The organism is Pantoea jilinensis (assembly GCF_019104105.1).
GTDB classification, from domain to species: Bacteria; Pseudomonadota; Gammaproteobacteria; order Enterobacterales; family Enterobacteriaceae; genus Pantoea; species Pantoea eucalypti.
Window position 1 is genome coordinate 3,731,741 of record NZ_CP077746.1, and the last position, 115,343, is coordinate 3,847,083.

Here is a 115,343-nt window from a genome sequence, read left to right on the forward strand (position 1 = left end):
AATTCGTCGAGCCGCGCCTGCCGCAGTGGCAGGGCAACGGTGAGAAGCTGGCGGCACTGACGCCTCTGGAGAACCGCGGTTTGCGGGCCGCCGGGATCGCCGCGCTGCTGTTTATCGCCCTGATGGCGCTGCTGGTGGTGCCCGAAAATGCACCGCTACGCAATCCCACCACCGGCGCCATCATTCCTTCGCCTTTTATTCAGGGCATTGTGCCCATCATCATTCTGTTCTTCTTTGTGGTGGCGATTGCTTACGGCGTGGTGACACGGCAGATCCGCCGTCCGGATGATATCCCGCAGCTGCTGGTCGATCCGATGAAGGGCATGGCGGGCTTTATTGTGATGGTGTTTCCGCTGTCGCAGTTCGTGGCGTTCTTCAACTGGAGCAACATGGGAAAATTCATGGCAATCGGGCTGACCGATGTGCTGGAAAGCGCAGGCGTCAGCGGCGCGCCCGCCTTTCTGGGCCTGATGTTCCTGTCGGCGTTTCTCTGTATGTTTATCGCCAGCGGCTCAGCAATCTGGTCAATTCTGGCGCCGGTCTTTGTGCCGATGTTTATGCTGCTCGGCTTTCATCCCGCCTTCGCTCAGATGATTTTCCGCATCGCTGACTCCGCCGTACTGCCGCTGGCACCCATGTCGCCCTTCCTGCCGCTGTTCCTGGCCTTTTTGCAGCGTTATCAGAAAGATGCGCAGCTCGGCACCTATTACGTGCTGATTTTCCCCTATCCGCTGGTGTTCTTTATCAGCTGGATAGCGCTGCTGATGGTGTGGTATCTGCTGGGTCTGCCAATTGGGCCGGGTGTCTGGCCGAAACTGCCTTAAGTCTCAGTGCCACCGATGCAGGCATTATCGGTGGCGCTTTCTCTCTTTTCCGGCTGGGGGATATCGGGGCATGGGTTGAGTGCCCGAATAGCCTTCACATCGGCCACCGTATAGCGCGTAACACGACCAGGCACCCGGACGCCGTTTTTGATCTCAACAGCTTCTTCCAGCGATGCTTTCAGCTCGTCAAAAAAACTCACGTTAACCTCATCTTTCCGTAATTGGGTCTGCTTCTTCAGCTCAGCTTTTTCCGCGTCCGTGAAGAAAGTGTCACAAAGCGGGACTATGCTAGCGCAAGGACGCCATTTGCATCCATGCGGACCTGCCCTCACGTGACCGGGCTGAGAGACAGACCGGTATTTGCGGCATGCAGATGCTGCTCCAGTCGTCGCTGCCGGAGTACGTGCGCCACAGATGGCAAAACCTGCAACGTACATTGCTAAATCGTCAGCAACACCCCGCTCGGCAACGGCGGATGAATTGATTATTCTGCTATTTCTTCGCTTGCTAACGGTTAACTCTGTTAGTCCTTATCTGACCGGCTGCGAGTCGTCTCCACACTGCCTGAGGTTCATGCTGAAATGACCACTACCTCCACCAGCCTGCCGCCACTGCACGCTTCACCGGCGGCCCGCAACAGCTTAGCCGCACGGGTTGATGCGCTGCCCTCCTCCACCGGTTTGTGGCGCTTTATTACGCTGCTGGCGCTGGGCGGTTTTTTTGAGCTTTATGACCTGTTTGAAACCGGCTATATCAGCACCGGCCTGCTATCCGCAGGCGTATTTCACACCGGCGCGGCAGGCGTGCTGGGCTTCTCCGATCAGGCGGCATTCGCCTCGGCCACTTTTCTCGGCCTGTTTTTCGGTGCCAGCCTGCTGGCGCCCTACGCTGACCGCTTTGGTCGCCGTCTGACCTTTATGTGTGCGCTGCTGTGGTATGGGCTGTTTTCACTGCTGATGGCGTTCCAGCAGAGTGCGGAGATGATTATTCTGTTCCGATTCCTGGTGGGGATCGGGCTGGGCGTCGAGCTGGTGACCATTGACACCTATCTGTCGGAGTGGGTGCCGACCCATCTTCGCAGCCGCGCCTTTGCCTTCTCTTTTTTCGTGCAGTTTTTGTCGGTACCCGCCGTGGCGCTGATGTCCTGGTGGCTGATTCCGCAAACGCTGCTCAGTCTTGAAGGCTGGCGCTGGGTGGTGATCGCAGGCGCGGTCTGTTCACTGGTGATCTGGCTGGTGCGCAGAAATCTGCCGGAGTCGGCACGCTGGCTGGCGCAGCAGGGCCGTCATCAGGAGGCGCATCAGGTATTGTCCACGATGGAGCAGCGCTGTGGTATCCCGGCTGGCCCCGCTGTTCAGCCCGATGACGCCGCAGGGCAGCTGCCAAAACGAGGGCGTTTCAGCGAGATATGGTCACCCGCTTACCGCAAGCGCACCCTGATGCTGGTGGTGATGAACTTTTTCCAGGCGATCGGCTTTTTCGGCTTTGGTAACTGGCTGCCTGCGCTGCTGTCAGGCAACGGTGCCACGGTGACGCACAGTTTGCTTTATGCCTTCTTCATCACGCTGGCCTATCCGCTCGGTTCGCTGATCTGCAGCCGCTACGCTGACAAGCTGGAGAATAAGTGGCAGATCGTCCTGTCGTCGCTGATGACGGTGGTGTTCGGCACGCTGTTCGCCTTCCAGACGCAGCCAGTGTTGCTGATTCTCTGCGGCTTCCTGATCACCTGGTCCAACGCCTGGCTGACCTTCAGCTTCCACGCCTATCAGACCGAGATCTTCCCGACCCATATCCGCGCGCGGGCAGTCGGCTTCTGCTACTCCTTCAGTCGCCTTTCTACGGTCTTCAGCAGTATTCTGATTGGGGTGATATTGCAGTATGCCGGCACGCCAGGCGTAATCACCTTTATCGTGCTGAGCATGGTGATGGTGATGCTGTCGGTAGGGATTTACGGGCCGAAAACACGCGGAATCGATCTGGAGAATATTTAAAAAAAAGGCCGTCATCCTGTTGATGACGGCCTCTGTTACTGTCGGTTATTTACCTTCCAGTACGCTGATATCCGCACTGCCCAACCGATCTTTCTCATCTTTACGCAGCTCAGCGACCTGTTTCGCGCTGACCTGTTTTGACGCCGTGTTGCCCCAGCTGTTGCGCACGAAGTTCACCACGTCCGCCACCTGCTGATCGTTCAGACGCCAGCCAAATGCTGGCATAGTAATGGTCGAGGGCGCGCCATTCACGCCAGGCAACTGCCCGCCCACCAGCACGATATGGATCAGGGAGGTGAGATCGTCCGCCAGAACGACCGGATTACCGCGCAGCGCTGGATAGAAGCGTTTATAGCCACTGCCATCGGTTTTATGACATGCCGCGCAGCTGTCAACGTAGGTTGCAGCACCCGTCTGGCTGTCATCACCACGCCACAGCGCTTTTGCCGTGGCATCATCCACGCTGAACGCTGCCTGATGGGGATCTTTCGCACCCAGTGACTTCAGATAGCGCGCAATTGCCGTGATATCAGACTCGCTCAGGTGTTGCAGACTGTGTTCCACCACATCAGTCATGCCACCGAACGCGGCAGTCTGATCGTTGCGGCCATAACGCAGGAACTGACGCAGATCGTCTTCGCTCCAGCGCCCCAGCCCATCGCGGTTATCGCCGCGCAGGTTGCTGGCGGTCCAGCCATCAATAGGAGCACTGCTGCCCGCCAGATAGTCGCTGCCCTCTTCGTTAGTCAGCGCCTTCTCCTGCATGGTGATGCTACGCGGTGTATGACAGGCCCCGCAGTGGCCCAGTCCTTCAACCAGATAGCGACCGCGTGCCAGCACCGGATCTTCCTCTGCTGCAGGCTGGAATGCTTTCACGTCGGGCGCAAAAATCCCGCGCCAGACCGCCAGCGGCCAGCGCATCGATAGCGGCCAGGGAATGTCGCTCTCCCGATTTGGCTGATTAACCGCCGCAACGCCATGCATGAAGTAAGCGTAAAGCGCCTTCATGTCTTCATCGCTGACCACGGCGTAGGAGGGATAGGGCATCGCCGGATAGAGCGTTTCGCCGTTTTTCGCTACGCCGTGACGCACCGCTTTCTGGAAGTCGTCGTAGCTGTATTCACCAATGCCGGTGTCGCGATCGGGCGTAATGTTGGTGGAGTAGATAGTGCCAATGGGTGTCGCCATCGGCAGACCACCGGCAAACGCCGCGCCGCCTTTGCTGGTGTGGCAGGCAACACAGTCCCCGGCACGCGCCAGATACTCACCCCGTTTAACCAGATCGTCCTGGTTGCTCTCCGCCAGTGCGGCAAACGTCAGGGAGCCAAGAATCAGAGCCAGAATGCTATTTTTCATCGCCATATCCTTATGCCTGCACCAGTGGGCCGGGGTTTTTCAGGTAGTGTTCGCGAATCGCTTTGGCTGACCAGTAAGTCAGCGCCGCCACCATGCCGGTCGGGTTGTAACCCAGTCCCTGCGGGAAGGCAGATGCGCCTGGAACAAAGACATTCGGCACATCCCAGCTTTGCAGATAACGGTTAACCGCACTGGTTTTGGGATCGTCGCCCATGATCGCCCCGCCGCTGATATGGGTGGTCTGATACACCGTGGAGTCAAAATGGGTGCCCGGCTTTTTCGCGCCGCCGATGATCATCTTTGGATTCATCGCTTCAGCAATATTGCGCATCTTACCGACCATAAACTGCGCCATTTTGATGTCGTTATCCTGCCAGTCAAAGGTCATGCGCAGCAGCGGCTGCCCATAGGCATCCTTGTAGTTAGGATCGAGATCGAGGTAATTGGCGCGATAGGACTGGTGAGCGCCATGCGCATCCATCGACAGGTGATGCGTGTAGGTGTCCGCTACCGCCGCTTTCCATTTGCTGCCCCAGTTAGGCGTACCCGCAGGCACTGGCAGGCCAGAGATCGGTTTGGTGCCCGCCTGGTTGACCCAGAATGGCGAACCGCCGACAAAGCCCAGTGGCCCATGGTCGAAGTTATCCGCGTTGAAATCATCCACCGCGACGCCTGCACCACCCGCACCGATAAACGGATTGGTGGTGGTGTTTTTATCAAACAGCGCCTTGAGCGTAGAGAGGTTCTGATAGGCGAAGTTACGGCCCACAGTGCCTTCGTTGGTCATCGGATTGTACGGTTTGCCGATGCCCGACAGCAGCATCAGATGCACATTGTGGAACTGGAAGGCGGAAAGGATGACCAGATCTGCGGGCTGAACCTGCTCACGGCCCTGTCCATCCACATAGGTCACGCCGGTGGCACGCGTTTTGTCATCGCTGAGATTGACCCGCAGTACATAGGAGTTGTTGCGCAGCTCAAACTTCGGCTCCTGACGCAGCGCGGGCAGGATATTGACGTTCGGCGACGCTTTGGAATACATGTAGCAGGCGTAGCCGCTGCAGTAACCGCAGAAGTTGCACGGCCCCATCTGCGCGCCATAGGTATTGGTGTACGGACCTGACGTATTGGCGGAGGGCAGATCATAAGGATGATAACCCACAGACTCTGCCGCCTGAGCAAACAACTGCGCCGAGTAAGTACGCTTCTGCGCGGGCAGCGGGAAGTTATCTGAGCGGTCGGGCGCAAACGGGTTACCACCTTTATCTTTGCCGACCACTTTACCTTTGATACTCCAGGCGCTGCCTGAGGTGCCAAAGACTTTTTCCGCCTTGTCGAAGAACGGCTCCAGTTCATCGTAGCTGACGCCAAAATCCTGAATCGTCATGCCTTCCGGAATGAAGTTTTTACCGTAGCGCTCTTCGTAATGGCTGCGCATCCGCAGCTCAACGGGATCAACACGGAAATGGACGCCTGACCAGTGCAGGCCTGCGCCACCGGTACCGGTGCCGGGCAAAAACGCGGCCAGCTGGCGATAAGGTACCGCCGTCTGAGAAGCGTCATGGCGAATCGTCACGGTGCTTTTGGAGAGGTCCTGGAACAGCTTTTTGCGGACGTTATAAGTCAGCTCATCAATGGACTGCGGATAGGATCCATCGGGATAGGTATCACGATGCGGCCCGCGCTCCAGCGCCAGTACGTTAAGGCCCGCTTCAGTCAGCTCTTTCGCCATAATCGCGCCTGCCCAGCCGAAGCCAACAATGACCGCATCCACTTTTTTCATTTCGTTTGCCATGCTTAGCTTCTCTCTCCGCGAATCGACACTGACGGGAACGGATACCGTTCGCCGCGCTCTACCCAGTCCATAAAGTCGGCGCGAGCGCCAGGGAAGTTGATCAGCTTCCAGCCGACCATGCCCTGATTCCCACCGTGGATAGGATCGCTAAAGAAGCCTTCACGGGTGTTCTGCAGCAGGAAGCTGAAGAAGACTTTTGCCGGCAGCTGGCTGAATTCCGCGCTGCCACTCTCCATCGCCTGCAATAAGGCATCCTGCTGCTCACCGCTGAGCTGAGCAAAGACCTTGCCGTGCTGCTTTTTGCTGTAATTATCCGCATCGGCCAGACCAAGACGGTAAATCTGCTGTGGCACCAGCGGCAGCTGATAGCCCAGCTCTTTCGGCAGGTCGGGATTAAACGGACCCTGCATATACCAGTTCGATCCCGTGGCATACGGCGTATTCATTTGACGATCGATAAATTCCGGCACGCCCGCTTCCAGCGCACCCGGTCCGCGTTCATCGCTGGGAATCAGGCGTGCCACGGCGGCGGTAATAAAGGCAAACTCTTCGGCGGTAAACCAGTTCGGCTGGTAATCACGTGCCTGCTGCGGTGCGGCCGGGGTTTTAGCCGCCTGCGCGGCCAGCGGAAGGGAGAACGCGCCCATTGCGGTGGAGCCTACCGCCATCGCAGGCGCCAGGGTAATTGTCTTCAGCAAAAAATCCCTGCGTGAATGACCCTTTTTTTGTTCTGACATGACATTGCCTCATTCCCGCACTCACTGGCGGTATGAAAAAGTGGTGGTTGCGTTGTAATGGTTTTTATCAGCAGATACAGGCGTGGCGCCTGCTTGTTACCGGTAACAAACCTGCATATTGTATCACTGCCATTCACAAAGATTTAGTTCAAAGAAACAAAATCGCACAATTTCATTAACATCTATCTTCTTCCTGTCATGAGCAGAAACAACAGACTACAGACAGCGACACGTCAAAAACGTTATAACAAGCAATACACAACAGCGGAGTACCTATGTTTAAGTCTTTTTTTCCGCGGCCAGCGCTGTTTTTCAGCTCTGCGGCTGTCTGGAGCTTATTAGCAATTTTTGCCTGGTTCGGCTTTGCCGCCCATCTGCCAGGCATCTGGCCCACTTTTGAAACCGCAATGAAGCAGCCCCTCCCAACGACGGCGGCGCGTTTTATTGCCGCAAGTCAGCTCTGGTTTTATCTCTATTACTGGATAATGGTAGCTATTTTTGCCGGGGCCTGGCGGCTTATTGATCCGCATCCATGGCGGCGCTGGTCTGTGTGGGGTTCTGCGCTGATCATCTTTGTCACCTGGTTTGGCGTGCAGGTAGGTGTCGCCATTAATGCCTGGTATGGCCCGTTCTACGATCTGATTCAGAAAGCGCTGACCAAAGCGGGATCGGTGCAGATTGCAGAGTTTTACCATGAGGTTATCTCTTTTCTCGGCATCGCATTAATCGCGGTGGTGATTGGCGTACTCAACTCCTTCTTTATCAGCCACTGGGTTTTCCGCTGGCGTACGGCCATGAATAACTACTACATGCACAACTGGCAGCGCCTGCGTCATGTCGAAGGTGCTGCACAGCGTGTGCAGGAAGACACCATGCGGTTTGCAACCACGCTGGAAAACTGGGGGGTGAGTTTTATTCAGGCGATTATGACGCTGGTCGCGTTTTTGCCGGTGCTGGTCGCGCTGTCACATCATGTGAAAGATATTCCGATCCTCGGCAATATTCCTTACGCGCTGGTGATAGCCGCTGTGCTCTGGTCCGTATTCGGCACCGGGTTGCTGGCGCTGGTTGGGATTAAGCTGCCGGGGCTGGAGTTCCGCAATCAGCGGGTTGAAGCCGCCTACCGTAAAGAGCTGGTTTACGGAGAAGACAATGCCGATCGCGCCGGGCCACAAACGGTGCAGGAGCTGTTCAGTCGGGTACGGGTTAACTACTTCCGACTCTATTTCCATTATCTCTATTTCAATATCACCCGCATTCTCTATCTGCAGGTCGATAATGTGTTTGGTCTTTTCCTGCTGTTCCCGTCGATTGTCGCGGGCACGATTACGCTGGGCTTACTCAACCAGATCACCAACGTGTTTGATCAGGTACGCGGCTCGTTCCAGTATCTGATCGCCTCCTGGTCAACGCTGATCGAACTGATGTCGATCTACAAGCGTCTGCGCAGCTTTGAGCAGATTCTGGATGATGTGCCGCACGATGAGATGATGCGCGAGGCATCGGAAGACGTGTAACGGGTGAGGATTGCCGTTTTTTGACATAAAAAAGCCACTCGTCAGAGTGGCTTTTTCGTTTGCAAAATCTGGAAGTAAAATCTTTTATTTCAGCAGAAACGCCGCCAGGACGCCCGAAGGCGTCCTGTCAGCATCAGAGGGTAAAGTGCAGCTTATTTCAGCAGCTCAGCAGTCATGTGAACGCCGTTGTTGGTGTAGGCTTCAGTGATTTTATATGAAGCACCAGCATCCTGAGCCTGCGCAGCGATTTTCGCTTCAGCACCGTCCAGCGTAGAGTCGACAGCGGTCACAGATTGGGCGAAGCTGGCGAATGGCAGAACAGAAAGGGCGATAACAGCTGCAAAAGTTTTGATAGATTTCATGGTCAATTCCTCGGTTAATTTTTATCAGGTAAGGCGTGCTGCCTTGTTGATAGATATATTAGCCCTGAAGTTGATCAGTAAAAAGCGGAGGGTTTTGCTTAACTCATTCAATAAAACTGATGATAAAAAGCACATTTCGCACAGTTATCACTCAAAAGGTTAATAATCCATATTCAATAAAAAAGGCAGCATAACGCGCTGCCTTCAGAGAATTATCCGTGATGCCTTACCCGGCTGAAGATAGTTAGCGCAGCCAGCAGCATTAGTACGCCGCTGGCAACAAACACACCGCCTGCGCCGCGCAGGTCAAACATCCAGCCGCCTGCCGCCGCACCAACGGTAATCGCCAGCTGGATAGTGGCAACCAGTAAACCGCCGCCCGATTCCGCATCATCCGGCACCGCGCGTGAAATCCACGTAGACCAGCCGGTTGGCATCGAACCAAACGCCATCCCCCAGATCGCCACGCCCGCGCCGACCAGCCAGCTGACATCACCAAAGCTCACCAGCAGCAGCGCGGTGATACTCATTAACAGCGCCATGCCACTCAGCGTCAGCGACACACTGCGGGTGACCAGATAACCGGCCAGCGAGGTGCCAAAGAAGTTCGCTACGCCAAAGGCCAGCAGCGCCAGCGACAGCTGATTGAGGTTGAGCTGCGCGACACCTTCCAGGAACGGACGCAGATAAGTAAAGAAGGCGAAGTGGCCGGTAAACATCATGATCACGGCCAGCATGCCCCACCGCATCACACCGATACGCAGCAGTGCCAGCACCCCGCCGTTGCGGGCTTTGTTCTCTGCCGGCATGGCGGGCAGCGTAAAGAATTGCCACAGCAGCGCCACCGCGCCCAGCCCGGCGGTCAGCATAAAGATGTTGCGCCAGCCGACCAGTCCACCGAGATAGCTGCCAAGCGGCGTAGCGATAATTGTCGCCAGCGAGATACCACTAAACACAATAGAGAGTGCACGTGGCACCTGATCGCTGGGCACCAGACGCATAGTGATAGCGGTTGAAAGTGTCCAGAAGCCACCAATGGCCATACCCAGCAGCACCCGCGCCAGCAGGATTACCGTCAGGTCAGCCGCAAAGGCCACCATCAGCGCAGAGGCGATCAGCAACAGTGAAAAAACCAGCATCACAATACGGCGGTCAATTCGCCGCGTGACGCTGCCGGTCACCAGGCTGGTAAACAGCGCGACCAGTGCAGTAATAGTGACGGTCTGTCCCGCCTGCCCTTCGGATACACCGAGACTGTGCGCCATCGGCGTCAACAGACTCACAGGTAAAAATTCGGCGGTGATGAGGCTGAACACCCCAAATGCCATGGCAAATACCGCACCCCACGCGGGACGGGTCGGCGAGGAAACCTCATCAGCCACTTCGGTTGTCAGACTCATGCTGCTTCTCCGGAAGATAAAAAAAGTGAGTGTGAGCATAGAGTGTCGCATCAGGACGATCTATGATGCTTACACCTTCATTTTTGATAATTCGTCTGGAATCACATGAGCCACTATGGAGATCTGACCAGTGAACTGCTGATGGGGATGCGCCTGTATGGCGTGAACTACCAGCGCATCGCGGTAAGCGCGCCATTCGGGTTGCGCTACGAGCACGCGCCGGGCCGGGCGCAGTTCCACTTTGTCGGGCGTGGCTCTCTGCTGGTGCGCAGCGCCTCCGGCGAGGTGTTTCAGCTCAACAGCGGCGATGCGCTGCTGGTGCCACACGGTAAACCGCACAGCCTGATCTCCAGTGAGGAGGCGGACTGCCAGTGCATTAAAAACATGGCGAGCAAGCCGCTCTGCGACAGCGTCTGCGCCATCGCCGCCCCGGAAGATGCCGGTGAGGACGAACACAGCGTACTGCTGTTCAGCGCCTGCATGGCGTTTGAGCTTGGCGGCATGCAGCCGCTGATCAATACCATGCCGGATGTGATGCTGGTGAGCACTCTGCTGTCGCAGTACCCGGAGATTCAGCCGATCCTGGCCGCAATGGAGCGGGAGTCACGCACGCGTCAGGCGGGGTTTGCCGGCATTCTGTCGCGTCTGGCGGATGTCGTGGCCGCACTGATTGTGCGCGGCTGGGTAGAAAACGGCTGCGGCCAGAGTAGCGGGCTGGTGCAGGCAATGCGCGACCCGCGTCTGAGTCAGGCGATTGCCGCGATGCATCGGGAGCCGGGCGAAAACTGGACGGTAGCGCGACTGGCCAGCGTGGCAGGCTGTTCGCGCTCGGTGTTTGCCGGACGTTTTCTCAATGCCACCGGTATGACGCCGCTGCGTTATCTTACGGAGTTGCGGATGCGGCTGGCGGTGCAGCGGATTGTGAACAATGGGGAAGCGGTGGAAGCCGTGGCCTATCATCTCGGCTACGGCTCGATTGCGGCGTTCAGTCGCGCGTTTAAGCGGATCGTTGGTCAGTCGCCTGGCGCGCTGCGTGCCGGACGCGAAAGCACGCAGGCGCTGGCTTCTTAGCGAAAGACGCTGATCGCTTCCACCAGACGGTTAGCCTGATGGGTCATGCGACCAGACGCCTCGGCGCTTTCTGTCACGCGGGCAGCGTTCTGATGGGTGATATCATCGAGATCTTCTACTGCTGAGCTGACCTCGCTGAGCGCCGTCGCCTGTTCGGCCGTGGCGGCACTGATCTGGGCGATTAGCGCAGTGACATTCTGCACCTGCGACACGATATCCTGCATCGTCCGGCCCGCCGCGCTGGCATGCTCATTGCCCGATTTGACCCGGCTGCTGCTGGTTTCAACCAGCATTTTAATCTCGCTGGCGGCTTTAGCGCTGCGTTGCGCCAGGCTGCGAACTTCACCCGCGACCACTGCAAAGCCTTTACCCTGCTCACCTGCCCGCGCCGCTTCCACCGCAGCATTCAACGCCAGAATATTAGTCTGGAAGGCAATGCCGTCGATCACGCTGGTTATATTGGCGATACGCGTTGAGCTGTCGGCAATTTCGCCCATCATGCCCATCATATCCGTCATCACATCGCCGCCTTTGCTGGCGGCGTGACTGGTGCTGGCTGAGAGGCTATTCGCCTCATGTGCAGTTTCGGTGTTGCTCTTCACCGTCGCGGTCATTTCGTTCATGGTCGCCGCGGTTTGCTGCACGTTAGCCGCAGCCTGTTCAGTACGGCGACTCAGTTCGTTGTTACTGCGGGCGATGGCATCACTGGCACTCAGCACATTGATCGCCTGGCCGCTGACATCATCCACCAGCCAGCGGAACATCAATCCGAGCTGGCCAATGGCGCGGAGTGTGACGCCAACCTCATCCACACGATCCATCTGTTCAACCTGATGGCTGGCACCGGTCGCTACGCGGAGCGCCTGTTTGCACATCCGCTCAATAGGACGTGAAATCTGCTGCTCCAGCCACACACTGCAGAGCAGAAGCAGCGCAGCCATTCCCGCAGCAAAGCCTGCCAGTGCAGTGTGGGTCATGCCCAGTGCCCAGACGCCCGCCACCGAGAGAGGCAGTAACGCCATCAGCGTGCTGCGAATCCGCCAGCGCAGGGGCAGCGTCTTCAGGATTGAGGCGGGACGACGCCAGCCGCTGCGCACCAGCAGGCCTTTGTGAAAACGTCGCCCTCTGGCGCGGCCTTCACGAAAATCCTGATAGAGCACTTCTGTCTGACGCACCTCTTCAGCCGTAGGTTTGGTGCGCACGGACATATAACCCTGCACTTTACCGTCGCGTACGACCGGAATGGCATTGGCACGCACCCAGTAGTGGTCGCCGTTTTTCCGGCGGTTTTTGACCAGCGCAGTCCAGGGTTCGCCCTGCTTCAGCGTCGCCCACATATCGGCAAAGGCTTCTGGCGGCATATCGGGGTGACGCACCATGTTATGCGGCTGCCCGTTGATCTCGTCAGCAGTGAATCCGCTTGCTTCGATAAACGCGTCGTTGGCGTAGGTAATGTGGCTGTTGAGATCGGTGGTCGACATCAGTGTCGCATGATCATCGAACAGATATTCACGCTGAGAGACAGGCTGGTTGTTACGCATCAAAAGTCCTTGGAGACCCGACGTCCTGCACGCAACAGTCTGAGGCGCAGCGTGAAAACGGCGGGCTGAGAAATAACGATTACCCTTTTTTATATTTTCGGCATGCCCGCGCCGACTCTTTAGTAATACGCTTTAATTTCTGCCGCGAAAAAAGCCACTTTGCAGCGGCTTTCACACTTTTGATCTGTTTTTATCCGTTAGCCAGACTGGAGAATTCCGGCAGTGGCTTAACTGAGGTCAACATTACGGGTGCCAAACCACCAGGTGAGCAGAAAACCGCCGGTCCATGCGACGATCAGCCCGGCCAGGTAAACTGCCATCCCGGCGAAGATGCCCTGGCTGGAGGTCATCAGTGGCAGAGTGACCAGCCCGGACGGCCCGAATACCGTGTTCATCCCCACTGGCAAACCCAGCCACGCGACCAATCCAATAAAAAAGCCGCCCAGTGCTCCGCCGCCACAGGCGGTGATAAAGGGCTTGAGGCGGGGCAGCGTGACACCATAGATCAGCGGCTCGCCCACCCCAAGCAGGCCGGGGACAATTGCACCTTTAATCTGCGCCCGCAGCAGCGCGCCTTTTTCTGCTTTGCACCAGAGTGCCAGTGATGCGCCGACCTGGCCTGCGCCCGCCATTGCCAGAATCGGAAACAGCGAGTTAAATCCCTGGGTTTCCATCAACGCAAAATAGACAGGAATAAAGCCCTGATGAATACCGAACATCACCGCAATCAGGAACAGTCCAGCCAGCAGCGCGCAGCCAAAGGGATTGTTATTGAGGTGGATAAACAGCCACGACATTCCCTTAAACAGTTCGCCGCCCAGCGGCATAATCAGCAGATAGGTGATGGCGCCCGTGATCACCAGCGTAAACAGCGAGGTGAGGATCATATCCAGGTTGTCAGGAATGATTTTGCGCAGCTGTTTCTCTATCCACGCCCCGATAATCGCCGCCATCAGCACACCGATAATGTTGCCGCGCGGATCGATCGTCAGACCAAAGAAGCTCTCCATACCGCTGTAGTAGCCGGTGGTGGCCGTGGGCACATAGCCGAGCACAAACAGCGAGGCGATGATGGCGCCGTTTACGCCGCTGCCGCCAAAGGCTTTCTGTGCGTTATAGCCGATGAGGATACTGAGAAAGGTGAACAGCCCTTTGCCGAACACCTTCATGTACGCCACGGTGTGCAGCAGCCAGGGCGCGTGATCGCCGGGCGCATTAAGATGGAGACTCTGTTCAATCAGCGTGGCAAATCCCAGCAGCAGTCCCGCGCCGATAAAGCCTGGGATTAGCGGCGTGAAGATAGTGGCGAAGCGCGACAGGAACTGATGCACCCCACTGGTCTGTTTCGCCTTTAGCTGCTGCTTCTGCTGCGCTGCCAGCTGGCTAAGCGCCGCCGTTTCGCCCTGCGAAGCCATTGCAGTATCACCCTGCGACAGCAGGCTTTGCATTCCCTCGGCGGCGGTTTGCGCTTTTCCTGGCCCCACGACAATCTGTAACTGCGCATCGCTGTCGATGACCCCCAGCACGCCCGGCAGGCTTTTTAACCTGGAAAGATCAGCCTGTTCTGGCTGATTCAGCGTCAGGCGGAGCCGTGTCATGCAGTGACCGCAGGCCGCGATATTCTGCGCACCACCGACCGCCTGCAGGATGTCGCGTAACAGTGCCTCGGTGATTTTCGCCATCAGCGTGCCCCCGCTGCCTGTAGCGCCTGACGGATAAAGCCCTGATGCTGACCGAGCAGCGCTTTGGCCTCATCGGCGTCCAGGTCAGCCAGTACCATCAGGATGGCGGTTTTGCAGTGTCCGCCACAGCCGGTCAGCGCCGCACGAGCAGTCGCGTCATCACAATCCGTAGCCTGCATGACGATGTTGACCTGGCGCTGCACCAGTTTCTGGTTAGTGGCTTCCACATCGACCATCAGGTTGCCATAGACTTTTCCGCTGCGGATCATCGATCCGGTGGTGAGCATGTTGAGCACCAGTTTCTGCGCCGTGCCCGCTTTCATGCGGGAGGAGCCGGTGACCACTTCCGGACCGACCACGGGTGTGAGCGCAATGGCGGCAACCTGTGACATCGCGCTGCCCGGATTACAGCTAAGCGACACAGTGGTCGCGCCCAGTTCATTCGCGTAAGCCAGCGCACCCAGCACATAAGGTGTGCGACCACTGGCGGCGATACCGACCAGCACGTCATGGCGGCTAAAATGGATGTCTTTCAAATCCTGCGCGCCCTGTTCCCGGTTATCTTCGGCGTTTTCAACCGCCTGTAGTATTGCGGTGTGGCCGCCGGCAATCAGGCCAATCACCTGCTCACGCGGCGTGCCAAAGGTAGGCGGGCATTCACTGGCATCCAGGATGCCCAGCCGCCCGGAGGTGCCCGCACCGCAATAGATCAGTCGTCCACCTGCACGAAACGCGGCACAGATGGCGTCAACGGCGGTGGCGATTTGCGGCACGATGGCCTCAACCGCCAGCGCCACCTTTTTATCTTCGTCATTAATGACGCGCAGCATCGCTTCGGTGGAGAGTTCATCAATGTTCTGGCTGGCCGGGTTGCGGCCTTCGGTGAGCATCTGGCTGAGGTCGAGTTTCATGGCGGGCTCCGCTAAGGAATAAATTATTCGATTTACTCACTATCATAACGAATGATTAATTCATTGAGTGAGATCTTTTTTCAATGGCTGTGGGGTGGGTCATGTTGCGGGGGATTGGGCTGGTTAGCGTTGAGCTTAAGCAGGGTGCCTGGCATTCGGGGCTTAATGGCTTTGTGATCAGAGCCAGTCAGAAAAGGTTCACCTGATCGTAAAGACGCATTCGTCATCCATGACGCTCGGCCCACGCCATCCCTGGCGGTGGGACGCTTTACTCTTCAGGTGAACCTTTTCTTCCCTTAGGCTGTTTTATTGCTGTTTGTAAAGGGCTTGAGCTTGCCGATAAGATTTAAAAATCCGTGCTGTATCGCAAATAAATCCTTCGATACGCTTTTGATTTTCTTAAAATACAGCGCATAGCTGGCATAAAGGCGGATACAAAGGGGGAGCGGAGTAAAGCGTCCGCCGCATGGATGCGGCGGCCGAGGCCCCAGGGATGGGTTTACGCCGACTTTACGTAGCCACCCTTTGTGTCCGACTGAAAGGCACAATGCGGTTTAAAAGCACGTTGATTTAATCAATATAAAGTTGTGACGTTCTGCAGTCATATAAGGCTGCCAGCTTCTCAAGCGTTTGTTTTTGAGGTTTCTTTCTCGACTCTAACTTCGAAACGCCAGCCTGCGTGATGCCTAATTTGTTCGCGACCTCTTCCTGCGACATTTGCCGATGTAAACGCCAGGCAACATGCAAAGGAACAGATTGCCTCCGGCTGATTTTCATTACGTCATGGGGAATCGTTTCGTCATCATCCGGTCCCGCTTTATAGGTGAGAGGCTCAAATACGTCGTCTAAGTGACGCCCGGCCATGAGCCGGTTAAACAACTCAATGGGGATGACGGCACCCGTGCGGTTCCCGCGCTCGTCTGTCAGAAACTGTATCGCATTCATGGTTAATCACTCCTTACTGCCGCAACAGTCCAGACCTGATCATCTGCTGGCGCGACTTAGCTATGTTCTTATCTGCTCTTAACTCAGTGGTGACGCAGGCTAACCCCAACCGCTTGCTAACGCTTTTTATACGTGGTCGATGTTCTTCTTACGACTTCTAGAATAGCGATAACCACTGGCTGACCTTTCTCTATCTTCCACAGCACGCGGTAGTGACCCACCACCAACTTCATTCGCTTCTCTTTATCATCCGTCAGCTTTTCGACCTTCAGATGGGAATATCAGGCCACTTAGCCAGCGCCTCTACAGCATCTTCGATGGCGTTACCTTCTTTCTGAGGCAGCCCATATAGCTGTTTCAATGCCCTTTTCGTCCAGTTAATTTCTGGCATCCGTCAACACTCCTTGTTGTCAAAGCACGCTTTCAGTCCACCTTTAAAAATAACCAAATTCAGTCATAAAAGCAACGAAAAAGCTATAAAAAGCGTTATGTAGTTATATCTATATAACTAATTTTTTGAATGCTCATCCTGCTAAGAAAGATGACAAAGCCACACAAACAAAAAGGGCCCAACTTTCGTTGAGCCCCTCTTTACGTTAACGCTGTTCTCAGCTTGCGGTCTGTGTACGCAACTGCAGCTCATACTCTTTTGCCTGTTCAGCGTCGAACTGGTTTTCCCAGCGGGCAATCACCAGCACCGCCAGCGCGTTACCGACCACGTTCAGCGCAGTACGCGCCATATCCATGATGCGGTCAACACCGGCGATAAACGCCAGACCTTCAAGAGGAATACCAACGCTGCCCAGCGTGGCCAGCAGCACCACGAACGACACGCCTGGCACACCCGCGATCCCTTTCGAGGTCACCATCAGCGTCAGGACCAGCACAATCTCATCGGTCAGCGACAGGTCAATGCCGTACAGCTGGGCAATAAAGATCGCCGCGATACTCTGATACAGCGTTGAACCATCCAGATTGAACGAATAACCGGTCGGCACCACGAAGCTGGTTATCGCTTTTGGTGCGCCGTAGGCTTCCATCTTCTCCATGATGCGTGGCAACACGGTTTCTGAGCTGGAGGTAGAGTAAGAGAGAATCAGCTCATCCTTCAGGATACGCATCAGCGTAGTAATCCGCAGCTTACAGAAGCGCGCGACTCCGCCCAGCACAACAAAAGCGAAGAACAGAATTGCCGCGTAAACCAGCAGCACCAGCTTAGCCAGCGGCCACAGCGAGGCAAATCCGAAGTTAGCGATGGTCACCGCAATCAGCGCAAACACACCGACTGGCGCATAACGCATGATCATGTGCGTCACTTTAAACATCGTTTCAGAAATGCCACGGAACAGGTTTACCAGCGGATCGCGCTGTTCCGACGGCAGTGACGACAGACCTAAGCCAAACAGCACCGAGAAAAAGATAATCGGCAGCATGTCGCCCTTCGCCATGGAAGCGAAGATATTCTGCGGGATCAGCGACAGAATGGTGGTGACCAGGCTGTGCGGACCGCCCTGTACCTCTGCCGTTGTCGCTTCATATTTAGAGATGTCCACCGTTGCCAGCGTTGACATATCAATGCCGGTGCCGGGTTGAAATACGTTGGCCAGCGTAATACCGACCACAATGGCAAGGGTGGTGATCACTTCAAAGTAGAGAATCGTTTTGACGCCGATGCGTCCCAGCTTTTTTGCATCACCCACGCCAGCGATGCCGACAACCAGGGATGAAATCACAATCGGTACCACAATCATCTTGATAAGATGAATAAAGATATCGCCTGCAGGACTGAGAATGTTAGCGACTAACCATTCACGATTGTCTGGCTGATTATGCAATACAGCACCCACAACGATGCCAAGCACCAGGGCTGTCAGAATCTGCCAGGCCAGGCTGATTTTAAAACCTTTCATAACGCGTAATTTCCTCAGTCAAAACCCGTTTCTCTCTACTGCGAAGGTGCAGAAGACAATACACACAGGGAGTGAGCAAAAAGCCCGGTAAATTAGAGGGTGTTTAGAAACAGCGCCTCGTATGAAAATCTGATGATTCCCATACCCATTTTCAGACGCGGTCTGAGTTGATACCTGCAGAACAGGGGCGAGATAAGTACCATTTTCACTGTGGTAAATGCAACCCCTGGCAGATCCGATTAAAAGTTAGCCACCTAAGCAGCATAAAGTGCTGCCGGAAGTAAAAATACCTAACCTGCTGTTATGAAAAGTAATACTTAGATGAATTTACGCATAGCTATTCACTACTGGTTAAAAAGGCTGCCGGCGCGTTTGCTTGCTTTTTATCCAGCCCATTCCCTTTTAATACCCCTTCTTAATTCCCCATCGCCGTCAGAGCGTTAAACGAAAGTAGCAATCCGGCTTCACGTTTTGCGGCGGAAGCGCTATCACGTGATCTGTGGCGCAAAAAAGAAACAAAGACTCAGGGCAGGCTTTAATTAACCATTGATTGACATATCATTAACATCTTCAAGGAGATCCGCCATGAGCCAAAATCACATTCATCCTGTTCCAGAGAATATTGCAGCAAACACCCTGATTACAGCAGAGCAGTATCAGGCGATGTATCAGCAATCTGTCGACGATCCAGACAGCTTCTGGGGCGAACAGGGCAAAATCCTTGACTGGATTAAGCCTTACAGCAAAGTGAAAAACTGCTCGTTTGCGCCAGGTAACATTAACATTCGCTGGTACGAAGATGGCACGCTCAACCTGGCGGCAAACTGCCTTGACCGTCATCTCGCCACGCGCGGCGATCACCCGGCGATTATCTGGGAAGGCGACGACGCCAGCGAAAGCAAAACCCTGACCTTCCGCCAGCTGCATGCTGAAGTCTGTCGCTTCGCCAACGTGCTGGAGCTGCTGGACGTGAAAAAAGGCGACGTGGTGGCGATCTATATGCCGATGGTGCCGGAAGCCGCGGTGGCAATGCTGGCCTGCGCGCGTATTGGTGCCGTCCACTCGGTGATTTTTGGCGGCTTCTCACCGGAAGCGGTCGCTGGCCGTATCGTCGATTCCAGCGCTTCGCTGGTGATTACGGCCGATGAAGGCATTCGCGCCGGCCGCAGCATTCCGCTGAAGAAAAATGTCGATGACGCATTAAAAAATCCCAACGTCACCAGCGTGAAAAACGTGGTGGTGTTCCAGCGCACCGGTAAAGATGTGGGCTGGGTTGAAGGCCGCGATCAGTGGTGGCATGACCTGATGCTCAACGCCAGCACCAACCATTCTGCAGCCGAAGTCGGCGCGGAAGATCCATTGTTTATCCTTTATACGTCGGGTTCAACCGGTAAACCTAAAGGTGTGCTGCATACCACTGGCGGGTATCTGGTCTATGCCGCCACCACCTTTAAGTTCGTCTTTGATTATCATCAGGATGATATCTACTGGTGCACCGCAGACGTCGGCTGGGTAACCGGTCACAGCTATCTGGTGTATGGTCCGCTGGCCTGTGGTGCCACCACCCTGATGTTTGAAGGGGTGCCGAACTGGCCAACACCGAGCCGCATGGCGGAAGTGGTTGATAAACACAAAGTCACCCTGCTTTACACCGCGCCGACCGCCATCCGTGCGCTGATGGCGGAAGGGGACAAAGCGATTGCCGGCACCGACCGCAGCAGCCTACGCATTATGGGTTCGGTCGGCGAGCCGATTAACCCGGAAGCCTGGGAGTGGTACTACAAGAAAATTGGTAACAGCCGCTGTCCGATTGTGGATACCTGGTGGCAGACCGAAACCGGCGGCTTCATGATCACGCCGCTGCCGGGTGCGACCGAACTGAAAGCCGGTTCCGCCACCCGACCGTTCTTTGGCGTGCAACCGGCGCTGGTGGACAACGAAGGTCAGCCACAGGAAGGTGCCTGTGAAGGCAATCTGGTGATCACCGAGTCGTGGCCGGGACAGGCACGTACCCTCTTTGGCGATCACGACCGTTTTGAGCAGACTTACTTCTCTACCTTTAAAAATGTTTACTTCAGTGGAGACGGTGCCCGTCGCGATGAAGATGGCTACTACTGGATCACGGGACGCGTTGATGACGTGCTCAACGTCTCCGGTCACCGCCTGGGAACCGCTGAGATTGAATCGGCGCTGGTGTCGCACCCTAAAATTGCCGAAGCGGCCGTGGTGGGGATACCTCACAGCATCAAAGGCCAGGCGATTTATGCCTATATCACGCTGAATCACGGCGAAGAGCCTTCGCCAGAGCTGTACACCGAAGTGCGCCAGTGGGTCCGCAAAGAGATTGGCCCCATTGCCACGCCTGATGTGCTGCACTGGACCGACTCACTGCCGAAAACCCGCTCCGGCAAAATCATGCGCCGTATTCTGCGCAAAATTGCCACCGGTGATACCAGCAACCTGGGTGATACCTCTACCCTCGCCGATCCTGGCGTAGTTGAAAAACTGCTTGAGGAGAAACAGTCGATCAAAATGCCTTAAGCGCACGCTGTCCGGCGGGAAGATCGCTTCCCGCCACCCCCGCCCTACGCAGTCTGTTCCGGTAGTCACAAATATTATAACCAGCTGAATCCACGCCCTGTCGTGAGGTTCTTGCCTGCAAGCCCTCTGGAGAAAATGTGATGAATGACGCCCTTTCGAATCAGGATGCAATCAATCAGCAGATTGAACGTAATCCGCTTTTTCATGAGTTAGTCCATAAGCGCCAGGCGTTCGCGACGCTGCTGTCGCTGATTATGCTGGTGCTCTATGTCGGTTTTATCCTGCTGATTGCGTTTGCGCCCGGCTGGCTCGGTACGCCGCTGCATGCCGGAACCAATGTGACGCGCGGCATCCCGATTGGCGTCGGGCTGATTGTGATGTCATTTGTGCTGACCGGTGTCTATGTCTGGCGCGCCAACGGGGAATTTGACCGTTTAACCAAAGCGATCCTCCGCGAGGTGAAATCATGACCCGTCTCACCTTATGGCTACTGGCCCTGATGTTGCCGTTTTCAGCGCTGGCCGCCGATGCGATTACCGGTGCGGTGCAGCGCCAGGCGACCAACTATCAGGCGATTATCATGTTTACGATTTTCGTCGGCGCCACGCTGGGGATTACTTACTGGGCGTCAAAACGCACCCGTTCGCGCAACGACTACTACACTGCGGGCGGCAATATCACCGGCTTTCAGAATGGCCTGGCGATGGCGGGTGACTTCATGTCAGCAGCCTCATTTCTGGGCATTTCGGCGCTGGTTTACACCTCCGGCTATGACGGACTGATCTACTCGCTCGGCTTCCTGGTCGGCTGGCCGATGATTCTGTTTTTAATTGCCGAGCGGCTGCGCAACCTGGGTCGTTATACCTTTGCTGACGTCGCCTCCTATCGTCTGAAGCAGATGCCGATTCGCACCCTGTCAGCCTGCGGTTCGCTGGTGGTGGTGGCGCTCTACCTGATCGCGCAGATGGTGGGTGCCGGTAAGCTTATCCAGCTGCTGTTTGGCCTGAACTATCATGTGGCGGTGGTTCTGGTGGGCATTCTGATGGTGATGTACGTGCTGTTTGGCGGCATGCTGGCAACCACCTGGGTGCAGATCATCAAGGCGGTGCTGCTGCTGTTTGGTGCCTCTTTTATGGCCATCATGGTAATGAAAGCAGCCAATTTCAGCTTTAATACGCTGTTCACCGAAGCGATGGCAGTCCATCCAAAAGGCATCGCGATTATGCAGCCTGGCGGACTGGTGAAAGATCCTATCTCGGCGCTGTCGCTGGGGCTGGGCCTGATGTTTGGTACAGCCGGATTGCCGCACATTCTGATGCGCTTCTTCACCGTCGCGGATGCCAAAGAGGCCCGTAAAAGTGTCTTCTGGGCCACCGGCTTTATGGGTTACTTCTACTTCCTCACCTTTATTATCGGCTTCGGTGCCATCCTGCTGGTGGGCGCTAATCCGGCCTTTAAAGATGCCAGCGGCGCCTTGATTGGTGGGACCAATATGGCGGCGGTGCATCTGGCTAACGCCGTGGGCGGCAGCACCTTCCTGGGCTTTATCTCAGCGGTTGCCTTTGCCACCATTCTGGCCGTGGTCGCGGGCCTGACCCTGGCGGGTGCGTCGGCGGTTTCTCACGACCTCTATGCCAGCGTGTATCGCAAAGGTCAGGCGAGCGAGAAAGATGAGCTGCGGGTTTCTAAAATCACCGTGCTGGCGCTGGGCGTGGTCGCTATTGCGCTGGGTATTCTGTTTGAGAAGCAGAACATCGCCTTTATGGTCGGGCTGGCCTTCTCAATTGCGGCCAGCTGTAACTTCCCGATCATTCTGCTGTCGATGTACTGGTCAAAACTCACCACGCGCGGCGCGATGGTGGGCGGCTGGCTGGGTCTGCTGACTGCCGTCATTCTGATGATCCTTGGCCCAACCGTGTGGGTGCAGGTGCTGGGAAATGCGACACCGATTTTCCCGTATGAATATCCGGCGCTGTTCTCCATGGTAGTGGCATTTGTGGGCATCTGGCTCTTCTCTGTCACCGACCATTCGCAGCAGGGCGCAGAGGAACGTTCGCGCTTCCGCGCACAGTTTATTCGCTCGCAGACGGGCACCGGCATTGAACAGGGTAAGGCGCACTGATCGCCGTTTAACATTGATAACGAGCAGCCAATAAAAAAGGGCGACTACAGAAGTAGTCGCCCTTCTCTTTCACGCAACAGAATCAGAAGCGCAGAGATGCACCCACGTACGGGCCATCGACCAGCACGTTATCTTTGCGTCCATCTTTGTTGTTCAGTTCGATGTACTGATAACCCACACGCAGGTTAAGCAGTGAAACCGGCGTGAAGCTCAGGCCGCCAGCGGCTTCCTGATAGCTGTCGAGGTGATCGGTGAACGACTCTGGCGCGTAATAATACTCACCATACAGGCCCCACATGCTGTTGAAGCTGTAGTGTGCTGCACCACCCAGCGCCACCGCAAATCCATCTTTTCCATCTTCAGGATGGGTGAAAATCGCTTTTGCGGTCGGCGCCAGACGCAGCGGCCCGAAATCAACGTTGTAACCCAGACCGGCACCGTAGGTGCTGCCGTCATGGTCGCTACGCAGCCAGTTACCTTTCAGAAACAGACCGGGTGTTGTGGTGCCCAGACCCAGGTTCAGGTTGGTGTTGTGTTCGCTGACATCAACACTGCCTTCAATTGCCTGAGCGGCGCCGCTCAGTAAAACCAGCCCAAGGGCGCTCCCGGTAACAAGTTGCTTAAACATGATTCCACTCCGTGAAGGACAATTAATTCGGCCGCAAGGTTAACAGCCTGAAACGGAGAGACAACAAAATCCGGGAAACTTTACGTAAAAATACGTGTCGCGTTCAGAATTACCGCTGCCTCTGCGCTACGCAGTGTAGACTATATTGTCCACATCAGGTGTCCAATCAGCGGAGCCAGCACCACGGTCACTACGCCCGAGAGCATCATAACCAGGCTGGCGACCACGCCCTCCTGCTGCCCAAGCTGATAAGCACGCGCCGTTCCGGCACCGTGCGACGCAGCCCCAAACCCGGCCCCTTTCGCCACACCCTGCTTGATTGCGAGGCGCAGAAACAGCACGTCACCTACCGCCATGCCAAACACGCCAGTGATGACCACAAACAGCGCAACCAGATCGGGCTGACCGCCAATTGGTCCGGCTGCGGCCAGCGCAAACGGGGTAGTAATGGAGCGCACCGCCAGACTGCGCTGGATTGACTCTGGCAGCGTCAACAGCCGCGCCAGCCAGACCGAGCTGCAGACAGCGACAACCGTGGCGGTCAATACGCCCGCGCTCAGGGATAGCCAGTGCCGCTTAATAATCTCCACGTTCTCATAGACTGGCACTGCAAACGCCAGCGTAGCGGGTCCCAGCAACCAGAGCAGCCAGTGGTTTTCAGCAATGTAATCCTGCCAGCTGATGTGCGTCAGCAGCAGCAGTCCGACCAGCACCAGCGGCGTCATGACCAGTGGCATTAACAGCAGTGTCCGCCAGCGGCTATAAAGCCGTTTATTCAGCGCATACACCAGCAGCGTAACCGCGACACACAAGAGACTGATGATAAAATCACGCATCTGGATTCTGCTTACGCGCGGCGCGCGCGACTTCATACTGATAAAGCCGGTCCACGACCCAGGCGGTCGACGCCAGCACCAGCGTCGTACTGACACCAATCACCACACAGATGCGCCAGCCATCCACACGCAGCAGCGCGCCATAGTTCACGACCGCCACTACCGCCGGAATAAAAAACAGCAACATTTCGGCCAGCAGCCAGCGTGACCCGGCTTTTACCCAGTTCAGCGGCACAATCCGCGTTACGATCAACGCCAGCAGCACCAGCATCCCGACGATATTGGCAGGCAGTGGCAGGTGCAGCCAGCTCACCAGCTGTTGACTGGCGACAAACAGGCCAATATATAACCCTACCTGCAGTGGCAGGCTAAGCCATTGCACTGCGCGGTTGCTGAGTGGAGTGAGTGCTAACGCCATCGCCTGTCTCCCCGATTAAATTGATGTCGCCAGTATAAAACGCCAACAGAGTGTGAAAAAAATGAATTAAAATTATCGTAATCATGCCTGAAAGGAATAGTTATGGACGTGCGCGCCCTGCGTTACTTTACTGAAGTGGTTCGCCAGCAGAGTTTTACCCGCGCGGCACAAAAGCTGTTTGTGACGCAGCCAACCATCAGCAAAATGCTGCGCCAGCTGGAGGAGGAGCTGGGCTGTACGCTGATCCTGCGCGATGGCCGTCGTCTTCATCTTACCGACAGCGGTCAGGCGGTCTATCAGCGTGGCCTGGCGATCCTGCAGGAGTTTCATCAGCTGGAAGCGGAGATTGGTGACATCAACCAGCTTAAAACCGGCGAGCTGCGACTCGGCATTCCGCCGATGGTCGGTATGCAGATAGCCGGATCGATTTCCGCCTTTCGCCGCCGCTATCCCGGCGTTCAGCTGAAAATCTCTGAGTTCGGCGGTCTGACCGTTCAGCAGGCGGTGCTGGCGGGCAGTCTGGATATCGCCCTGACCGCACTGCCGGTCGACGCTGAGCTGCCGCTGAACACCCTGCCCCTGATGCATCATCCGCTTTGCGTGCTGCTGCCGCGTCGCCCGGAGTGGCTCAGCCGCCAGCAGATTGGACTGGCAGAACTGGCCGCGCATCCGCTGCTGATTTTCAATGAGGAGTTTTCGCTGAATCGTCAGCTAATGCAGGCGTTTCAGCGGCTTAACCTGACGCCCACGGTGGCAGTGCGGAGCGGTCAGTGGGATTTTCTGGCGGCGATGGTGCAGGCGGAAATGGGGCTGGCGATTCTGCCAGAGCCTATCTGTCAGCGGCTGGATAAGCAGTCGCTCTTGTGGCTGCCGCTGGAATCGGAACTGAAGTGGAGTCTGGGTTTAATCTGGCGGGAAGGGAGTTATCTGTCGCGCAGTGCGCAGGCGTGGATCAACTGTTGCCGGGAGCACTGGCCGGATGAGCCGCCGCGCCTGTCGGTGTGAAAGGCTGGCACGCCCGCATGAATGCGCAGGCGTGCCGGTCAGACTTACTCTTCTTTTTCGATCAGCAACGCTTCCAGTAGGTCCAAATCGTGCAGTAACGTCTGCATCGTCTCATTGGAAATTTGCTGGGTCGCGCGCAGATGATAGAGCTCCGCGCGCTCGGCACGCAATCCGGTCAGACGGAAGCGACGCTCAAGGTTCTCAGCATACAGCGCGTGTTCGAGGTCATTCTTTCCTTCGGCACGACGACGCAGGTTGCCAATCACTCGCAGACTCACCTCTTTGAGCAGTTCCGGATCGATGTTCTCTTCCGATCCGTTATCCAGTCGCTCTTCCATCTTGTGAAGGCTTTCAATCGCGGCGCCTGCCATTACCGCACGGGCATTCTGCAGCTCACGGCGGTGCGCACCTTTATCAATGGTATCCACGCCACGCAGGAGAATCGGCAGCAGCACTACGCCCACCAGCAATGAGAACAGAATCACACCGGTGGCGATAAACACCAGCTCATAACGCGCCGGGAAAGGCTCGCCATTGGTCAGGAACAGCGGAATCGACAGCACACCGGCCAGCGTAATGGCACCGCGCACTCCAGCAAAAGAGGCGATCAACAGCTCACGTAGCGAGTAGTTAGAGAACTCCATCGGCTTCTTCTTCAGCAGCCGTTTGCTGAAACGCTGCATAATCCACAGCCAGCCAAAACGCACGATCATCAGCGCGGCGTAGACCAGCCCGATATCGGCAAACAGCATCCAGAGTTCGACGTTCGGATCGGCCTGTGCCTGGTCGATTGAGGTCTGCAGAATATCCGGCAGCTGCAGGCCCAGCATCAGGAAGACCATGCCGTTGAACACGAACTCCAGCATCTGCCAGACGCTGTTTGCACGCAGACGCATCGCCAGCGGGGCCTGACGAATAATACCGGAACGGGTGATGGTCATACCGGCCGCCACCGCCGCCAGGATGCCTGAAACACCCAGATGTTCAGCAATCAGATAAGAGGCGAAAGGCAATAGCAGCAGCAGTACGGTCTGAGTGGCCGGATCGTCACCGCTCCAGCGGCTGAGCAGGCGCAACGACTTACCGTAGAGCCAGCAGATTGCCACACCCGCGACCAGGCCACCCACGGCGACCTTCAGAAACTCAATGCTGGCACCGCCCCAGGTAAACACCATCGTGCCCATGGCAACGGCCACGGCAAATTTCAGTGAAACCAGACCCGATGCATCATTCATCAGGGCTTCACCCTGCACAATCGACATAATCTTTTTGGGAATGCGGCCTTCACCCACAATGCCGGAAAGCGCCACGGCATCGGTAGGCGACAACACGGCCGCCAGCGCCAGCGCCGGAATCAACGGGATACCCGGCACCAGCCAGTAGATCAGATAGCCAATGCCGAACACCGTAATCAGCACCAGCGCCAGCGCTAAGCCAATTATCTCGCGGCCATGATGCAGGAACTCACTGATGGGCGTCTTCCAGCCATCCGCAAACAGCAACGGCGGAATGAACAGCACCAGAAACAGCTCTGGATCAAAGTCGACATGCAGACCAAACGTTGGCCAGGCCAGCATCGCACCCACGGCGATCTGAACGAGTGGCAAGGGGATCTGAAAAGGGAGAATACGAGCCGCGACGCCAGAGAGCGACACGACCAGCGTCATGATGAGAATTGTAAAAAAGATTTCCATGCTTTCCTTAGGCGTCGTTTCTTTCAATCATTGGTTAAGCATTAAAGTGTAAAACAAACTGCGGTGAAGGGTGTCAGCTACGCGTGCGCCGGGCGGGAAAAAAGTGACAAATACCGGGCGCACAAGCGCACGCCCGGTTGTGCCGTCAGATAGCCCAGCCACCGGCGTAAAATGCCACCAGCGCGACAGCAATAATGACCGTACCGACGTTGAGCTTACGCCATTCACCGGCAAAGAGGCGGCCCACCACCAGGCTGGCAAAACCGATCATGATGCCGGTTACGATGTTGCAGGTGAGCACAATGATCACGGCCGTTAGCAGGCCCGACATCGCATCGACAAAATCATTGAAGTCGACTTTTGCCACGTTGCTGAGCATCAGCAGCCCCACATACATTAAGGCGGGTGCGGTCGCGTAAGCCGGCACCAGATAAGCCAGCGGTGACATAAACAGAATAGCGAGAAACAGCAGGCCAACCACAATCGCAGTAAGACCCGTTTTGCCGCCTGCTGCGGTGCCTGCCGCCGATTCGATATAGACCGCAGCCGGTGATGCGCCCACCAGTCCCGCGAACAGGCTGCTGACAGAATCACTGGTCAGCGCACGGCCACCATTAATAATCTGCCCCTGTTTATCCAGCAGATTGGCCTGACCCGCGACCGCGCGAATCGTGCCGGTAGCGTCAAAGACCGCGGTCATCACGAGTGCCAGTACGCTGGGCAGCACCACCGGCTGCATCGCGCCCATAATGTCCAGGCTAAACAGCAGCGACTGACCGCTGGCATCACGCAGGCTTGGCAGTGCAAACAGTCCCTGCCAGGTCACCGCAGGGTCAAAGATCAGGCCCAGCAGTGAAATAGCGATAATCGTCAGCAGAATGCCGCCGGGCACCCGACGCTTCTCCAGTCCAATAATCGCGGCCAGTCCCAGCAGCGTCATCATCACCGGGAAACTGGTGAAGTGGCCCAGTGCCACCGGCAGGCCCGGTGCCGGATTTTTTACGACCAGCCCGACGCCGTCAGCCGCAATCAGCAGCAGAAAAAGGCCAATCCCGACGCCGGTTCCGTGCGCTACACCCATTGGCAGATTACGCAGGATCCAGGCGCGGATGCCGGTCACCGAGATCAGGGTAAACAGCAGGCCCATCAGAAACACTGCACCCAGCGCCACCGGCACGCTGATGTGCTGACCCAGCACCAGGCTGAAAGCGGTAAAGGCGGTTAAAGAGATCGCACAGCCAATCGCCATCGGCAGATTGGCCCATAGCCCCATAAGGAGGGAGCCAAAGCTGGCGACCAGGCAGGTGGCGACAAACACGGCGGAGGGGGAGAAACCGGCTTTGCCCAGCATTCCCGGCACCACGATGACGGAGTAGACCATCGCCAGGAAGGTGGTGAGTCCGGCCAGAATTTCCTGCCGCACGCTGCTGCCGCGCGCCGAGATCGAGAACCAGGCGTCCAGTTTTCCACTGGCCGGGCGTGATTCAGTTGACATAGTTGAGCCTCAAATTTCTTGTTGTGTGGATCGCTCTGCGACCATCGCTGTCCCTGGAATAAGCGGGTAGACGGCGTCACTGCCCGGTTTAACCTGGCAGGCAAACGTTTACCTTGCCGCAGATAGTTAGCCGCTAAAATCGGCCAGATAAAAAGGCAGGGGATTATCGGGCGTTTAGCGGCACATTTTCAACAGCAACAGGGAGATTCATCAGCATAAAAATCAGAGATAAAGAGGGGATAGGCGTCCGGTACAAGCCATGATCACTCGCTGACATCCTGAAGTTAAAGCGATTTTCCGGAGAAAAAGCGCACCGGCGCAGGCATGAGGAGATCCGACGCGCCGGTGGAAAAGAGAACTAACCTGGCAGTGAAAGCTCGCCGCCCTGATCAATCGCACGTTGCCAGGCAGCACGCTGCTGCACGGTCTGAAGCCATTTCTGCGTGGCAGGCATCTGATCGAGTCCGGCACGTTGCGCCAGCGCCAGCAGCGGAAAGCTCATCTGGATATCCGCAATCGAGAAACGCTGGCCGGCAAACCAGGGATGCGTAGCCAGATGCTGTTCGATCATCTGCATGTGCGGCTTCAGCTGTTTATCCAGGAAAGCTTTCTGCACGCCTTTGCCGAATGCTGCCCCAACCGGACGCAGCAGCCAGGGCACCGGTGCTTTGCCCATCTGACCAAAGATTAGCTTCATGACCAGCAGTGGCATCAGCGAGCCTTCGGCATAATGCAGCCAGTAGCGGCACTGTAGCCGTGATTCCTCATCACTGACTTTCAGTCGGAACGCGTGGTCATGTTTCTCTTCAAGATATTCGAGAATGGCACCGGATTCTGCCACCACCCGATTGCCATCGGTAATGACGGGCGATTTCCCCAGCGGATGCACTTTTCTTAACGCCTCCGGAGCCAGCATGGTCGGTTCGCGTTGATAGCGTTTAATCTGGTACGGCACTTCAAGCTCTTCCAGCAGCCACAGCACCCGATGTGAGCGCGATTTCTCGAGATGGTGAACGGTGATCATCATGATTCCCTGTGTTTTGACCTTCACCAAGTATAGACGTCACTCTGTATCGGTATGTTTATCATCCTGTTCCGGGTCGAGTAGCACGGCACCTGAGCCCTGCTGACCCAGCCGATCGCCGGGGTTGCGCAGCGGGCAGTCGCGCATCGACAGGCAGCCGCAGCCGATACAGCCATCGAGGTCATTGCGCAGGCGGGTCAGGGTTTCAATACGCTTATCCAGCTCTTCGCGCCAGTGCTGCGTCAGGGCATCCCACTCTGGTGTGGACATACGCTTGTTTGCGGGAATATGGTCCAGACTGTCACTCACGGTCGCCAGCGGAATACCGATGCGCTGCGCAATCTTGATAATCGCGACACGTCGCAGCACGTCACGGCTGTATCGCCGCTGATTGCCGCTATTTCGCGTGCTGGAGATCAATCCTTTTGTCTCATAGAAGTGCAGCGCCGAGACCGCCACACCGCTACGGCGCGCCACTTCACCCGGTGTTAAAACCGGTTTTGGATAGTTGCGTTCTTTTTTCATCAGGCTCTTTACCTCAAGTTAACTTGAGGAATTATACTTGCTCTCCATCGAAACCCCTAAACTCCCATTAGCGTTTATTAAACACCAGAAGGATGAGGCCATGATGCAAGAAGAGATCATTCATTCCCTGACGCACTGGATTGACCAGAACCTGGATAAGAGCTTGTCGATTGATGAAGTTGCGGCCAAATCGGGCTATTCGAAATGGCATCTGCAGCGTATGTTCCGTTCCGTAACGAAACAAACGCTGGGTGGCTATATTCGTGAGCGCCGCCTGACGCTGGCAGCTGAAGCTTTGTCACAGACACAGCGACCGGTGTTTGATATTGCGATGCAGTATGGCTATGACTCGCAGCAGACCTTTTCCCGCGTGTTTCGTCGTCAGTTTGCACAGACGCCAACCGCTTATCGGCACACCATGCGTCGTCAGGCGATTCAGCGCCCTCGCCTGCCAGGTTTTGGCTATAACGATCCAATCAATAGCTTTACCCAGCGCACCACCGGCGAGTGCTGCCCGGTTCGCTGATTCTCCGTTGCGCCCGCCCTGGGCGCATCTGACTGATTTTTCCGCCGTTCTTCTTCTGCTGCTTACCCTTCCTTCGTGTCACTGCCACACCCGTGTAAATTTTGTTCAAAATTTAAAATCGGGTGATATAATGTGACCCAAGTCACACTTTAAACCTGGTTTGACGGCAAAAAAGTCTTCCCTGACACACTTTTTTGTCGCCGGTGATGTCCGCAGATTGTCAGGATTACCTGTTGATATTGAGGTCCGGCCAATGGCTACGTTAACCACCAGTTTTCTTGTTATGCGTTGGGAATTGCTGAGCGCAGTCATGATGTTTTTTGCCAGCACCCTGAAAACCAAACTTCGTCAGGATAGCCGTCACGTAATGGCATTTATGTGTGGCGGGATTGGTTTAGGCATGACCTGCTGGTTTGTCACCGGTCTGATGGGCATTACCCTGAGTATGGATAACGTGCATAACTTCGTGGAAATCTCAAAGCATGCCTTTATTGAAGCAATGAGCCAGGCGCCTGCTGACTGGCCGATGCCCTGATTGATTGCCTGAATTTTGCGCATAAAAAACCCCGCTAAGCGGGGTTTTTTATATTGCTGTGTGTGCTTAAATTTTCTTCAACATGGCAGGAATATTAACATCCTGCACGGTAGCGCCCGGGCTCTGCGTTCCGCGGCGGTCCTGAATCCACATATCTCCCATCATCTGATTTAAACCACGATCTAAGCCGGTGACCAGTCCTGCACCTGGGGTGAAGGTCAGTTCGCCAAAGTAGATCCTTTCGTCATGGATATACCAGTCCACACGTACGTAGTCGAAATCACTGGCCAGTTTTTTACTCAGTTCGAGCGCATGTTCCAGTGACGGCATAATCGGTGACACATCCAGACCGGTATCGCGAATTTTGTGATAGGCCTCGTTGAGGTTGTTCACGTAGAAATTCATCGACAGCAGCGGCTGACAGCGGTTGTAGATCACCTGCAGCACATATTCGAACTTGCCATCCCGCTTGTTGAACATATGGAACTTGTAATCAATCGGCGCGCTCTTGCCATCACCAATGTACTTCTCAACCAGGATACGTGGCTTGATGTAGCGATAGTGAATCTCACGCGCTTCGTTGGCAAAGTCAGTCTTCAGCCAGCGATAGCAGTCATGAATGATCTGCTGCTTGCGCAGGGCATCCGGCTCTTCCAGCAAAATCTCAACCATGTTGGAGGCGTGGTTCGGCTTGATCACCGTCCCCTTCCAGCAGGGTAAGCTGTTCAGCGTTGTCGGGTCAGTGGTTTCTTGTACCAACGGAATCAGGTATTCATTACCGATTTTTTCAGCAATGAATTCGCGCACCGAGTACTTATCAGACAGACGACCGTAATTCTGGTAATCGCCGAAGATAAACTTACGGTACAGCACCTTCTCATTGAACACTTTTGGCTGACGCAGATTGGGCAGCTTTCTGAACTTGTGGAAGTAGTAAATGCGGTCCTGATAAGCCCAGGGCATCTTCTTAATAAAGTACTGCACACTTCTTCTGAGTTCTTCTTTCAACTTGAGCATATCTGACCTCATTTGTATGTTTTGTAGTTGAGTGAGGAAACCTGAATCTTTTGAATGACGCCGTTTTTAAAGAAGTAATTCATTACGGTCAGGGACAAAAGTTCTGAAAGGAAAACGCTCCACGCGGCCCCCATGATGCCGTGACCCTGGATCAACCACCAGGAGAGCGGCAGACTGATGACCATCAGGCAGATGATTTTCCTCAGTAAGTAGTTAAATCCTCCCTCTTTGACCATGTAGCGATACGCTACGGTCCCCATTGCCGAAAAGCTGGTCGCTATCGACAGCAACGTAATGAGACTTCCTGACTGTGTGTATGCCGGTCCGTACAACGCAATGATGATCCGCTCGCCATACAGCGAAATAACAAGCAGCATCAACAATGAAACACCCATAACGTAACCATTGAGCCGCGCAGCCAGCTTAATGGCGACCTCACCGCGCTCCCTGAAGATCTCAGTGAAGCAGGAGGTGATGAGCGCTACCGGGATAAAAATCCAGGAAGCGGAAATGGTATTCGCCGCCGCAAACAGACCCAGATCGCGGGCGGGAGCCGTGCCTGCCAGAAACATCTGTGCGGCTTTGACCTGCACCGAAATAAAGATGCTGGAGATGGCCAGCGGCAGTCCGGCATACATCAGATAGCGCAGATAAGCGGTACGCTTCTCGCGGGGCGGCATCTGATCCTGATGGTCCTGATAAAAGTTGCGACGCTTGATCAGGTAAGGCACCAGCGTGACGGCGACAATCGACAGCGTCAGCCAGAGTGGATTGAGACGCAGCCAGGCGACGATAAAGCTGATGCTGAAACTCAGCAGCATGCCCACGGCGTTAGCAATGGTGTTAAGACGCGAAGCAAGACGCGCGTTGTTATAAACGCTAAAGGTGTCCTGGGTGACAAAAACGGAGGCAACAAATGAGGCCAGTGCAAACGCCAGGAAATTTTCCTGCATGTTGTACCAGACCCAGATTAAGACTGGCACCGAAGTGACCAGCAATAACACCATTCGCAGCGTACGGGCAATGGTCATCAGGCGCAGGCCTTTTGACGCATTTTTGCTGACGCGCTTAAACAGAATGGTTTCGGTGCCAAAAATCGCAACGGTTTGCACCATCGCAAATAGTGAGGTTGAAAACGCCATCTGACCAAACACCGTTGGGCCAAAAGACTTCGCCACGTAAGACGTCACAAAAATGACGCCAAAAACGGAGATGATCTTCTCAGACATCATCCAGGCGGCATTAGACATTACGCTCAATTTCATCGACTCTTCCTTAGTATTACTCAACTACAACCGCTTCGGTACAACATCCCTGTAACGAATTAATAAGCGCTCAGTGGGCCTGGCGAAAATGTAAGACTTCAGACCAAACTGGTCCGAAAATTGAGATGCAAGTCATAATCCGGAGAGTGAATTCAGGATAATTCTTATTATAAATGGTGCGAATCACTTCAAATGGAAACGATTTCAGGCTGAAAATAAAACAACCCTAAAGCGCCTGACCGCCATATTAATCACATCGCTCAGGCTAAATATCCCGCATACGTTGTATTTATTTCGTATTTTGGATGCGATGAATTTATAACAAAAATGCCCCTCCAGGAAGGTACGCCCCCCCGATAAGAATAAAATAAGATTTATCCCATGATGATATTTCTTCTAAATATCTTAATTTAGGCTTCGCAATTCAATTCGCGCACTTTAATACTGCCTTAATAAAACCTTACAGTGCCAGAAATTATTAAAGTCATTCTCATCCATTAATCGATAAGAAAGGTAAGAGCATTTATGAGAAAGTCACGATACAGCGAAGATCAAATCACAAATGCCATTAAAGCTTCTGAATCGGGCGTGAAAGTCAGAGAGATCTGTGAAGAGTTAGGTATCTCTGAAGCCACGTTCTATAGCTGGAAAAAGAAGTTTTCTGGGTTGTCTTCGGAAGAAGGCAGAAAAATCAAGGAGCTGGAAGAAAAACTGCAAAACATCACGCGTGAGTTGCAGACGCTCAACTCCGATAAAGAGATGCTGCAGAGCGTTCTGAAGCACTTCTTTACGACAAATGAAAAACGTCAGGCTGTGGATTTCCTGCAGGCCACCTTCGACATCGGTACACGCCGTAGCTGCAGACTATTAGATATCAGTCGCAGTGTGTACCATTATCCGTCAGGCACGGAGAACCGCTAAACCCAATGCTACCGCGCTTTTTAGACTTAACGCTGAGATTTGTTCTTACCAGAAGAGATGAAGATCATTTAACAGGACAATTGCGGCACCCTTTTCCGCTCCATTTATAACTAATGAATGGCTTCACGGCTAAGCTTCTTTTTTTGCGGTAAAATTGATTCACAACAGCAAAAGTCTCGCATTCTACGCCTATTCTTCCCTTCCCAATCTCGTTGACACGGGATTGGGCCCTCTATTTCTTACGTAAGCCCAGCTAATTGTCGGAACTAATTCTGCTTAATACTATTAAGCTGCTTTAAACATCGTGCGAAAAACAGCCGTCGCCGTTTTAAGTTAACGGTGGCCCTGACTCAAATTCTGCGGCTGCGCTTTAATTTCCGATGATGGGTTTATTGCATAAACTTTCTCCAGGATTAATCCGGGATAAATAGTTTATTGCTCCTTATCACTAACGTTACGCGCTTCTCTTTTCACTCTCATCATTGCGCATCATTGATGCCAGAGATTAATCTTTAATTAATAACGCAAAGGCGGAATTCTCTTACTCATTTATCACTGAGTGAAGTTAATGGTGGTTTTTCGCCTCTCGTTCTCAGTGCCACCATGCAATAAAAAGCCGTGAGAGAAAGCATAACGTCCATAATGCTGCGCTATTTTTCCTGATTAATGACCGATATCTGAGCAATAAAACACGGTCAGACCCGAAAAGGCGTGTTCTCCGCAGACCGTAAGTACCGTTTTTTCACTGAAGAATGGGGGATGAGAGAGACAATTGCGGGAGACGGTACTATCACCTGGTGGAATGAAATCGATTTCGCGGCATAAATCTGTCGGAGAGCGTGCAAATCGGCATAGGGTTTAATCTTAAAAAGCCGCGCGACATGCTGTTCGCGCGGCAGAGCGATTTGGATGGACGTTGCGGTTTACTCGTTCAATGAGACCACAAGAGGTTGAGGTTTAATACGCATTGCCCACAGCACCCCAGCCAGCAGACAAACAATGCCGGTCACAGTGAGCTGCGGTGGCCAGCTTTGATACCAGAGAAAAGTCCACAACAGGCCAAAAAGAATCTCGAAAACGATCAGTGGCCCCATCAATACGGTCGGCAGACGCTGGCTGGCAGCGTTCCAGCATAAGGTGCCGAGCCAGGAGCAGAGCAGACCAATGGTCAGCATCAGAGAGATAAACACGCCGGGACGCGGCCCAAATGGCAACGAAAAGTCGGGCTGTAGCCAGGTGAGCTGCACACTGACCAGCGCATACATGATCAACGCCATGGGCAATGTGACCAGACCCTGCGCGGTGGCCCAGGTCGACGGCCGCAGCTCGGGATGTGTGCGCAGCCAGCGGGCATTACGCAGCGGATACCAGGTCCAGCAGACTACGGCCAGTAGCGCCAGCACGATACCTGTGAGATAACGGCTCAGATCAAGCAACTGGCCCTGACTTTTTAGCTCCGCCGCGTTTACGCAGAGTAAGCCGGCCGCCATCATGACAAGCGCCGGAAACAGCCGCCGCCACGGCAATCTTCCTTCAAGATGGCCGTAACAGAGATTGGCCGTCACGGCGATCACCACCGGCAGTGTGCCAATAATCATGGTCGAGACCGGGCCGCCAGTGCGCTGAATGGCGTTCGCCAGAAAAGCATAGTAGAAGAGGTTTCCCACCAGCGAGAGTTTTACGGCCTCAAGCCAGTCGGCGCGAGCCAGCTGACGCAGGCGATGACGACCATGCCAGGCCAGCGGCAGCGCAATCAATCCAAACGCCACATAGCGTCCCGCCGACTGCAGCGCGCCGGGGTAGTCAGGCACCAGCAGTGGCCCGACAAAGATCAGCCCCCACATCAGCCCGGCGGTGACGGCAAACATGACACCAGCAAACATGATTCCTTCCTTATATAGCTTTTTGACAGAGTGTGGCGGGTTCGGGCGGGGAATGCTTGTAGCAGATTGCGGTGATATCAGGATTGGCGCACCTGCTTCTGATAGCGGCCCGGCGTGATGCCGTACCGATTGGCAAAAGCGCGGGTGAGATGAGCCTGATCGGTTAATCCCACCGCCGCCGCGACGCTGGCGGCCGCTTCTCCCTGAGCCAGCCTTTGCTTGGCGTCATAGAGCCGGAAAGCCATCAGCATCTGATGGGGCGTCACGTGATAGTGCTGGCGAAAAGCGCGTAAAAAGTGCCATGGCGATAACGATGCCAGCGCTGCCAGCTCATCCAGCCGCACGGGTTCAGCAAGGTTGGCGCGCAGGAAATCTTTTACCTGATCAAAACGATGCCGGGTGTCGGGTCTGCCCTGTGAAGACATGCATGCCAGCGGACGGATCTGCAGCAGCAGTTCCGCGATCAGGCTCTGACGTGCCAGTTCAGACTCCGCCTGCCAGAGTGCGGCAAGTGTTCGGGAGAGCGGTTGCGCCACACGTGAATCGGTCAGCAGCGCCTCATTAAACCACCAGCCGCGATCGCCGGTCAGTTCGTCCATCAGCTGCGGCTGAATGTAGATCATCTGATAGCGCCAGCCCTCTTCGCAAGCGGACTCACCGGTGTGCAGCTCATCCGGATTCATCATGACCAGCGAGTTCTCCGGCGCCGTATATTCAGTGCCACGATAGCGAAAGCGCTGTGCACCCGCTTCGATGGTGCCAATTCCGAAAGCTTCATGGGTATGCGGTTCAAAGGCGTAGCGGGAGATGTGAGCCTGATAAAGCTCCACACCAGGCAGCTCTGCGAGTTGCTGAAAGCGGGCGCGATCTTTCTCATAGGGGAAACTCGCCGGAACACCTTCCACTTCTCTCTCCTTATTTAACCAGTGGGTTAAGCATGCCTGTGACCCGGGTGGAAATGCAAAAGATTGCTATCCATCACGCCGCAGGTAACACTGTTTTTTTAAACCAGATGGAGTTAAGCATGGCACAGCGGGTGGTATTGGTTGTCGATATGCAGAATGGCGTATTCAGCACGCCACGCTTCGATAAAGCGGGACGAGTGGCGCAGATTAACCGGCTGACCGCACGCGCCGACATCACCCTCTTTATACAACATCGTGAAGGCACGATGTGTGAGGGGAATGAAGCGTTTGAGCTGCTGCCGGAAATCGCTCAGCCTGCTGGCGCGCACTACATCACGAAAACCGCCTGCGACAGCTTCTGGCAAACCGAGCTGGGCGCGCTGTTAGAAAGGCTGGCGATTAAGGAATTTGTGGTGTGCGGCTGTGCCACAGACTACTGCCTGGATACCACAATAAAAGTCGGAGCCAGTGCGGGCTATGCCATCACCGTCGCTGCGGATGCACACACCACGGCAGATCGCCGCTGGGTCAGCGCCGATGCGCTGATTAACCAGCACAATGAGGTGTGGGCTTCACTGCTGATCCCCGGCAACGTGCCGCGTGTGCTGAGCACGGAGGCCATTCTGGCAGAATGGTCGTAACAGGCCGCAAAAGCCGCGCATAAAAAAAGCCCGCATAAGCGGGCTTTTTGCACTCTTTGCCAGAGAAATTCCAGCCAGCGAAATCAGAATGGAATATCGTCGTCGAAATCCATTGGTGGTTCGTTGTTGTTGCTGGCCGGCGCGCTCTGTGGCTGCTGCGGACGAGACTGCGCGCCGCCACTGAACTGGTTGTTGTTGCCCTGCGGCTGCTGCGGCTGACCCCAGCCATTGTTGTTGCCACCCTGCGCGCCGCCACCTGCTGGTGCACCCGCATTTCCACCCTGCTGACGTCCACCCAGCATCTGCATGGTGCCGCCGACGTTAACCACGACTTCGGTGGTGTAACGTTCCTGGCCGCCCTGATCCTGCCATTTACGGGTACGCAGCTGGCCTTCGATGTAAACCTGCGAACCTTTTTTCAGGTATTCGCCTGCGACTTCAGCCAGTTTGCCAAACAGCACCACACGGTGCCACTCAGTGATCTCTTTGTTTTCACCGGTCTGCTTGTCGCGCCAGCTCTCTGATGTAGCCAGCGTAATGTTGGCAACAGCGCCACCATTTGGCATGTAACGTACTTCCGGATCCTGACCCAGATTCCCGACAAGAATCACTTTGTTAACGCCACGACTGGCCATGTTGCTGTCTCCCGATGAGTTAATGCATACAGTCTAATCTATCAATTCTAACACGTCCTGCGGACTGTTTCCCACTTTCGAGCGAGGTTCCAGTTTTAACGCTCTCTGTTCTGGCGCGCAAGAGTACTGGATATTTATTCAGTCTATTTTTTGTGCCATAATGACACGTTTATTCTGGCCGTGTCGGCAAGGCGCGGTGAGTGCTGCTAATCCGGGAAAGGTGAATGGATAAGATCGAAGTTCGTGGTGCCCGCACCCATAATTTGAAAAACATCAACCTGACCATCCCACGCGACAAACTCATTGTGGTGACCGGCCTGTCAGGTTCAGGTAAATCCTCACTGGCGTTTGATACGCTGTATGCGGAAGGTCAGCGCCGCTATGTAGAGTCGCTCTCTGCGTATGCGCGCCAGTTTCTTTCGTTAATGGAGAAGCCGGACGTCGATCATATCGAAGGTTTGTCGCCCGCCATTTCCATCGAACAGAAATCCACCTCGCATAACCCACGTTCAACCGTGGGAACCATCACTGAGATTCACGATTATCTGCGTCTGCTGTTTGCCCGCGTAGGCGAACCGCGCTGCCCGGATCATGATGTGCCGCTGGCGGCGCAGACCGTGAGCCAGATGGTGGATCAGGTGCTTTCCCAGCCCGAAGGCCGTCGCCTGATGCTGCTGGCACCGGTGGTGAAAGATCGCAAGGGTGAGCACACCAAGACGCTGGAAAATCTGGCGACGCAGGGCTATATCCGTGCACGTATCGATGGCGAAGTGTGTGACCTCTCCGATCCGCCGAAACTTGAGCTGCAGAAGAAGCACACCATTGAAGTGGTGATTGACCGCTTTAAAGTGCGTGACGATCTGGCGACCCGTCTGGCGGAGTCGTTTGAAACCACGCTGGAGCTCTCCGGCGGCACGGCTATCGTGGCGGACATGGATGACAGCGCCGCAGAAGAGCTGCTCTTCTCGGCTAACTTCGCCTGCCCCATCTGTGGTTACAGCATGAGCGAGCTGGAGCCGCGCCTGTTCTCGTTTAACAACCCGGCAGGCGCCTGTCCAACCTGCGACGGCCTGGGCGTACAGCAATACTTCGATCCTGACCGCGTGGTGCAGAATCCTGAACTTTCTCTGGCAGGCGGCGCAATCCGTGGCTGGGATCGCCGCAATTTCTACTACTTCCAGATGCTGCGTTCGCTGGCGGAACACCTCGATTTTGATATCGAAGCGTCGTTCGGCAGCCTGCCCGAGAACGTGCAGAAAGTGATTCTCTACGGTTCAGGCAAAGAGAGCATCGAATTTAAATACATCAACGATCGCGGCGATACGTCTGTTCGCCGTCATCCGTTTGAAGGCGTGCTCAATAACATGGAGCGCCGCTACAAAGAGACCGAGTCTTCAGCGGTACGCGAAGAGCTGGCGAAATTTATCAGCAACCGCGCCTGTGCCAGCTGTGAAGGCACCCGTCTGCGTCGTGAAGCGCGCCACGTCTTCGTCGAGAACACTACGCTGCCGACCATCTCTGAGATGAGCATCGGCCATGCGATGTCCTTCTTTGAAAACATGAAACTCAGCGGCCAGCGCGCGCAGATCGCCGAGAAGATTCTGAAAGAGATTGGCGATCGCCTGAGCTTCCTGGTCAACGTCGGCCTGAACTATCTCTCGATGTCCCGTTCCGCCGAGACCCTGTCCGGTGGAGAAGCGCAGCGTATCCGTCTGGCCAGCCAGATTGGTGCCGGCCTGGTCGGTGTCATGTATGTGCTGGATGAGCCTTCAATCGGCCTGCATCAGCGCGACAACGAACGTCTGCTTGGCACCCTGATTCATCTGCGAGACCTCGGTAACACCGTGATCGTAGTTGAGCATGATGAAGATGCGATTCGTGCCGCTGATCATGTCATCGACATCGGTCCGGGTGCAGGCGTCCATGGCGGACAGGTGGTGGCTGAAGGTACCGTCGATCAGATTATGGCGGAAGACGCGTCACTGACGGGCCAGTTCCTGAGCGGCAAGCGGGGTATTACGGTGCCAGAGGAACGCGTCAAAGGCGATCCGGCCAAAGTGCTGAAGATTACCGGCGCACGCGGCAACAACCTCAAAGATGTCACGCTGACGCTGCCGGTCGGGCTTTTCACCTGCATTACCGGTGTGTCCGGCTCGGGTAAATCGACCCTGATCAACGATACGCTGTTCCCGATTGCCCAGCGAGCGCTGAATGGCGCGACTATCGCCGAACCGGCACCTTACCGCGAAGTGGCGGGGCTGGAGCACTTCGACAAAGTGATCGACATCGATCAGAGTCCGATTGGTCGTACACCGCGCTCTAACCCAGCCACCTACACCGGCATCTTCACGCCGGTGCGTGAACTGTTTGCGGGCGTGCCGGAAGCGCGTTCGCGTGGCTACAATCCGGGTCGCTTCAGCTTTAACGTTCGAGGCGGACGTTGTGAAGCCTGTCAGGGTGATGGTGTGCTGAAAGTCGAAATGCACTTCCTGCCGGACATTTATGTGCCGTGCGACCAGTGCAAAGGCAAACGCTATAACCGTGAAACGCTGGAAGTGAAGTATAAAGGCAAGAGCATTCACGAAGTGCTGGAGATGACTATCGAAGAAGCACGTGAGTTCTTCGATGCCGTGCCGGCGCTGGCGCGTAAGTTGCAGACGCTGATCGATGTGGGTCTTACCTATATCCGCCTCGGTCAGTCCGCCACGACCCTGTCCGGCGGTGAAGCCCAGCGTGTGAAGCTGGCGCGTGAACTGTCGAAGCGCGGCACCGGTCAGACACTCTATATTCTTGATGAGCCGACCACCGGTCTGCACTTTGCCGATATCCAGCAGCTGCTGGAAGTGCTGCATCAGCTGCGCAATCAGGGCAACACCATCGTGGTCATTGAGCACAATCTTGACGTGGTCAAAACCGCAGACTGGATTGTGGATCTCGGTCCGGAAGGCGGCAGCGGCGGCGGTGAAATCCTGGTTGCCGGCACGCCAGAAACCGTGGCGGAGTGTGAGAAATCCCATACTGCACGCTTCCTGAAGCCTCTGTTACAGAAGTAATTCCTGCAGGCCCGCCGCGTGCGGGCCTTTTCATGTCATCTGCTGATTCAGCCAGAAAAATGCAGAATCAGGCAAGATTCAGACATGTATAGGCATATACGCTTTTCCCCAGGCTGACTATCCTTAAGCAGTTCCTCTTTGGCACGTCCCTGGCGTCGCCCTGTTTTCGCAGCACATTAACGCTGCTGCACTTCATCGAATAACACTCACGACACATCGAAACTGGAGACACCATGAATATTACGCATGCGTATGCTGCTCAGGATGCAAAATCCAAACTGGCACCGTTCGATTTTAAGCCGCGTGAGCTGCGCGCCCATGACGTTCAGCTTGAAGTGCTGTTCTGTGGCGTTTGCCACTCAGACCTGCACCAGGCCCGTAATGAGTGGAAAAACACCATTTTCCCTGTGGTTCCGGGTCATGAAATTGTCGGTCGCGTGACCGCTGTTGGCCCGCAGACGCAGAAATATAAAGTCGGCGATCTGGTCGGCGTCGGCTGTATGGTCGATTCATGCCGCAGCTGTCCGAGCTGTCAGCAGGGTCTGGAGCAGTATTGTGAAAACGGCTTTGTCGGCACCTATAACGGCGAAGATCGTGAAACCGGCGCCATTACCTACGGCGGTTACTCAACGTCGATGGTGGTTGATGAGAGCTTTGTGCTGCGCATTCCGGAGAACCTGGAGCTGGCGGGCGTTGCACCGCTGCTGTGTGCCGGTATCACCACCTACTCACCACTGCGTCACTGGAATGTCGGTCCTGGCAAGAAAGTGGGTATCGTCGGTTTAGGCGGCCTGGGTCATATGGGCGTGAAAATTGCCCATGCAATGGGCGCACATGTGGTGCTGTTCACCACCTCGCCGTCCAAAATTGAAGATGGCAAACGTCTGGGTGCCGATGAAGTGGTGATTTCTAAAGATCCAGAGCAGATGGCGCAGCACGCGAACAGCTTTGACTTCATTCTGAACACCGTGGCTGCTCAGCACGATCTCAACCCGTTCATCACCCTGCTGAAACTGGACGGCAACATGACGCTGGTCGGTGCACCGGAGCACGATCACCCGGCACCACAGGTGTTTAACCTGATCTTCAAGCGTCGCAGCATCGCCGGTTCACTGATTGGCGGCATCGCAGAAACCCAGGAGATGCTCGATTTCTGTGGTGAGCATGGCATTACGTCAGACATTGAACTGATCGCGATGGATCAGATTAACGAAGCCTATGAGCGCATGCTGAAAAGCGATGTGAAATACCGCTTTGTTATCGACATCAATACCCTGCGCGAGCAGCCTGCCGCGTAACCCGTCAGATCTGACACCCTCTTGCTCGGGTAAGAGGGTTTTTTTATTGCCGTTTATCGGGCAGCCGCAACCTGCTGGAATGAAGCATCGACCAGATAGTAAATCTGCGAATCTTTCAGCGAGCCGTCCAGAAACAGCGTGCTCCAGTGTGACTTGTTCAGATGCTCACTGGGAATGATGTCGCTATGCTCTTCGCGCAGTAATTCGGCCAGCGCAGGCGTCGATTTCAGCGAAACGGCTGGCCGCCCTTTTGCCTCATGCACCATTGCAAACAGCACACCGTTGCTTTTAATCTGCGTTGCCTTCCAGTCACTGTGGACGCTCTGCTCCGCGCCCGGCTTGCTCATGCAGTAGGTCAATAAATCTGAGTTATTCATTACGACTCCCCTTGTAACGTAGCGACAATCCGCCTGGCACCGCCCTCAATGCGATGCTCGCCCAGCCAGATACCCTGCCAGGTGCCCAGCACCAGACGCCCCCGCTGAACCGGCAATAACAGCGAAACGCCTACAATCGATGATTTGATATGCGCCGGCATATCGTCACGCCCTTCGTAGTCATGCTGATAAGGTGCGTTCTCCGGCACATGCCGCATGAAATGCTGCTCCATGTCGCTGCGCACCGTCGGGTCACAATTCTCATTTAAGGTTAACGACGCCGAGGTGTGCTGTAACAGCAGATGCAGCAGACCGGTTTTGATATCACGCAGTCCGGAGAGCGAGTTGACGATCTCATCGGTGACCAGATGAAATCCACGCGGCTTCGCGCTCAGCGTAATAGTTTGTTGATGCCACATAGCGTATTCCTGAAACGGTTATCCCGTTTAAGTGTGCAGCATGACGCCGAAAGGTAAACCCTGACCCATAAAAAAACCGCCAGAGCGAACCCTGACGGTTTAATTTACAGCCTGACAGCCATTACATCACGGCGGCAAAGGCTTCAGCGACCTGATGCACGTTTTTGCTGTTCAGACCGGCCACACACATGCGGCCGCTGCCCACCAGATAGATGCCAAACTCGTTACGCAGACGATCGACCTGTTGCGCACTCAGGCCGGTATAGCTGAACATGCCACGCTGTTTCAGCAGGTAGTCAAAGTTTTTACCTGGCAGCGCGGTACTCAGCACATCCACCAGCGACTGACGCATCGCGAGAATACGCAGACGCATCGCTTCCACTTCAGCCAGCCAGCTGGCTTTCAGTGCCTCATCATTGAGAACGCGCGCAACCACCTGCGCACCAAAGTTAGGCGGGCTGGAGTAGTTGCGGCGAACGGTGGCTTTCAACTGGCCCAGTACGCGCGCTGACTCTTCGGCGCTGTCACAGACGATGGAGAGACCGCCTACGCGCTCGCCATAGAGCGAAAAGATTTTGGAGAAGGAGTTACTGACCAGCGCAGGCAGACCCGCCGCCGCGACCGCACGCAGTGCATAAGCGTCCTGCTGCATACCGGCACCAAAGCCCTGATAGGCGATATCAAGGAAAGGAATCAGCTGCTGTGCTTTCAGCACCTCAACGGTCTGATCCCACTGCGCATCAGTCAGGTCAGCGCCGGTCGGGTTATGGCAGCAGGGATGCAGCAGCACGATGCTCTGCGCAGGCAAGGTTTTCAGCGTGCTGATGAAGGCATCAAATCGCACACCGTGGGTCTCTGCGTCATACCAGGGATAGGTATTGACCTCAAAACCTGCGCCATTAAAGATCGCGATGTGGTTTTCCCAGGTCGGATCGCTGACCCAGACTGCAGATTGCGGGAAGTAGCGCCTCAGGAAATCCGCGCCCACTTTCAGCGCGCCAGAACCACCCAGCGTCTGAATCGATGCAATCCGGCCCGCGTTTAACACCGGATGATCGGCACCAAACAGCAGTGGTGCAATCGCACTGCGGTAACTGTTCAGCCCTTCCATCGGCAGATAGAGGGAAGCCTGATGCGGCTCAGCATAGATCTGCTCTTCGGCAGCGGCGACGGCCTTCAGCTGCGGGATGATATTCTGTTCGTCGTAATAGAGCCCGATACTCAGGTTAACTTTGTGTTCGCGTGGATCTTGTTTGAACGCTTCCATCAACGACAGAATCGGATCGCCAGCATAGGCATCAACGTTTTGAAACACGGTGTAGGTCTCCATGATTGGTCCAGAGGTCAGAGGCGGATTAAACCCGATAGCGTCCCGGACGATGGTTCATTGCAATTATCAGATTCAGGATCACCGCGCCCGCAATAGACGCAAGCAGTATGGGGCCGCTCACCACAAACAGTGAGGCCAGCACGACGCAGGTATCAACCGCCATTTGCAGTTTACCCGCGCGGATCCCAAAGCGATCCTGTAGCCACAGGGCCAGAATATTGATGCCGCCCAGGCTCGCCTTATGACGAAATAACACTATAAACCCGATTCCCATGATGACGTTACCGAACAGTGTCGCATAGAAGGGGTTAAGGTCAGAAAAGTGGACGAACAGCGGGTGCAGCTGGGTAAACAGCGATACCAGTCCGACGGCACAGAACGTTTTAAGGGTAAATTCCCAGCCCATGCGTTTTACCGCCAGCCAGTAAAAAGGGATGTTGATCAGGAAGAACGCGCTGCCAAACGAAAGCGGCGAGAGATAACTGATCAGAAAGGCGATGCCTGCGGTGCTGCCGGTCAGCGCGCCCGCCTGTTTCAGCATAATGACGCCGAACGAGACCATCAGGGTGCCGAGCACCATCGCCAGCGCATCTTCAATGCGCGAATGTGGGACGCGGGAGGGTTCTGCGATGTTATCCATGGAGGTTTTCTCAGTGCAAAAGATGCCGTTTCTATGCAAAAAACACACCAGCGTCACAACCCTTAACGGCTGTAAACGAAGTGCCCTCGATATCCTGTTGATATCTAAGGCGCTTTATAACGGAAACGTGTGCACAAATTCTGGCCTGCACCATCAACCTATGCATTAAAGTCCGTTAACATGCGCGTTACTTGCATTTATTGCCGCAAGTGTGCACCAAAACCGCACATCACGCACCTTTTTAGCGCGTCTTCTCTCCGGGGATCATCATCAGCCCGTTCTCTTTCATTCGTCCCAGTACTACCGAGGTTTTCACATGGGAAACACTCTGGTGGCCCGCGACTAACTGGCTGATTAGTGCACTGAGGGAATTGAGATCGGCCACCGCCACTTTAAGCAGATAGTCAGCGTCACCGGTCGTTTTGTAAGCGTCCACGATCGCCTGCTCCTGCTCCACCATGCGGTGAAAGCTCTCGACATATTCTGCGGTGTGGTTAATTAAGCGCACCTCGATTAATCCCACCATGCCAAGTCCGATCGCATCGGGCGACAGCCGGGCGTGATAACCCAGGATGAGATTAGCCTGTTCCAGATTGATACGGCGGCGGGAACATTGTGAGGCGGAAAGGCCGACCAGATCGCTAAGTTCCTGATTGGTCAGACGGCCGTTAGATTGTAATAAAGTGAGGATTTTAAGGTCGTAATCGTCTACGTGAGTCATTCCGTTTCCACATCGGTCCAGGCGTCGCTTTATTACAGATAACCCGATTACCCGAGAGGTTGTCCAACACTATTTTCTGATGATGGGTGCTGTCATGCACAGATCGTGCATGACAGCACAAACCGGCGATTATTCGTCGTCGTATTGCGGGCCCGCGTAGTTATCAAAGCGCGACCACTGACCGTTAAAGGTCAGGCGCACCGTACCGATGGGACCATTACGCTGTTTACCCAGAATGATCTCGGCGATCCCTTTGAGATCGCTGTTTTCGTGGTAAACCTCATCGCGGTAGATAAACATGATCAAATCCGCATCCTGCTCGATCGAGCCCGATTCACGCAGATCCGAGTTGACCGGACGCTTGTCAGCACGCTGTTCCAGTGAGCGGTTGAGCTGCGACAGCGCCACCACCGGTACATTCAGCTCTTTGGCCAGCGCTTTCAGCGAGCGGGAGATCTCCGCAATTTCCAGCGTACGGTTGTCCGACAGCGCCGGCACACGCATCAGCTGTAAGTAGTCGATCATGATCATGCTTAAGCCACCGTTTTCACGGTAGATGCGCCGGGCGCGCGAACGCACTTCGGTAGGCGTCAGGCCAGAAGAGTCATCAATGTACATGTTCTTCTTCTCCAGCAGGATGCCCATGGTGCCGGAGATTCGCGCCCAGTCCTCATCATCCAGCTGTCCGGTTCGGATGCGGGTCTGATCGACGCGGGAGAGCGAGGCCAGCATACGCATCATGATCTGCTCGCTGGGCATCTCCAGACTGAATATCAGCACCGGCTTTTCCTGCAGCATGGCGGCGTTTTCGCACAGGTTCATCGCAAAGGTGGTTTTACCCATCGACGGACGTGCGGCGACAATAATCAGGTCAGAGCCCTGCAGGCCTGCGGTCTTTTTATTCAGATCCTGATAGCCGGTATCGACGCCGGTGACACCATCGTGCGGCGTCTGATAGAGCGATTCGATACGGGAGACGGTCGATTCCAGAATCTGCTCAATGTTTTTCGGGCCAGCATCTTTATCCGCGCGCGCTTCCGCAATTTTAAAGACGTTCGACTCGGCAAAATCGAGCAGCTCTTCGCTGTTACGTCCCTGCGGATCGTAACCGGCATCGGCAATCTGGTTGGCGACGGAGATCATCTCACGCACCACCGCACGTTCACGCACGATGTCAGCATACGCGCCAATGTTTGCCGCGCTCGGGGTGTTTTTCGCCAGTTCAGCCAGATAGGCGAATCCGCCCGCCATCTCCAGTTCACCACGGGTTTCCAGCGATTCGGAGAGCGTAATCAGGTCAATGGGTTTGCTGTTTTCCAGCAGCCGCTGCATCTCGGAAAAAATCAGCCGATGCGAGCGGTTGTAAAAGTCATTCGCGACGACGCGCTCAGAGACGTTATCCCAGCGCTCGTTATCCAGCATTAACCCACCGAGCACCGACTGCTCCGCTTCCAGAGAATGCGGGGGCATTTTCACGCCTGCGAGCTGGCGATCCTGCGTTTCGTTCGATTTGTTGGTGGGTTTATTTCCTGCCATAGTGAATGCATTACCGATCTTCTGTGGGGACGCGCAAGTATACCTTAGTTGGGGTGCGTGCCTCACCCTCATGATGAAACAATCACAGGAGTCAGAATGGCAAAGCGTATTCAGTTCAGCGCACATGGCGGTCCGGACGTTTTAGCGTGGACGGATTTTGAACCTGCTGACCCCGCTGAACATGAAGTGCAGGTTGAAAATCGCGCTATCGGGATTAATTACATCGATACTTATGTTCGCAGCGGGCTCTATCCGGTTGCCGATTTTCCCTCAGGCCTGGGGACAGAAGCCGCGGGCGTGGTGTCGCGCGTAGGCCATGGTGTGACCCTGTTTAAACCCGGCGATCGCGTGGTCTACTGCATGGCGGCTATGGGTGCTTACAGTGACGTGCACAACGTGGCGGAAGATCGCCTGATGCATCTTCCGGAAGCCATCAGCTTTGAGCAGGGCGCAGCCAGCTTTCTGAAAGGACTCACCACGCAATATCTGTTGCGCCAGACCTATAAAATCAGCGCCGGTGAGACCTTCCTGTTTCATGCTGCCGCCGGCGGCGTCGGATTAATCGCCTGTCAGTGGGCAAAAGCGCTGGGCGCGCATTTGATCGGCACCGTGGGTTCAGCGGAAAAAGCCACCATGGCGAAAAATGCCGGCGCCTGGGCGACCATTAATTACCGCGAAGAGAACATTGCACAGCGCGTCAGCGAGCTGACTGAAGGGAAAAAAGTGGCCGTGGTGTATGACTCCGTGGGTAAAGATACCTGGGAGGCGTCGCTGGACTCGCTGCGCCGTCATGGCCTGATGGTCAGTTTTGGTAACGCATCGGGGCCGGTAACCGGCGTTGATCTCAGTATTCTGAATAAAAAAGGCTCACTGTTTGTGACACGCCCTTCACTCTTTGGCTATGTCACCAACCGTCAGGAGCTGGAAATCGCCAGCGCCGAACTGTTCTCTCTGCTGGCGAGTGGCGCAATTAAAGTGGATGTGCCGGAACAGCAGAAGTTTGCGCTGAAAGAGGCCAGCAAAGCGCACCAGTTGCTGGAGAGCCGCGCCACGCAGGGATCCTGTCTGTTAATCCCGTAATTGCAGGCAACAAAAAGGGCTTCCCATGGGAAGCCCTCTTCTGTTTTTTATTTTTTGTTCGCGCTGGTGTAGGGACAGCGGCGATGAATTCATGTCGAGTCGATGGCACATCGATTTGACCTCAGGCATCCTGCCAGAAAACATAAGTAAAAAGTATGGTTAATTGCAGTTCAGCGCTGAGCAATCTCTCACAGTGTGATCATCACCGCATTTAGCGCCAGCCTTTACGGTCCAGCCTGTCGATTTTACGTCTCAGCTTACGACGCGCTCGCGCATCGCTGTCGCCAAAAAAGGCCCGATGCAGCCATACAGCGATCACCGCCAGCACCAGCCACGGCAATACTTTGATCACGAGTGCGAACAGTCCACCGACAAACATCACGATGGTTGCGACAACCAGTGCCGCCAGCACACCAATCAGCGAAACACCGGTCAGCAACAGCATCAGGAAAAACCCTAATACGAATAATATTTCCACGTCAGCGCTCCTTTTTTGAAATCGATTGTTATCGCTATTACAAGAAGCGTGCCAACCATTAATTCATTGATTTTTATATAATAAAAATCAAAAGCCGCATGACGCTTTGGCGAAAAAAACCATAAAGTGGCGTAAAAAAAACCAGCCCTGATGGCTGGTTTTTCAGGACGGGATTGCAGATCAGGCTTCCTGCGGGATCTTATCCGCTACCAGCGCCAGCGCGGCTTCCAGCACACGGACATCAGCACCCGGTTTGTGGGCGTTTTCACTCAGGTGGCGTCGCCATTGACGGGCGCCGGGAATGCCCTGGAACAGTCCCAGCATATGGCGCGTGACGTGCCCCAGATAGGTGCCCTTCGCCAGTTCCGCTTCAATGTAGGGGTACATGGCGCGCACCACGTCCACCGGGTTAGCCGCCGGATGCTGACGACCAAACAACGTCTGATCGACCTGCGCCAGAATGCCGGGGTTTTGATAGGCTTCACGTCCCATCATCACACCATCGAGGTGTTGCAGATGAGTCTTTGCCTCTTCCAGCGTTTTCACGCCGCCATTCAGCGCGATCGTCAGATGCGGAAAATCGCGTTTCAGCTGATAGACGCGTGGATAATCCAGCGGGGGAATTTCGCGGTTCTCTTTAGGGCTGAGGCCAGAGAGCCAGGCTTTGCGCGCATGAATGATAAATGTCTCGCACTCGCCGCGTCCCGCCACCGTGCCGATGAAATCAGTCAGGAATTCATAGCTATCCAGCTCATCAATCCCGATGCGGGTTTTCACCGTGACCGGAATGGAGACCACGTCGCGCATCGCTTTAATGGCATCCGCAACCAGATTCGCTTCGGCCATCAGGCAGGCACCGAAACGACCATTTTGTACGCGATCGGAGGGACAGCCGACATTGAGGTTCACTTCATCGTAGCCACGCTGCTCTGCCAGCTTCGCGCACTGCGCCAGCGCCGCCGGATCGCTTCCACCGAGCTGCAATGCGACCGGATGTTCCGCCTCACTGTAAGCCAGGTAATCCCCTTTGCCATGAATGATCGCGCCCGTGGTCACCATTTCGGTGTAGAGCAGCGTATCGCCGGTCAGCTGACGATGAAAATAGCGACAGTGACGATCGGTCCAGTCGAGCATAGGGGCAATAGAGAAGCGTTGCGAAGAGAAATTAGACATGAAGCGCAGGCAATCCGGTAATTAAAGATGATGGAATTCTGTGCAAGGATAACACAAGGTCGGGCGATAGTGCATCGCCCGACCCCGACAGCCTGAATAACGCGGTTAGAAGTTAAAGCCGAGCTGCATCATCGCGCCCCAGGTGTTGTTAGCACCCACTGAGCCAGCCAGATCCAGATGGACGGCTTTGTTAAACGGTGACACACCAAAACCTGCTGTGGCGACATTCTCGTCGTGAGAACGCATGTCCGCACGATAACCGCCACGCAGCTGCAGCCAGTCAAATACGCGGTATTCCGCGCCCACCGCCGCATACTGGCTGTTATCCTGGCTTTTGAAGCGTTTGGTTTCCGTCAGATCCACATCGCCCGTCACGGTAAACGGACCTTTATCCCAGGAGAGACCGGTGGTGACCAGCGGGCGAATCTGGTAGGTGTCGCGGTAACCATTGACCTCTCTGGTCTGCAGATCGCGTGAAACCAGGTTCTGTCCGGTCACGCCCAGCGTCCAGTTTTCAGCAAAGGTGGTCGCCAGACCGGCATCAACGTTAAAGCCGGTGTCGGTGCTGCGATACTTACTATTGTTAATGTCGTTCTTGTCGTAGTTGTAGATGCTGGCGGTATAGTTATAGAGCCAGGTTTTCTGCACTTTTGGCGTCACACCAACAGATACTGGCTGACCGGCGATGGTGAACTCATGCGCCACCGCGACACCGTAATCGGTGGTCAGTGCCGCCAGGCCATTGGCGCTGGAGCGCAGGTTATTTTGATCGCCAGGACGTGGGAACCGCGTACCGTCAGCAACACCGCGCAGATAGTCGATATCACCCTGTACGACATTGGCGCGGACGTGCGCGGTTCCGTAGGCTTTGGTGATAAAGGCGAAAGGCAGGGTCTCATTGGGGATGGTCACGGCCACGGCCGCACCCGCACTGCCATCCGCTTTGTTGCCACGCAAATCGCTGAGTTTGTTAGCGACATCGCCGGAGGCGGCGCGTAATTCAGGGTAGCCGCGGAAGAAATCCGCTGGCGTAAAGTTATTCAGCACTGTGCGGTAACGATCCACGGTGTCCGAAATATCATCGACTTTATCAAGCAGCTTATCTTTGTCAGTAACCTGAATACCCGCTGAAGGAACAATAATGCTGACGTTATCGTCGGGTTTAGCACGCGTCATCAATGCCGGGTTCGCCAGCACTGCGGAACCATAAAGAGAAGATGCTACGCCGGTGCCACCCATGGCGTCATTACGTGCATCGTACCAGGTCCCTGCCGCCATGGCGGAAGAAGAAAGGAAAAGCGCGGTCACTACAGCGGAGTACTTCAGCGCTGAACGTTGAGCGGATTTTTTCACCATTTGCCTGCCATCACCTGAGAAATTGTCATTGAAACATTCAACGACTGAATAGTTTGTTAGCCCTATTGTGAACCCTGGCTAACGCGTTATTGCTGTGAATTCAAAGGAAACAGTGTCTTAATTCAAAGGATTGGACGTTTTCCAATCAAAAAACCGTTGTAATAGTTCAGACTGCATCGGTGCATTTCAAACAATGCCAGACTTTTCTTAAGTCTTTCTGAACATTACTTCTTAACTCAGTGAGATGCAAAGCAAAATGCCAACAAATTCCGCTTCAGACGGTTGCAGAATGGATCTGAATTATCGTCATATTTGAGATAAAAAGCGGGCTGAATTCTAAATATGCTGCTTTATCAGGCGAATAATGCTGTTTTATCAGACAAAAACCAACCTCAGCACCGCGAAACTATGTGTGATAAAATAACATCACTTATCCAGCGGAGAATTTTCATGACCAACCTGACGTCGCAGCAAATTTTGATTCAGGCCGAAAAAATGTGCCTGCAGCGCGGTGTGCGTCTGACTTCGCAGCGTGCTGAGGTGTTGCGCCTGATGGCGGAACAGCCGGGCTCTATCAGCGCCTACGACCTGCTGGATCAACTTCGCGTCAGCGAACCACAGGCTAAGCCGCCCACGGTCTATCGGGCGCTGGACTTTCTGCTGGAACAGGGTTTCATTCATCGGGTGGAATCCAACAATAGCTACGTCATGTGTCACCACTTTGAAGCACCGGCACATACGTCAGTCATGCTGGTCTGTGACCGTTGTGCAGCCGTTACTGAGAAACAGGCACAGGGCGTAGAAAAGATTATCGCGACACTGGCGGGTGAAGCGCAGTTTGCATTACGCCACAGCGTGATTGAAGCACATGGTTTATGTGAAAGTTGTGCCGTCGTTGAAGCCTGCACGCACCATGAGAGTTGCGATCATAATCATCAGGATGAGGGTAAAAAGCGGGGAAAACGCGGCTGACGGGCACATCCTTGTGCGGTTCCGTCCCTGTACTGTTCCGGTGCAGGCGCGCCGGAAGGATTTTAGCGGGCTATCGGGTAATGCGCTGATTACCAGCGGTAATCTTTATTGGTGCCTTCCCAGTCTGCTACTTCGCGCTCTGCTTCATCTTTTGCATAGCCGTAGCGTTCCTGGATTTTACCGACCAGCTGATCGCGTTTACCTTCGATAACCTGCATATCATCGTCGGTCAGCTTGCCCCATTTCTCTTTCATTTTGCCTTTGAACTGCTTCCAGTTGCCGCTCGCTTCATCTTTGTTCATGGCAGACCTCCAATCCTCGGGTTAAATAATTATCTTGCTGCTTAACAAAATAACGATACAAAGCGCGGGTTAACTTCGCTTGTTAGAGTTAATTGTAGTAGCCAATTTCAAAAATGCAGAATAATACAGAATAATCCGTATCCTCCCGAGTCAGCGCTGCTGGATCACGCCTCAAACCAGCTGTTCTGACGCCAGTGCTTACGCCAGATGAGCCACAGTGACAGGCCGCGCAGCGCCAGGAATACCGTCACCGCCAGCCAGAGACCGTGGTTGCCCAGCAACGGTACGCTGAGCAGCGTCAGAAAGTAGCCAGCCGCCGCCACGACCATGCTGTTACGCATCTCGCGTCCACGTGTCGCCCCGATGAACATTCCATCAAGCAGATAACACCAGACGCCGATCAGCGGCATGATTATCTGCCAGACCAGATAGCGGTCAGCTGTCTGCTGCAGTGACTCAAGCGAGGTCAGCAGGGTAACAATCTGCGGGCCAAAAATGGCATAAACCAGCGAGAAGAAGAGCGCGACTACCACCGCCTGCCGACAGGCTGAGTGCCAGACGTGCTGCAATTTACTGCCATCTTTTGCGCCATGCGCTTCGCCGGCAAAAGCTTCAACCGCGTAGGCAAAACCATCCAGCGCGTAGGCAGTAAAGGTAATGAACATCAGTAATACCGCGTTAACCGCCACCACGTCCGGACCCAGCCGCGCACCCAGCACGGTCAGCGAGGCGAAACAGAGCTGCAGCATCAGAGAGCGCAACATGATATCCCGGTTCAGTCGCAGCAGTCGGCCGCTGTCACCGCGCCAGCTCTGCTTCAGCAGATTAAACGTAATACCGCGCAGCTTTAACACCCGCCAGACCATGATGCCGCCGACGCCCAGCGTGATGTACTCCGCCAGCGCCGTGGCGGTTGCTGCTCCCGCGACACCCCAGTGCAGCCCCATCACCAGCCAGAGATCGAGCACGATGTTCACCAGATTGCCCACTATCAGCAGGATTACCGGCGCCCGCGCATACTGAACGCCCAACAGCCAGCCCAGGATGACCAGGTTTGCCAGCGTGGCAGGTGCACTGAGCCAGCGAATCTGAATAAACAGCGCCGCCTGTTCCAGTACATCAGGATTGCCACCTACCAGATGGGTCGCCAGCTGAATAATCGGATAACGCAATGCGATGAACAGCACGCCGGCCAGCAGCGCAATGATCAGCGGCTGCGTCAGCGCGCGTGCCAGAGCGGTTTTATCGCCCGCACCAAACGCCTGCGCCGTCAGGCCAGTGGTACTCATTCGAAGGAAAAGCAGCAGCATAAAGAGGAAGCTGGTCACTGTGGTCCCGACCGCAACCCCGCCAAGATAGACAGGGCTGTCGAGATGACCAATAACTGCAGTATCGACCACGCCCAGTAAGGGAACGGTGATATTTGAAAGGATCATCGGCAGCGCAAGCCGCCAGAGATTTTTATCCGTTGCCGTGATAAAGCGCATTCGCCGTTCCGTGCTCAGTGTCGCTGCAGCAAAGCAGGCAACAAAATTAGGGCAGACAGAATAGCATCAGAAAAGGCGAATGCACGCAGGCCTCAGAATCAAAGCCACTCGCCGTTACGCACCACGCCAACCGCAAGACCTTCAATGGTCAGTGACTGCGCACGGGTGTCGACCACGATAGGGTCAAAATCGCTGTTTTCAGGCAGAAGATGCACGATAGCACCCTGCTTTTTCCAGCGTTTAACGGTGACTTCATCATCAATGCGTGCCACGACAACCTGACCGTTGCGCACATCCTGGGTTTTATGTACCGCGAGCAGGTCGCCGTCCATAATCCCGATATCTTTCATCGACATTCCGCTGACGCGCAGCAGGAAGTCGGCAGAAGGCTTGAACAGGCCCGGATCCACTTTGTAGTGGGTTTCGATATGTTCCTGCGCCATGATCGGCTCACCGGCAGCAACCCGGCCTATCAGCGGTAGTCCTTCTGAAACTTCTTCTTCCATTAACAGACGAATGCCGCGTGATGCACCCGAAACGATCTCAATAACGCCTTTACGCGCCAGCGCTTTCAGATGCTCTTCAGCCGCATTTGGCGAACGGAAGCCCAGTTGCGCGGCGATCTCTGCACGCGTAGGCGGCATGCCCGTTGAAGATATATGGTCGCGAATCAGGTCATAGACCTGCTGCTGCCTGCTGGTTAATGCTTTCATCCCGCCCCCTGGTTGTTTATACAGTCGCTGTGAGTATATACAGGTATTGGCGAAATGGAAACCGATTGTCAGGGAAAACGCGCCCTCAGGCGCGTTATGGAAGGCTTATCGCAAATGTGTCCAGAGCAGCGCGACCCAGACAAACAGGGCCAGTAAGATGCTGATCAGCACCGCCGCCGAGCCCATGTCTTTGGCCCGGCCTGCCAGGGGATGATGTTCCTGACCAATCCGGTCAACCACCGCTTCAATGGCGCTATTGAGGATTTCGACAATGACGACCAGCACCACGGCGCCAATCATGAGGATGCGGGCGATCACATCGACATCCAGCCAGCACGCGATAATAATAGCGGCCAGCGCAGCCAGTGTTTCCTGCCGAAAGGCGGCTTCATGCTGCCAGGCGGCACGCAGTCCCTGCCAGGAGTAACCTGCGGCTTTTACTATTCTGATAAGTCCGGTGGCATTATTTGCCATGATGTGGGAACCCTTTCATTCAATTGACGTCAATGTCTGGGCTGCGTGCAATTGGCACCACCACAGATCTTCGCTGCGCTTTCTGGTATGCTTGCGGCGCTTTGCTAACAAGAGGCTTCATGTTGTCTATGTCAGGTTGGCGTAAACTCTATTACAAATTACTTAATTTACCACTCTCCTTTTTGGTAAAAAGTAAGGCCATTCCGGCCGATCCCGTGTCTGAACATGGTCTGGATCCGACCCGACCTATTATGTATGTTTTGCCTTACGATTCGAAGGCTGACTTACTGACTTTACGCGCACAGTGTCTGCGGCATCATCTGCCCGATCCGCTGATTCCGCTGGAGATTGATGGTTCGCTGCTGCCGCGCCACGTGTTTATTCATAATGGCCCACGCGTATTTCCCTATTTTGTGCCCAGCGTTGAATCGGTAAAAATCTTTCACGATTACCTCGACCTGCATCGCAATAATCCTGAGCTGGATATTCAGATGCTGCCGGTCACCGTGATGTTTGGTCGTGCGCCAGGACGTGAAGTCCAGGGCGAAGCGACGCCGCATCTGCGTGTGCTTAATGGGGTGCAGAAATTCTTTGCGGTCATCTGGCACGGACGTGACAGTTTTGTCCGCTTCTCGCCGACCGTCTCGCTGCGCCGCATGGCAACGGAACACGGTACGGACAAGTCGATTGCCCAGAAACTGGCTCGCGTGGCACGCATCCATTTTGCCCGTCAGCGACTGGCGGCGATCGGCCCGCGTTTACCGGCGCGTCAGGATCTGTTTAATCGTCTGCTGCAATCCAAAGCGATTGAAAAAGCCGTCGAAGATGAAGCGCGCAGCAAAAAAATCTCCCATGAGAAAGCCCAGCAGAATGCTGTTGAGATGATGGAAGAGATCGCTGCTAACTTCTCCTATGAAGCCATTCGCGTCACCGACCGTGTGATGGGCTGGCTCTGGAGTCGTCTCTATCAGGGCATCAACGTCAATGGCGGTGAAAAAGTTCGCCAGCTGGCGCAGGATGGCCACGAGATTGTCTATGTACCCTGCCATCGCAGCCATATGGATTATCTGCTGCTCTCCTATGTGCTCTATCATCAGGGGCTGGTGCCGCCGCACATTGCCGCGGGTATCAATCTCAACTTCTGGCCAGCCGGACCGATTTTCCGTCGTCTGGGCGCCTTCTTTATTCGTCGTACCTTTAAAGGCAATAAGCTTTACGCCACGGTATTCCGCGAATATCTCGGCGAGCTGTTCACCCGCGGCTATTCAGTTGAATACTTTGTCGAAGGAGGCCGTTCACGTACCGGTCGCCTGCTGGACCCGAAAACCGGCACCTTAGCCATGACCTTACAGGCGATGCTGCGCGGCGGAAATCGCCCCATCACGCTGGTGCCGATCTACATCGGTTATGAGCACGTGATGGAAGTGGGCACTTACGCCAAAGAACTACGCGGTGCAGCCAAAGAGAAAGAGGGCTTCATGCAGATGGTGCGCGGCTTACGCAAGCTGCGCAATCTCGGTCAGGGTTACGTTAACTTCGGCGAACCGCTGCCGCTGGTCAACTATCTTAATAAGCGGGTGCCGGAATGGCGCGACGCGATCGATCCGATTGAGCCGCAACGTCCGAGCTGGTTAACGCCGACCGTTAATGACATCGCGGCCAGTCTGATGGTGCGTATTAATGAAGCGGGCGCGGCTAACGCGATGAACCTCTGTGTCACGGCGCTGCTGGCGTCACGTCAGCGCTCACTAACCCGTGAACAGCTGATTGAACAGCTGGAGTGCTATACCCAGTTGCTGCGTAATGTGCCTTATTCGCCCAATGCGACCGTACCCGATCTTTCCGCAGAAGCGCTGCTGGATCACGCCCTGGGTATGAACAAATTTGAGAGTGAAAAAGACAGTATTGGCGACATCATCATTCTGCCACGTGAGCAGGCAGTGTTGATGACCTACTACCGTAACAACATTCATCACATGCTGGTGATGCCGTCGCTGATTGCCGCCATTGTTCAGCAACATCAGACGCTGAGTGAAGCGGAACTGCTGCGTCAGGTGAGCCTGGTCTATCCGATGCTGAAGAGTGAACTGTTCCTGCGCTGGCAGACCAATGAGCTGCCACAACTGCTGACTGACGTAAGTCAGGAGCTGGCACGTCAGGGCCTGATTACCTTCGAAGCGGGTGAGTTGCGCTTTACCGCAGCACGCTATCGCACGCTGCAACTGCTGGCTGCTGGTGTGCGCGAAACGCTGCAGCGTTATGCCATTACCTTCTCGATTCTCAGCGCCAAGCCTACGATTAACCGTGGCACGCTGGAGAAAGAGAGCCGGACGCTGGCACAGCGTCTGTCAGTGTTGCACGGAATCAATGCGCCGGAGTTCTTCGACAAAGCGGTCTTTACCTCACTGGTACTGACGTTGCGTGATGAAGGGTATATCAGCGACAGCGGTGATGCCGATGTCGCGCAGACCCTGGCGACCTGGCATATTCTGGCTGACCTGGTCACCAGTGATGTCCGCATGACGATTGAAACCGCGGTGGCGCACGACTGACCGCCGCGCGCATTGTAAAAAGGCGACCTCATGAGGTCGCCTTTTTTATGCCCAAAACTTTCAGAACAGCTGACTGAACGGCGGCGTATTCATCAGTACGCCCAGGAACAGCACCATCCCGACGTAGTTGTTATTCAGGAAAGCCTGGAAGCAGGGCTGACGTTCGCGCCCGGCGATCAGCTTCTGCTGATAAACAAACAGCGCAGCCGCCAGCAGCAGCGTCCAGTAGAAAGCACCATTCAGATGCAGCATCATGCCCACCAGCGCCATCAGCAGCAGGGTCGCCAGTTGCAGCAGGCCAATGATCAGCTTGTCGAAACGTCCAAATAAAATCGCTGTCGATTTCACACCAATCTTCAGATCATCATCCCGGTCCACCATCGCATACTGCGTGTCATAAGCCACCGTCCAGCAGATATTAGCGATAAATACCAGCCAGCAGACCAGAGGTAAGGACTCACTAACTGCGGACCACGCCATGGGAATTGCCCAGCCAAACGCGGCACCCAAAACGACCTGCGGCAGATGGGTATAGCGCTTCATAAAGGGATAGACCCAGGCCAGCGCCAGCCCCACGACGGAGAGCATAATCGTCATCAGATTCATGGTCAGCACCAGCGCAAACGCCACCAGCGCCAGAATCACAAACAGCAGCTTAGCCTCTTTTGCACTGACCGCGCCGCTGGCCAGTGGACGGTGCTTTGTGCGCTCAACGTGACCATCGACTTTCCGATCGGCGTAGTCATTGATCACACAACCGGCTGCTCGCATCACGAAAACCCCGGCCACAAACACCGCCAGCACCGGCAGCGGCGGAATCGACATATCCGCCAGCCATAACGCCCAGAGCGTTGGCCACATCAGCAGCAGCGTACCGATCGGTTTATCAATACGCATCAGGCGAGCATAGGCCCGCCACTTATTCATACTTACGCTATTTTGCACCACAGAATCCTCAGACCAGATCGCGATAGAGCGGCGATGCCGGCAAAAACAGTTCAGTCAGCAGCAGCGGTTTGCCGGAAAGACGCAGGCGTGAACGCCGTCCCCACAATCCCTCTACCTGGCCCGGATCAATAAAATCGCGGGTCAGCGTCGACGAGGAGAAAAGATAGCGACCCAGAGGACGGGTGCCCAGCTGTTGCAGCATCGCCTCTGGCCCGTTGAGGGTACTTTCCGGCACCAGCGTGCGGCCAGCCAGCCAGGGCTGATCGTCGCCGAACAGCAGCACTTCACGCAGCCAGAAGCGTTCGTCGTCTGGCAATAACGCCCTTTCCTCACCCAACTCGCTGGCGTCGATAAAGCCTTCACGCAGCGGCTGAACCGTGACCCGCTGACAGTGCTGTTCAAAACGGCGCGTCATTGAATCCTCCTCCATCAGCCAGTCAAGCAATGGCGGCGCAAGGGTGGCCTGCGACGGAGAAAGCCAGTTGAGCGAACGTAATAAGCTGAGTGCGTCTTGCGACATAGCACCACTCCCGATAATTTTCAGGTCGCTAGTTTAGCGCAGAGAGGCGATGCGAACACCTGCCGTCGTGTCAGACGGCAGGAGGATTACTCGCGTTTCAGCCGGTTGCTGTTTGCCAGCCACAGGGTGACGACAAGAATCAGAATCGCCGCAGAGTAGCAGAGCGTATCGAAGGGATTTTTATGGTCGACGATGATCAGGCGGATAATCGCCGTGATCCCGATATAGACAAAATAGCGCAGGGGAAAATGATAGCCCGACTGAAAGTACTTAACAATCAGGGCGATAAATTCGAAATAGAGGAAATAGATGACGATTCCATCAATCAGCAGATAGGAGGAAGCCTGCTCGCTGGTGTTAAACAGCACGTTTGCCAGATGAATCGTTTCTTTGCCTAAAAAGACGATCAGGATAATCGCCAGACTCAGCAGCCCCAGATTCAGCACCCATTGCAGTACCGTTGCAAGGTGGCGGGCCAAAGGATTTTTGTCACTCATGTTGCGCCTTTAAAAAGGAGTTATTAGCGCAGCATCATGCGCGAGTGTGACGCAAATCACAATAACGCCTCAGGCCTCCACATCAACACAGAGCGCATCGTAACGCCAGTATTCACAATCGCAGTCAATCACCTCTTTTTGCTGATTGCGGTTGATGCGGGTGATCAGCAAGCCGGGGCTGCCCGGTGCCACATTCAGTGTGGGCGCTGCGACCTCGGGTAAAGGGCCTGGCATAATCGTAAAACGCGCGCCGCCATAACGAATACCGTAGCGCTGGTCATAGAGATCGGTCAGGGAACGGGTCAGGTCTTCATCAAGCAGGCCAGGGAAAAAACGGGGATTGAGGTAGTGCTCAACATAGAGCACCGCACGCCCATCAATGCGCCGCAGGCGGCGTATGCAGTAAACCGCCGAGCCGGGTGCCAGCCGCAACGCAGTGGCTACGCTCTCGTGCGCCGCGACCTGCTCAGCGGCGATCACCTCAGTGGTTGCCTGACGCCCCTGCTGCGTCGCCATGGCATGAAAGTGGCTGTGATGCAGCGGGTTGTAGATCAGACGCGGCGGTGCGATAAACCAGCCACGACGCAGTTCACGGTAGATCATCCCCTGCGCTTCCAGCTTGCCCAGCGCTTCCCGCAGAGTAATCCGCGTGGTGCTGAACGCCTCGCTTAAGGCACGCTCTGCCGGCAGGCGTCCGCCGCTGAACTCACCTGCCTGAATGCGTGTCAGCAGTGCGCTGGCTATCGCATCCGCCGTTTTGAGTGCTATCGACTCCACAACAGTAGCCTCATTTTGGTGCGACTTCGCACTTTTACTGGTCAGATAAACACGCCTGTGGCGGGCGAACGCGCCACGTCTTTCATCGCCCATTCCCCGCACAGCGCCGCTTTGTCATAAATCGTTCATATAGAGGGGCTACATTGGCTCGGTTCTTGCTGGACTAGACCAGCCAGGCCCATCAACTTACACCCGGAGCAACTGAGATGAAAGCGTTTATCGCCTCTGTAGTAGCCAGTGCTGTAGTCCTCACCCTGCCCGTTGCGCAGGCCGCCGATAACGACCTCGCCGCGCTGGAAAAAGCGGCGCGCAGTGAAGGTCAGGTCAACAGCGTCGGGATGCCAGACAGCTGGGCCAACTGGAAAGATACCTGGAACGACATCAGCACCAAATATGGCCTTAAGCACAGCGATACCGATATGTCATCGGCGCAGGAGCTGGCGAAATTTGATGCAGAGAAAGAGAACGCCAGCGCTGACATCGGCGATGTGGGCGCCGCCTTTGGTCCAATCGCTGTCGCGAAGGGTGTAACCCAGCCCTACAAACCGACGCACTGGGATCAGATTCCGGCCTGGGCCAAAGATAAAGAGGGTAACTGGGCACTGGCTTATACCGGCACCATCGCTTTTCTGATCGACAAGCAGCAGGTTAAAGATATCCCCCACAGCTGGGCCGATCTGAAGAAAGGTAAGTATGTGGTTACTATCGGTGACGTCGGCGTGGCAGCTCAGGCGGCCAACGGCGTCCTGGCTGCCAACTACGCCTTAGGCGGTGATGAGAAGAACCTGAAACCGGCGCTGGCCTTCTTTGCCGATCTGGCAAAACAGGGGCGTCTTGGCGTGACCGATCCGGTGATTGCCAACATTGAAAAAGGTGAAGTGCAGATGGCAGTAGTGTGGGACTTTAACGCCCTTAACTACCGCGACCAGATTGACAGAAATCGCTACGAAGTGGTGATTCCGTCTGATGGCTCAGTGACCTCCGGCTACACCACCATCATCAACAAATATGCGAAACACCCTAACGCCGCAAAATTGACGCGCGAATATATCTTCTCAGACCAGGGACAGATCAATCTGGCTAAAGGCTATGCCCGCCCGATTCGTGCTGAGCATCTGACGCTGCCAGCAGACGTTCAGGCTCGCCTGCTGCCGCAATCAGAATATAAAAATGCCCGTCCGGTTAAGGATCAGGCTGCCTGGGATAAATCGTCGAAAATGCTGCCGCGCCTGTGGCAGGAAAACGTCATCATCAACATGCAGCAGTAATTCGCGACAGGGAGAACGGAATGAAGACCATCCTGGTAGTGCTGGACGGCCTGAGCAATCAGGTCGCACAACATGCAATGGGTTACCTGCATGCCGAATGTTCACAGGGCAACGGGTTCTATTACCGTATGACCTGTGAATTGCCGTCGCTGTCGCGCCCGCTTTATGAGTGCATTCTGACCGGGGTTCCGCCGGTCAGAAGCGGCATTATTCATAATGGCGTCAGCCGGTTAAGTCGCGAGCGCAGCGTGTTTCACTTTGCGCGTGCGGCGGGCCTGACTACGGCGGCGGCGGCCTACCACTGGGTGAGTGAGCTTTACAACCGCACTCCGTTCGTTCCGGCGCGCGATCGTCACACCGATGCGCCGGACCTGCCCATTCAGTTCGGCCACTTCTACTCTGACGATAGCTATCCTGACTCGCATCTGTTTGAAGATGCGGAGAGCCTGCGGCTGCGTCACGATCCCGATTTTCTGCTGATCCACCCGATGAATATCGACGATGCCGGTCATAAGTCGGGGCTCTCTTCGCCGCAGTACCGCAACCGGGCACGTATCGCCGACGGCCTGCTGTCGCAGTGGATGCCGCTGTGGCTGGCCGAGGGCTATCAGGTGATGGTGACCGCCGATCACGGCATGAATGACGATCGCTCCCACGGCGGGATTCTGCCGGAGGAGACCACGGTGCCGCTGTTTGTCTTTGGTCATGCTTTCTCGCTGCAGCCTGACCTTGCGCCGCAGCAAACCGACCTGTGTGGCACGCTGTGTGAACTGCTTGAGGTGGCGCATGACAAGCCGGTCTGCCGCGGCCTGCTGGCGGAGTCACAAAGATGAAGGGAAAAGGCGTCGCACTGCTGCTGCTGTTACCTTTCACCCTGTTCTGGGTCGCCTTCCAGCTGGCACCGCTGTTGTGGATCGCCATCAACAGCTTCTGGAGTGACATGAACAGCCAGTGGGGCTGGGATAACTATCACGACATCCTCACCTCACCCTTCTACCAGCAGGCATTTCGCTTTTCGCTGGATATCTCGCTCTGGTCCAGCGTCTGGGGATTACTGATTGCGCTGGTCACCGGCTATTCGCTGCATCAGCTCGGCGGCGGACGACTGCAGCGCTTTCTTATCTCCTTTACCAACATGACCAGTAACTTTGCCGGTGTCCCGCTGGCGTTTGCCTTTGTGATTCTGCTGGGGCTGAACGGCTGCCTGACGCTGCTGCTGCGCCATTATGGTGTGATTGAGAGCTTCAGACTCTTCTCGCGCAACGGCATGGTACTGGTCTACACCTGGTTTCAGATTCCGCTGGGCGTGCTGCTGCTCTATCCCGCCTTCGACGGGCTGAAAAAAGAGTGGCAGGAGTCGGCCGCACTACTGGGCGCCAGCCGCTGGCGCTACTGGTGGCACATCGGACTGCCAATTCTTTTCCCGGCGCTGCTCGGAACCTTTGTGATTCTGCTGGCGAATGCCCTCGGCGCTTACGCCACGATTTACGCCCTGACCACCGGTAATTTCAACGTGGTTCCGGTGCGCATCGCTGCATTGGTTTCCGGTGATATCTCGCTGGATCCCAACACCGGCAGCGCGCTGGCAATGTTGCTGGTGGCTATCATGGCGCTGATTACCCTGGTACAGCAGTATCTGGTGCGCCGCAGCTATCTCAATGCGAAACAGCCATGAAAGGAGCCGTCATGTCACGTGCTGAGCACCTCTATCATCGAATCATGGTCGGGTTACTCTTTACCCTGCTGGCGCTGCCGTTGCTGGCCACGCTGCTTTATGCAATCTCCTCCGACTGGAGCAATACCATTCTGCCGCAGGGCTACAGCCTGAAGTGGTTCATCCAGCTCTGGAGCGACCCGCGATTTTTGACGGCGCTGGGCCATTCGCTGCTGATTTGCTTTGGTGCGCTGCTGTTCTCGCTAGCGCTGGTGCTGCCTGCCATGTTTGTAATTGCTTACTACTTTCCCCGGCTGGATTCAGTAATGAACATCCTGATCCTGATGCCGTTCGCCGTGCCGCCAGTGGTGTCATCCGTGGGATTACTCCAGCTCTACTCGTCGTCACCACTGATGCTGACCGGCACGCCGTGGATCCTGATTGGCTGTTATTTCACTATCGCACTCCCCTTTATCTACCGGGCACTGTCGAACAATATGCAGGCGATCAATCTCAAAGAGCTGATTGATGCTGCACAGCTGCTGGGGGCCAGTACCTGGCAGGCAGCGATCTGGGTGGTGCTCCCCAACCTGCGCAAAGGGATGCTGATTGCCGTACTGCTCTCTTTCTCCTTTCTGATTGGTGAGTTTGTCTTCGCTAACCTGCTGGTCGGCAACCGCTATGAAACCCTGCAGGTTTACCTCTTCAACATGCGTAACGGCAGCGGTCACTTCACCAGCGCGCTGGTGATCTCCTACTTCTTTGTGGTGCTGCTGGTCACCTGGCTGGCCAACGCCCTGAATCCCGAACGAGGCTGAATATGAGTTACCTTGAGGTCAGAGAGCTGAACAAGTCCTATGGACCGACGCCCATTTTCGAGCAGATCGATTTCAGCGCCGCTGAAGGGGAATTTGTCACCCTGCTTGGCCCCAGCGGCTGCGGTAAATCAACGCTGCTGCGCTGTCTGGCGGGACTAACCAGCGTCGACAGCGGTGAAATCCGGCTGGAAGGCAAAGATATTGTGCCGCTGGCCCCGCAGAAGCGCGCCATCGGCATGGTGTTCCAGAGTTATGCGCTGTTTCCCAACATGACGGTGGAGAAGAACGTCGCGTTTGGCCTGAAGATGCAGAAACTGCCCGAAGCACAAATCCGCCAGCGGGTGCTGGAGGTGCTGGAGCTGGTTGAACTCAGCGACTATGCGCGCCGTTATCCGCACCAGCTGTCGGGCGGGCAGTGTCAGCGCGTGGCGCTGGCGCGTTCACTGGTGACGCGTCCGCGACTGCTGCTACTGGATGAGCCGCTGTCGGCGCTGGATGCGCGTATCCGTCGTCATCTGCGCGATCAGATCCGGCGCATCCAGCGTGAGCTGAATCTCACCACCCTGTTCGTGACCCATGACCAGGAGGAGGCGCTGACGCTCTCCGATCGCATCGTGCTGATGAACCGGGGCAAAATCGTGCAGAACGGCGACGCCGAAGCACTCTATACCCAGCCGGTCGATCTATTCGCCGCCGGATTTATTGGCAACTACAACCTGTTGAGTGCTGAACAGGCAACGCGACTGACCGGTCAGCCTTTTAATAGCCAGGTGGCCATTCGTCCGGAATCGATGCTGTTCACCGCGCCAGACCAGGGCATTCCTGCGGAAATTCTCAGCCACAGTCTGCTGGGCAACGTGATCCGCTATCGGATCCGTGCGCATGACGTCGAACTTTCAGTGGATGTGCTAAACCGCTCGGCGGCGGATTTGCACCCCGCAGGCAGGAAGATTGGTCTACAATTAGAGATGTCGACTTTGCGCCAGGTTGCTTAAAACACAGGAAAAAATCACGCATAGTACGGCAATCCCCTTTCACAGATTGCTCTCTCTGTCAGGCTGGCAGTCTGTGCTGCTTGCAGCCTGACACAAGGAGCGACACCACGTGTTAACCCTGCTTAATCTACTCTCTGCAGTGGCCCTGCTGGTCTGGGGCACGCATATTGTGCGAACCGGTATCATGCGGGTCTATGGTGCCGATCTGCGCCGCGTCCTGAGCCGCAGCATAGAAAAAAAACCGATGGCGTTTCTGGCGGGCATCGGTGTGACCACCCTGGTGCAGAGCAGCAACGCCACGACCTTGCTGGTCACCTCGTTTGTGGCGCAGAATCTGGTCAGCCTGACACCCGCGCTGGTAGTGATTCTGGGTGCGGATGTCGGTACCGCCATCATGGCGCGTATCCTGACCTTTGATCTCTCCTGGCTTTCACCGCTGTTTATCTTTTTTGGCGTGGTCTTTTTCCTCAGCCGCAAGCAGACCCGCGCCGGTCAGTTAGGCCGGGCCAGCATTGGTCTGGGCCTGATTTTGCTGGCATTGCAGCTGATTGTTGAAGCGGCTCGTCCGATTACCCAGGCCGCCGGTGTCCAGGTCCTCTTCTCCAGCCTGACCGGCGACGTGATGCTTGATGCACTGCTGGGTGCGGTATTCGCCATTATCAGTTACTCCAGTCTGGCCGCCGTGCTGATCACCGCAACGCTGACCGCCACCGGGGTCATTTCGTTCAAGGTCGCGCTCTGTCTGGTGATTGGTGCCAACCTTGGGAGTGGCCTGCTGGCAATGATCAACGCCAGCGGCTCGAATGCCGCCGGTAAACGCGTGGCGCTCGGCAGCCTGCTATTTAAGTTCGTTGGCTGCATCGTAATCCTGCCGTTTGTCGATATTGTGGCTACCTGGCTTGATAAGCTGCCGGTTAACGATGAAGAGTTAGTGATTTTCTTCCATGTGTTTTACAACCTGATTCGCTGCGTGGCGATGGTGCCGTTTGCTGACCTGATGGCGCGCCTTTGCCGTCGTATGATTGCCGACGACGTCGATAACGCACTGCACCTCAAGCCTAAGCATCTCGATCGCAGCGCGCTGGATACCCCGGCGCTGGCGCTGGTGAATGCCGCCCGCGAAGCGCTGCGCATCGGTGACGTGGTGGAACAGATGCTGGAGGCGTTTAATAAAGTCGTGCATGGCGAATCCCGCGAGGAGCGCACGGTGCGTCGGCTGGATGATGATGTCGATGTGCTCTATACCGCCATCAAGCTCTATCTGGCGCGGATGCCAAAAGAGGATCTCCCCGAAGAGGATTCGCGCCGCTGGGGCGAAATTATCGAGATGTCGCTGAATCTGGAGCAGGCCGGAGACATTATTGAACGGATGAGCGGCGATGTGGCTGACAAGTCGCTGGCAGCGGGCCGCGCGTTTTCTGCCGAGGGATTAAAAGAGCTGCAGGAGCTGCAGGAGCTGTTGATTGCCAACCTCAGAATGAGCCTGTCGGTGTTTCTGTCGCATAATGTCACCAGCGCCAAACGGCTGCGCCGCGCGAAACATCGCTTCCGCCTGATGATTCGCCGCTACTCTCACGCCCATGTTGATCGCCTGCACCAGCAGAACGTGCAGAGCATTGAGACCAGCTCACTGCACCTTGGTCTACTCGGCGACATGAAGCGTCTGAATTCGCTGTTCTGCAGCGTGGCCTATACCGTGCTGGAACAGCCCGACGATGAGCGGGATTACGAATAAGGCGTGTGAACAGACCATTGCGCCAGGCTGAAAACACCCGGCGCAACAATAATGAGAAGCGGCGCATCATCATGCGCCGCCACAGTTACTTCTTCTTAATCGGCTTACCGGACCAGTAACCCGCCAGCAGTGAACCTGACAGGTTGTGCCACACCGAGAACAGCGCGCCCGGCAATGCCGCCAGCGGTGAGAAGTAGAGTTTGCCCAGCGTCGCCGCCAGCCCGGAGTTCTGCATGCCAACTTCCAGCGCCAGCGTACGGCAGGTCGACTCATCGAAACCAAACAGCTTGCCACCCCAGTAACCACCAAGCAGGCCAATCGCGTTATGCAGGATTACCGCCGCGATCACCATCAGACCCACCGATCCAATAAAGCCCTGACTGCCCGCCACCACCGCGCTGATGATCAGCAGAATGCAGACCATGGAAAATGCAGGCAGCCAGGGTTCCACCCGGCGAACCACGCTGTTCATGCTGTGATGAATGATCAGTCCAAGGCTAATCGGGATCACCACGATCTTCACAATACTCAGCAGCATACCCACCACATCAACCTGAATGTGGGTATCAACGTAAAAGCGGGTTAACAACGGCGTGGCGAACACCCCCACCAGCGCAGAAACTGACGAGATCGTGACCGACAGCGCCACATCCCCTTTCGCCAGATAGATCATCACGTTGCTGGCGGTGCCGCTGGCCACGGAGCCGACCAGAATCATGCCGGCTGCCAGATCGGGCGGCATATGAAACAGTTTTGCCAGTCCCCAGGCGGCTAACGGCATCACCAGATAGTGCAGGAAAGTTCCGGCAATTACCGGCGCAGGTCGGGTCAGCACCCGTTTGAAATCGTCGATATTCAGCGTCACACCCATGCCGAACATAATCAGCATCAGCAGATAGGTGACCCAGGGGCCGATGCCGAGAAAGGTACCAGGAGAGTAATACGCGGCGACAGACAACAGCACGGCCCAGAGCGGGAACAGGCGGGTTAACGTGGCGAGCATAGCCAGACTTCCTTATAAGAATGTTATGTTTTATGCAGGTTTGCCATAGAGAATCGCCAGACAGGAACGACTGCCGTGACGAAGGCGGGATCATAACATTTCATTATCATGGCGTAAGGCGAAGATGTGGCGAGGCGGCAAAATGCGGATCGACTGCTGCCGATCCGCAGAATATTGGCGAAATTACGCTGCTTTTTCCTCTAAACCACGGTAGATCGAACCACCTGGCACGGCACCGATAATCGGCATTAACCAGAGGATTACTCGAACAGATTGCGATGCAGGGTACGTACCACGCTTTCCGCATCGTTGCCGGGCACCAGGAAGCAGAGATTGTAGCTGCTGGCACCGTAGCAAATCATCCGCAGGTTGAACGGATCGAGTACACCAAACACCTCTTTGCCGACACCGCACGCTTTTGACAGCTGGTTGCCGATAATCGCCACCAGCGCCAGATCTTCTTCCACCTCTACCCGGCACAGCGACGAGAGTTCAGTCAGCAAGGCCTGGGTCAGCAGACTGGCGCTGGTTGAGGTCGAGCCGGTGGTGTCGAGGGTCAGCGCCACGCTCACTTCGGAGGTGGTGATCAGGTCAACCGAGACGTTGTGACGTGCCAGAATGTTGAAGAGTTCGGCGAGGAAACCAAACGTATGCAGCATGTTAAGGCTATGCAGCGTTAACAGCGTCTGCTTGCGGCGTAAAGCCAGCGCCCGGAACAACGGCGGGTTACGGGTTTCGTTGCAGACGCGGGTTCCGCCCGCTGCCGGATCCTTGCTGGAACCGACGAAGACCGGAATACCCCGACGCACAGCAGGAAGCAGTGTCGCGGGATGCAGCACTTTCGCGCCAAACGTCGCCATTTCGGCGGCTTCTTCAAAAGTGATCTCGTCAATGCGCTTCGCCGTCGGCACCACGCGGGGATCGGTGGTGTAGATGCCTGGCACATCTGTCCAGATATCCACTCGTGCCGCATTCAGCGCTTCGCCCAGCAGCGCGGCGGTGTAATCACTGCCGCCACGCCCTAAGGTGGTGGTGCGCCCCTCACGTTCACTGCCAATGAAGCCCTGAGTAATGACCAATGCCTGCCCGATGCGCGGCTGTAACTGCGCCGTCGCCTGCTCCGCCAGCACCTCAACATCCGGTACAGCCCGGCCAAAATGATCGTCGGTGCGCATCACTTTACGGACATCGAACCACTCCGCGTTAACCTGACGTTCACGCAGAATTTCCACAAACAGCAGTGATGACATCAGCTCGCCGTGGCTGACCAGTTCATCAGTCAGGGCGTTAGAGGTGGCCAGTGAAGCCGCTTCAGAGAGCATGCTGATATTGTCGATCATCCGATCGATTTCATCGCGGATCACTTCCGGATGCTGCAGGCGATCGACAATGGCATACTGAATACGGCGGATATCATCAAGCAGAACAGCGCGCTGCGGAGCCTGCTGGCCTTCAGCCAGCGCCACCAGCAGATTGGTAATGCCCGCCGAAGCAGAGAGCACAACCAGACGCGTACTGGCGTCCTGCAACACCACATCGGCGCTGCGGTTCATCGCTTCAAAATCGGCTACGCTGGTGCCGCCAAATTTTGCCACTATCAGAGTTTGAGACATGTAGGACCTCGTGTCAGGTTATCTTGTTCTCGCCGATGAAAGGGTCGAGAAACATTCTTTCAGCCAGGCACAAGGAAAGAGCAGAAACGGGCGGACAAGATCAGATAGACGAGTCACCCAGAAGCGCCCCACCTTGCGAAACGTCGACTGCAGACGTTTCTGGTGACAACCCAGAGGATTCAGCCCCTGTAGCCGACAGGCAGCACACCGTGTGCTGACCCACCTCGGCGTCGCTCCCCATTATGTGTTTTCACCGGATACGGTTCCTCCAACACACTACCTGGGCGACGCGCCTCTTCTGGCTTGCGCACAGGTGCGCAAGTAGGCGCATAGATTTAGCCTTTTCTGGACCTGCTGTCAATGTCAGCGATGGCTGGAGAGCCGCATCAGAAAACAAATTAACCCGCGCCGCAGCGGCTACAGTGCTTAATGGGTTCAGCACCTGCAGCAATCCCTGATACGGCACAACGTTTTGCGCAGACTTTTGCGCCACACTTTGCTGCGCGCGGGGTCTGTGCACCGCAGGGTGTTCGCGCCAGTGAATGCTGACGATAAACCACAGCGTGCCGATCGCCTGTCCGGTGCGCGCTGACAAAATTTTTCCTTTCAGTTACAACTGTGGTCATACTGAAACGCTAAACGGGCATGATGTGCCTCCGATGGAATGACGGTTCTTAATATCAACAAGAGTGTTGCCATGAAAAATATCAATCCGACACAAACCGCAGCCTGGAAAGCGCTGCAACAGCATTTTGAGCAGATGAAATCGGTAGAAATTGCCGATCTGTTCGCCCAGGATGCCGATCGTTTTGCCAAATTCTCTGCCACCTTTGATGATCAGATGCTGGTGGATTTCTCCAAAAACCGCATCACCCAGGAAACGCTCGCTAAGCTCCAGGCGCTGGCCAAAGAGACCGATCTCAGCGGTGCCATCAAGTCTATGTTCTCGGGTGAGAAGATTAACCGCACTGAAGATCGTGCGGTGTTGCATGTCGCACTGCGCAACCGGAGCAACACGCCGATTCTGGTGGATGGCAAAGATGTGATGCCAGACGTCAACGCGGTGCTGGACAAGATGAAAGGCTTCTCAGAGCGCATCATCAGCGGCGAATGGAAAGGCTATACCGGTAAAGCGATCACTGACGTGGTGAATATCGGCATCGGCGGCTCCGACCTCGGCCCGTTTATGGTGACAGAGGCGCTGCGCCCGTATAAAAACCATCTGAACATGCATTTTGTCTCCAACGTTGACGGCACCCATATCGCCGAAACGCTGAAAGACCTCAGCCCGGAAACCACCCTGTTCCTGGTTGCCTCCAAGACCTTCACGACTCAGGAAACTATGACCAACGCCCACAGTGCGCGCGACTGGTTCCTGAAAACTGCTGGCGATCAGCAGCACGTAGCGAAACACTTTGCTGCGCTGTCGACCAATGCCAAAGCGGTGGGTGAATTCGGTATCGACACCAACAACATGTTTGAATTCTGGGACTGGGTTGGCGGCCGCTATTCACTGTGGTCAGCCATCGGTCTGTCGATCATTCTCTCAATTGGCTTCGAAAACTTCGAGCAGCTGCTGAGCGGCGCACATGCCATGGACCAGCATTTCGCAACGACCCCGGCTGAGCAGAACCTGCCGGTGCTGCTGGCGCTGATTGGCATCTGGTACAACAATTTCTTTGGTGCTGAAACCGAAGCGATTCTGCCTTATGACCAGTACATGCACCGCTTTGCCGCCTATTTCCAGCAGGGAAATATGGAGTCAAACGGCAAGTATGTGGATCGCGCCGGTCATCCGGTGGACTACCAGACTGGCCCCATCATCTGGGGTGAACCTGGCACTAACGGTCAGCACGCGTTTTATCAGCTGATCCATCAGGGCACCAAGCTGGTTCCGTGTGACTTTATTGCGCCGGCTATTACCCATAACGCGCTGACAGATCACCATCCGAAGCTGCTCTCTAACTTCTTTGCCCAGACCGAAGCGCTGGCGTTTGGTAAATCACGCGACGTTGTCGAGAAAGAGTTTACCGATGCCGGTAAATCTGCAGAGTCAGTGGCCCATATCGTGCCGTTCAAAGTGTTTGAAGGGAACCGCCCGACTAACTCCATCCTGCTGCGTGAGATCACCCCATACAGCCTGGGTGCGCTGATTGCCCTGTATGAGCACAAAATCTTCACTCAGGGCGCCATCCTGAATATCTACACTTTCGATCAGTGGGGTGTGGAATTAGGTAAGCAGCTGGCAAACCGTATTCTGCCGGAACTGGAAAATGAGGATGAAATTACCACTCACGACAGTTCCACCAATGCCTTAATTAATCGTTATAAATCCTGGCGTTAATCGGCATTAATTTTACCGGGCGGCAACCTTGTCGCCCTTTTTTTGTCTGTTTTAACATCTTATTGGGTAATTCATCAGGACAGAGATGCCTGCCAGCACGGGAAAAGTCTTAAAATACCCCAGGATAATTCTGAACATCACGCTCCGGAACAGCGTTTAATCCAGTATAAAGTGGATCTGATAATAGCGACGTTACGAGGTTAACTATTGATTCATAGCCATATTTAATTTAAGACCTTCTGAGTAAATTCTGATTATTCTTATTCCGTACCATTTATAAATAAAAAAGAACATTACGCTTTGCATTCCCCTTAGCAGCAGCGAAATATAGGGTATCAACCGGAAATACTCCGATATAAAAAGCAGTTATCCCCAATATTACTGATTAAATCACGCAATCATCCCGCCATTTGACCTGGTTTTTATAGCACTGAACTCTGATATTTTGTTGCCCTATAATGAACGCGCCCGCAATGGGACTGTCCGTCGCACTGGTCGCAGCCTGTCTGCATAGCCATTGTCGCTGGTCAGAGATCCTTCATTCACTCAATGCAGGAAACGTTGTTATGAAAAAAACTATGGTTGCCGGTGCAGCCTTGATCCTCGTTGCCGCCTCCTCAAGCGCATTTGCTGCGCCGCAGGAAGCAGGTGAAGCAGGTACGGCAGCAGGCGCGCAGGCGGGAGCAATCTCTGCTGGTGCTTCTACCGCTGTCGGTATCGGCGCACTTGGTGCGTTGGTCGGGCTCGGCATTGCCGCTTCTGGCGGTGGTGACGGTGCAAATACCGGTACAACAACCACAACCACGACGAGCACCACTCGTTGATGGATGCCCGAAACGCGTCTGATTACTGAACGGTAACAAACCGGCGAGGCTGAAAAACTGACTACGGTGAGGATTTCAGCGGAGCCACATTGTCTGCCGCTTTGCAGCCAGACGGGACGGGCAGAGCACCTTTAAACATAACCACACGCCTGTGTGGTTATTTTTACTTTGGCATGACTTATCAGGGACACACAGTGCGCCAACTTCCTCTGCTGCTCGCTTGCCTGCTGCTGCAGGCCTGTACACAAACGCAAAAAGGTCTTGAACAGACTTTGCTGCTCGCGGTTAACGGTCCGGATGACGTCACCGTTACCGATCAACAGGTCAACAATCTCCCCTATGCCAGTCTCTACGCTCGTCTGAATGACGGTCCGCGCATTTTTGTGGTGCTGGGCTACAGCGAGCAGGGACAGCAGAAATGGGTCACTCAGGATCAGGCGATGCTGGTAACACAGCATGGCCGTCTGGTTAAAACTCTGGGCTTACCCGATAACCTGCTGAGCGTCAGCAATCTGCAACAGGATCCGCTCGCTGACAGTCTGCATATCAGCAACGGCGCTGGCTGGACCCGCATCGTGCAGTGGACCGAGCAGGGTAAGGTTCGCGGCGCGACCGTGCGTTCAACCTTCCAGCGCGGCACCGACGAGGTGCTGACGGTTGCAGGCAACCGCATCCCGTGTCGTGTCTGGCATGAGCAGGTGAGCATCGACAGCAGTAACCGCGAGTGGGAAAACACCTTCTGGATCGATAACAGCAGCGGCGATGTGGTGCAGGCTCATCAGATGCTGGCGGCCGATGCCTTCCCTGTTGATATCACTATTCTGAAGCCGGCGAAATCATGAAAAAAATCACTATTTTGCTGGCCGGGCTGAGCCTGTTCAGCGTCGCAGGGGCGCAGGCTGCTGCGCAGGTTACTGTCCATACACCGCACAATGGCGGTCAGGCTGAGCTGAGCCAGATCACTGATCTCTCACAGCTGGTGACCCTGCCTCCACTGCAGGTCAACACGGACTGGCGCGGTACCTTTATTGCCGAGCGCGGCGCAACCGCAGTCGCCCGGCAGCAATATCAACAGACGCTGGGCGCGTTACGGGCCTGGCGTGCCGACAGCAGCGGCGATCGGGCGGTGGCCATTGATGAGGTGATTCGCCAGCTGAGCGCCATCAAAGTGACAGGTCGCCAGTTTACTTCGCTTGACCCGGACTGGATTCGTCTGCATCCGGCGGACAACCGTCGGCTGGAAGGCAGCTATGACCTCTATTTGCAGGCGCCCACCGATTCAGTGCTGCTGCTCGGCGCACTGAGCGGCGCAGGCAAGGTGAGCTGGCAGCCGGGTAAATCAGTACGCGACTATCTGGATGGTCATGACGCACTCTCCGGGGCAGAACGCAATTTTGTCACGGTGATTGCCCCTTCAGGCGCCACACAGCAGGTGCCGGTTGCTTACTGGAATCGCCGCCATGCGGAAGTGGAGCCAGGCAGCGTTATCTGGCTGGGCTTTTCGTCATGGAGCCTGCCAGGCAGTGATGAAGACCTGAACGATCGCATCCTTTCCGTACTGACTCACCGGATACCAGACTGATGAAAAAACGTTATCTCTTCAGCCTGTTGGCTGTTTCCGTGGCGGCAGCCTGTCAGGCGCAGGCTGACACTTTCCCCGCGCCGGTGGGTCCTTCACAATCCGATTTCGGTGGTGTTGGCCTGATGCAGGTGCCGACGGCGCGCATGTCCAGAGAGGGTGAATTCAGCCTCAACGCCCGCGACAACGATCAGTATCGTTACTACTCTGCCTCACTGCAGCTCTTCCCCTGGCTGGAAACTACGGTGCGTTATACCGACGTGCGGACCCGTCAATACAGTGCGGTATCAGAATTCAGCGGCACACAGAGCTACAAAGATAAAGCCTTCGATTTGAAACTGCGCCTGTGGCAGGAAGGTTTCTGGCTGCCAGAGGTGGCGGTGGGAACCCGCGATCTCGGCGGTACTGGCCTGTTCGACAGCGAATACTTGGTGGGAACCAAAGCCTGGGGGCCGTTCGACTTTACGCTGGGCGTCGGCTGGGGCTACCTCGGCAACAGCGGCACGCTGAAGAACCCCTTCTGCTCATACAGCGACAGCTATTGTCAGCGTCCGAAAGTGGGCGAAGCGGGTTCGATCAATGGCTCGCAGATGTTCCATGGTCCGACGGCGCTGTTTGGCGGCGTGGAGTATCAGACGCCCTGGCAGCCGCTGCGCCTTAAGATGGAATATGAAGGCAACGACTACCAGAATGACTTTGCTGGCCGCCTTGATCAGCGCAGCAAGCTCAACGTTGGGGCAATCTATCGTGTGACCGACTGGGCCGACATCAACGCCAGCTACGAACGCGGCAATACCTTTATGTTTGGTGTCACCATCCGAACCAACTTCAACGATCTGCGCCAGGCGCACATCGACAGCGAGAAGCCGGCCTACAATCCGCAGCCGCAGCCAAAACTGCTGGAGACGACGGTGGTGGGTTCTCAGCTGACCGATCTGAAATACAACGCCGGTCTCGACGGTCCGCGTATTCAGACTCAGGGCCATACGCTCTATGTGTCAGGCGAGCAGACGAAGTATCGCGATACCCGTGAAGGGGTGGATCGCGCTAACCGCATTATCATGAACCACCTGCCTGACGGCATCGACACGATCAATGTCACCGAGTCGCGCTTTAACATGCCGCAGGTAACCACGGAGACGAAAGTCGCCAGCCTGCGTAACGATCTGGAAGGCTATCCGCTGGGCCATGAGAAGCCGCTGCAACAGACACGCAAAGAACCGGTCGATCCGGGTACCACTGAGCAGGGGATGTTTATCCGTAAAGATCGCCTGAACTACAGCCTGTCGCCGGTGCTGAATCAGTCGGTGGGCGGCCCGGAAAGCTTCTATATGTATCAGGTCGGCGTGATGGCCAGCGCGGATTACTGGCTGACGGACCACCTGCTGGTGGGCGGCAGTCTGTTTGGTAACCTCGCCAACAACTATGACAAGTTCAACTACAACGGCGCACCGGCGGACTCTTCCCTGCCGCGCGTGCGTACCCATATCCGCGACTACGTTGAGAACAATGTCTACGTCAACGATCTGCAGGCGAACTATATGGGCCAGCTCGGTAATGGCTTCTATGGTCAGGTCTACGGCGGCTATCTGGAGACGATGTACGGCGGCGTGGGTGGCGAGGTGCTTTATCGTCCGGTCGATGCGAACTGGGCGGTGGGCGTCGATGCCAACTACGTTCGTCAGCGTGACTGGGACAATATGATGCAGTTTAACCGCTATAAAGCGGCAACCGGCAACCTGACGGGCTACTGGCGTCCATGGTTCATGCAGGATGTACTGGTGAAAACCAGCGTCGGTCAGTATCTGGCGAAAGATAAAGGCGTGACGGTTGATGTGTCGAAGCGCTTCGACAGCGGCGTGATGGTCGGTGTTTATGCTACCAAAACTAATGTGTCGTCTGAAGAGTATGGCGAAGGCGACTTCACCAAAGGCTTCTATATCTCCATCCCGATGGATCTGTTCACCGTGACACCAACGCGTGGTCGCGCGCAGGTGAACTGGGTGCCGCTGACGCGTGATGGTGGTCAGATGCTGGGCCGTAAGTACCAGCTGTATGATCTGACGTCGGATCGCGACGCGCGCTTCAACTAAGCAGAGGCGGCCTTCGGGCCGCTCAACGCTGTTTACAGAAGCAGGCTCAGGGAGCAAACGCCCTGCGTAAAGACGCAAAAAACGCCAGGAGCGTTTTTGAACAACGCAACGCGTTGGTCCGTTTACGGGCGCACCTCAGGAATGAGGTGCGTAATTGCGCGGGCCGAGCGGCCAAAGACTGGCTTTAGCGCCTTTCCGATCTGACCGTCTTTCCTGCGCCGCTCCGGTATCACAGCAGTGCGGACCAGGCTTTATCAACCACCTCGGGCCGCTTTTTTTATTTAGTCCGCATCGTAGCCGAGATTCGGCGCCAGCCAGCGCTCCACCTCCGTAACCGACATCCCTTTGCGTGCCGCATAATCTTCCACCTGATCACGCTGAATCTGCGCCACGGCGAAATAGCGGCTGTCAGGATGGCTGAAGTACCAGCCAGACACCGCCGCACCCGGCCACATCGCATAAGATTCGGTGAGTTTCATGCCGGTCTGCGCTTCCACTGCCAGCAGACGCCAGATAGCGGCTTTTTCGGTATGCTCCGGGCAGGCCGGATAGCCTGGCGCCGGACGTATCCCCTGATAATTTTCGCGAATCAGCTCTTCGTTGCTGAGATTCTCGTTGGGCGCAAAGCCCCAGATCACCTTACGCACCCGCTCGTGCAGGTATTCGGCGAAGGCTTCCGCCAGACGGTCAGCCAGCGCTTTCACCATGATCTTGTTGTAGTCGTCGTGCTGACGATCATAGGCCTCCGCCAGCGCATCCTCTTCCAGTCCGCCTGTCACCGCGAACGCGCCAAGATAATCCGCTTTTCCGGAGGTTGTCGGCGCGACAAAATCCGCCAGGCAGTAGTTGGCGAAGTCGGTTTTCTCGGTCTGTTGACGTAAGTGATGACTCACACACAACACTTCATCGCGCCGCTCATCACTGTAGAGATGAATATCATCGCCGACCCGGTTAGCCGGGAAAATACCGACCACACCACGCGGTTTCAGCAGTGACTGCTCACTTAATCTGTCGAGCATCGCATTGGCATCGGCGAACAGACGCTGCGCCTCTTCACCAACCACCTCATCTTCAAGAATGCGGGGATATTTGCCCGCCAGCGACCAGGTCATAAAGAATGGCGTCCAGTCGATGTAGTGGCGCAGCGTGGCAATGCTGGTCTCCACCTGGCTGACACCGAGACGGTGCGGCACCGGCGGCGAGTAGCTTTCCCAGTCAATCGACGTGGCGTTATCGCGCGCCGTCTGCAGCGAGACCGGCGGCGTGCGCGGCTTTTTGCGCGCATGCTGGATGCGTACGGTTTCGTACTCTTTGCGCGTTCGGGCAACGAAATCGTCTTTTAAGGTGGCGGAGAGCAGTGATGAAACGACGCCAACAGTGCGTGACGCGTTCTGCACGTAGACCGTCGGGCCGCTGTAGTGCTGCTCAATTTTGACGGCAGTATGTGCCTTTGAGGTGGTCGCGCCGCCAATCAGCAGCGGTAAGGTAAACCCCTGACGCTCCATCTCTTTCGCCATATTGACCATCTCATCCAGCGACGGCGTAATCAGACCGGATAAGCCAATGATGTCCGCATTCACTTCGCGCGCCGTTTTAAGGATTTTTTCGCCCGGCACCATCACGCCAAGGTCGACAATTTCGTAGTTATTACACTGCAGCACCACGCCGACAATGTTTTTGCCGATGTCATGTACGTCACCTTTAACGGTGGCCAGCACGATTTTACCGTTGCTGCGCCCCGCCTCTTTGCTGGCTTCGATAAAAGGCTCCAGATAAGCCACCGCCTGCTTCATTACGCGTGCCGATTTCACCACCTGCGGCAGGAACATTTTGCCCTCGCCGAACAGGTCACCGACCACGTTCATGCCGGACATCAGCGGACCTTCAATCACTTCTATCGGACGCGGCACCTGCTGGCGCGCCTCTTCGGTATCCTGCTCGATAAACTCCGTGATCCCCTTAACCAGCGAATACTCCAGTCGTTTCACCACGTCCCAGCTTCGCCACTCGGCGAGCTGCTTTTCCTGCGCACCATCGCTTTTGCCGCCACGGTATTTCTCCGCCAGCGCCAGCAGCCGCTCGGTGCCATCATCCCGGCGGTTAAGGATCACATCTTCTACCGCCTCGCGCAGTTCTGTCGGCAGATCGTCATAGATGGCCAGCTGACCTGCGTTAACGATGCCCATATCCATGCCGTTTCGGATGGCGTAGTAGAGGAACACCGCGTGTATTGCTTCACGAACCGGATCGTTGCCCCGGAATGAAAACGATACGTTGGAGACGCCGCCGGAGATCATGGCATGGGGCAGTTCACGCTTGATATCTTCACAGGCACCGATGAAATCAATGGCGTAGTTGTTGTGTTCGTCGATGCCGGTGGCGACTGCAAAAATGTTGGGATCGAAGATAATATCTTCCGGCGGGAAACCGACCTGCTCGGTGAGGATGTGGTAAGCACGGCGGCAGATCTCAATTTTACGGGCACGCGTATCCGCCTGGCCCACTTCGTCAAACGCCATGACTACCATCGCCGCCCCATAACGCCGGACCTGCCGCGCATGGTGGATAAAGGCGGCTTCACCCTCTTTCATCGAAATCGAGTTCACGATCCCTTTGCCCTGAATGCACTGCAGCCCTTTCTCAATGACCTCCCATTTGGAGGAGTCGATCATGATCGGCACGCGGGCAATATCGGGCTCGCCTGCAATCAGATTCAGGAAGCGCACCATCGCTGCTTCAGCATCGAGCATCCCTTCATCCATGTTGATGTCGATGATCTGTGCGCCGCTCTGCACCTGCTGCAGCGCCACTTCAAGCGCTTCGTTGTACTTCTCTTCTTTGATCAGCCGCTTAAATTTTGCGGAGCCAGTGACGTTGGTGCGCTCACCAACGTTAACAAACAGTGACTCTGCGGTGATGTTCAGCGGCTCAAGACCCGAGAGACGACAGGCCACTGGAATCGTCGGCAATGGACGCGGCGCAACACCTTCAACCGCCGCGACCATGGCAGCGATATGCTTCGGCGTCGTACCACAACAGCCGCCAATAATATTCAGGAAACCCGAGGTCGCCCATTCACCAATCTGCTGCGCCATCAACTCTGCATCAAGATCGTATTCGCCGAACGCGTTGGGCAGACCGGCGTTAGGATGGGCAGTCACGTAGCCTTCAGCAATGCGTGACAGCTCCGCCACATACTGACGCAGTTCATCCGGTCCCAGCGCGCAGTTCAGGCCAAAAGAGAGCGGTTCGGCATGGCGCAGCGAGTTGTAAAAGGCTTCCGTGGTCTGACCGGAGAGCGTCCGGCCTGACGCATCGGTGATGGTGCCGGAGATCATCAGCGGCAGCGTGACACCCAGCGCTTCCATCTCGGTCTGCACTGCATAGATGGCGGCTTTGGCATTCAGCGTATCGAACACCGTTTCGATCATAATGATGTCGGAACCGCCCTCCACCAGCGCACGGGTTGATTCGCGGTATGCCTCTATCAGCTGATTAAAGGTGACGTTTCGGTAAGCCGGATCGTTGACGTCGGGTGAGATCGAGCAGGTGCGGTTGGTCGGGCCGAGCACCCCCGCGACATAACGCGGGCGGTCCGGTGTTTTCGCCGTCCACGCATCTGCGCAGGCTCGCGCCAGCCGGGCCGCTTCATAATTGATCTCCGCCGACAGGCTTTCCATCTGGTAGTCCGCCATCGCAATCGACGTGGCGTTAAAGGTATTGGTTTCGAGGATATCTGCACCTGCAGCCAGATAAGCGTCGTGGATCTCGCGGATCACGTCCGGTTTACTCAGCACCAGCAGATCGTTGTTGCCTTTGAGATCGCAGGGCCAGTCAGCAAAACGGCTGCCGCGATAATCCTCTTCCTCCAGCCGGTAACTCTGGATCATGGTGCCCATGCCACCATCCAACACCATAATGCGTTGTGCGAGCTGCTGATGTAGCGCGTCGATTTTATTGCTCACTGTTGCCCCATTCACGTCAGTCTGCTGGCGGAAAACCCTGTTTTCCATTCTGGCACAACCCTGTCTGGCGACAAAGTAACCTCACCTGAGAGATTTTCAGATCATCGCCTCACAGGTCTGACCAGAAAACCAGCGTTTGCAAACCGCGCGATTAAAACGAAAATGATTTCCACAATGCAAAAGGAGAGACAACAATGGCCACGCCCGTTCCTGTTAAGCGCGGTAAGAAACCCCGCGGCACCCCTGTCGCCGCACCCGCGGGCGGTCAGGTTCAATCGCTGACACGCGGCCTGACGCTGCTGGAGCTGATTGCAGATTCACATGGCAGCGTGGCGCTGACCGAGCTGGCGCAGCAGGCGGGTTTGCCTAACTCCACCACGCATCGCCTGCTCAGCACCATGCAGCAGCAGGGCTTTGTCCGCCAGGTGGGCGATCTCGGGCTATGGACGATTGGCGCACACGCCTTTGTGGTTGGCAGCAGTTTCCTGCAAAGCCGTAATCTGCTGGCGCTGGTTCATCCGGTGTTGCGGAGCCTGATGGAGCAGTCCGGTGAAACAGTGAATCTGGCGGTGCTGGACCTCAGTGACTATCAGGCGGTGATCATTGATCAGGTGCAGTGCACCCAGCTGATGCGGATGTCAGCACCGATTGGCGGCAAGCTGCCGATGCATGCGTCAGGTGCAGGCAAAGCCTTTCTGGCCCATCTGGGTGAAGAACAGATTACTGCCCTGCTGCATCAGAAAGGATTGCACTACTACACGCCAAAAACCCTGATGTCGCCACAGAGTCTGAAAGAGAATCTGGCACAGGTGCGTAAAGCGGGCTTTTCGCTGGATGATGAAGAGCATGCACTCGGACTGCGCTGTGTCGCTGCACCCATCTATGATGAACATGGCGAGGCGTTTGCTGCCCTCTCAATCTCCGGCCCTATCGCCCGCATGACAGACGACAGGATCACGGAATTAGGTGCGCTGGTCATCCGCGAAGCGCGTCAGGTTACGCTGGCGTACAGCGGTCGCTAACCCTCTCTGGCGTATAGCAGACGCTGAAACGCTGCGTCTGCCGCCAGGCGATCACCTCTTCGACGTGGCCCTGCGCGATGCGCTGCTGCTGTGCGCGCCACCAGCTGGCGTCGAATATTTCCGGATGCAGTTCCAGCAGCAAAGCGCCGGTCGCGGTTTCGCTGCATAACGCATAGCGGAAGGTTTCGGGAAAGACATCGTCTGGCCCCACGCTGTACCACGGCTCGGCACTGAGTTCATCTTCCTCATAGCGTGCCGCGGGCACCTCCCGGAAGTTCAGCTCCTGCATCGGGCGGATCTCATCGTAATCGTAAAATATCACCCGCCCATGACGGGTTATGCCGAAGTTTTTAAACAGCATATCGCCGGGAAAGATATTGGCTGCCGCCAGCTGTCGAATGGCATTGCCATACTCTTCAATAGCATGACGTCGCTCGGCTGGCCTGGCCTGGGCAAGATAGAGATTCAGCGGCTGCATACGGCGCTCCAGCCACAGATGACGAATAATCAGGCGATCGCCTTCGATATACAGCTTCTCTGCCACACAGGCGTGGAGTTCCGCCAGCAGCGCCGATGAGATGCGCGCCAGCGGCAGTGCAAACTGTTCAAACTCCTGGGTATCTGCCATGCGCCCCACACGGTCGTGCTCTTTGACCTGCTGATAACAGGCGCGGACCTGTGCTTCCGTCACCTCTTTTTGTGGTGCGAAGCGATCCCTGATGACCTTGAATACCCAGTCAAAGCCCGGCAGCGTGAAGACCAGCATCACCATGCCGCGCACGCCAGGCGCGATCTCAAAGGCCGTTTCACTCTCTGCCAGCGCCTGAAGATATTCGCGATAGCTTTCTGTTTTACCGTGCTTCTGGCAGCCAATCGCCATATAGCGTTCGGCCAGTGTTTTGGCGGGCAGAATGGGTTGCAGCCAGGCGACCAGTGCCGCAGGTACCGGGGCATACACCATGAAATAGGCGCGGGCAAAACCAAAGACAATGCTGGCGTCATTTACATCCGTCAGACAGGTGTCGATCCACAGTTCGCCGGTTTCCGTCCGCTGGATCGGCAGCAGACAGGGAAAGATACCCGCTGGCAGATGCAGACGCGCCACCAGCCAGGCCGTTTTATTGCGATAAAAGAGTTCACTGTTGACCTCGAGCCAGCCCTCGCTCAGCCGGGGAAAATGCGACTCCAGGTGGCGGACAATCCAGCCCACATCGCGCGCGCGGTGCTGCCACGGTAGCGTCAGCGGTAGATCCTCCAGTATCTGATCTACCAATGCCCGCCAGCCCCGCTCCGGCTGGTAACGCCGTGATAAGGGGCGCAGAGGTGTGACCGGCGCGGTCAGGGACTGAGAGCTGAAGATAAACAGCCGTTCAGGTTGCAGGTCGGCATGTCCGTGTAGCCGGCAATAGACGGAATTAAAGAAGCTTTCGGCAATTTCGTGCCGCGGATAGCCAGGTAGCAGGCTTTGATAGTGATCTTTAACCCTCAGCCAGAACATCGCATCCCAGCTTGCCGCACCGTTCAGCACGCGCAGTTGATCGGCAACCAGGCTGACGTGATGATCATAGAGATGAATGCGAGCCTTCATGGCATGCTGCACTGCCTGCCATTCTGCCTGCTCAAAGCGCTGCTGCGCGCCGGCAGTAATATCCAGAAAGCGTCCATACTGAGCATCAAATCCCTGCAGGATAGTGTGTGCAATCAGCGATTCGCGTGGCGGCATAGTCAGCTCCGGTCAATGCCCGCCCGCATGGTGCGGGCGGGGAACCCATCAGAGAAAAAGCGTCAGAACTGGTGCTCTTCGGTCGAGCCGGTGAGCGCGGTGACCGAGGATTTACCGCCCTGAATGATGTTGGTCACCTGATCGAAATAGCCGGTGCCCACTTCCTGCTGATGTGACGAGAAGCTATAACCGCGATCGCGGGCCGCGAACTCAGGCTGCTGAACCTTTTCCACATAGTGGCGCATCCCTTCACCCTGCGCATAGGCATGGGCCAGATCGAACATGTTGAACCACATGCTGTGGATGCCTGCCAGCGTGATGAACTGGAAGCGATACCCCATGTCGCTGAGCGCCTGCTGAAATTGCGCGATAGTGCGGTCATCGAGGTTCTTTTTCCAGTTAAACGAGGGCGAGCAGTTGTAGGCCAGTAGCTTGCCGGGGAAACGCGCATGAATAGCGTCGGCAAAACGCTGCGCCATCGCCAGATCCGGTGTTGAGGTTTCACACCAAAGGATGTCAGCATAAGGTGCATAGGCCAGTCCGCGACTGATCGCCTGTTCAATACCGGCATGAGTGCGGAAGAAGCCTTCTGCCGTCCTGTCGCCCCGGATAAAGGGACGATCGTATTCATCGCAGTCTGAGGTAATCAGGTCAGCGGCGTCGGCGTCGGTGCGAGCCAGCAGCACGGTTGGCACACCCATTACATCGGCCGCCAGTCGTGCCGCTACCAGTTTCTGAATCGCTTCCTGGGTCGGTACCAGCACTTTGCCACCCATGTGACCGCATTTTTTAACCGCCGCCAGCTGGTCTTCGAAGTGGACCGCCGCCGCCCCCGCCTGAATCATCGCCTTCATCAGCTCATAGGCATTGAGCACGCCGCCAAAACCGGCTTCAGCATCGGCAACAATCGGCAGGAAGAAATCAGTATGCCGGCTGTCGCCCTCTTCAATGCCGCTGGACCACTGAATCTGATCGGCACGCTGAAACGTCTGGTTAATGCGGGTCACCACTTCCGGTACGGAGTTCACCGGGTAGAGCGACTGATCGGGATACATCTGTCCTGCCACATTGGCATCCGCAGCCACCTGCCAGCCAGAGAGATAGATCGCTTCAATGCCCGCTTTGGCCTGTTGCAGTGCCTGCCCGCCACTGAGCGCACCCAGGCTGTTGATGTAACCTTTCTTCGCCTCGCCGTTCAGCAGCGCCCATAACTTTTCGGCACCGCGCTCTGCCAGCGTACAGGCAGGCAGAACCGAGCCGCGCAGATTAACCACCTCTGCTGCGCTGTAAGGGCGGATAATGCCCTCCCAGCGTGCGGTCTGCCAGAGTTGTTCCAGTTGATCGATCTGTTGAGTACGTGTCATGGCAATAGCTCCTCTGTTCAGGGGATCAGGCGGTAGCCTGGCAGGGTAAGAAAGGAAACCAGTTCGCGTTCGGTGGTGATCTGCGCCATCAGTTGTGCCGCGTCGTCATAGCGACCGGCGCTGAACCGGGCTTCGCCCAGCGCGTTTTGCAGCAGGTGCAGCTCTTCGTTCAGCCAGCGCAGAAACAGTTCGGCCGTAACCTGCTGGCCGTTGTTCAGGATTTGCTGATGACGAATCCATTGCCAGATTGAGGTGCGTGCAATCTCAGCGGTGGCGGCATCCTCCATCAGCCCGTCAATCGGCACACAGCCGTTACCGCTGATCCAGGCTTCAAGGTATTGCAGCGCGACGCGGATATTGGCGCGCATCCCCGCTTCGGTGCGCTCACCCTGACAGGGCGCAAGTAACTGCTCCGCCGTGATTGGTGCATCCTCTTCCCGCATAACATGCAACTGGTTGGGTCGGTCGCCCAGCACGGCATTGAAGACCGCCATAGCGGTGTCTGCCAGGCCCGGATGCGCAATCCAGGTACCGTCATGCCCGTTGCCCGCCTCACGCTGTTTATCTTCCGTCACGCGCTGCAGTACCCAGGCATTACGTGTTGGGTCTTTAGCAGGAATCAGGGCTGACATTCCCCCCATCGCGAAGGCTCCCCGACGATGACAGGTTTTAATCAGCAGACGTGAGTAAGCATCCAGAAACGGCTGCGACATGGTGACTGACTGGCGATCCGGCAGAACGCGATCCGCATGCTGTTTCAGGGTTTTGATGTAGCTGAAGATGTAATCCCAGCGGCCGCAGTTGAGGCCCACAATATGATCGCGCAGATTCCACAGGATCTCATCCATCTGAAACACGGCGGGTAACGTTTCAATCAGGACGGTAGCCTTGATCGTACCGCGCGGCAGATCGAACTGATCCTCGCTGAAACTGAAGATCTCACGCCACCAGGCGATCTCCTGCCAGCTCTCTGTTTTCGGCAGATAGAAGTAAGGCCCGCTGCCTTTGGCCAGTAAAGGCCGGACGTTGTGGAAGAAATAGAGCGCGAAATCAAACAGCCCGCCCGGAATCGCCTCACCCTGCCAGCTGACATGTTTTTCTGACAGATGCAGACCGCGAACCCGGCACATCAGCACCGCTGGGTTTGCGCCGAGCTGATAAATTTTGCCTTTGTCGCTGGTGTAACTCAGCGTGCCCTGCACCGCCTCGCGCAGTGTGAGCTGCCCTTCCATCAGCTTTGACCACTCCGGTGACAGCGAATCCTCAAAGTCGGCCATAAAGACTTTTACGTTTGAGTTCAGGGCATTAATGACCATTTTTCGATCCGGTGGGCCGGTGATCTCAACCCGACGATCTTCTAAGTCGGCCGGAATGGATTGAATACGCCACGCACCCTCTCTTATGGAAGCAGTTTCCATATCGAAGTCTGGCAGATAGCCCTGGTCATAGCGTTGCTGACGCTGCTGGCGTGCCAACAACAGCTCGTTGCGTTGCGATGCAAAGCGTGCGACCAGCGCTTCCAGAAAAGAAACCGCTTCGGGCGTTAACAGCTGTTGTTCGGCATGGCTAAAGGGCTGGCTGAAATTCAGCGCAGGGCTGATCACTGAGTCTGTCATGCTGGCGTTCTCCTGTATTCAAAGGATCGAATGCAGCGGATCCACACGGTGTTTATTTTGTGAGCTACAGGATCAGAGCATAAGCATTTATTTTTCTAAATCAAAAACTATTTCCATTTTTATAAATTAAACCAGCTATCCTGATGTTTTATATGGATTTAAAGTTTTATTTATTAAAGGAACGACTTTCATTGCTGTTTTTCAGGCGAAAAAAAACCGTGTTGCCATCGGCTAACACGGTTCAGTTGATCTTCGGGCGGGACTACTCCAGCGTTGGATTCATGCGACGCAGATCGAATGGCGTGATCTGGTAAACGTAGTAGTTGAGCCAGTTAGAGAACAGCAGATTACCGTGGCTACGCCAGGTCGCGCGCGGTGGCAGGGCCGGATTGTCCTGTGGGAAATAGTTATAGGGGACTTCCGGATTCACCCCGGCTTCATAATCGCGATGATACTCACCAGACAGCGTCAGCGCGTCATACTCCGGATGGCCAGTAACAAATACCAGGCGTTTGTCTTTACTCGCCATCAGATAGGCACCGGTCTGTTCCGATTCAGCAAACAGCTCAAGATCGGTGTAATCCGAGATCAGTTGAGTAGGAAAATCAGCATAACGAGAGTGTGGCGCGAGGAAATTATCATCAAAACCCCGGGTCAGTAACGCATGAGGATGCAATATCTGATGCTCATAGACGCCGGACAGTTTGTTATGCCGGGTTTGCTTGGGAATGCCATACAGAATATTAAGCGCCGCCTGCACGGCCCAGCAGACAAACAGCGTTGAGGTGACGTGCTCATTTGCCCAGTGCAGCACGCGCTGAATCTGAGGCCAGTAAGCAACATCATTAAAATCGACCAGCCCCAGTGGCGCACCTGTCACGATTAAGCCGTCATAGTTGTCATGCTGGATATCTTCAAAATTGCAGTAGAAGTTGTTGAGGTGCTCAGTGGGCGTATTGCGTGACTCGCGGCTGTCGATGCGCAGCAGCTGAATATCGATCTGTAAGGGCGAGTTGGAAAGCAGACGCAGAAACTGATTCTCTGTTTCGATCTTTTTCGGCATCAGATTCAGTATGAGCACTTTAAGCGGTCGGATCTCCTGAACACTGGCGCGCGACGACGTCATGACAAAGACGTTTTCGTCACGCAAAAAATTCACTGCCGGTAATTCGTCGGGAACCCTGATTGGCATAACCTGCTCACCTCTCGTAACCATATAAACGTTTAGACATCTGGATGCCCAACATTAGCCTGATCGTTGTGAGATGTCGAGGTTTCATGCGGAAAATGAAAATGTTTCAGCTTAAAGGGGGATAGTGTTAAAGGGACATAGCGCAGACGCAAAATAATGCAGACGTAAAAAAGCCCCGCACTCTCGTGCGGGGCTTCTTCACTTATATAATGCCTGGCAGTTCCCTACTCTCGCATGGGGAGACCCCACACTACCATCGGCGCTACGGCGTTTCACTTCTGAGTTCGGCATGGGGTCAGGTGGGACCACCGCGCTAAAGCCGCCAGGCAGATTCTGTTCTCCGCGCCGCCCCTTAAGGCCGCGCAGATATATCCGGTACAGGCTGAAAATCGTGTCTCTCAAAAACGCCTCTGGCGTTGTAAGGTTAAGCCTCACGGGTCATTAGTACCGGTTAGCTCAACGCATCGCTGCGCTTACACACCCGGCCTATCAACGTCGTAGTCTTCAACGTCCCTTCAGGACTCTCAAGGAGTCAGGGAGAACTCATCTCGGGGCAAGTTTCGTGCTTAGATGCTTTCAGCACTTATCTTTTCCGCACTTAGCTACCGGGCAATGCCATTGGCATGACAACCCGAACACCAGTGGTGCGTTCACTCCGGTCCTCTCGTACTAGGAGCAACCCCCCTCAATTCTCCAGCGCCCACGGCAGATAGGGACCGAACTGTCTCACGACGTTCTAAACCCAGCTCGCGTACCACTTTAAACGGCGAACAGCCGTACCCTTGGGACCTACTTCAGCCCCAGGATGTGATGAGCCGACATCGAGGTGCCAAACACCGCCGTCGATATGAACTCTTGGGCGGTATCAGCCTGTTATCCCCGGAGTACCTTTTATCCGTTGAGCGATGGCCCTTCCATTCAGAACCACCGGATCACTATGACCTGCTTTCGCACCTGCTCGAGCCGTCACTCTCGCAGTCAAGCCAGCTTATGCCATTGCACTAACCTCACGATGTCCGACCGTGATTAGCTGACCTTCGTGCTCCTCCGTTACTCTTTAGGAGGAGACCGCCCCAGTCAAACTACCCACCAGACACTGTCCGCAGCCCGGATCACGGGCCTACGTTAGAACATCAAACATTAAAGGGTGGTATTTCAAGGTTGGCTCCACGCGAACTGGCGTCCGCGCTTCAAAGCCTCCCACCTATCCTACACATCAAGGCTCAATGTTCAGTGTCAAGCTGTAGTAAAGGTTCACGGGGTCTTTCCGTCTTGCCGCGGGTACACTGCATCTTCACAGCGAGTTCAATTTCACTGAGTCTCGGGTGGAGACAGCCTGGCCATCATTACGCCATTCGTGCAGGTCGGAACTTACCCGACAAGGAATTTCGCTACCTTAGGACCGTTATAGTTACGGCCGCCGTTTACCGGGGCTTCGATCAAGAGCTTCTCCTTACGGATAACCCCATCAATTAACCTTCCGGCACCGGGCAGGCGTCACACCGTATACGTCCACTTTCGTGTTTGCACAGTGCTGTGTTTTTAATAAACAGTTGCAGCCAGCTGGTATCTTCGACTGGCTTCGGCTCGGGGAGCAAGTCCCTCCACCTACGCGCCAGCGTGCCTTCTCCCGAAGTTACGGCACCATTTTGCCTAGTTCCTTCACCCGAGTTCTCTCAAGCGCCTTGGTATTCTCTACCTGACCACCTGTGTCGGTTTGGGGTACGATTCTGTGTTACCTGATGCTTAGAGGCTTTTCCTGGAAGCTGGGCATTTATCACTTCAGCACCGTAGTGCCTCGTCGTCACGCCTCAGCGTTGATAAGGGACCGGATTTACCTGGACCCTCCGCCTACACGCTTAAACCGGGACAACCGTCGCCCGGCTGATATAGCCTTCTCCGTCCCCCCTTCGCAGTAACACCGAGTACAGGAATATTAACCTGTTTCCCATCGACTACGCCTTTCGGCCTCGCCTTAGGGGTCGACTCACCCTGCTCCGATTAACGTTGAACAGGAACCCTTGGTCTTCCGGCGAGCGGGCTTTTCACCCGCTTTATCGTTACTTATGTCAGCATTCGCACTTCTGATACCTCCAGCATGCCTCACAGCACACCTTCGACGGCTTACAGAACGCTCCCCTACCCAACAACACATAGTGTCGCTGCCGCAGCTTCGGTGCATGGTTTAGCCCCGTTACATCTTCCGCGCAGGCCGACTCGACCAGTGAGCTATTACGCTTTCTTTAAATGATGGCTGCTTCTAAGCCAACATCCTGGCTGTCTGTGCCTTCCCACATCGTTTCCCACTTAACCATGACTTTGGGACCTTAGCTGGCGGTCTGGGTTGTTTCCCTCTTCACGACGGACGTTAGCACCCGCCGTGTGTCTCCCGTGATAACATTCTCCGGTATTCGCAGTTTGCATCGGGTTGGTAAGCCGGGATGGCCCCCTAGCCGAAACAGTGCTCTACCCCCGGAGATGAGTTCACGAGGCGCTACCTAAATAGCTTTCGGGGAGAACCAGCTATCTCCCGGTTTGATTGGCCTTTCACCCCCAGCCACAGGTCATCCGCTAATTTTTCAACATTAGTCGGTTCGGTCCTCCAGTTAGTGTTACCCAACCTTCAACCTGCCCATGGCTAGATCACCGGGTTTCGGGTCTATACCCTGCAACTTAACGCCCAGTTAAGACTCGGTTTCCCTGCGGCTCCCCTATACGGTTAACCTTGCTACAGAATATAAGTCGCTGACCCATTATACAAAAGGTACGCAGTCACCCCCATAAAGAAGGCTCCCACTGCTTGTACGTACACGGTTTCAGGTTCTGTTTCACTCCCCTCGCCGGGGTTCTTTTCGCCTTTCCCTCACGGTACTGGTTCACTATCGGTCAGTCAGGAGTATTTAGCCTTGGAGGATGGTCCCCCCATATTCAGACAGGATACCACGTGTCCCGCCTTACTCATCGAGCTCACAGCATATGCGCTTTTGTGTACGGGAGTATCACCCTGTACCCTGCGACTTTCCAGACGCTTCCACTAACACACATGCTGATTCAGGCTCTGGGCTGCTCCCCGTTCGCTCGCCGCTACTGGGGGAATCTCGGTTGATTTCTTTTCCTCGGGGTACTTAGATGTTTCAGTTCCCCCGGTTCGCCTTGCAGCACTATGTATTCATGCTGCAATGATGCACAGAGTGCACCGGGTTTCCCCATTCGGACATCGACGGCTGTAGCGGTTCATATCACCTTACCGTCGCTTTACGCAGATTAGCACGTCCTTCATCGCCTCTGACTGCCTGGGCATCCACCGTGTACGCTTAGTCGCTTAACCTCACAACCCACAGGCGTTTTACAACGCTGCGAGCTGCAAGCATTTGAGAGACTCGAACATGTCGCGCTTTTCATTCTTATTACGGAGAATGAAAACGACACGTCGTTTCAATTTTCAGCTTGTTCCGGATTGTTAAAGAGCAATATCTTAAACATGACTCGTAAGTCATCTTTAAGATATGTGGGCAACATCTTTCACCTGTCACCAAGCTTTGGCGTCCCCTAGGGGATTCGAACCCCTGTTACCGCCGTGAAAGGGCGGTGTCCTGGGCCTCTAGACGAAGGGGACAATTAAGTCTGTCTTCGAAAGACACTTTGCTCGTTATTTTCTATCAGACAATCTGTGTGGACACTGCGCGGGAAGGTATCTTCAGGTAAGGAGGTGATCCAACCGCAGGTTCCCCTACGGTTACCTTGTTACGACTTCACCCCAGTCATGAATCACAAAGTGGTAAGCGCCCTCCCGAAGGTTAAGCTACCTACTTCTTTTGCAACCCACTCCCATGGTGTGACGGGCGGTGTGTACAAGGCCCGGGAACGTATTCACCGTGGCATTCTGATCCACGATTACTAGCGATTCCGACTTCACGGAGTCGAGTTGCAGACTCCGATCCGGACTACGACGCACTTTGTGAGGTCCGCTTGCTCTCGCGAGGTCGCTTCTCTTTGTATGCGCCATTGTAGCACGTGTGTAGCCCTACTCGTAAGGGCCATGATGACTTGACGTCATCCCCACCTTCCTCCGGTTTATCACCGGCAGTCTCCTTTGAGTTCCCGCCATCACGCGCTGGCAACAAAGGATAAGGGTTGCGCTCGTTGCGGGACTTAACCCAACATTTCACAACACGAGCTGACGACAGCCATGCAGCACCTGTCTCAGAGTTCCCGAAGGCACCAATCCATCTCTGGAAAGTTCTCTGGATGTCAAGAGTAGGTAAGGTTCTTCGCGTTGCATCGAATTAAACCACATGCTCCACCGCTTGTGCGGGCCCCCGTCAATTCATTTGAGTTTTAACCTTGCGGCCGTACTCCCCAGGCGGTCGACTTAACGCGTTAGCTCCGGAAGCCACTCCTCAAGGGAACAACCTCCAAGTCGACATCGTTTACGGCGTGGACTACCAGGGTATCTAATCCTGTTTGCTCCCCACGCTTTCGCACCTGAGCGTCAGTCTTTGTCCAGGGGGCCGCCTTCGCCACCGGTATTCCTCCAGATCTCTACGCATTTCACCGCTACACCTGGAATTCTACCCCCCTCTACAAGACTCAAGCCTGCCAGTTTCAAATGCAGTTCCCAGGTTAAGCCCGGGGATTTCACATCTGACTTAACAGACCGCCTGCGTGCGCTTTACGCCCAGTAATTCCGATTAACGCTTGCACCCTCCGTATTACCGCGGCTGCTGGCACGGAGTTAGCCGGTGCTTCTTCTGCGGGTAACGTCAATCGATGCGGTTATTAACCACATCGCCTTCCTCCCCGCTGAAAGTACTTTACAACCCGAAGGCCTTCTTCATACACGCGGCATGGCTGCATCAGGCTTGCGCCCATTGTGCAATATTCCCCACTGCTGCCTCCCGTAGGAGTCTGGACCGTGTCTCAGTTCCAGTGTGGCTGGTCATCCTCTCAGACCAGCTAGGGATCGTCGCCTAGGTGGGCCATTACCCCGCCTACTAGCTAATCCCATCTGGGTTCATCCGATAGTGAGAGGCCCGAAGGTCCCCCTCTTTGGTCTTGCGACGTTATGCGGTATTAGCCACCGTTTCCAGTGGTTATCCCCCTCTATCGGGCAGATCCCCAGACATTACTCACCCGTCCGCCACTCGTCACCCAAGAGCAAGCTCTCTGTGCTACCGTCCGACTTGCATGTGTTAGGCCTGCCGCCAGCGTTCAATCTGAGCCATGATCAAACTCTTCAATTTAAGTTTGATTTGCTTAAACAAGTTAAGCGGTGCTCATCTGTAAAACGTCATAATGAATTTCATTATGTGTTCACTCGTGAGGCTTTGATATTTTGTTGCGTCCTAAGACGCTGATATCAATCCTGCGAGTGCCCACACAGATTGTCTGATAAATTGTTAAAGAGCAGTGCGAACAGTGCGTTAGCGTCCTGTCGCGAGGTGGCGTATATTACGCTTTCCTCCTGCAGAGTCAACCTCTATTTCAGAAGTTTTTCTCCGGCGGCGCAGTCTCCTGTGCCTCTCAACCCGCTTCCCGTTGCCGGTGTTCCGTGTTGATGGATGCGCATTATAGGGAGTTGTCGGAGAGTCGCAACCCATAAATTGCATAAAAGAGAGCGTTCGCTGCATTCCACAGCAAAAGCCGCTGTTATACGCAGTTACACACAATGTTATCCACACAGAGCGGGCTATATGAATTTAGGCGAGCATCGCGCAAACGTTTTCGCTACAATGCCGGGCAATATTCCGGACACCCCTTTTCGGGGCGTTACCTGAGGTTTTTGATCTTTTCTTCCTATATAGAAGAGAAAACCGCTATGAAGCCTGACGTAACGCTCTTATATACGCGAAACAAAGCCAAGGGATAAACCACCATGCAACAACCTCGTCCTGTACGCCGCGCATTGCTCAGTGTCTCTGACAAAGCCGGTATCCTCGAATTTGCTCAGGCGCTCTCAAGTCGCGGTGTCGAGCTGCTCTCCACAGGTGGAACCGCTCGCCTTCTGGCGGATGCGGGTCTGGCTGTCACTGAAGTCTCTGACTACACCGGCTTCCCGGAAATGATGGATGGACGCGTCAAAACCCTGCATCCGAAAGTGCATGGCGGCATTTTAGGTCGTCGCGGCCAGGATGATGCCATCATGGCGCAGCACGATATCAGCCCAATCGACATGGTGGTCGTTAACCTCTATCCCTTTGCACAGACTGTCGCCCGTGAAGGATGTTCACTGGAAGATGCAGTGGAAAATATCGACATCGGTGGCCCGACCATGGTGCGCTCTGCTGCAAAGAACCATAAAGATGTCGCCATTGTGGTCAGCAGCGGCGACTACGATGCCATCATTGCTGAAATGGACGCTCATGAGAACGCACTGACGCTTGAGACCCGTTTCGATCTGGCAATCAAAGCCTTCGAACACACCGCCGCTTATGACAGCATGATCGCTAACTACTTCGGCACCCTGGTGCCCGCCTATCACGGTGAACGCAATCAGCCCGCTGGCCGTTTCCCGCGTACCCTGAATCTGAACTTCATTAAGAAGCAGGACATGCGTTACGGCGAAAACAGCCATCAGGATGCAGCCTTCTATATAGAAGAGAATATCAGTGAAGCCTCAGTGGCCACTGCGCAGCAGGTTCAGGGCAAGGCACTCTCCTATAACAATATTGCTGACACCGATGCTGCACTCGAGTGTGTCAAAGAGTTCAGTGAACCCGCCTGCGTCATCGTCAAGCATGCAAACCCTTGTGGTGTCGCAACCGGTGATGATCTGCTGGCAGCCTATGAGCGGGCTTATCAGACCGACCCAACTTCCGCGTTCGGCGGCATCATCGCCTTTAACCGCGAGCTGGATGAAGCGACGGCTCAGGCGATTATCAGCCGCCAGTTTGTTGAGGTGATCATCGCACCCGCCGTTTCCGAAGCCGCGCTGAAAATTACCGCGGCTAAACAGAATGTCCGTGTGCTGATCTGTGGTCAGTGGCAAAACCGTACTGCCGCACTGGATTTCAAACGCGTCAATGGTGGCCTGCTGGTCCAGGATCGCGATCTCGGTATGGTGGATGCCAGCCAGTTGCGCGTGGTCAGCAAACGCCAGCCAACCGAACAGGAGCTGCGTGATGCGCTGTTCTGCTGGAAAGTGGCGAAGTTTGTTAAGTCCAATGCCATTGTTTATGCGCGCGACAACATGACAATTGGTATAGGTGCCGGGCAGATGAGCCGCGTCTACTCCGCTAAAATTGCAGGTATCAAAGCAGCCGATGAAGGTCTGGAAGTCAAAGGATCCGCCATGGCGTCAGATGCTTTCTTCCCGTTCCGTGATGGAATTGATGCTGCAGCGGCGTCCGGCGTGAGCTGTGTTATCCAGCCTGGCGGCTCCATCCGTGATGAAGAAGTGATTGCGGCGGCTGATGAGCACGGCATTGCCATGATCTTCACCGACATGCGCCACTTCCGCCATTAATTGTTCTGGAGAGTAACAGATGAAAATTTTAGTAATCGGTAATGGCGGACGTGAACATGCTCTGGCCTGGAAAGCGGCTCAGTCGCCGTTAGCGGAAACGGTGTTTGTCGCGCCGGGTAACGCGGGCACCGCATTAGAGCCTGCGCTTCAGAATATTGCGATCAGTGCGACAGATGTTCCCGCCCTGCTGGAATTTGCCCAGCGCGAAAAGATCGATCTGACGATTGTCGGACCTGAAGCGCCGCTGGTGATCGGCGTGGTCGATGCGTTCCGTAAGGCAGGCCTCGCTATCTTCGGTCCGACTCAGGCCGCTGCACAGCTGGAAGGTTCTAAAGCCTTCACCAAAGATTTCCTGGCGCGTCACCAGATCCCCAGCGCGGCGTACCAGAACTTTACCGACGTTGAGCCTGCTCTGGCGTATCTGCGTGAGAAAGGCGCGCCAATCGTTATCAAAGCCGACGGTCTGGCCGCAGGTAAAGGCGTGATAGTCGCGATGACGCTGCAGGAAGCTGAAGATGCGGTTCAGGATATGCTGGCCGGTAACGCCTTTGGTGATGCCGGACACCGCATTGTGATTGAAGAGTTTCTGGAGGGCGAAGAAGCCAGCTTCATCGTGATGGTGGACGGCGAGCATGTGCTGCCCATGGCCACCAGCCAGGATCACAAGCGTGTGGGTGATGGCGACACCGGTCCCAACACGGGCGGCATGGGTGCCTACTCCCCGGCGCCGGTGGTTACCGATAAGATCCACCAGCGCGTGATGGATCAGGTGATCTGGCCGACCGTGCGTGGCATGGCCGCTGAAGGCAACGTCTACACCGGTTTTCTTTATGCGGGCCTGATGATCGATCATACCGGACAGCCGAAAGTGATCGAATTCAACTGCCGCTTTGGCGATCCGGAGACGCAGCCGATCATGCTGCGCCTGCAGTCGGATCTGGTCGATCTTTGCCTGGCTGCCTGTGACGGTAAGCTGGATCAGAAAACGTCACAATGGGATCCACGACCTGCGCTGGGTGTGGTGCTGGCAGCTGGCGGTTATCCGGGTGATTATGCGCAGGGCGACCAGATTCATGGCCTGCCACTGGAGGAAGTGGCTGACGGTAAGGTATTCCATGCCGGAACACGTCTGGAAGAAGATCGGGTGCTGACCAACGGTGGCCGCGTGCTGTGTGTCACCGCGCTGGGCGACGACGTAGCAGCCGCACAAAAGCGGGCTTACGAGCTGACAAAGCCGATCTCATGGCAGGGTAGCTTCTGTCGCCGCGATATTGGCTACCGCGCCATTAATCGTAAATAAGCACAGGGGGCACAGCGTGCCCCCTTTTCACTTCACATATCGTCTTCTGTCGGCTGCTGTGAGCAGTCATCCTGCTGACTGACCCGCAACAACTGTAGCCCTTCCGGCGCTTCAAGCCACGACACCATGAGCGGTGCCGATGCGCTCTGCTGCTGCTGTATCAGCAACTGCCGATCGTCAGCGTCAAAAGCGGGTCTGACCTGCTGGCCTTCACACGTCTCCAGTCGATCGCTTCCCAGCCAGTGTCCCTGCTTCAGAAACACCCTGCCGCTTAAAAGCGCATCGCTGAGGTTACGCATCCGCTCCGCATCAAACTTATAGAGCTCAATGGCATCCGGGCTGACCGCCTCACGCCGCCCTGCAAGCTGGCGCTGCATGAAGTTGAGACCACCCGCCTGATCAAAGCGCAGGGTCACATCGTCAGGCTGTTTGCCCTTTACCTGGCGCTGAATGCTGATCAACGACCCTTCCAGCCAGACGTAATCTGTCACTTCACCTTCACCGCCACTGAAGGGTGTATAGAGGGTGCGAATATGGACCGACTGATGATCGCTATTTTTGCGCCAGATACGGACAACACCACGATCGGCAAGATAGCCACTGGCAGAAAAAGGAGGAATATCCGGAGTTGAGCTGCAACCGAAAAGAATCAGGGAGAGAAACAGAATAGAAAAACGCTGAAACAGCGGGGTCATGATGGCTGGCCTCTTAAACAAAAGGGGCGAAACGCCCCCTGTTTTAAAGCTTAACCGCAGTGCGACGTCTTACTTAACGGCGTCTTTCAGCGCTTTACCAGACACGAATGCCGGTACATTTGCTGCAGCGATTTTGATCTCTTTGCCAGTCTGCGGGTTACGACCGGTACGCTCAGCGCGGTGGTTCACTTTAAAAGTACCAAAACCAACCAGTTGTACAGCATCACCATCTTTCAGAGACTCAGTGATCGCAGCCAGAGTAGATTCCAGCGCTGCCTTTGCCTGGGTTTTAGACAGGTCAGCTTTTTCTGCGATCACATCAATCAGTTGAGTCTTGTTCATAAGTTATCCTTAAAGTGTATTTATCGCTTGCTAAGCAACGAGTGCGAGGGAAAAGCCATATTCTGGCACTCTTCTGCCTGCACGCACCGATAGCCACAATTTTCAGCCCCCCAAATGTAGACCAGACAGGGGGCCAATGTGAAGCCTCCAGGCGCGCTAATTCGGGCCTGAAGTCACGTTTTATCGCCTTACTGCTGGAAATTTATACCGATGTTGCTAATTCCAGCTTCACGCAGATCAGATCGCAGACCTTTAATCAATTCAAGGTCGCGCTCTTCACACTCCGCCAGCAGGCGGAAAATCTCCCACTGAAGGTCCCACTCATCGATGATAGCCGGGTTTTCACGCAGCTCGTCATCGGTCATTTCGCGTCCAGCCTGGGTCATCTCCAGCATAGCGACAGTGGTAATTGACGTCTCGCTGACTTCAATTGCATGTTCAAGCGTTTCACCGCTCAGCTGCGCATGCACGACTTCGCTTAGTGCCACGCAGGCATCAATAGCCGGGTAAACGCCGTAAACGTCAAACGCATCGCCATCCGGAATGGCAGCTTCGAGCTTTTCCAGCTGGCTGTCGAAGTTAATCTTCGCATCTTTGACCGTCAGGTTTTCCCAGATCAGATCAAGAATGCGACGATAGAGCGCCGGATCGGCAAATTCAGTCTGCTCGCAGAACGCCCGATAGTTGGGATACATGCGCTCGCACAGGCAGGCCATAAACGTAAGGTGCTGCCAGCTTTCCAGCTTCGCCAGACGCAGATGAACGGGATTTTGTAACATAAAGGTGGCTCTTATTCGTTTCGCTGGCCGCAGTGTAACTGCAAAACCGCAGCACAAACAGTGTTAAAGCGCGTTTTGCCAGCGCTGGAAAGCGGTTCTGTTCGAGGCAACCGCATCGGCCCAGCGGGTCGGTTCCGGCAACCGGTAACCGCGCGTACAGTTTTCGACCCACTGCAGCGCAGTATTCAGGCTGACGCGATGACCCGTGGCGACAAACAACGGATTACAACGCAGCTTGCTGCGCCATACCCAGCCAATTTGCTCACCTTTGTCGATCAGCGGCTGCCGGCTCCCGGGCTGCGCGTCCAGATCGTCAAAACGACCGCACAAACGGCTTTTCGCAACGCCAATCGTCGGCACATCCACCAGCAGGCCAAAATGCGATGCGACGCCCAGTCGTCTTGGATGCGAAATACCGTGCCCATCCACAAACAGCAGGTCCGGCTTTTGTTCCAGCATCTGCCAGGCGGCCATCAGTGCCGGATACTCGCGGAATGAGAGAAAGCCCGGAATGTAGGGCATGGTGGTCTCAACGCGCGCGATACGATGCTCCACCAGCGTTAGCGAGGGATACTCCAGTATCACCATCGCCGCCCGCGTTACGGTGCCTTCCTGCTCAAATCCAACGTCCGCCCCGCCGATAAAACGGGGCGGCAGCACATCAAAGTCATCCTCACGCACTACCTCAGCGGCGCGTTGTAACTGCTCAGCGCGGAGTGCGGCAATGTCCATAATTACTCCTGATGCCAGGGACGTGATAAACGATGCACCGCTTCAACAAAGACACCCGCATTTTCAGGTGGTACATCCTGATGAATGCCGTGACCCAGATTGAAGACATGCCCGGTACCCGAGCCAAAACGTTCCAGGATGCCGGCCACTTCCTGTTCAATACGCTCCGGTGCCGCATAGAGCATTGAAGGATCCATGTTGCCCTGTAGCGCAACTTTGTCGCCCACGCGACGGCGGGCGTCGTCAATATCGGTGGTCCAGTCGAGACCCAGCGCATCACAACCGGTGGCTGCCATCGCTTCCAGCCACTGCCCGCCGCCTTTGGTGAAGAGCGTCACCGGCACGCGGCGACCGTCATTTTCACGCAGCAGGCCATCAACAATTTTATGCATGTAGTGAAGTGAGAACTCGCGATAATCACGACCGGTCAGCACGCCGCCCCAGGTATCAAACACCATGACAGACTGCGCACCGGCGCGGATCTGAGCATTGAGGTAGAGGATGACGCTGTCGGCCAGCTTATCCAGCATCGCGTGCAGCGTAGCCGGATCGGCATACATCATCTTTTTGATTTTGGTAAACGCCTTGCTGCTGCCACCTTCCACCATGTAGGTGGCCAGCGTCCATGGACTGCCTGAGAAGCCAATCAGCGGCAGATCGCCGTTCAGGTTCTTACGGATGGTGCGGACCGCATTCATCACGTAGCCCAGTTCCATTTCTGGATCGGGTACCGGTAAACGCTCAACGTCAGCGCGACAGGTCACAGGGTTAGAGAAACGCGGGCCTTCGCCGGTTTCAAAGTAGAGACCCAGTCCCATCGCATCAGGAATGGTCAGGATGTCACTGAAGAGGATAGCGGCATCCAGCGGATAACGGCGCAGCGGCTGCAGGGTGACTTCGCAGGCCAGCTCGGCGTTTTTGCATAGCGACATAAAGTCACCCGCCTGGGCGCGTGTCGCTTTGTACTCCGGCAAATAGCGACCGGCTTGTCGCATCATCCATACCGGCGTGACATCAACTGGCTGGCGTAACAGGGCACGCAAATAACGATCGTTCTTCAGTTCACTCATCTCAACACTCTCTCAATAACAGGCGTGTAGTGTAGCACTTTCACGCTTCGGCGCGGCACAGGGCGACAGTATCTTCAATCAGACGACGCGCCACGGTGCCGGGAGGTGGCAGCAACGGCAGGTCATCAAAACGGAACCAGGCCGCATCCAGCAGTTCTTTGCCGTCGTGTTGCAGATCGCCGCTGTCATACTCTGCCATAAATGCTGTCATCAGCGATTGCGGGAAGGGCCACGGCTGGGAGGTCACGTAACGGACATTTTTGACGCGGATATTGCTCTCTTCCATCACTTCACGGGCCACGGCCTGCTCCAGTGTCTCACCGACTTCGACAAACCCCGCCAGCACGGTATAGACCTTATTGCGATGGCGGGCATGGTTCGCCAGCAGGATTTCATCGCCGCGACGGATCGCCACAATAATGCAGGGTGCAATCTGCGGATAGTAACGCTCGCGGCAATGGCTGCAGAGACAGGCAAATTCATGTTTGCTGTGATGCATTTCATGGCCGCAATAGCCGCACCAGCGATGAGAACGGTAGAATTCCGCCAGCTGAACACCGCGACCCACCAGCTGAAACAGCGCTGCATCCTGATCGATTAGCTGACGGACTGAGAACATATCGGCAGAACGCGGTTCACAAATCAGCCAGACTTTTTCGCCCTGCCACTCACCGATGGTCCGGGCCTTACTGCCAGTTAAACCAAATTTTTCGGCGTTTCCGTGGGGTAAATCACCTTGTGGCAACCAAATTTTCTGTTCATGGCTGACAATCCACCATCCAGCGTCTACGCTTGAGATTTCGCATTGCATTTATTTCGTCATCCTTAGCGTCAAATCGCACGCTGAAGCCCTGATGTTAAGTGTGTAGATAAACAACTATAACTCACATGGAGTTAGATATGCTTAACCAGTTAGACGTCCTGGCTGAACGCGTAGGTGGCAGTAATGAACTGGTCGATTCGTGGCTTGAAGCCCGTCGTCAGCTACTGGTGACCTATTATCACCTGGTGGGTCTTAAACCTAATAAAGAGGCGCTGACGCGTCTGGATGAACAGGCGCTCGACAACTTTTGTCATGGCCTGGTCGATTATCTTTCTGCGGGTCACTTCAGTATCTATGAACGCGTGATCAGTGAAATGAGTGGCGACAGCCCGATGATCGCTGCCGCGCAGATCTATCCCCCGCTGGAAGCCAATACGGAACGTCTGATGCAGCTCTATGACGGCCACCTTCAGCAGGCGATTGATGACGAAAACTGCATGACCTTCCAGCAGGCGTTGTCCGAAGTGGGCGAAGTGCTGGAAGCCCGGTTTACACTTGAAGATAAGCTGATTCAGCTGGCATGGGACAACAAGCTCGTCCCCCCGCCAGTGGCGAATGACAGCCAAATCGCCCGCCCGGCCTGATTATCGCCGTCGGGAAAGGGGTTGAGATTATCTTCCAGCCCTTTTATGCTAAACAGGTTCTGCGGAGCGCTTTCCAATGAACCTTTTTTATTTGTGCTTTGAAATTTAAGCTTTTTACGCCGGAGTCTGTTACAGGACGCCAGTGCAAAAAGTAGCTTCTTGTCGGAGTGCCCAGTTGGGCTGAGACCGTTAATTCGGGATCCGCGGAACCTGATCAGGTTAGAACCTGCGAAGGGAACAAGAGTAAATATTCTCTGTATGTCAGCACGCTTACGCTGTCTATACGGTTACTCCTTCCGAACTCCGGACAAGCATCGTTCCCTCTTAACAGGAAGATTGCTATGTCTGACCCAAAAATGACCCGTCGTGAACAGCGTGCCCAGGCGCAGGAATTTATCGATTCTCTGCAAAGCGGCAGTGCCTTTCCCCAGTCCCGTCGCATCTGGATTACCGGCAGCCGGGAGGATATTCGCGTACCCATGCGTGAAATTACCCTGAGCCCGACCCACACTGGCGGTAGCAAAGAACAGCCTCTCTATGAGCAAAATGAAGCGGTGCCGGTCTATGACACGGCAGGCGCTTATGGTGATCCCGCGGCAGAGATTGATGTGCATCGTGGCCTGGAAAAGCTGCGCGCGCGCTGGATTACTGAACGCGGCGACAGCGAACTTCTTGAACAGAACAGCTCAGGCTATACCCAACAGCGACTGGCTGATGAGGGGCTGGATCATCTGCGCTTCGATCACCTTCCGACACCGCGCCGTGCCCGTGCCGGGCGCCGCGTCACGCAGCTGCACTATGCCCGCCAGGGGATCATCACCCCGGAGATGGAGTTTATCGCTCTGCGCGAAAACATGGGGCGCGAGCGAATCCGCAGTGAGGTGCTGCTGCAACAGCATCCGGGTCACAGCTTTGGTGCGCATCTGCCCGCCCGCATCACCCCCGAGTTTGTGCGTCAGGAAGTTGCTGCCGGACGCGCTATCATCCCGGCGAATATCAATCACCCTGAATCAGAGCCCATGATCATAGGCCGCAACTTTCTGGTTAAGGTTAACGCCAACATCGGTAATTCGGCGGTGACCTCTTCCATTGAAGAAGAAGTGGAAAAGCTGGTCTGGTCAACTCGCTGGGGTGCCGATACGGTGATGGATCTCTCTACCGGTCGTTATATTCATGAAACGCGCGAATGGATTTTGCGCAACAGCCCGGTGCCTATTGGTACGGTGCCGATCTATCAGGCGCTGGAAAAAGTGAATGGCGTGGCGGAGGCGCTGAACTGGGAAATATTCCGGGACACGCTGCTTGAACAGGCGGAACAGGGCGTCGATTACTTCACTATCCACGCGGGCGTGCTACTGCGTTATGTCCCGATGACGGCGAAACGTCTGACCGGCATCGTCTCGCGGGGCGGATCGATCATGGCGAAGTGGTGCCTGTCCCATCATCAGGAGAGTTTCCTCTATCAGCACTTCCGTGAGATCTGTGAAATCTGTGCGGCGTACGATGTCTCCCTGTCGCTGGGCGATGGCCTGCGTCCGGGTTCGATTCAGGATGCCAACGATGAAGCGCAGTTTGCCGAACTGCGTACCCTGGGTGAACTGACCCGTATTGCCTGGGAATATGATGTTCAGGTAATGATTGAAGGTCCGGGCCACGTGCCGATGCATATGATCCGCCGCAACATGACGGAACAGCTCGAGCTGTGCGATGAAGCCCCCTTCTACACCCTCGGTCCGCTGACCACCGATATCGCGCCCGGCTATGACCATTTCACCTCGGGTATCGGTGCCGCCATGATTGGCTGGTTTGGTTGTGCGATGCTGTGTTATGTCACACCTAAAGAGCATCTGGGTCTGCCCAACAAAGAGGATGTGAAACAGGGATTGATCACCTACAAAATCGCGGCGCATGCCGCCGATCTGGCCAAAGGCCACCCCGCTGCGCAGATCCGTGATAACGCCATGTCCAAAGCGCGCTTTGAATTCCGCTGGGAAGATCAATTCAATCTGGCGCTGGATCCCCACACGGCGCGTGCTATGCATGACGAAACCCTGCCGCAGGAGTCAGGAAAGGTGGCTCATTTCTGCTCGATGTGTGGCCCTAAATTCTGCTCAATGAAAATTTCTCAGGAGGTGCGCGAGTTTGCAGCACGCCAGGATGCGCGTGCCGAGCCGGTTGAAGTGGGCATGGCGCAGATGTCAGACCGTTTTCGCAGCCACGGCGGTGAGCTTTATCACCCTGCCGATGCCATTAAGGAGGAGTAACGATGCCCGCATTCCCTGCTACCGCCCCGCGCCTGGGGCTTTATCCGGTGGTTGATAGCCCCGAGTGGATTGAACGCCTGCTGGAGATGGGCGTTCGCACGCTGCAGCTGCGCATTAAGGATCAGCCCGATGCGATCGCTGAGCCCGCTATTGCCCATGCGATTGCACTGGGAAAACGCTATGACGCACGCCTGTTTATCAATGACTACTGGCAGCTGGCAATTAAACATCAGGCTTATGGCATACATCTGGGGCAGGAGGATATGGATGTGGCCGATCTTGCCCGCATTCATCAGGCCGGATTGCGTCTGGGGCTCTCCACCCATGACGACGCGGAGCTGGATCGCGCGCTGGCAACCCAGCCCTCTTACATCGCACTTGGGCATATTTTCCCGACGCAGACTAAAGAGATGCCTTCTGCGCCGCAGGGCATTGAGCAGCTGAAGCGACATCTGGCACGCCTGACGCATATTCCCACTGTGGCGATTGGCGGTATCTCGATTGCGCGAGCACCTGAGGTACTGGCAACCGGCGTTGGGAGTATTGCGGTAGTGAGTGCGATTACTCAGGCAGATGACTGGCGTGAAGCAACCCGGACATTGATGGCGCTGGCAGAACCTGGCCATTAAGGATTTGTGGAAGCTGTACCACATAGCCGCTGCAAAACGGGTAATGCCCGCATTCTTCCGGGAAAGCAGCGCGCAAACGTGAGGGTTGCCGCTGGCGTGCTGTGAGCCAAAACCTTAATGTGGCATCCGTCAGGTTAAGGTTAACTGACCAGGGCCGGTTCCCTCCTCTTGCCGGCCCTGCTTCTTCTTTCCTCTATACGATAGCAGAGGCTGAAGTCTGCGGCTCATGCTGACACGAGAGCATAGCGCGTTCGACAGCCGCACCCACCCGCGCCAGCGCCTGTTCAGTTTGCTCGTTTATTGGCAGCCCGTAATTTAAGCGCAGGCAGTTGCGATATTTGCCCGAGGCCGAAAAGAGTGAGCCTGCGGCAATCTGAATTTTTGATTCGCGCAGTTCCCGGTTAAGCAGGACCGCATCAAATGCTTCCGGGAGTTCAATCCACATCAGAAAACCGCCCTGAGGACGGGAAACGCAGATGCCACAGGGAAAGTAGTGGCGCACCCAGCAGCTAAAGGTTTCATAGTTACGATGATAGATTTGCCGCATCCGCCGTAGATGCAGCTGATAATGGCCCTGGCGGATAAACTCCGCAACCGCATGCTGAGGCTGCGTGGCGGTGGAGCCTGTGACGATATATTTCATGTGCAGCACGCGGTCGCGATAGCGTCCTGGTGCAACCCAGCCGACACGTAAACCGGGCGCCAGCGTTTTAGAAAAAGAGCTGCACAGCAGAACCCGGCCATCGAGATCCAGCGCTTTAATAGTAGGTGGGCGCGGGTATTCCCAGGCTAACTCACCATAAACATCATCTTCGATTACCGCCGCATCAAACCGCTGCGCCAGCGCCAGCAATGCCCGCTTACGCTGTTCAGGCATGATGAATCCCAACGGATTATTGCAGTTCGGCACAACAACGACTGCTTTAATCGGCCATTGATCAAAGGCCAGTTCCAGCGCTTCCAGACTGATGCCGGTGACCGCATCTGTTGGGATCTCAATGGCACGAATGCCAAAGCCGCGCAGGGTTTGCATGATGCCGTGAAACGACGGTGACTCAACGGCAATGATATCGCCCGGCTCGCAGACAGCCCGAACGGCGACCGATAACGCCTCATGGCAGCCGGTGGTAATAACAATGTCATCGGCGGTGAGCTGGCAGCCGCTGTCTATTGCCAGCCGTGCAACCTGTTGTCGCAGCGCGAGAACACCATAGAGGTTGTCATAATTCAGCAGCGCCATGTCCTGCTTCTGCGCCTGACGGCTGAATGCTTTCCACAGCGGCTTAAGCGTCGGCTGAGTCACATCCGGCATGCCGCTGCCCAGCTGCAACACATCATCCTCCAGTCGGCTGTTAATCAGCTCCAGCACCGCATCCCACTGCGTCACCTCAACCGGCCGCTGTGCAGGACGGGTCAGCGCAGGCATCGGGGGTGTTGCTTTGCGCGAGGCGACAAAATAGCCGGAGCGAGACTGCGGCGTGATCATCTGCTTCTCTTCCAGCAGATGATAAGCCTGCTGTACGGTGCTGATACTGACGCCATGTTCGGCACTCAGACTGCGTACCGAAGGCAGGCGCTCACCACTGCGATATAAACCCTGTTCAATGCGCTGAGCCAGCAGTGTGGCCAGATGTTCATATCGCGTCATTGTATTTCCTCTGTCTCAGATGATGAGCATTAACCAGTACAGTTATGCTTCTTTTTTACCATTCAGATCACGACAACCGCAATCTGTATGTTAAAAAAAGGTGATTTTTGCGTCTGTATCATACAGAGCGATGCGATGAAAATGGTCCTCAGATACTTCACTGAGGGCACTATCATGGGATACGACGAGAATCGCGCAGCTAAACCCTTTACAGGCACACCTTACCAGCTGGTTCGTTTCATGTGGCGTAGTTATAAACGCTGGCAACTACGGCGTGAAACCCGCGTCATCCTGTCGAAACTGAGTGACAGTCAGTTGAAAGACATTGGTCTCAGGCGCAACGACTGGAATGCCTGAATGACAGACAAAAAAAACCCTGCCGAGGCAGGGTTTTTATCAGGCAAAGAACGATTAATCGTTTTTGTTGCCGCCGAGACCGGCGTTCAACAGTTCAGCCAGGCTGGCTGAGGCTTCATCCGCAGTAACCTGCGGTGCAACCGGCACTTCACCTGCCGCTTTACGGCGCATACGATCCTGATGGTACGCATAACCGGTACCGGCCGGAATCAGACGACCCACGATGACGTTCTCTTTCAGGCCGCGCAGTTCGTCGCGCTTGCCTGCAACTGCTGCTTCGGTCAGGACACGTGTCGTCTCCTGGAACGATGCTGCAGAGATGAACGATTCGGTAGCCAGTGACGCTTTGGTAATACCCAACAGGTCACGCATGAAGGTTGCGCCAACTTTTCCGTTCGCTTCCAGATCACGGTTAGAGATCTTGATGCGAGAGAATTCAGCCTGCTCACCTTCCAGGAAGTCTGCACTTCCTGCGCTCACGATGGTTGCTTTACGCAGCATCTGACGAACGATGACTTCGATGTGCTTATCGTTAATCTTAACGCCCTGCAGACGGTAAACTTCCTGCACTTCGTTAGTGATGTAACGGGTCACCGCATGCACGCCACGCAAGCGCAGGATGTCATGTGGAGACTCTGGGCCATCGGAAACCACGTCACCGCGCTCAACACGTTCACCTTCGAACACGTTCAGCTGACGCCATTTCGGAATCATCTCTTCGTACGGCTCGCTACCATCCAGCGGGGTAATGACCAGACGACGCTTACCTTTGGTCTCTTTACCGAAGGAGATGATGCCGCTGATCTCTGCCAGAATAGCGGGCTCTTTCGGACGACGCGCTTCGAACAGGTCAGCAACGCGTGGCAGACCACCGGTAATATCTTTGGTACCGCCAGATTCCTGCGGAACACGCGCTAACGTGTCACCGGCACTGATCTTAACGCCATCTTCCAGCTGAACAATCGCTTTACCTGGCAGGAAGTACTGAGCCGGCATATCGGTGCCCGGGATCAGAACGTCGTTGCCGTTGGCATCAACAATTTTCAGCGCAGGACGCAGATCTTTACCGCCCGCAGTACGTTCAGCACTGTCCAGAACCACCAGCGAAGAGAGACCGGTTAAGTCATCTGTCTGACGGGTAATGGTCTGGCCATCAACCATGTCAGTGAAGCGAATGAAACCGCCCACTTCGGTGATGACTGGCATGGTATGCGGATCCCAGTTTGCAACGGTTTCGCCCGCGGCAACCTGCTCACCATCACCTTTCGCCATGGTAGAACCATAAGGAACTTTATAGCTCTCTTTGGTACGACCAAATTCGTCGATCATTTTCAGTTCAACGTTACGCGAGGTGATCACCAGCTTGCCTGCCGAGTTCGTTACGGACTTGGCGTTGGTCAGCTTGATGGTACCTTTGTTCTTCACCTGAATGCTGGATTCAGCAGCCGCACGTGATGCCGCACCACCGATGTGGAACGTACGCATCGTCAGCTGTGTACCTGGCTCACCGATGGACTGTGCTGCGATAACACCGATCGCTTCACCTTTGTTGATGATGTGACCACGTGCCAGGTCGCGACCGTAGCAATGCGCACACACACCAAAGTCGGTTTCACAACCTACAACAGAGCGGACTTTCAGGCTGTCAACTGAGTTCAGTTCCAGCACATCACACCAGTGCTCATCGAGCAGCGTGTTGCGTGGGACCAGAATGTCAGCAGTGCCCGGCTTCAGAACGTCTTCTGCCGTCACACGACCCAGTACACGTTCACGCAGTGGCTCTTTAACGTCGCCACCTTCGATGACAGGCGTCATCATGATGCCTTCGTGTGTACCACAGTCATCTTCGGTAACAACCAGATCCTGTGCAACGTCAACCAGACGACGCGTCAGATAACCGGAGTTCGCCGTTTTCAGTGCGGTATCCGCCAGACCTTTACGTGCACCGTGGGTTGAGATGAAGTACTGAAGTACGTTCAAACCCTCACGGAAGTTCGCCGTGATTGGTGTTTCGATGATGGAACCATCTGGTTTCGCCATCAGACCACGCATACCGGCCAGCTGACGAATCTGTGCAGCAGAACCACGCGCACCGGAGTCGGCCATCATAAAGATGCTGTTAAAGGAAACCTGTCGCTCTTCTGCACCGTCGCGGTTAATCACAACTTCGGTAGAGAGGTTCTCCATCATCGCCTTGGCAACACGTTCGTTGGCTGCTGCCCAGATATCGATGACTTTGTTGTAACGTTCGCCTGCGGTTACCAGACCAGACTGGAACTGTTCCTGAATTTCAGCCACTTCCGCTTCCGCTTCGGTGATGATTTCCACTTTCTTCTCTGGAATAACCATATCATCGATACCGACTGACGCGCCTGAACGGGCAGCGTAAGCGAAACCGGTGTACATGGTCTGGTCAGCAAAGATAACCGTCGGCTTCAGACCCAGAATGCGGTAACAGGTGTTAAGCATTTTGGAGATAGCTTTTTTGCCCAGCGCCTGGTTAACGATAGAGAACGGCAGACCTTTCGGCACGATCATCCACAGGATGGCACGGCCAATCGTTGTATCGATGATGCTGGTTTTAGCAACCCACTCATCCTGCTCGTTTTTCTCGTGTTCAGTGATACGCACTTTAACGCGAGCATGCAGAGAGGCCAGGCCAGCGCGATAAACACGCTCAGCTTCTTTCGGGCCAGTCAGCACCATGCCTTCGCCTTTAGCGTTAACACAGTCACGGGTCATGTAATACAGACCCAGTACAACGTCCTGAGAAGGAACGATGATTGGCTCGCCGTTCGCAGGTGACAGGATGTTGTTGGTCGACATCATCAGCGCACGCGCTTCCAGCTGGGCTTCCAGCGTCAGCGGTACGTGAACAGCCATCTGGTCACCATCGAAGTCGGCGTTATAGGCCGCACAAACCAGCGGGTGCAGCTGGATTGCTTTACCTTCGATCAGAACCGGTTCAAAGGCCTGAATACCCAGACGGTGCAGCGTAGGCGCACGGTTCAGAAGAACCGGGTGCTCACGGATCACTTCGTCGAGGATATCCCAGACAACCGCTTCTTCGCGCTCAACCATTTTCTTCGCGGCTTTGATGGTGGTGGCCAGGCCACGCAGTTCCAGCTTGCCGTAAATGAACGGTTTGAACAGTTCGAGTGCCATTTTCTTAGGCAGACCGCACTGATGCAGACGCAGGTATGGACCAACGGTGATAACCGAACGACCAGAATAGTCGACACGTTTACCCAGCAGGTTCTGACGGAAACGACCCTGCTTACCTTTGATCATGTCAGCCAGCGATTTCAGCGGACGCTTGTTGGAACCGGTGATCGCACGACCGCGACGACCGTTGTCCAGCAGTGCATCGACCGCTTCCTGCAACATACGCTTTTCGTTGCGTACGATGATATCTGGCGCAGCCAGATCCAGCAGGCGCTTCAGACGGTTGTTACGGTTGATCACGCGACGATAAAGATCGTTCAGATCCGACGTTGCGAAACGGCCACCATCCAGCGGTACCAGCGGACGCAGATCCGGTGGCAGAACAGGCAGCACGGTCAGGATCATCCACTCTGGCTTGTTACCAGACTGTACGAACGCTTCCAGCAGCTTGATACGCTTGGTCAGCTTTTTACGTTTAGTTTCGGAGTTGGTTTCGTTCAGCTCTTCACGCAGCTGCTCGCACTCCTGCTCCAGATCCATGTTTTTCAACAGGGCCTGGATCGCTTCGGCGCCCATTTTGGCGTCGAACTCGTCACCGAACTCTTCCAGAGCGTCAAGGTACTGCTCTTCAGTCAGGATCTGACGCTTCTCGAGGTTGGTCATGCCACCTTCGATTACCACGTAAGATTCAAAGTAGAGCACGCGCTCGATGTCACGCAGTGGCATATCCAGCAGTAAGCCGATACGCGATGGCAGTGACTTCAGGAACCAGATGTGCGCAGTCGGCGACGCCAGTTCGATGTGGCCCATACGCTCACGGCGTACTTTAGTCTGGGTCACTTCAACGCCGCACTTCTCACAAATCACACCACGGTGTTTCAGGCGCTTATACTTGCCGCACAGGCACTCATAGTCTTTTACCGGCCCGAAGATACGGGCACAGAACAGACCATCGCGCTCTGGCTTAAAAGTACGGTAGTTAATGGTTTCTGGCTTTTTCACTTCACCAAAAGACCAGGAACGGATCATGTCTGGCGAAGCCAGCGCAATTTTGATCGCATCAAACTCTTCGGTCTTAGTTTGCGCTTTCAGAAACTTAAGTAAGTCTTTCACGGATTAGCTCCCGTCGGAGTGAGACTCAGAGGGCGTCCAACCGAAATTGAACGCCCCGTAACCAGTACAATTGCGAGCGCTTTAAACCCTGCGCTATCAGGCGGCGGCGAACCGCAGCCTGAAAAGGGGTTACTCGTCTTCCAGCTCGATGTTGATACCCAGCGAGCGAATCTCTTTCAACAGTACGTTGAAGGATTCCGGCATGCCCGGTTCCATCTGATGGTTACCGTCAACGATGTTTTTATACATCTTGGTACGGCCGTTGACGTCATCAGACTTAACGGTAAGCATTTCCTGCAGGGTATACGCGGCACCGTATGCTTCCAGTGCCCATACTTCCATCTCACCAAAGCGCTGACCACCGAACTGTGCCTTACCACCCAGCGGCTGCTGAGTAACCAGGCTGTAGGAACCGGTTGAACGTGCATGCATCTTGTCATCAACCAGGTGGTTGAGTTTCAGCATGTACATATAGCCAACGGTTACCTGACGTTCGAACTGCTCACCGGTACGGCCGTCAAACAGGGTAATCTGACCGGAAGAAGGCAAGCCGCCGAGCTGCAGCAGCTCTTTGATTTCACTCTCTTTCGCGCCATCAAACACCGGAGTGGCGATTGGCATACCTTTCTTCAGGTTCTCTGCCAGACGAAGAACTTCGTCATCGGAGAAGGTGTTCAGGTCAACTTTCTGACGCAGATCGCTACCCAGGTCATAGGCGCGCTGGATGAATTCGCGTAGTTTCGCGACTTCTTCCTGCTTCTTCAGCATGGCGTTGATCTTCTCGCCGATGCCTTTCGCTGCCATGCCCAGGTGGGTTTCCAGAATCTGACCGATGTTCATACGCGATGGTACGCCCAGCGGGTTCAGAACGATGTCAACCGGCGTGCCGTTTTCATCGTAAGGCATATCTTCGATCGGGTTGATCTTGGAGATAACACCTTTGTTACCGTGACGGCCTGCCATTTTGTCACCCGGCTGAATCTGACGCTTAACAGCCAGATAAACCTTAACGATTTTCAGCACGCCTGGTGCCAGATCATCGCCCTGGGTGATTTTACGACGCTTACCTTCGAGTTTTTTCTCAAACTCGTGCTTCAGTTCGTCGTACTGCTCTGCCAGCTGCTCCAGCTGGTTTTGCTTGGCTTCGTCAGTCAGACCCAGTTCCAGCCAGCGCTCGCGCGGCAGCTTGTCCAGTTTGTCTGCTTCAACGCCACCAGAAATCAGGACGTTCTGAATACGGCTGAACAGGCCCGCTTCCAGAATCTGCAGTTCTTCAGACAGGTCTTTTTTGGCCTGCTTCAGCTGCATCTCTTCAATTTCCAGCGCACGTTTGTCTTTTTCCACGCCATCGCGGGTAAAGACCTGAACGTCAATCACGGTGCCTGACACGCCATTCGGTACGCGCAGTGACGAATCTTTCACGTCAGAGGCTTTTTCACCGAAGATAGCGCGCAGCAGTTTCTCTTCTGGCGTCAGCTGGGTCTCACCTTTCGGCGTGACCTTACCAACCAGAATGTCACCACCGGTCACTTCAGCACCGATGTAGACAATGCCTGACTCATCCAGTTTAGAGAGAGCGGCTTCACCCACGTTCGGGATATCAGCGGTAATCTCTTCCGGCCCCAGTTTGGTGTCACGCGACACGCAAGCCAGTTCCTGAATATGGATAGTCGTAAAGCGATCTTCCTGAACCACACGCTCGGAGACCAGGATGGAGTCTTCGAAGTTGTAGCCGTTCCACGGCATGAACGCTACGCGCATGTTCTGGCCCAGTGCCAGTTCACCCAGATCGGTGGACGGGCCATCTGCCAGCACGTCGCCGCGCTCAACCGGCTCACCCAGAGAAACACATGGCATCTGGTTGATGCAGGTGTTCTGGTTAGAACGGGTATATTTGGTCAGGTTATAAATGTCGATACCGGCTTCGCCAGCATGCATTTCGTCTTCGTTCACTTTGATAACGATACGTGATGCGTCGACGTACTGAACGGTACCGCCACGTTTCGCAACGGCGGTAACACCGGAGTCAACAGCAACAGCACGTTCCATACCGGTACCAACCAGCGGCTTGTCAGCACGCAGAGTCGGAACGGCCTGACGTTGCATGTTCGCACCCATCAGGGCGCGGTTGGCGTCATCGTGTTCCAGGAACGGGATCAGGGACGCACCGACAGAAACGATCTGTTGGGTCGAAACGTCCATGTAGTCAACCTGATCACGGCTGAACAGACTTGATTCGCCTTTGCTACGGCAGGTGACTAAGTCATCAACAAACGCGCCGTTATCATCAAGAGGGGCGTTTGCCTGAGCGATAACGTAGTTACCCTCTTCGATAGCAGAGAGGTAATGAATCTCGTCAGAAACCAGACCGTCGATAACACGGCGATAAGGTGTCTCAAGGAAACCGTACTCGTTCGTCTGTGCATAAACAGACAAGGAGTTGATCAGACCGATGTTCGGGCCTTCAGGGGTTTCGATTGGGCAGACACGACCGTAGTGCGTTGGGTGTACGTCACGCACTTCGAAGCCGGCACGCTCACGCGTCAAACCACCCGGGCCGAGAGCAGAGATACGACGTTTGTGCGTAATCTCTGACAGCGGGTTGTTCTGATCCATGAACTGAGAAAGCTGGCTTGAACCAAAGAACTCTTTCACCGCGGCCGAAATCGGCTTCGCGTTGATCATGTCCTGTGGCATCAGGGTATCCAGGTCGCCCAGTGACAGACGCTCTTTAACCGCACGCTCAACACGCACCAGACCCACACGGAACTGGTTCTCAGCCATTTCACCGACTGAACGAATACGACGGTTACCGAGGTGGTCGATATCGTCCACTTCGCCTTTACCGTTACGGATGTCGATAAGCTTCTTCATCACTTCGATGATGTCGTCTTTGCTCAGGATGCCTGAACCTTCGATTTCATCACGCAGTAATGAGCGGTTGAACTTCATACGACCAACAGCAGACAGATCGTAACGATCTTCAGAGAAGAACAGGTTCTCAAACAGGTTCTCTGCTGCTTCGCGTGTTGGCGGCTCACCAGGACGCATCATGCGGTAGATCTCAACCAGTGCGCTCAGGCGATCGCTGGTTGGGTCGACACGCAGGGTCTCGGAGATATAAGGACCGTGGTCCAGATCGTTGGTGAACAGCGTTTCGATGCGCTTGTGACCGGACTGGCTCAGTTTAGCCAGCAGATCCAGTGACAGTTCCATGTTCGCTGCAATGATCAGCTCACCGGTGCTCTCATCGATGTAGTCTTTAGCGACCACTTTGCCCGCGATATATTCAACCGGAACTTCGATGTGCTGAATGCCATCTTTTTCCAGCTGACGGATATGGCGCGCAGTAATACGGCGTGCTTTTTCGACGTAGACGGTGCCGTTCGCTTCGATATCGAAGGTAGCGGTTTCACCGCGCAGGCGCTCAGGCACCAGCTCCATCTGCAGCTTGTTGTCACGGATTTCAAACACCACTTTCTCGAAGAAGATATCGAGGATCTGAGGTGTAGTGAACTGCAACGCACGCAGGATGATAGTGGCCGGCAGCTTACGACGACGGTCAATACGGACAAACAGGTTATCTTTCGGGTCAAACTCAAAGTCGAGCCATGATCCGCGGTAAGGGATGATACGTGCGTTGTACAGCACTTTACCCGATGAGTGGGTTTTACCCTTATCGCTATCAAAGAACACGCCAGGACTACGGTGCAGCTGAGAAACGATAACGCGTTCGGTACCATTAATAACAAAGGTACCGTTGTCGGTCATGAGCGGAATTTCGCCCATGTAGACTTCTTGTTCTTTAATGTCTTTTACGGTGCCTTCTGGCGCTTCGCGCTCATAGACCACCAGACGCAGTTTCACGCGCAGCGGTGCCGAATAGGTCACGCCACGGATCTGACACTCTTTCACGTCAAAGACAGGTTCACCCAGGCGATAGCTCACATACTGCAACTCAGAGTTGCCGCTGTAGCTCGCAATAGGGAATACAGAACGGAATGCAGCTTCCAGTCCGTACTGACCTTCTGGATCTTGCTCGATAAACTTCTGGAACGAGTCGAGCTGGATGGAAAGGAGATAAGGTATGTCCAGTACTTGCGGACGTTTACCAAAATCCTTACGAATACGTTTTTTCTCGGTATAGGAGTAAACCATAGGGTTCCTCAGCTAGCTGACAAGTCGACCCACGCTGTCCGTCCTGACAG

91 protein-coding genes, 1 tRNA gene, 3 rRNA genes, 1 pseudogene and 2 riboswitches (1 of these 98 cut by a window edge) are annotated in these 115,343 nt (G+C 55.2%); of the genes and pseudogenes, 35 read left to right on the forward strand and 61 right to left on the reverse strand.

The window, feature by feature from the left end; translation table 11 throughout:
* Positions 1-824 carry the 3' portion of a p-aminobenzoyl-glutamate transporter gene (gene abgT, locus KTJ90_RS17605; RefSeq protein WP_008926630.1) on the forward strand. Its footprint begins 694 nt before the window's first position, so 824 of the gene's 1,518 nt are visible here — the last part of the coding sequence; its start codon lies beyond the left edge, outside the window; the stop codon is at positions 822-824.
* Between the two features lie 80 nt (positions 825-904).
* Here abgT and nadS read toward each other — a convergent pair.
* Positions 905-1,024 (reverse strand): annotated as a pseudogene (nadS, locus tag KTJ90_RS17610) (NadS family protein); the annotation flags it as partial.
* A 381-nt stretch (positions 1,025-1,405) separates the two neighbouring features.
* Between nadS and KTJ90_RS17615 the strand changes: the two are divergent.
* Complete coding sequence (locus KTJ90_RS17615) at positions 1,406-2,815, forward strand: MFS transporter (protein WP_003855702.1); 1,410 nt, start codon at positions 1,406-1,408, stop codon at positions 2,813-2,815.
* A 45-nt stretch (positions 2,816-2,860) separates the two neighbouring features.
* Here the strand turns inward: KTJ90_RS17615 and KTJ90_RS17620 are convergent, their stop codons facing one another.
* From KTJ90_RS17620 to KTJ90_RS17630, 3 genes are read right to left on the reverse strand one after another with little or no spacing between them, the layout of a single operon-like run.
* Positions 2,861-4,171 (reverse strand): c-type cytochrome, encoded by a 1,311-nt coding sequence (locus tag KTJ90_RS17620; protein WP_499025603.1) that lies wholly within the window; start codon positions 4,169-4,171, stop codon positions 2,861-2,863.
* Between the two features lie 10 nt (positions 4,172-4,181).
* Entirely contained in the window at positions 4,182-5,966 is a 1,785-nt protein-coding gene (locus KTJ90_RS17625) for a GMC family oxidoreductase (protein ID WP_039660652.1), read from the reverse strand.
* A gap of 2 nt (positions 5,967-5,968) precedes the next feature.
* A complete protein-coding gene (locus tag KTJ90_RS17630; protein ID WP_499025606.1) occupies positions 5,969-6,703 on the reverse strand; it encodes a gluconate 2-dehydrogenase subunit 3 family protein in 735 nt (244 codons plus the stop codon).
* A gap of 275 nt (positions 6,704-6,978) precedes the next feature.
* Here KTJ90_RS17630 and sbmA point away from each other — a divergent pair, with 275 nt between their 5' ends.
* A complete protein-coding gene (sbmA, locus tag KTJ90_RS17635; RefSeq protein WP_008926625.1) occupies positions 6,979-8,220 on the forward strand; it encodes a peptide antibiotic transporter SbmA in 1,242 nt (413 codons plus the stop codon).
* Positions 8,221-8,372: 152 nt separating this feature from the next.
* Here sbmA and KTJ90_RS17640 read toward each other — a convergent pair whose 3' ends face one another.
* Together KTJ90_RS17640 and KTJ90_RS17645 are read right to left on the reverse strand one after the other, a co-directional pair.
* Positions 8,373-8,582, reverse strand: coding sequence for a YdgH/BhsA/McbA family protein (locus KTJ90_RS17640; RefSeq protein ID WP_003855705.1), 210 nt, complete (start codon positions 8,580-8,582; stop codon positions 8,373-8,375).
* A gap of 212 nt (positions 8,583-8,794) precedes the next feature.
* On the reverse strand, positions 8,795-9,982 hold the full coding sequence (locus KTJ90_RS17645) for an MFS transporter (protein WP_499025609.1): 1,188 nt from the start codon (positions 9,980-9,982) through the stop codon (positions 8,795-8,797).
* Positions 9,983-10,087: 105 nt separating this feature from the next.
* On the opposite strand from KTJ90_RS17645, the gene KTJ90_RS17650 reads away from it, so the two are divergent.
* Entirely contained in the window at positions 10,088-11,053 is a 966-nt protein-coding gene (locus tag KTJ90_RS17650; RefSeq protein ID WP_039660656.1) for an AraC family transcriptional regulator, read from the forward strand.
* Here the strand turns inward: KTJ90_RS17650 and KTJ90_RS17655 are convergent.
* The 6 genes from KTJ90_RS17655 to gltP form a co-directional block, all read right to left on the reverse strand.
* A complete protein-coding gene (locus tag KTJ90_RS17655; RefSeq protein WP_003855708.1) occupies positions 11,050-12,594 on the reverse strand; it encodes a methyl-accepting chemotaxis protein in 1,545 nt (514 codons plus the stop codon). The two genes, KTJ90_RS17650 and KTJ90_RS17655, sit on opposite strands and share 4 nt — an antisense overlap.
* Positions 12,595-12,821: 227 nt before the next feature.
* Complete coding sequence (gene murP / locus KTJ90_RS17660; protein ID WP_499025612.1) at positions 12,822-14,276, reverse strand: PTS N-acetylmuramic acid transporter subunit IIBC; 1,455 nt, start codon at positions 14,274-14,276, stop codon at positions 12,822-12,824.
* Positions 14,276-15,187, reverse strand: coding sequence for an N-acetylmuramic acid 6-phosphate etherase (gene murQ / locus KTJ90_RS17665; RefSeq protein ID WP_003855710.1), 912 nt, complete (start codon positions 15,185-15,187; stop codon positions 14,276-14,278). The genes murP and murQ overlap by 1 nt, the downstream gene beginning before the upstream one ends.
* A gap of 570 nt (positions 15,188-15,757) precedes the next feature.
* Complete coding sequence (locus KTJ90_RS17670; RefSeq protein ID WP_003855711.1) at positions 15,758-16,132, reverse strand: helix-turn-helix domain-containing protein; 375 nt, start codon at positions 16,130-16,132, stop codon at positions 15,758-15,760.
* 268 nt (positions 16,133-16,400) lie between these two features.
* Entirely contained in the window at positions 16,401-16,523 is a 123-nt protein-coding gene (locus KTJ90_RS17675) for a type II toxin-antitoxin system RelE family toxin (RefSeq protein ID WP_003855712.1), read from the reverse strand.
* A 217-nt stretch (positions 16,524-16,740) separates the two neighbouring features.
* Positions 16,741-18,042, reverse strand: a complete 1,302-nt coding sequence (gene gltP, locus KTJ90_RS17680; RefSeq protein ID WP_039660663.1) for a glutamate/aspartate:proton symporter GltP — start codon at positions 18,040-18,042, stop codon at positions 16,741-16,743.
* Positions 18,043-18,627: 585 nt separating this feature from the next.
* Between gltP and acs the strand changes: the two genes are divergently transcribed.
* The 3 genes from acs to KTJ90_RS17695 all read left to right on the forward strand — a co-directional run bounded on the left by acs (position 18,628) and on the right by KTJ90_RS17695 (position 22,705).
* Positions 18,628-20,583, forward strand: a complete 1,956-nt coding sequence (acs, locus tag KTJ90_RS17685) for an acetate--CoA ligase (RefSeq protein ID WP_008926618.1) — start codon at positions 18,628-18,630, stop codon at positions 20,581-20,583.
* 140 nt (positions 20,584-20,723) lie between these two features.
* Positions 20,724-21,053 (forward strand): DUF485 domain-containing protein, encoded by a 330-nt coding sequence (locus KTJ90_RS17690; RefSeq protein WP_003855715.1) that lies wholly within the window; start codon positions 20,724-20,726, stop codon positions 21,051-21,053.
* Positions 21,050-22,705: a cation acetate symporter gene (locus tag KTJ90_RS17695; protein ID WP_003855716.1), complete on the forward strand. Its 1,656-nt coding sequence runs from the start codon at positions 21,050-21,052 to the stop codon at positions 22,703-22,705. The genes KTJ90_RS17690 and KTJ90_RS17695 overlap by 4 nt, the downstream gene beginning before the upstream one ends.
* Before the next feature lie 82 nt (positions 22,706-22,787).
* On the opposite strand, the gene KTJ90_RS17700 is transcribed toward KTJ90_RS17695, so the two are convergent.
* The 3 genes from KTJ90_RS17700 to KTJ90_RS17710 all read right to left on the reverse strand — a co-directional run bounded on the left by KTJ90_RS17700 (position 22,788) and on the right by KTJ90_RS17710 (position 24,587).
* Positions 22,788-23,333: a YfaZ family outer membrane protein gene (locus KTJ90_RS17700; protein WP_003855717.1), complete on the reverse strand. Its 546-nt coding sequence runs from the start codon at positions 23,331-23,333 to the stop codon at positions 22,788-22,790.
* 140 nt (positions 23,334-23,473) lie between these two features.
* Positions 23,474-24,169 (reverse strand): LrgB family protein, encoded by a 696-nt coding sequence (locus KTJ90_RS17705; RefSeq protein ID WP_039660666.1) that lies wholly within the window; start codon positions 24,167-24,169, stop codon positions 23,474-23,476.
* The gene (locus tag KTJ90_RS17710) at positions 24,162-24,587 is read right to left on the reverse strand and encodes a CidA/LrgA family protein (RefSeq protein ID WP_033763398.1); all 426 of its coding nucleotides are present in this window, start codon (positions 24,585-24,587) and stop codon (positions 24,162-24,164) included. Before KTJ90_RS17710 ends, KTJ90_RS17705 begins: the two co-directional genes overlap by 8 nt.
* 102 nt (positions 24,588-24,689) lie before the next feature.
* Here KTJ90_RS17710 and KTJ90_RS17715 point away from each other — a divergent pair, with 102 nt between their 5' ends.
* The gene (locus KTJ90_RS17715) at positions 24,690-25,592 is read left to right on the forward strand and encodes a LysR family transcriptional regulator (RefSeq protein WP_008926616.1); all 903 of its coding nucleotides are present in this window, start codon (positions 24,690-24,692) and stop codon (positions 25,590-25,592) included.
* A 44-nt stretch (positions 25,593-25,636) separates the two neighbouring features.
* On the opposite strand, the gene KTJ90_RS17720 is transcribed toward KTJ90_RS17715, so the two are convergent.
* The 4 genes from KTJ90_RS17720 to soxR all read right to left on the reverse strand — a co-directional run bounded on the left by KTJ90_RS17720 (position 25,637) and on the right by soxR (position 30,330).
* A complete protein-coding gene (locus KTJ90_RS17720) occupies positions 25,637-27,286 on the reverse strand; it encodes a Na+/H+ antiporter (protein WP_003855721.1) in 1,650 nt (549 codons plus the stop codon).
* A gap of 145 nt (positions 27,287-27,431) precedes the next feature.
* A complete protein-coding gene (locus KTJ90_RS17725; RefSeq protein WP_008926615.1) occupies positions 27,432-28,781 on the reverse strand; it encodes an NCS2 family permease in 1,350 nt (449 codons plus the stop codon).
* A gap of 358 nt (positions 28,782-29,139) precedes the next feature.
* On the reverse strand, positions 29,140-29,805 hold the full coding sequence (locus KTJ90_RS17730) for a glutathione S-transferase family protein (RefSeq protein ID WP_033743428.1): 666 nt from the start codon (positions 29,803-29,805) through the stop codon (positions 29,140-29,142).
* 39 nt (positions 29,806-29,844) lie between these two features.
* Entirely contained in the window at positions 29,845-30,330 is a 486-nt protein-coding gene (soxR, locus tag KTJ90_RS17735; protein WP_003855725.1) for a redox-sensitive transcriptional activator SoxR, read from the reverse strand.
* A gap of 100 nt (positions 30,331-30,430) precedes the next feature.
* Here soxR and soxS point away from each other — a divergent pair, with 100 nt between their 5' ends.
* Both soxS and KTJ90_RS17745 read left to right on the forward strand, forming a co-directional pair.
* Positions 30,431-30,856, forward strand: coding sequence for a superoxide response transcriptional regulator SoxS (gene soxS, locus KTJ90_RS17740; RefSeq protein WP_003855727.1), 426 nt, complete (start codon positions 30,431-30,433; stop codon positions 30,854-30,856).
* 253 nt (positions 30,857-31,109) lie between these two features.
* Entirely contained in the window at positions 31,110-31,391 is a 282-nt protein-coding gene (locus KTJ90_RS17745) for a YjcB family protein (protein ID WP_008926612.1), read from the forward strand.
* 66 nt (positions 31,392-31,457) lie between these two features.
* Here the strand turns inward: KTJ90_RS17745 and KTJ90_RS17750 are convergent, their stop codons facing one another.
* Positions 31,458-32,408 carry an ATP-grasp domain-containing protein gene (locus KTJ90_RS17750; RefSeq protein WP_499025620.1) on the reverse strand — a complete coding sequence of 317 codons (951 nt, stop codon included), beginning with the start codon at positions 32,406-32,408 and terminating at the stop codon, positions 31,458-31,460.
* Positions 32,409-32,416: 8 nt separating this feature from the next.
* Complete coding sequence (locus KTJ90_RS17755; protein ID WP_003855732.1) at positions 32,417-33,673, reverse strand: oligosaccharide flippase family protein; 1,257 nt, start codon at positions 33,671-33,673, stop codon at positions 32,417-32,419.
* A gap of 525 nt (positions 33,674-34,198) precedes the next feature.
* On the opposite strand from KTJ90_RS17755, the gene KTJ90_RS17760 reads away from it, so the two are divergent.
* On the forward strand, positions 34,199-34,594 hold the full coding sequence (locus KTJ90_RS17760) for a transposase (protein ID WP_003855733.1): 396 nt from the start codon (positions 34,199-34,201) through the stop codon (positions 34,592-34,594).
* A 923-nt stretch (positions 34,595-35,517) separates the two neighbouring features.
* Here the strand turns inward: KTJ90_RS17760 and KTJ90_RS17765 are convergent.
* Together KTJ90_RS17765 and KTJ90_RS17770 are read right to left on the reverse strand one after the other, a co-directional pair.
* On the reverse strand, positions 35,518-36,477 hold the full coding sequence (locus tag KTJ90_RS17765) for a DMT family transporter (protein WP_003855735.1): 960 nt from the start codon (positions 36,475-36,477) through the stop codon (positions 35,518-35,520).
* Positions 36,478-36,554: 77 nt separating this feature from the next.
* Positions 36,555-37,382, reverse strand: coding sequence for an AraC family transcriptional regulator (locus KTJ90_RS17770; protein WP_182629883.1), 828 nt, complete (start codon positions 37,380-37,382; stop codon positions 36,555-36,557).
* Positions 37,383-37,501: 119 nt separating this feature from the next.
* Here KTJ90_RS17770 and KTJ90_RS17775 point away from each other — a divergent pair, with 119 nt between their 5' ends.
* Positions 37,502-38,023 carry an isochorismatase family protein gene (locus KTJ90_RS17775; RefSeq protein WP_140033703.1) on the forward strand — a complete coding sequence of 174 codons (522 nt, stop codon included), beginning with the start codon at positions 37,502-37,504 and terminating at the stop codon, positions 38,021-38,023.
* Between the two features lie 83 nt (positions 38,024-38,106).
* On the opposite strand, the gene ssb1 is transcribed toward KTJ90_RS17775, so the two are convergent.
* Positions 38,107-38,658 (reverse strand): single-stranded DNA-binding protein SSB1, encoded by a 552-nt coding sequence (gene ssb1, locus KTJ90_RS17780; protein ID WP_003855743.1) that lies wholly within the window; start codon positions 38,656-38,658, stop codon positions 38,107-38,109.
* 224 nt (positions 38,659-38,882) lie between these two features.
* Here ssb1 and uvrA point away from each other — a divergent pair, with 224 nt between their 5' ends.
* Together uvrA and KTJ90_RS17790 are read left to right on the forward strand one after the other, a co-directional pair.
* A complete protein-coding gene (gene uvrA / locus KTJ90_RS17785) occupies positions 38,883-41,711 on the forward strand; it encodes an excinuclease ABC subunit UvrA (RefSeq protein ID WP_003855745.1) in 2,829 nt (942 codons plus the stop codon).
* A gap of 233 nt (positions 41,712-41,944) precedes the next feature.
* Complete coding sequence (locus KTJ90_RS17790) at positions 41,945-43,009, forward strand: NAD(P)-dependent alcohol dehydrogenase (RefSeq protein WP_003855747.1); 1,065 nt, start codon at positions 41,945-41,947, stop codon at positions 43,007-43,009.
* A 53-nt stretch (positions 43,010-43,062) separates the two neighbouring features.
* Here the strand turns inward: KTJ90_RS17790 and KTJ90_RS17795 are convergent, their stop codons facing one another.
* The 6 genes from KTJ90_RS17795 to dnaB all read right to left on the reverse strand — a co-directional run bounded on the left by KTJ90_RS17795 (position 43,063) and on the right by dnaB (position 48,032).
* Positions 43,063-43,386 (reverse strand): MmcQ/YjbR family DNA-binding protein, encoded by a 324-nt coding sequence (locus KTJ90_RS17795; protein WP_003855748.1) that lies wholly within the window; start codon positions 43,384-43,386, stop codon positions 43,063-43,065.
* The gene (locus KTJ90_RS17800; protein WP_003855749.1) at positions 43,386-43,805 is read right to left on the reverse strand and encodes a secondary thiamine-phosphate synthase enzyme YjbQ; all 420 of its coding nucleotides are present in this window, start codon (positions 43,803-43,805) and stop codon (positions 43,386-43,388) included. Before KTJ90_RS17800 ends, KTJ90_RS17795 begins: the two co-directional genes overlap by 1 nt.
* 121 nt (positions 43,806-43,926) lie before the next feature.
* Entirely contained in the window at positions 43,927-45,120 is a 1,194-nt protein-coding gene (locus tag KTJ90_RS17805; protein ID WP_110411787.1) for an amino acid aminotransferase, read from the reverse strand.
* A gap of 40 nt (positions 45,121-45,160) precedes the next feature.
* The gene (locus KTJ90_RS17810) at positions 45,161-45,775 is read right to left on the reverse strand and encodes a YitT family protein (RefSeq protein ID WP_003855751.1); all 615 of its coding nucleotides are present in this window, start codon (positions 45,773-45,775) and stop codon (positions 45,161-45,163) included.
* 241 nt (positions 45,776-46,016) lie between these two features.
* Positions 46,017-46,496 carry an Lrp/AsnC family transcriptional regulator gene (locus KTJ90_RS17815; RefSeq protein ID WP_003855753.1) on the reverse strand — a complete coding sequence of 160 codons (480 nt, stop codon included), beginning with the start codon at positions 46,494-46,496 and terminating at the stop codon, positions 46,017-46,019.
* Between the two features lie 129 nt (positions 46,497-46,625).
* Positions 46,626-48,032 carry a replicative DNA helicase gene (dnaB, locus tag KTJ90_RS17820; RefSeq protein WP_003855755.1) on the reverse strand — a complete coding sequence of 469 codons (1,407 nt, stop codon included), beginning with the start codon at positions 48,030-48,032 and terminating at the stop codon, positions 46,626-46,628.
* Between the two features lie 96 nt (positions 48,033-48,128).
* On the opposite strand from dnaB, the gene KTJ90_RS17825 reads away from it, so the two are divergent.
* A complete protein-coding gene (locus tag KTJ90_RS17825) occupies positions 48,129-49,112 on the forward strand; it encodes a quinone oxidoreductase (RefSeq protein WP_003855757.1) in 984 nt (327 codons plus the stop codon).
* A 211-nt stretch (positions 49,113-49,323) separates the two neighbouring features.
* Here KTJ90_RS17825 and pspG read toward each other — a convergent pair whose 3' ends face one another.
* The 3 genes from pspG to KTJ90_RS17840 all read right to left on the reverse strand — a co-directional run bounded on the left by pspG (position 49,324) and on the right by KTJ90_RS17840 (position 52,119).
* The gene (gene pspG, locus KTJ90_RS17830) at positions 49,324-49,590 is read right to left on the reverse strand and encodes an envelope stress response protein PspG (RefSeq protein WP_003855759.1); all 267 of its coding nucleotides are present in this window, start codon (positions 49,588-49,590) and stop codon (positions 49,324-49,326) included.
* 180 nt (positions 49,591-49,770) lie between these two features.
* Positions 49,771-50,763 carry a tRNA dihydrouridine(20/20a) synthase DusA gene (gene dusA / locus KTJ90_RS17835; protein WP_008926606.1) on the reverse strand — a complete coding sequence of 331 codons (993 nt, stop codon included), beginning with the start codon at positions 50,761-50,763 and terminating at the stop codon, positions 49,771-49,773.
* 105 nt (positions 50,764-50,868) lie between these two features.
* Positions 50,869-52,119 carry a conjugal transfer protein TraF gene (locus KTJ90_RS17840; RefSeq protein WP_003855763.1) on the reverse strand — a complete coding sequence of 417 codons (1,251 nt, stop codon included), beginning with the start codon at positions 52,117-52,119 and terminating at the stop codon, positions 50,869-50,871.
* Between the two features lie 450 nt (positions 52,120-52,569).
* Here KTJ90_RS17840 and zur point away from each other — a divergent pair, with 450 nt between their 5' ends.
* The gene (gene zur, locus KTJ90_RS17845) at positions 52,570-53,091 is read left to right on the forward strand and encodes a zinc uptake transcriptional repressor Zur (RefSeq protein ID WP_008926605.1); all 522 of its coding nucleotides are present in this window, start codon (positions 52,570-52,572) and stop codon (positions 53,089-53,091) included.
* Between the two features lie 89 nt (positions 53,092-53,180).
* Here the strand turns inward: zur and KTJ90_RS17850 are convergent, their stop codons facing one another.
* From KTJ90_RS17850 to KTJ90_RS17865, 4 genes are all read right to left on the reverse strand, one after another.
* Positions 53,181-53,393 carry a CsbD family protein gene (locus KTJ90_RS17850; protein ID WP_003855774.1) on the reverse strand — a complete coding sequence of 71 codons (213 nt, stop codon included), beginning with the start codon at positions 53,391-53,393 and terminating at the stop codon, positions 53,181-53,183.
* Between the two features lie 164 nt (positions 53,394-53,557).
* Positions 53,558-54,880, reverse strand: a complete 1,323-nt coding sequence (dinF, locus tag KTJ90_RS17855) for an MATE family efflux transporter DinF (protein WP_039660678.1) — start codon at positions 54,878-54,880, stop codon at positions 53,558-53,560.
* A gap of 98 nt (positions 54,881-54,978) precedes the next feature.
* Complete coding sequence (gene lexA, locus KTJ90_RS17860) at positions 54,979-55,593, reverse strand: transcriptional repressor LexA (RefSeq protein ID WP_003855777.1); 615 nt, start codon at positions 55,591-55,593, stop codon at positions 54,979-54,981.
* A 105-nt stretch (positions 55,594-55,698) separates the two neighbouring features.
* Positions 55,699-56,067: a diacylglycerol kinase gene (locus tag KTJ90_RS17865; protein WP_039660679.1), complete on the reverse strand. Its 369-nt coding sequence runs from the start codon at positions 56,065-56,067 to the stop codon at positions 55,699-55,701.
* Positions 56,068-56,195: 128 nt separating this feature from the next.
* Between KTJ90_RS17865 and plsB the strand changes: the two genes are divergently transcribed.
* Positions 56,196-58,619 (forward strand): glycerol-3-phosphate 1-O-acyltransferase PlsB, encoded by a 2,424-nt coding sequence (gene plsB, locus KTJ90_RS17870; protein WP_140916139.1) that lies wholly within the window; start codon positions 56,196-56,198, stop codon positions 58,617-58,619.
* Positions 58,620-58,679: 60 nt separating this feature from the next.
* Here plsB and ubiA read toward each other — a convergent pair whose 3' ends face one another.
* From ubiA to KTJ90_RS17890, 4 genes are all read right to left on the reverse strand, one after another.
* Positions 58,680-59,564, reverse strand: a complete 885-nt coding sequence (ubiA, locus tag KTJ90_RS17875) for a 4-hydroxybenzoate octaprenyltransferase (protein ID WP_003855787.1) — start codon at positions 59,562-59,564, stop codon at positions 58,680-58,682.
* 10 nt (positions 59,565-59,574) lie between these two features.
* A complete protein-coding gene (gene ubiC, locus KTJ90_RS17880) occupies positions 59,575-60,087 on the reverse strand; it encodes a chorismate lyase (protein WP_003855790.1) in 513 nt (170 codons plus the stop codon).
* Between the two features lie 86 nt (positions 60,088-60,173).
* Positions 60,174-60,584 (reverse strand): phosphate-starvation-inducible protein PsiE, encoded by a 411-nt coding sequence (psiE, locus tag KTJ90_RS17885; RefSeq protein WP_003855792.1) that lies wholly within the window; start codon positions 60,582-60,584, stop codon positions 60,174-60,176.
* A gap of 69 nt (positions 60,585-60,653) precedes the next feature.
* The gene (locus KTJ90_RS17890) at positions 60,654-61,361 is read right to left on the reverse strand and encodes a UTRA domain-containing protein (protein ID WP_008926601.1); all 708 of its coding nucleotides are present in this window, start codon (positions 61,359-61,361) and stop codon (positions 60,654-60,656) included.
* A 206-nt stretch (positions 61,362-61,567) separates the two neighbouring features.
* On the opposite strand from KTJ90_RS17890, the gene KTJ90_RS17895 reads away from it, so the two are divergent.
* The 6 genes from KTJ90_RS17895 to KTJ90_RS17920 all read left to right on the forward strand — a co-directional run bounded on the left by KTJ90_RS17895 (position 61,568) and on the right by KTJ90_RS17920 (position 67,831).
* A complete protein-coding gene (locus KTJ90_RS17895) occupies positions 61,568-62,629 on the forward strand; it encodes an ABC transporter substrate-binding protein (RefSeq protein WP_008926600.1) in 1,062 nt (353 codons plus the stop codon).
* Between the two features lie 20 nt (positions 62,630-62,649).
* Positions 62,650-63,462, forward strand: coding sequence for an alkaline phosphatase family protein (locus tag KTJ90_RS17900; RefSeq protein WP_003855799.1), 813 nt, complete (start codon positions 62,650-62,652; stop codon positions 63,460-63,462).
* A complete protein-coding gene (locus KTJ90_RS17905; RefSeq protein ID WP_003855801.1) occupies positions 63,459-64,304 on the forward strand; it encodes an ABC transporter permease in 846 nt (281 codons plus the stop codon). The genes KTJ90_RS17900 and KTJ90_RS17905 overlap by 4 nt, the downstream gene beginning before the upstream one ends.
* An 11-nt stretch (positions 64,305-64,315) precedes the next feature.
* Positions 64,316-65,101 carry an ABC transporter permease gene (locus tag KTJ90_RS17910; protein ID WP_003855803.1) on the forward strand — a complete coding sequence of 262 codons (786 nt, stop codon included), beginning with the start codon at positions 64,316-64,318 and terminating at the stop codon, positions 65,099-65,101.
* A gap of 2 nt (positions 65,102-65,103) precedes the next feature.
* Entirely contained in the window at positions 65,104-66,096 is a 993-nt protein-coding gene (locus KTJ90_RS17915; RefSeq protein ID WP_003855804.1) for an ABC transporter ATP-binding protein, read from the forward strand.
* A 109-nt stretch (positions 66,097-66,205) separates the two neighbouring features.
* Positions 66,206-67,831, forward strand: coding sequence for a Na/Pi cotransporter family protein (locus KTJ90_RS17920; protein WP_499025632.1), 1,626 nt, complete (start codon positions 66,206-66,208; stop codon positions 67,829-67,831).
* Positions 67,832-67,916: 85 nt separating this feature from the next.
* Here KTJ90_RS17920 and panS read toward each other — a convergent pair whose 3' ends face one another.
* Entirely contained in the window at positions 67,917-68,834 is a 918-nt protein-coding gene (panS, locus tag KTJ90_RS17925) for a ketopantoate/pantoate/pantothenate transporter PanS (RefSeq protein WP_003855809.1), read from the reverse strand.
* Positions 68,835-69,094: 260 nt separating this feature from the next.
* Positions 69,095-70,447: a lysine-sensitive aspartokinase 3 gene (gene lysC, locus KTJ90_RS17930; RefSeq protein ID WP_003855819.1), complete on the reverse strand. Its 1,353-nt coding sequence runs from the start codon at positions 70,445-70,447 to the stop codon at positions 69,095-69,097.
* A 113-nt stretch (positions 70,448-70,560) separates the two neighbouring features.
* Positions 70,561-70,753: riboswitch (Lysine riboswitch) on the reverse strand.
* Positions 70,754-71,144: 391 nt separating this feature from the next.
* Here lysC and pgi point away from each other — a divergent pair.
* From pgi to KTJ90_RS17955, 5 genes are all read left to right on the forward strand, one after another.
* Positions 71,145-72,791: a glucose-6-phosphate isomerase gene (pgi, locus tag KTJ90_RS17935; protein ID WP_499025635.1), complete on the forward strand. Its 1,647-nt coding sequence runs from the start codon at positions 71,145-71,147 to the stop codon at positions 72,789-72,791.
* Positions 72,792-73,357: 566 nt separating this feature from the next.
* On the forward strand, positions 73,358-73,615 hold the full coding sequence (gene yjbE / locus KTJ90_RS17940; RefSeq protein ID WP_008926598.1) for an exopolysaccharide production protein YjbE: 258 nt from the start codon (positions 73,358-73,360) through the stop codon (positions 73,613-73,615).
* 194 nt (positions 73,616-73,809) lie between these two features.
* Positions 73,810-74,457, forward strand: a complete 648-nt coding sequence (locus KTJ90_RS17945; RefSeq protein WP_003852764.1) for a YjbF family lipoprotein — start codon at positions 73,810-73,812, stop codon at positions 74,455-74,457.
* Positions 74,454-75,197, forward strand: a complete 744-nt coding sequence (locus tag KTJ90_RS17950; protein ID WP_003852765.1) for a capsule biosynthesis GfcC family protein — start codon at positions 74,454-74,456, stop codon at positions 75,195-75,197. Before KTJ90_RS17945 ends, KTJ90_RS17950 begins: the two co-directional genes overlap by 4 nt.
* The gene (locus tag KTJ90_RS17955) at positions 75,197-77,287 is read left to right on the forward strand and encodes a YjbH domain-containing protein (RefSeq protein WP_039660686.1); all 2,091 of its coding nucleotides are present in this window, start codon (positions 75,197-75,199) and stop codon (positions 77,285-77,287) included. The genes KTJ90_RS17950 and KTJ90_RS17955 overlap by 1 nt, the downstream gene beginning before the upstream one ends.
* A gap of 281 nt (positions 77,288-77,568) precedes the next feature.
* On the opposite strand, the gene metH is transcribed toward KTJ90_RS17955, so the two are convergent.
* Positions 77,569-81,204: a methionine synthase gene (gene metH / locus KTJ90_RS17960; RefSeq protein WP_499026567.1), complete on the reverse strand. Its 3,636-nt coding sequence runs from the start codon at positions 81,202-81,204 to the stop codon at positions 77,569-77,571.
* A gap of 242 nt (positions 81,205-81,446) precedes the next feature.
* On the opposite strand from metH, the gene iclR reads away from it, so the two are divergent.
* Complete coding sequence (iclR, locus tag KTJ90_RS17965; RefSeq protein WP_003852768.1) at positions 81,447-82,274, forward strand: glyoxylate bypass operon transcriptional repressor IclR; 828 nt, start codon at positions 81,447-81,449, stop codon at positions 82,272-82,274.
* Here iclR and aceK read toward each other — a convergent pair.
* The 8 genes from aceK to KTJ90_RS18005 all read right to left on the reverse strand — a co-directional run bounded on the left by aceK (position 82,249) and on the right by KTJ90_RS18005 (position 93,412).
* Positions 82,249-83,997, reverse strand: a complete 1,749-nt coding sequence (gene aceK, locus KTJ90_RS17970; protein ID WP_003852770.1) for a bifunctional isocitrate dehydrogenase kinase/phosphatase — start codon at positions 83,995-83,997, stop codon at positions 82,249-82,251. The genes iclR and aceK overlap by 26 nt on opposite strands.
* A 62-nt stretch (positions 83,998-84,059) precedes the next feature.
* Complete coding sequence (aceA, locus tag KTJ90_RS17975) at positions 84,060-85,361, reverse strand: isocitrate lyase (protein ID WP_003852771.1); 1,302 nt, start codon at positions 85,359-85,361, stop codon at positions 84,060-84,062.
* Between the two features lie 17 nt (positions 85,362-85,378).
* Positions 85,379-86,977, reverse strand: coding sequence for a malate synthase A (aceB, locus tag KTJ90_RS17980; protein WP_105099477.1), 1,599 nt, complete (start codon positions 86,975-86,977; stop codon positions 85,379-85,381).
* A gap of 262 nt (positions 86,978-87,239) precedes the next feature.
* Positions 87,240-88,169, reverse strand: a complete 930-nt coding sequence (metA, locus tag KTJ90_RS17985; protein WP_003852776.1) for a homoserine O-acetyltransferase MetA — start codon at positions 88,167-88,169, stop codon at positions 87,240-87,242.
* Positions 88,170-88,380: 211 nt separating this feature from the next.
* Positions 88,381-88,496, reverse strand: a 5S ribosomal RNA gene (rrf, locus tag KTJ90_RS17990).
* 93 nt (positions 88,497-88,589) lie between these two features.
* A 23S ribosomal RNA gene (locus KTJ90_RS17995) occupies positions 88,590-91,497 on the reverse strand.
* Positions 91,498-91,709: 212 nt separating this feature from the next.
* Positions 91,710-91,785: transfer RNA gene (locus KTJ90_RS18000), tRNA-Glu, on the reverse strand.
* A gap of 86 nt (positions 91,786-91,871) precedes the next feature.
* Positions 91,872-93,412: ribosomal RNA gene (locus KTJ90_RS18005) — 16S ribosomal RNA — on the reverse strand.
* Together the 16S, 23S and 5S rRNA genes with 1 tRNA gene alongside form the textbook arrangement of a ribosomal RNA operon.
* 632 nt (positions 93,413-94,044) lie before the next feature.
* On the opposite strand from KTJ90_RS18005, the gene purH reads away from it, so the two are divergent.
* Positions 94,045-95,634 (forward strand): bifunctional phosphoribosylaminoimidazolecarboxamide formyltransferase/IMP cyclohydrolase, encoded by a 1,590-nt coding sequence (gene purH / locus KTJ90_RS18010; protein ID WP_008927150.1) that lies wholly within the window; start codon positions 94,045-94,047, stop codon positions 95,632-95,634.
* Between the two features lie 19 nt (positions 95,635-95,653).
* On the forward strand, positions 95,654-96,934 hold the full coding sequence (gene purD / locus KTJ90_RS18015) for a phosphoribosylamine--glycine ligase (protein ID WP_499025640.1): 1,281 nt from the start codon (positions 95,654-95,656) through the stop codon (positions 96,932-96,934).
* Between the two features lie 32 nt (positions 96,935-96,966).
* Here purD and KTJ90_RS18020 read toward each other — a convergent pair whose 3' ends face one another.
* From KTJ90_RS18020 to nudC, 6 genes are all read right to left on the reverse strand, one after another.
* A complete protein-coding gene (locus KTJ90_RS18020; protein ID WP_078805341.1) occupies positions 96,967-97,629 on the reverse strand; it encodes a DUF1481 domain-containing protein in 663 nt (220 codons plus the stop codon).
* A 69-nt stretch (positions 97,630-97,698) separates the two neighbouring features.
* A complete protein-coding gene (gene hupA / locus KTJ90_RS18025; protein ID WP_003850136.1) occupies positions 97,699-97,971 on the reverse strand; it encodes a nucleoid-associated protein HU-alpha in 273 nt (90 codons plus the stop codon).
* 188 nt (positions 97,972-98,159) lie between these two features.
* On the reverse strand, positions 98,160-98,750 hold the full coding sequence (locus tag KTJ90_RS18030; protein ID WP_003850135.1) for a YjaG family protein: 591 nt from the start codon (positions 98,748-98,750) through the stop codon (positions 98,160-98,162).
* A 63-nt stretch (positions 98,751-98,813) separates the two neighbouring features.
* Positions 98,814-99,482: a deoxyribonuclease V gene (gene nfi / locus KTJ90_RS18035; RefSeq protein ID WP_003850133.1), complete on the reverse strand. Its 669-nt coding sequence runs from the start codon at positions 99,480-99,482 to the stop codon at positions 98,814-98,816.
* 2 nt (positions 99,483-99,484) lie between these two features.
* Complete coding sequence (gene hemE / locus KTJ90_RS18040; protein ID WP_008927148.1) at positions 99,485-100,552, reverse strand: uroporphyrinogen decarboxylase; 1,068 nt, start codon at positions 100,550-100,552, stop codon at positions 99,485-99,487.
* Between the two features lie 40 nt (positions 100,553-100,592).
* A complete protein-coding gene (gene nudC / locus KTJ90_RS18045) occupies positions 100,593-101,363 on the reverse strand; it encodes an NAD(+) diphosphatase (RefSeq protein WP_003850129.1) in 771 nt (256 codons plus the stop codon).
* A gap of 89 nt (positions 101,364-101,452) precedes the next feature.
* Here nudC and KTJ90_RS18050 point away from each other — a divergent pair, with 89 nt between their 5' ends.
* The 3 genes from KTJ90_RS18050 to thiE all read left to right on the forward strand — a co-directional run bounded on the left by KTJ90_RS18050 (position 101,453) and on the right by thiE (position 104,852).
* Complete coding sequence (locus tag KTJ90_RS18050; protein WP_003850126.1) at positions 101,453-101,959, forward strand: Rsd/AlgQ family anti-sigma factor; 507 nt, start codon at positions 101,453-101,455, stop codon at positions 101,957-101,959.
* A 153-nt stretch (positions 101,960-102,112) separates the two neighbouring features.
* Positions 102,113-102,213: riboswitch (TPP riboswitch) on the forward strand.
* Positions 102,214-102,300: 87 nt separating this feature from the next.
* Positions 102,301-104,223: a phosphomethylpyrimidine synthase ThiC gene (thiC, locus tag KTJ90_RS18055; RefSeq protein ID WP_003850124.1), complete on the forward strand. Its 1,923-nt coding sequence runs from the start codon at positions 102,301-102,303 to the stop codon at positions 104,221-104,223.
* A gap of 2 nt (positions 104,224-104,225) precedes the next feature.
* Positions 104,226-104,852 carry a beta/alpha barrel domain-containing protein gene (gene thiE, locus KTJ90_RS18060; RefSeq protein ID WP_499025644.1) on the forward strand — a complete coding sequence of 209 codons (627 nt, stop codon included), beginning with the start codon at positions 104,226-104,228 and terminating at the stop codon, positions 104,850-104,852.
* Between the two features lie 193 nt (positions 104,853-105,045).
* On the opposite strand, the gene KTJ90_RS18065 is transcribed toward thiE, so the two are convergent.
* On the reverse strand, positions 105,046-106,500 hold the full coding sequence (locus KTJ90_RS18065) for an aminotransferase-like domain-containing protein (protein ID WP_039660698.1): 1,455 nt from the start codon (positions 106,498-106,500) through the stop codon (positions 105,046-105,048).
* A 174-nt stretch (positions 106,501-106,674) separates the two neighbouring features.
* Between KTJ90_RS18065 and KTJ90_RS18070 the strand changes: the two genes are divergently transcribed.
* Complete coding sequence (locus tag KTJ90_RS18070; protein WP_033743647.1) at positions 106,675-106,857, forward strand: DUF1127 domain-containing protein; 183 nt, start codon at positions 106,675-106,677, stop codon at positions 106,855-106,857.
* A gap of 54 nt (positions 106,858-106,911) precedes the next feature.
* Here the strand turns inward: KTJ90_RS18070 and rpoC are convergent, their stop codons facing one another.
* Together rpoC and rpoB are read right to left on the reverse strand one after the other, a co-directional pair.
* The gene (rpoC, locus tag KTJ90_RS18075) at positions 106,912-111,135 is read right to left on the reverse strand and encodes a DNA-directed RNA polymerase subunit beta' (RefSeq protein WP_003850116.1); all 4,224 of its coding nucleotides are present in this window, start codon (positions 111,133-111,135) and stop codon (positions 106,912-106,914) included.
* Between the two features lie 129 nt (positions 111,136-111,264).
* Positions 111,265-115,293: a DNA-directed RNA polymerase subunit beta gene (gene rpoB, locus KTJ90_RS18080; RefSeq protein ID WP_008927143.1), complete on the reverse strand. Its 4,029-nt coding sequence runs from the start codon at positions 115,291-115,293 to the stop codon at positions 111,265-111,267.
* Positions 115,294-115,343: the final 50 nt, after the last annotated feature.

Coding starts and splice junctions, on each gene's coding strand:
- nfi (WP_003850133.1), bottom strand. CDS start 99,482: ATGGACATTGCCGCACTCCGCGCTGAGCAGTTACAACGCGCCGCTGAG.
- metA (WP_003852776.1), bottom strand. CDS start 88,169: ATGCCAATCAGGGTTCCCGACGAATTACCGGCAGTGAATTTTTTGCGT.
- hemE (WP_008927148.1), bottom strand. CDS start 100,552: ATGAGTGAACTGAAGAACGATCGTTATTTGCGTGCCCTGTTACGCCAG.
- pgi (WP_499025635.1), top strand. CDS start 71,145: ATGAAAAATATCAATCCGACACAAACCGCAGCCTGGAAAGCGCTGCAA.
- KTJ90_RS17765 (WP_003855735.1), bottom strand. CDS start 36,477: ATGTTTGCTGGTGTCATGTTTGCCGTCACCGCCGGGCTGATGTGGGGG.
- KTJ90_RS17815 (WP_003855753.1), bottom strand. CDS start 46,496: ATGACTCACGTAGACGATTACGACCTTAAAATCCTCACTTTATTACAA.
- ssb1 (WP_003855743.1), bottom strand. CDS start 38,658: ATGGCCAGTCGTGGCGTTAACAAAGTGATTCTTGTCGGGAATCTGGGT.
- plsB (WP_140916139.1), top strand. CDS start 56,196: ATGTCAGGTTGGCGTAAACTCTATTACAAATTACTTAATTTACCACTC.
- murQ (WP_003855710.1), bottom strand. CDS start 15,187: ATGAAACTCGACCTCAGCCAGATGCTCACCGAAGGCCGCAACCCGGCC.
- gltP (WP_039660663.1), bottom strand. CDS start 18,042: ATGAAAGGTTTTAAAATCAGCCTGGCCTGGCAGATTCTGACAGCCCTG.
- KTJ90_RS17650 (WP_039660656.1), top strand. CDS start 10,088: ATGAGCCACTATGGAGATCTGACCAGTGAACTGCTGATGGGGATGCGC.
- thiE (WP_499025644.1), top strand. CDS start 104,226: ATGCCCGCATTCCCTGCTACCGCCCCGCGCCTGGGGCTTTATCCGGTG.
- KTJ90_RS17955 (WP_039660686.1), top strand. CDS start 75,197: ATGAAAAAACGTTATCTCTTCAGCCTGTTGGCTGTTTCCGTGGCGGCA.
- lysC (WP_003855819.1), bottom strand. CDS start 70,447: ATGTCTCAAACTCTGATAGTGGCAAAATTTGGCGGCACCAGCGTAGCC.
- purH (WP_008927150.1), top strand. CDS start 94,045: ATGCAACAACCTCGTCCTGTACGCCGCGCATTGCTCAGTGTCTCTGAC.
- aceK (WP_003852770.1), bottom strand. CDS start 83,997: ATGCCGCCACGCGAATCGCTGATTGCACACACTATCCTGCAGGGATTT.
- KTJ90_RS17775 (WP_140033703.1), top strand. CDS start 37,502: ATGGCACAGCGGGTGGTATTGGTTGTCGATATGCAGAATGGCGTATTC.
- KTJ90_RS17640 (WP_003855705.1), bottom strand. CDS start 8,582: ATGAAATCTATCAAAACTTTTGCAGCTGTTATCGCCCTTTCTGTTCTG.
- aceA (WP_003852771.1), bottom strand. CDS start 85,361: ATGACACGTACTCAACAGATCGATCAACTGGAACAACTCTGGCAGACC.
- lexA (WP_003855777.1), bottom strand. CDS start 55,593: ATGAAAGCATTAACCAGCAGGCAGCAGCAGGTCTATGACCTGATTCGC.
- nudC (WP_003850129.1), bottom strand. CDS start 101,363: ATGCAATGCGAAATCTCAAGCGTAGACGCTGGATGGTGGATTGTCAGC.
- KTJ90_RS18050 (WP_003850126.1), top strand. CDS start 101,453: ATGCTTAACCAGTTAGACGTCCTGGCTGAACGCGTAGGTGGCAGTAAT.
- KTJ90_RS17810 (WP_003855751.1), bottom strand. CDS start 45,775: ATGGATAACATCGCAGAACCCTCCCGCGTCCCACATTCGCGCATTGAA.
- KTJ90_RS17895 (WP_008926600.1), top strand. CDS start 61,568: ATGAAAGCGTTTATCGCCTCTGTAGTAGCCAGTGCTGTAGTCCTCACC.
- KTJ90_RS17725 (WP_008926615.1), bottom strand. CDS start 28,781: ATGTCAACTGAATCACGCCCGGCCAGTGGAAAACTGGACGCCTGGTTC.
- KTJ90_RS17690 (WP_003855715.1), top strand. CDS start 20,724: ATGAATGACGCCCTTTCGAATCAGGATGCAATCAATCAGCAGATTGAA.
- iclR (WP_003852768.1), top strand. CDS start 81,447: ATGGCCACGCCCGTTCCTGTTAAGCGCGGTAAGAAACCCCGCGGCACC.
- KTJ90_RS17840 (WP_003855763.1), bottom strand. CDS start 52,119: ATGGTGAAAAAATCCGCTCAACGTTCAGCGCTGAAGTACTCCGCTGTA.
- uvrA (WP_003855745.1), top strand. CDS start 38,883: ATGGATAAGATCGAAGTTCGTGGTGCCCGCACCCATAATTTGAAAAAC.
- zur (WP_008926605.1), top strand. CDS start 52,570: ATGACCAACCTGACGTCGCAGCAAATTTTGATTCAGGCCGAAAAAATG.
- KTJ90_RS17720 (WP_003855721.1), bottom strand. CDS start 27,286: ATGGAAATCTTTTTTACAATTCTCATCATGACGCTGGTCGTGTCGCTC.
- KTJ90_RS17825 (WP_003855757.1), top strand. CDS start 48,129: ATGGCAAAGCGTATTCAGTTCAGCGCACATGGCGGTCCGGACGTTTTA.
- dusA (WP_008926606.1), bottom strand. CDS start 50,763: ATGTCTAATTTCTCTTCGCAACGCTTCTCTATTGCCCCTATGCTCGAC.
- KTJ90_RS17950 (WP_003852765.1), top strand. CDS start 74,454: ATGAAAAAAATCACTATTTTGCTGGCCGGGCTGAGCCTGTTCAGCGTC.
- KTJ90_RS17795 (WP_003855748.1), bottom strand. CDS start 43,386: ATGAATAACTCAGATTTATTGACCTACTGCATGAGCAAGCCGGGCGCG.
- KTJ90_RS17790 (WP_003855747.1), top strand. CDS start 41,945: ATGAATATTACGCATGCGTATGCTGCTCAGGATGCAAAATCCAAACTG.
- KTJ90_RS17910 (WP_003855803.1), top strand. CDS start 64,316: ATGTCACGTGCTGAGCACCTCTATCATCGAATCATGGTCGGGTTACTC.
- sbmA (WP_008926625.1), top strand. CDS start 6,979: ATGTTTAAGTCTTTTTTTCCGCGGCCAGCGCTGTTTTTCAGCTCTGCG.
- KTJ90_RS17705 (WP_039660666.1), bottom strand. CDS start 24,169: ATGCGTGATTTTATCATCAGTCTCTTGTGTGTCGCGGTTACGCTGCTG.
- dnaB (WP_003855755.1), bottom strand. CDS start 48,032: ATGGCAGGAAATAAACCCACCAACAAATCGAACGAAACGCAGGATCGC.
- KTJ90_RS17750 (WP_499025620.1), bottom strand. CDS start 32,408: ATGCTCAAGTTGAAAGAAGAACTCAGAAGAAGTGTGCAGTACTTTATT.
- KTJ90_RS17905 (WP_003855801.1), top strand. CDS start 63,459: ATGAAGGGAAAAGGCGTCGCACTGCTGCTGCTGTTACCTTTCACCCTG.
- KTJ90_RS17715 (WP_008926616.1), top strand. CDS start 24,690: ATGGACGTGCGCGCCCTGCGTTACTTTACTGAAGTGGTTCGCCAGCAG.
- KTJ90_RS18065 (WP_039660698.1), bottom strand. CDS start 106,500: ATGACGCGATATGAACATCTGGCCACACTGCTGGCTCAGCGCATTGAA.
- KTJ90_RS18020 (WP_078805341.1), bottom strand. CDS start 97,629: ATGACCCCGCTGTTTCAGCGTTTTTCTATTCTGTTTCTCTCCCTGATT.
- soxR (WP_003855725.1), bottom strand. CDS start 30,330: ATGAAAAAAGAACGCAACTATCCAAAACCGGTTTTAACACCGGGTGAA.
- KTJ90_RS17655 (WP_003855708.1), bottom strand. CDS start 12,594: ATGCGTAACAACCAGCCTGTCTCTCAGCGTGAATATCTGTTCGATGAT.
- panS (WP_003855809.1), bottom strand. CDS start 68,834: ATGCTCGCCACGTTAACCCGCCTGTTCCCGCTCTGGGCCGTGCTGTTG.
- ubiC (WP_003855790.1), bottom strand. CDS start 60,087: ATGTCGCAAGACGCACTCAGCTTATTACGTTCGCTCAACTGGCTTTCT.
- murP (WP_499025612.1), bottom strand. CDS start 14,276: ATGGCGAAAATCACCGAGGCACTGTTACGCGACATCCTGCAGGCGGTC.
- KTJ90_RS17745 (WP_008926612.1), top strand. CDS start 31,110: ATGGCTACGTTAACCACCAGTTTTCTTGTTATGCGTTGGGAATTGCTG.
- psiE (WP_003855792.1), bottom strand. CDS start 60,584: ATGAGTGACAAAAATCCTTTGGCCCGCCACCTTGCAACGGTACTGCAA.
- yjbE (WP_008926598.1), top strand. CDS start 73,358: ATGAAAAAAACTATGGTTGCCGGTGCAGCCTTGATCCTCGTTGCCGCC.
- KTJ90_RS17755 (WP_003855732.1), bottom strand. CDS start 33,673: ATGAAATTGAGCGTAATGTCTAATGCCGCCTGGATGATGTCTGAGAAG.
- KTJ90_RS17630 (WP_499025606.1), bottom strand. CDS start 6,703: ATGTCAGAACAAAAAAAGGGTCATTCACGCAGGGATTTTTTGCTGAAG.
- thiC (WP_003850124.1), top strand. CDS start 102,301: ATGTCTGACCCAAAAATGACCCGTCGTGAACAGCGTGCCCAGGCGCAG.
- acs (WP_008926618.1), top strand. CDS start 18,628: ATGAGCCAAAATCACATTCATCCTGTTCCAGAGAATATTGCAGCAAAC.
- KTJ90_RS17730 (WP_033743428.1), bottom strand. CDS start 29,805: ATGATCACCGTTCACCATCTCGAGAAATCGCGCTCACATCGGGTGCTG.
- metH (WP_499026567.1), bottom strand. CDS start 81,204: ATGGTGTTGGATGGTGGCATGGGCACCATGATCCAGAGTTACCGGCTG.
- KTJ90_RS17645 (WP_499025609.1), bottom strand. CDS start 9,982: ATGAGTCTGACAACCGAAGTGGCTGATGAGGTTTCCTCGCCGACCCGT.
- KTJ90_RS17615 (WP_003855702.1), top strand. CDS start 1,406: ATGACCACTACCTCCACCAGCCTGCCGCCACTGCACGCTTCACCGGCG.
- aceB (WP_105099477.1), bottom strand. CDS start 86,977: ATGACAGACTCAGTGATCAGCCCTGCGCTGAATTTCAGCCAGCCCTTT.
- KTJ90_RS17620 (WP_499025603.1), bottom strand. CDS start 4,171: ATGAAAAATAGCATTCTGGCTCTGATTCTTGGCTCCCTGACGTTTGCC.
- rpoB (WP_008927143.1), bottom strand. CDS start 115,293: ATGGTTTACTCCTATACCGAGAAAAAACGTATTCGTAAGGATTTTGGT.
- soxS (WP_003855727.1), top strand. CDS start 30,431: ATGATGCAAGAAGAGATCATTCATTCCCTGACGCACTGGATTGACCAG.
- KTJ90_RS18030 (WP_003850135.1), bottom strand. CDS start 98,750: ATGTTACAAAATCCCGTTCATCTGCGTCTGGCGAAGCTGGAAAGCTGG.
- KTJ90_RS17850 (WP_003855774.1), bottom strand. CDS start 53,393: ATGAACAAAGATGAAGCGAGCGGCAACTGGAAGCAGTTCAAAGGCAAA.
- KTJ90_RS17695 (WP_003855716.1), top strand. CDS start 21,050: ATGACCCGTCTCACCTTATGGCTACTGGCCCTGATGTTGCCGTTTTCA.
- purD (WP_499025640.1), top strand. CDS start 95,654: ATGAAAATTTTAGTAATCGGTAATGGCGGACGTGAACATGCTCTGGCC.
- KTJ90_RS17915 (WP_003855804.1), top strand. CDS start 65,104: ATGAGTTACCTTGAGGTCAGAGAGCTGAACAAGTCCTATGGACCGACG.
- KTJ90_RS17700 (WP_003855717.1), bottom strand. CDS start 23,333: ATGTTTAAGCAACTTGTTACCGGGAGCGCCCTTGGGCTGGTTTTACTG.
- KTJ90_RS17900 (WP_003855799.1), top strand. CDS start 62,650: ATGAAGACCATCCTGGTAGTGCTGGACGGCCTGAGCAATCAGGTCGCA.
- KTJ90_RS17675 (WP_003855712.1), bottom strand. CDS start 16,523: ATGCCAGAAATTAACTGGACGAAAAGGGCATTGAAACAGCTATATGGG.
- KTJ90_RS17670 (WP_003855711.1), bottom strand. CDS start 16,132: ATGAATGCGATACAGTTTCTGACAGACGAGCGCGGGAACCGCACGGGT.
- KTJ90_RS17865 (WP_039660679.1), bottom strand. CDS start 56,067: ATGGCAAATAATGCCACCGGACTTATCAGAATAGTAAAAGCCGCAGGT.
- KTJ90_RS17625 (WP_039660652.1), bottom strand. CDS start 5,966: ATGGCAAACGAAATGAAAAAAGTGGATGCGGTCATTGTTGGCTTCGGC.
- dinF (WP_039660678.1), bottom strand. CDS start 54,880: ATGCGCTTTATCACGGCAACGGATAAAAATCTCTGGCGGCTTGCGCTG.
- hupA (WP_003850136.1), bottom strand. CDS start 97,971: ATGAACAAGACTCAACTGATTGATGTGATCGCAGAAAAAGCTGACCTG.
- KTJ90_RS17760 (WP_003855733.1), top strand. CDS start 34,199: ATGAGAAAGTCACGATACAGCGAAGATCAAATCACAAATGCCATTAAA.
- KTJ90_RS17710 (WP_033763398.1), bottom strand. CDS start 24,587: ATGGCGTTAGCACTCACTCCACTCAGCAACCGCGCAGTGCAATGGCTT.
- KTJ90_RS17800 (WP_003855749.1), bottom strand. CDS start 43,805: ATGTGGCATCAACAAACTATTACGCTGAGCGCGAAGCCGCGTGGATTT.
- KTJ90_RS18070 (WP_033743647.1), top strand. CDS start 106,675: ATGGGATACGACGAGAATCGCGCAGCTAAACCCTTTACAGGCACACCT.